This is a genomic window from Gillisia sp. CAL575 (genome assembly GCF_000403785.1).
Classification (GTDB): Bacteria; Bacteroidota; Bacteroidia; order Flavobacteriales; family Flavobacteriaceae; genus Gillisia.
The window spans coordinates 230,685-346,027 of the sequence record NZ_APHJ01000021.1 but is presented as its reverse complement, the minus strand read 5'-3'; the positions used below and the strand labels follow the sequence as shown (position 1 = coordinate 346,027).

The 115,343-nt window shown below is 34.8% G+C and carries 94 protein-coding genes and 2 tRNA genes (2 of these 96 cut by a window edge); 54 read left to right on the top strand and 42 right to left on the bottom strand.

From position 1 onward, the window contains the following. The 3 genes from I130_RS04335 to I130_RS04325 all read left to right on the top strand — a co-directional run. On the top strand, positions 1-1,738 hold the 3' portion of the coding sequence (locus tag I130_RS04335) for a S9 family peptidase (protein ID WP_034919834.1). 443 nt of this gene lie to the left of the window's left edge; 1,738 of the gene's 2,181 nt are visible here — the last part of the coding sequence; its start codon lies beyond the left edge, outside the window; it ends in the stop codon at positions 1,736-1,738. A gap of 169 nt (positions 1,739-1,907) precedes the next feature. Continuing rightward, positions 1,908-2,345, top strand: coding sequence for a PaaI family thioesterase (locus I130_RS04330; protein ID WP_034919832.1), 438 nt, complete (start codon positions 1,908-1,910; stop codon positions 2,343-2,345). Positions 2,346-2,438: 93 nt separating this feature from the next. Then, on the top strand, positions 2,439-3,320 hold the full coding sequence (locus I130_RS04325) for an MBL fold metallo-hydrolase (protein ID WP_034919829.1): 882 nt from the start codon (positions 2,439-2,441) through the stop codon (positions 3,318-3,320). A gap of 207 nt (positions 3,321-3,527) precedes the next feature. Here the strand turns inward: I130_RS04325 and I130_RS16185 are convergent, their stop codons facing one another. Then, positions 3,528-4,214, bottom strand: coding sequence for a hypothetical protein (locus tag I130_RS16185; protein ID WP_051119604.1), 687 nt, complete (start codon positions 4,212-4,214; stop codon positions 3,528-3,530). Between the two features lie 217 nt (positions 4,215-4,431). On the opposite strand from I130_RS16185, the gene I130_RS04310 reads away from it, so the two are divergent. The 3 genes from I130_RS04310 to I130_RS04300 all read left to right on the top strand — a co-directional run bounded on the left by I130_RS04310 (position 4,432) and on the right by I130_RS04300 (position 5,845). Continuing rightward, complete coding sequence (locus tag I130_RS04310) at positions 4,432-4,737, top strand: GNAT family N-acetyltransferase (protein WP_232224020.1); 306 nt, start codon at positions 4,432-4,434, stop codon at positions 4,735-4,737. A gap of 121 nt (positions 4,738-4,858) precedes the next feature. Further along, positions 4,859-5,374, top strand: coding sequence for a GNAT family N-acetyltransferase (locus I130_RS04305; protein ID WP_034919827.1), 516 nt, complete (start codon positions 4,859-4,861; stop codon positions 5,372-5,374). Positions 5,375-5,497: 123 nt separating this feature from the next. Beyond that, a complete protein-coding gene (locus I130_RS04300; protein ID WP_034919825.1) occupies positions 5,498-5,845 on the top strand; it encodes a hypothetical protein in 348 nt (115 codons plus the stop codon). Here the strand turns inward: I130_RS04300 and I130_RS04295 are convergent. Next, positions 5,842-6,309 (bottom strand): CBS domain-containing protein, encoded by a 468-nt coding sequence (locus I130_RS04295; protein ID WP_034919822.1) that lies wholly within the window; start codon positions 6,307-6,309, stop codon positions 5,842-5,844. The two genes, I130_RS04300 and I130_RS04295, sit on opposite strands and share 4 nt — an antisense overlap. A gap of 202 nt (positions 6,310-6,511) precedes the next feature. On the opposite strand from I130_RS04295, the gene I130_RS04290 reads away from it, so the two are divergent. Continuing rightward, positions 6,512-8,764, top strand: coding sequence for a M28 family peptidase (locus tag I130_RS04290; RefSeq protein ID WP_232224019.1), 2,253 nt, complete (start codon positions 6,512-6,514; stop codon positions 8,762-8,764). A 222-nt stretch (positions 8,765-8,986) separates the two neighbouring features. Then, positions 8,987-9,790 (top strand): epimerase, encoded by an 804-nt coding sequence (locus I130_RS04285; protein WP_034919820.1) that lies wholly within the window; start codon positions 8,987-8,989, stop codon positions 9,788-9,790. Positions 9,791-10,601: 811 nt separating this feature from the next. Here I130_RS04285 and I130_RS04280 read toward each other — a convergent pair. From I130_RS04280 to I130_RS04270, 3 genes are all read right to left on the bottom strand, one after another. Next, a complete protein-coding gene (locus I130_RS04280; RefSeq protein ID WP_034919818.1) occupies positions 10,602-12,674 on the bottom strand; it encodes a M13 family metallopeptidase in 2,073 nt (690 codons plus the stop codon). Positions 12,675-12,879: 205 nt separating this feature from the next. After that, on the bottom strand, positions 12,880-13,431 hold the full coding sequence (locus tag I130_RS04275) for a nuclear transport factor 2 family protein (RefSeq protein ID WP_034919816.1): 552 nt from the start codon (positions 13,429-13,431) through the stop codon (positions 12,880-12,882). A 20-nt stretch (positions 13,432-13,451) separates the two neighbouring features. Further along, positions 13,452-14,072, bottom strand: coding sequence for a hypothetical protein (locus tag I130_RS04270; RefSeq protein ID WP_034919814.1), 621 nt, complete (start codon positions 14,070-14,072; stop codon positions 13,452-13,454). Between the two features lie 147 nt (positions 14,073-14,219). Between I130_RS04270 and I130_RS04265 the strand changes: the two genes are divergently transcribed. Further along, complete coding sequence (locus I130_RS04265) at positions 14,220-15,182, top strand: NAD-dependent epimerase/dehydratase family protein (protein WP_034920478.1); 963 nt, start codon at positions 14,220-14,222, stop codon at positions 15,180-15,182. Positions 15,183-15,247: 65 nt separating this feature from the next. On the opposite strand, the gene I130_RS04260 is transcribed toward I130_RS04265, so the two are convergent. The 8 genes from I130_RS04260 to I130_RS04225 form a co-directional block, all read right to left on the bottom strand. Then, positions 15,248-15,445: a cold-shock protein gene (locus tag I130_RS04260; protein ID WP_026837247.1), complete on the bottom strand. Its 198-nt coding sequence runs from the start codon at positions 15,443-15,445 to the stop codon at positions 15,248-15,250. 100 nt (positions 15,446-15,545) lie between these two features. After that, positions 15,546-15,785 (bottom strand): hypothetical protein, encoded by a 240-nt coding sequence (locus I130_RS04255; protein WP_034919813.1) that lies wholly within the window; start codon positions 15,783-15,785, stop codon positions 15,546-15,548. A 3-nt stretch (positions 15,786-15,788) separates the two neighbouring features. Then, positions 15,789-17,579 (bottom strand): chloride channel protein, encoded by a 1,791-nt coding sequence (locus I130_RS04250; RefSeq protein WP_034919812.1) that lies wholly within the window; start codon positions 17,577-17,579, stop codon positions 15,789-15,791. A gap of 131 nt (positions 17,580-17,710) precedes the next feature. Beyond that, positions 17,711-19,459 (bottom strand): aspartate--tRNA ligase, encoded by a 1,749-nt coding sequence (gene aspS, locus I130_RS04245; RefSeq protein WP_034919810.1) that lies wholly within the window; start codon positions 19,457-19,459, stop codon positions 17,711-17,713. Between the two features lie 126 nt (positions 19,460-19,585). Continuing rightward, positions 19,586-23,104 carry an efflux RND transporter permease subunit gene (locus tag I130_RS04240; RefSeq protein WP_034919808.1) on the bottom strand — a complete coding sequence of 1,173 codons (3,519 nt, stop codon included), beginning with the start codon at positions 23,102-23,104 and terminating at the stop codon, positions 19,586-19,588. Positions 23,105-23,113: 9 nt separating this feature from the next. After that, positions 23,114-24,280, bottom strand: a complete 1,167-nt coding sequence (locus I130_RS04235; RefSeq protein WP_034919806.1) for an efflux RND transporter periplasmic adaptor subunit — start codon at positions 24,278-24,280, stop codon at positions 23,114-23,116. 22 nt (positions 24,281-24,302) lie between these two features. Then, positions 24,303-25,667: a TolC family protein gene (locus tag I130_RS04230; RefSeq protein WP_034919805.1), complete on the bottom strand. Its 1,365-nt coding sequence runs from the start codon at positions 25,665-25,667 to the stop codon at positions 24,303-24,305. Then, positions 25,667-26,275, bottom strand: a complete 609-nt coding sequence (locus I130_RS04225) for a TetR/AcrR family transcriptional regulator (protein ID WP_034920476.1) — start codon at positions 26,273-26,275, stop codon at positions 25,667-25,669. Before I130_RS04225 ends, I130_RS04230 begins: the two co-directional genes overlap by 1 nt. A 138-nt stretch (positions 26,276-26,413) precedes the next feature. Between I130_RS04225 and I130_RS04220 the strand changes: the two genes are divergently transcribed. Continuing rightward, a complete protein-coding gene (locus I130_RS04220; protein ID WP_034919804.1) occupies positions 26,414-27,388 on the top strand; it encodes a polyprenyl synthetase family protein in 975 nt (324 codons plus the stop codon). Here the strand turns inward: I130_RS04220 and I130_RS04215 are convergent. Further along, positions 27,385-27,933, bottom strand: a complete 549-nt coding sequence (locus I130_RS04215) for a hypothetical protein (protein WP_034919802.1) — start codon at positions 27,931-27,933, stop codon at positions 27,385-27,387. The two genes, I130_RS04220 and I130_RS04215, sit on opposite strands and share 4 nt — an antisense overlap. Positions 27,934-28,044: 111 nt before the next feature. Here I130_RS04215 and I130_RS04210 point away from each other — a divergent pair, with 111 nt between their 5' ends. Together I130_RS04210 and odhB are read left to right on the top strand one after the other, a co-directional pair. Further along, entirely contained in the window at positions 28,045-30,822 is a 2,778-nt protein-coding gene (locus I130_RS04210; RefSeq protein WP_034919800.1) for a 2-oxoglutarate dehydrogenase E1 component, read from the top strand. Positions 30,823-30,897: 75 nt separating this feature from the next. Next, positions 30,898-32,187, top strand: coding sequence for a 2-oxoglutarate dehydrogenase complex dihydrolipoyllysine-residue succinyltransferase (gene odhB / locus I130_RS04205; RefSeq protein ID WP_034919798.1), 1,290 nt, complete (start codon positions 30,898-30,900; stop codon positions 32,185-32,187). A 72-nt stretch (positions 32,188-32,259) separates the two neighbouring features. On the opposite strand, the gene I130_RS16880 is transcribed toward odhB, so the two are convergent. Both I130_RS16880 and I130_RS04200 read right to left on the bottom strand, forming a co-directional pair. Next, positions 32,260-32,388: a hypothetical protein gene (locus I130_RS16880; protein ID WP_262489270.1), complete on the bottom strand. Its 129-nt coding sequence runs from the start codon at positions 32,386-32,388 to the stop codon at positions 32,260-32,262. 60 nt (positions 32,389-32,448) lie between these two features. Continuing rightward, a complete protein-coding gene (locus I130_RS04200) occupies positions 32,449-32,886 on the bottom strand; it encodes a retropepsin-like aspartic protease (protein WP_034919796.1) in 438 nt (145 codons plus the stop codon). A 51-nt stretch (positions 32,887-32,937) separates the two neighbouring features. Between I130_RS04200 and I130_RS04195 the strand changes: the two genes are divergently transcribed. From I130_RS04195 to I130_RS04155, 9 genes are all read left to right on the top strand, one after another. Beyond that, the gene (locus tag I130_RS04195; protein WP_034919794.1) at positions 32,938-33,705 is read left to right on the top strand and encodes a TatD family hydrolase; all 768 of its coding nucleotides are present in this window, start codon (positions 32,938-32,940) and stop codon (positions 33,703-33,705) included. Between the two features lie 55 nt (positions 33,706-33,760). Continuing rightward, entirely contained in the window at positions 33,761-34,903 is a 1,143-nt protein-coding gene (locus I130_RS04190; RefSeq protein ID WP_034919792.1) for a 1-acyl-sn-glycerol-3-phosphate acyltransferase, read from the top strand. Continuing rightward, the gene (locus I130_RS04185) at positions 34,887-35,915 is read left to right on the top strand and encodes an asparaginase (protein ID WP_034919790.1); all 1,029 of its coding nucleotides are present in this window, start codon (positions 34,887-34,889) and stop codon (positions 35,913-35,915) included. Before I130_RS04190 ends, I130_RS04185 begins: the two co-directional genes overlap by 17 nt. Before the next feature lie 73 nt (positions 35,916-35,988). After that, positions 35,989-36,076, top strand: a tRNA-Ser gene (locus I130_RS04180). 71 nt (positions 36,077-36,147) lie between these two features. Next, the gene (locus tag I130_RS04175) at positions 36,148-36,942 is read left to right on the top strand and encodes a MotA/TolQ/ExbB proton channel family protein (protein WP_034919787.1); all 795 of its coding nucleotides are present in this window, start codon (positions 36,148-36,150) and stop codon (positions 36,940-36,942) included. A gap of 13 nt (positions 36,943-36,955) precedes the next feature. Beyond that, a complete protein-coding gene (locus I130_RS04170; protein WP_034919785.1) occupies positions 36,956-37,393 on the top strand; it encodes a hypothetical protein in 438 nt (145 codons plus the stop codon). Positions 37,394-37,396: 3 nt separating this feature from the next. Further along, entirely contained in the window at positions 37,397-38,008 is a 612-nt protein-coding gene (locus I130_RS04165) for an ExbD/TolR family protein (RefSeq protein WP_034919784.1), read from the top strand. Between the two features lie 29 nt (positions 38,009-38,037). Continuing rightward, positions 38,038-38,517, top strand: a complete 480-nt coding sequence (locus I130_RS04160) for an ExbD/TolR family protein (RefSeq protein WP_034919783.1) — start codon at positions 38,038-38,040, stop codon at positions 38,515-38,517. A 106-nt stretch (positions 38,518-38,623) separates the two neighbouring features. Continuing rightward, positions 38,624-39,328 (top strand): porin family protein, encoded by a 705-nt coding sequence (locus I130_RS04155; RefSeq protein ID WP_034919781.1) that lies wholly within the window; start codon positions 38,624-38,626, stop codon positions 39,326-39,328. Here the strand turns inward: I130_RS04155 and I130_RS04150 are convergent. The 8 genes from I130_RS04150 to pyrH form a co-directional block, all read right to left on the bottom strand. Next, positions 39,323-39,928 (bottom strand): hypothetical protein, encoded by a 606-nt coding sequence (locus I130_RS04150; protein ID WP_034919779.1) that lies wholly within the window; start codon positions 39,926-39,928, stop codon positions 39,323-39,325. The two genes, I130_RS04155 and I130_RS04150, sit on opposite strands and share 6 nt — an antisense overlap. Continuing rightward, positions 39,928-41,385, bottom strand: a complete 1,458-nt coding sequence (rpoN, locus tag I130_RS04145) for an RNA polymerase factor sigma-54 (RefSeq protein ID WP_034920475.1) — start codon at positions 41,383-41,385, stop codon at positions 39,928-39,930. Before rpoN ends, I130_RS04150 begins: the two co-directional genes overlap by 1 nt. Positions 41,386-41,491: 106 nt before the next feature. After that, the gene (locus I130_RS04140) at positions 41,492-42,346 is read right to left on the bottom strand and encodes an RluA family pseudouridine synthase (RefSeq protein WP_034919778.1); all 855 of its coding nucleotides are present in this window, start codon (positions 42,344-42,346) and stop codon (positions 41,492-41,494) included. 10 nt (positions 42,347-42,356) lie between these two features. Continuing rightward, entirely contained in the window at positions 42,357-43,799 is a 1,443-nt protein-coding gene (gene asnS / locus I130_RS04135) for an asparagine--tRNA ligase (RefSeq protein WP_034919777.1), read from the bottom strand. Positions 43,800-43,864: 65 nt separating this feature from the next. After that, positions 43,865-46,279, bottom strand: a complete 2,415-nt coding sequence (locus tag I130_RS04130; protein WP_034919775.1) for an efflux RND transporter permease subunit — start codon at positions 46,277-46,279, stop codon at positions 43,865-43,867. 217 nt (positions 46,280-46,496) lie between these two features. Next, the gene (locus I130_RS04125) at positions 46,497-48,965 is read right to left on the bottom strand and encodes a DUF5686 family protein (protein ID WP_034919773.1); all 2,469 of its coding nucleotides are present in this window, start codon (positions 48,963-48,965) and stop codon (positions 46,497-46,499) included. Between the two features lie 124 nt (positions 48,966-49,089). After that, entirely contained in the window at positions 49,090-49,644 is a 555-nt protein-coding gene (gene frr / locus I130_RS04120; protein ID WP_034919771.1) for a ribosome recycling factor, read from the bottom strand. 149 nt (positions 49,645-49,793) lie between these two features. After that, the gene (gene pyrH / locus I130_RS04115) at positions 49,794-50,501 is read right to left on the bottom strand and encodes a UMP kinase (RefSeq protein WP_034919768.1); all 708 of its coding nucleotides are present in this window, start codon (positions 50,499-50,501) and stop codon (positions 49,794-49,796) included. Between the two features lie 229 nt (positions 50,502-50,730). On the opposite strand from pyrH, the gene I130_RS04110 reads away from it, so the two are divergent. After that, complete coding sequence (locus I130_RS04110; RefSeq protein ID WP_034919766.1) at positions 50,731-51,417, top strand: zinc metallopeptidase; 687 nt, start codon at positions 50,731-50,733, stop codon at positions 51,415-51,417. A gap of 467 nt (positions 51,418-51,884) precedes the next feature. On the opposite strand, the gene I130_RS04105 is transcribed toward I130_RS04110, so the two are convergent. After that, entirely contained in the window at positions 51,885-52,355 is a 471-nt protein-coding gene (locus I130_RS04105) for an Lrp/AsnC ligand binding domain-containing protein (protein WP_034919765.1), read from the bottom strand. Positions 52,356-52,403: 48 nt separating this feature from the next. Further along, positions 52,404-53,777 carry a saccharopine dehydrogenase family protein gene (locus tag I130_RS04100; RefSeq protein WP_034919764.1) on the bottom strand — a complete coding sequence of 458 codons (1,374 nt, stop codon included), beginning with the start codon at positions 53,775-53,777 and terminating at the stop codon, positions 52,404-52,406. A 75-nt stretch (positions 53,778-53,852) separates the two neighbouring features. Between I130_RS04100 and I130_RS04095 the strand changes: the two genes are divergently transcribed. Together I130_RS04095 and pckA are read left to right on the top strand one after the other, a co-directional pair. Next, positions 53,853-54,242 carry a DUF423 domain-containing protein gene (locus I130_RS04095; protein WP_034919761.1) on the top strand — a complete coding sequence of 130 codons (390 nt, stop codon included), beginning with the start codon at positions 53,853-53,855 and terminating at the stop codon, positions 54,240-54,242. A 78-nt stretch (positions 54,243-54,320) separates the two neighbouring features. Next, positions 54,321-55,919, top strand: coding sequence for a phosphoenolpyruvate carboxykinase (ATP) (gene pckA, locus I130_RS04090; RefSeq protein WP_034919758.1), 1,599 nt, complete (start codon positions 54,321-54,323; stop codon positions 55,917-55,919). Between the two features lie 163 nt (positions 55,920-56,082). Here pckA and I130_RS04085 read toward each other — a convergent pair whose 3' ends face one another. Further along, entirely contained in the window at positions 56,083-56,829 is a 747-nt protein-coding gene (locus I130_RS04085) for a uroporphyrinogen-III synthase (protein ID WP_034919757.1), read from the bottom strand. 22 nt (positions 56,830-56,851) lie between these two features. Then, the gene (locus I130_RS04080) at positions 56,852-57,439 is read right to left on the bottom strand and encodes a DUF4271 domain-containing protein (RefSeq protein WP_232224032.1); all 588 of its coding nucleotides are present in this window, start codon (positions 57,437-57,439) and stop codon (positions 56,852-56,854) included. Between the two features lie 172 nt (positions 57,440-57,611). Here I130_RS04080 and I130_RS04075 point away from each other — a divergent pair, with 172 nt between their 5' ends. From I130_RS04075 to I130_RS04065, 3 genes are read left to right on the top strand one after another with little or no spacing between them, the layout of a single operon-like run. Then, positions 57,612-58,343 (top strand): polyprenol monophosphomannose synthase, encoded by a 732-nt coding sequence (locus tag I130_RS04075; protein ID WP_034919752.1) that lies wholly within the window; start codon positions 57,612-57,614, stop codon positions 58,341-58,343. Further along, complete coding sequence (locus tag I130_RS04070) at positions 58,343-59,686, top strand: dihydroorotase (protein ID WP_034919751.1); 1,344 nt, start codon at positions 58,343-58,345, stop codon at positions 59,684-59,686. Before I130_RS04075 ends, I130_RS04070 begins: the two co-directional genes overlap by 1 nt. 7 nt (positions 59,687-59,693) lie before the next feature. Beyond that, positions 59,694-60,173: a DUF4296 domain-containing protein gene (locus I130_RS04065; RefSeq protein WP_034919749.1), complete on the top strand. Its 480-nt coding sequence runs from the start codon at positions 59,694-59,696 to the stop codon at positions 60,171-60,173. A 137-nt stretch (positions 60,174-60,310) separates the two neighbouring features. Here I130_RS04065 and I130_RS04060 read toward each other — a convergent pair whose 3' ends face one another. Beyond that, on the bottom strand, positions 60,311-61,342 hold the full coding sequence (locus I130_RS04060; RefSeq protein ID WP_034919747.1) for an NAD-dependent epimerase/dehydratase family protein: 1,032 nt from the start codon (positions 61,340-61,342) through the stop codon (positions 60,311-60,313). Positions 61,343-61,500: 158 nt separating this feature from the next. On the opposite strand from I130_RS04060, the gene tyrS reads away from it, so the two are divergent. Then, a complete protein-coding gene (gene tyrS / locus I130_RS04055) occupies positions 61,501-62,790 on the top strand; it encodes a tyrosine--tRNA ligase (protein WP_034919746.1) in 1,290 nt (429 codons plus the stop codon). A 208-nt stretch (positions 62,791-62,998) separates the two neighbouring features. On the opposite strand, the gene I130_RS04050 is transcribed toward tyrS, so the two are convergent. From I130_RS04050 to I130_RS04035, 4 genes are all read right to left on the bottom strand, one after another. Further along, positions 62,999-63,976, bottom strand: coding sequence for an acyltransferase (locus tag I130_RS04050; protein WP_034919745.1), 978 nt, complete (start codon positions 63,974-63,976; stop codon positions 62,999-63,001). Positions 63,977-64,161: 185 nt separating this feature from the next. Beyond that, positions 64,162-64,500 carry a T9SS type A sorting domain-containing protein gene (locus I130_RS04045; protein ID WP_034919742.1) on the bottom strand — a complete coding sequence of 113 codons (339 nt, stop codon included), beginning with the start codon at positions 64,498-64,500 and terminating at the stop codon, positions 64,162-64,164. Positions 64,501-64,693: 193 nt separating this feature from the next. Continuing rightward, positions 64,694-66,649 carry a hypothetical protein gene (locus I130_RS04040; RefSeq protein ID WP_034920474.1) on the bottom strand — a complete coding sequence of 652 codons (1,956 nt, stop codon included), beginning with the start codon at positions 66,647-66,649 and terminating at the stop codon, positions 64,694-64,696. 37 nt (positions 66,650-66,686) lie between these two features. Then, the gene (locus tag I130_RS04035) at positions 66,687-69,470 is read right to left on the bottom strand and encodes a TonB-dependent receptor (protein WP_034919740.1); all 2,784 of its coding nucleotides are present in this window, start codon (positions 69,468-69,470) and stop codon (positions 66,687-66,689) included. A gap of 300 nt (positions 69,471-69,770) precedes the next feature. Between I130_RS04035 and I130_RS04030 the strand changes: the two genes are divergently transcribed. Then, positions 69,771-70,454, top strand: a complete 684-nt coding sequence (locus I130_RS04030; RefSeq protein WP_034919738.1) for a response regulator transcription factor — start codon at positions 69,771-69,773, stop codon at positions 70,452-70,454. Continuing rightward, the gene (locus tag I130_RS04025; protein ID WP_034919737.1) at positions 70,454-71,533 is read left to right on the top strand and encodes an ATP-binding protein; all 1,080 of its coding nucleotides are present in this window, start codon (positions 70,454-70,456) and stop codon (positions 71,531-71,533) included. Before I130_RS04030 ends, I130_RS04025 begins: the two co-directional genes overlap by 1 nt. Here the strand turns inward: I130_RS04025 and I130_RS04020 are convergent. Then, positions 71,471-72,529: a glycosyltransferase gene (locus tag I130_RS04020; RefSeq protein WP_034919735.1), complete on the bottom strand. Its 1,059-nt coding sequence runs from the start codon at positions 72,527-72,529 to the stop codon at positions 71,471-71,473. The genes I130_RS04025 and I130_RS04020 overlap by 63 nt on opposite strands. Positions 72,530-72,898: 369 nt before the next feature. Here I130_RS04020 and trmB point away from each other — a divergent pair, with 369 nt between their 5' ends. The 17 genes from trmB to I130_RS03935 all read left to right on the top strand — a co-directional run bounded on the left by trmB (position 72,899) and on the right by I130_RS03935 (position 97,296). Continuing rightward, positions 72,899-73,573: a tRNA (guanosine(46)-N7)-methyltransferase TrmB gene (gene trmB / locus I130_RS04015; RefSeq protein WP_034919734.1), complete on the top strand. Its 675-nt coding sequence runs from the start codon at positions 72,899-72,901 to the stop codon at positions 73,571-73,573. 4 nt (positions 73,574-73,577) lie between these two features. Further along, on the top strand, positions 73,578-74,201 hold the full coding sequence (locus tag I130_RS04010; protein ID WP_034919730.1) for a LysE family translocator: 624 nt from the start codon (positions 73,578-73,580) through the stop codon (positions 74,199-74,201). A 1-nt stretch (position 74,202) separates the two neighbouring features. Then, positions 74,203-74,544, top strand: a complete 342-nt coding sequence (locus I130_RS04005; protein WP_034919728.1) for an MGMT family protein — start codon at positions 74,203-74,205, stop codon at positions 74,542-74,544. 142 nt (positions 74,545-74,686) lie between these two features. Further along, a complete protein-coding gene (locus I130_RS04000; RefSeq protein WP_034919725.1) occupies positions 74,687-75,817 on the top strand; it encodes an Mrp/NBP35 family ATP-binding protein in 1,131 nt (376 codons plus the stop codon). Continuing rightward, on the top strand, positions 75,818-76,060 hold the full coding sequence (locus tag I130_RS03995) for a NifU family protein (protein WP_034919724.1): 243 nt from the start codon (positions 75,818-75,820) through the stop codon (positions 76,058-76,060). A gap of 42 nt (positions 76,061-76,102) precedes the next feature. Then, entirely contained in the window at positions 76,103-77,164 is a 1,062-nt protein-coding gene (locus I130_RS03990) for an NAD(P)/FAD-dependent oxidoreductase (protein ID WP_034919723.1), read from the top strand. A gap of 20 nt (positions 77,165-77,184) precedes the next feature. Then, positions 77,185-77,520, top strand: a complete 336-nt coding sequence (locus I130_RS03985) for a 2Fe-2S iron-sulfur cluster-binding protein (protein WP_034919722.1) — start codon at positions 77,185-77,187, stop codon at positions 77,518-77,520. Between the two features lie 57 nt (positions 77,521-77,577). Next, on the top strand, positions 77,578-80,361 hold the full coding sequence (locus I130_RS03980) for a triple tyrosine motif-containing protein (RefSeq protein WP_034919721.1): 2,784 nt from the start codon (positions 77,578-77,580) through the stop codon (positions 80,359-80,361). A gap of 272 nt (positions 80,362-80,633) precedes the next feature. Next, entirely contained in the window at positions 80,634-83,606 is a 2,973-nt protein-coding gene (locus I130_RS03975) for a SusC/RagA family TonB-linked outer membrane protein (protein WP_034920473.1), read from the top strand. A 12-nt stretch (positions 83,607-83,618) separates the two neighbouring features. After that, positions 83,619-85,064 (top strand): RagB/SusD family nutrient uptake outer membrane protein, encoded by a 1,446-nt coding sequence (locus tag I130_RS03970; RefSeq protein WP_034919720.1) that lies wholly within the window; start codon positions 83,619-83,621, stop codon positions 85,062-85,064. A gap of 44 nt (positions 85,065-85,108) precedes the next feature. Beyond that, entirely contained in the window at positions 85,109-86,482 is a 1,374-nt protein-coding gene (locus I130_RS03965) for a glucoamylase family protein (protein ID WP_051119623.1), read from the top strand. 83 nt (positions 86,483-86,565) lie between these two features. After that, on the top strand, positions 86,566-88,542 hold the full coding sequence (locus tag I130_RS03960; protein WP_157480497.1) for a hypothetical protein: 1,977 nt from the start codon (positions 86,566-86,568) through the stop codon (positions 88,540-88,542). 135 nt (positions 88,543-88,677) lie between these two features. Continuing rightward, the gene (locus tag I130_RS03955; protein WP_034919718.1) at positions 88,678-90,051 is read left to right on the top strand and encodes a glucoamylase family protein; all 1,374 of its coding nucleotides are present in this window, start codon (positions 88,678-88,680) and stop codon (positions 90,049-90,051) included. Positions 90,052-90,061: 10 nt separating this feature from the next. Beyond that, entirely contained in the window at positions 90,062-90,778 is a 717-nt protein-coding gene (locus I130_RS03950; protein WP_034919717.1) for a prolyl oligopeptidase family serine peptidase, read from the top strand. A gap of 114 nt (positions 90,779-90,892) precedes the next feature. Next, positions 90,893-93,178: a beta-glucosidase BglX gene (gene bglX, locus I130_RS03945; RefSeq protein WP_083932859.1), complete on the top strand. Its 2,286-nt coding sequence runs from the start codon at positions 90,893-90,895 to the stop codon at positions 93,176-93,178. 171 nt (positions 93,179-93,349) lie between these two features. Next, positions 93,350-95,449 carry a glycoside hydrolase family 97 protein gene (locus I130_RS03940; protein WP_034919716.1) on the top strand — a complete coding sequence of 700 codons (2,100 nt, stop codon included), beginning with the start codon at positions 93,350-93,352 and terminating at the stop codon, positions 95,447-95,449. A 20-nt stretch (positions 95,450-95,469) separates the two neighbouring features. Beyond that, positions 95,470-97,296: a family 43 glycosylhydrolase gene (locus I130_RS03935; protein WP_034919715.1), complete on the top strand. Its 1,827-nt coding sequence runs from the start codon at positions 95,470-95,472 to the stop codon at positions 97,294-97,296. Between the two features lie 299 nt (positions 97,297-97,595). Here I130_RS03935 and I130_RS03930 read toward each other — a convergent pair whose 3' ends face one another. The 5 genes from I130_RS03930 to I130_RS03910 form a co-directional block, all read right to left on the bottom strand. Next, the gene (locus I130_RS03930; RefSeq protein ID WP_034919714.1) at positions 97,596-98,372 is read right to left on the bottom strand and encodes a DUF3050 domain-containing protein; all 777 of its coding nucleotides are present in this window, start codon (positions 98,370-98,372) and stop codon (positions 97,596-97,598) included. 176 nt (positions 98,373-98,548) lie between these two features. Continuing rightward, positions 98,549-99,727, bottom strand: coding sequence for an acyl-CoA dehydrogenase family protein (locus I130_RS03925; protein ID WP_034919713.1), 1,179 nt, complete (start codon positions 99,725-99,727; stop codon positions 98,549-98,551). 59 nt (positions 99,728-99,786) lie between these two features. Next, positions 99,787-100,506: a tRNA1(Val) (adenine(37)-N6)-methyltransferase gene (locus tag I130_RS03920; RefSeq protein WP_034919712.1), complete on the bottom strand. Its 720-nt coding sequence runs from the start codon at positions 100,504-100,506 to the stop codon at positions 99,787-99,789. Between the two features lie 6 nt (positions 100,507-100,512). After that, the gene (gene rimM, locus I130_RS03915) at positions 100,513-101,040 is read right to left on the bottom strand and encodes a ribosome maturation factor RimM (protein WP_034919711.1); all 528 of its coding nucleotides are present in this window, start codon (positions 101,038-101,040) and stop codon (positions 100,513-100,515) included. 15 nt (positions 101,041-101,055) lie between these two features. After that, positions 101,056-101,595, bottom strand: a complete 540-nt coding sequence (locus tag I130_RS03910) for a 30S ribosomal protein S16 (RefSeq protein ID WP_034919710.1) — start codon at positions 101,593-101,595, stop codon at positions 101,056-101,058. A 316-nt stretch (positions 101,596-101,911) separates the two neighbouring features. Here I130_RS03910 and I130_RS03905 point away from each other — a divergent pair, with 316 nt between their 5' ends. From I130_RS03905 to I130_RS03880, 6 genes are all read left to right on the top strand, one after another. Beyond that, on the top strand, positions 101,912-102,358 hold the full coding sequence (locus tag I130_RS03905; RefSeq protein WP_034919709.1) for a ferritin-like domain-containing protein: 447 nt from the start codon (positions 101,912-101,914) through the stop codon (positions 102,356-102,358). A 291-nt stretch (positions 102,359-102,649) separates the two neighbouring features. Next, positions 102,650-107,038 (top strand): DNA polymerase III subunit alpha, encoded by a 4,389-nt coding sequence (dnaE, locus tag I130_RS03900; RefSeq protein WP_034919708.1) that lies wholly within the window; start codon positions 102,650-102,652, stop codon positions 107,036-107,038. Positions 107,039-107,232: 194 nt separating this feature from the next. Beyond that, complete coding sequence (gene trxA / locus I130_RS03895; protein ID WP_034919707.1) at positions 107,233-107,550, top strand: thioredoxin; 318 nt, start codon at positions 107,233-107,235, stop codon at positions 107,548-107,550. Positions 107,551-107,766: 216 nt separating this feature from the next. Continuing rightward, complete coding sequence (locus tag I130_RS03890; protein WP_034919706.1) at positions 107,767-108,696, top strand: DUF58 domain-containing protein; 930 nt, start codon at positions 107,767-107,769, stop codon at positions 108,694-108,696. An 83-nt stretch (positions 108,697-108,779) separates the two neighbouring features. Further along, a tRNA-Asp gene (locus I130_RS03885) sits at positions 108,780-108,853 on the top strand. Between the two features lie 253 nt (positions 108,854-109,106). Beyond that, positions 109,107-110,330 (top strand): site-specific integrase, encoded by a 1,224-nt coding sequence (locus tag I130_RS03880; RefSeq protein ID WP_034920468.1) that lies wholly within the window; start codon positions 109,107-109,109, stop codon positions 110,328-110,330. A 128-nt stretch (positions 110,331-110,458) separates the two neighbouring features. On the opposite strand, the gene I130_RS03875 is transcribed toward I130_RS03880, so the two are convergent. Together I130_RS03875 and I130_RS03870 are read right to left on the bottom strand one after the other, a co-directional pair. After that, complete coding sequence (locus tag I130_RS03875; protein ID WP_034919704.1) at positions 110,459-111,124, bottom strand: DNA-binding response regulator; 666 nt, start codon at positions 111,122-111,124, stop codon at positions 110,459-110,461. A gap of 7 nt (positions 111,125-111,131) precedes the next feature. Further along, complete coding sequence (locus I130_RS03870; protein ID WP_034919702.1) at positions 111,132-113,054, bottom strand: tetratricopeptide repeat-containing sensor histidine kinase; 1,923 nt, start codon at positions 113,052-113,054, stop codon at positions 111,132-111,134. Positions 113,055-114,202: 1,148 nt separating this feature from the next. Here I130_RS03870 and I130_RS16925 point away from each other — a divergent pair. Then, positions 114,203-114,709, top strand: coding sequence for a DUF2914 domain-containing protein (locus I130_RS16925; protein WP_316928443.1), 507 nt, complete (start codon positions 114,203-114,205; stop codon positions 114,707-114,709). Between the two features lie 309 nt (positions 114,710-115,018). Here the strand turns inward: I130_RS16925 and I130_RS03860 are convergent, their stop codons facing one another. Next, positions 115,019-115,343 carry the 3' portion of a hypothetical protein gene (locus I130_RS03860; RefSeq protein ID WP_157480495.1) on the bottom strand. The gene runs 221 nt beyond the window's last position, so only the last 325 of its 546 coding nucleotides appear in the window; its start codon lies beyond the right edge, outside the window — the gene reads right to left on this strand; the stop codon is at positions 115,019-115,021.

The window sequence follows — 115,343 nt, the reverse complement described above, 5'->3', positions numbered from 1 at the left end:
GATTGAAAATTTTGGATATGCTACAGACAATGCGGGATGGCGAAAAAGTGATCGGCCAATCCTACTTTGGTCACCAGACTCTAAAAAGATTGCAACTTATCAACAAGATCAACGTCATGTGAGTGACATGTATTTGGTATCTACCAATATTGGTGCACCTAATTTACAAAGCTGGAAATACCCTTTGCCACAAGATGAAGATATTATCCGCATACATCGAGTTATTATAGAAGTAGATACTCCTAAAGTTATTCGTTTGCAATTGCCAGCAGATGCACGAAGAGGAACTTTATGTGATGATATTTCCTGCGAAGGCAGTTTCGATGATAATCAGTGGAATGAAGATGCCAGTAAATTGGTATTTGTTTCTACTTCCAGAGATCATAAAATTGCAGGGCTCAGAATCGCAGATGCGAATACAGGGGAAGTGCGAAATATTTTTACTGAAGAAGTTGAAACTCAGTACGAATCTGGTCAAGGCGCTATTAACTGGCGTTATTTGCCAAAAACAAATGAAGTGATCTGGTATTCAGAAAGGGACAATTGGGGACATTTATATCTCTATGATCTTGAAACTGGAAAATTGAAGAATCAAATTACCAAAGGAGATTTTGTGGTTACTCAGCTATTAAAAATGGATGAGAAGAACAGAAAATTGTACTTTCTTGCAAATGGAAAGGAAAAGGGGAGAGATCCATATTTCACTCATTTTTACAGCATAGACTTTAATGGGAAGAATTTAAAATTATTAACTCCTGAAGATGGAAATCACAGCGTTTCGCTTGCTCCAGATAGTAACTATTTTGTAGATACTTATTCACAGCCAAATGTTGCCCCAGTTTCAGTACTAAGAGATCTTAATGGGAAAATGATTACCGAATTAGAAAAAATTGATCTGTCTAGATTAGAAGCAATTGGCTGGCAAGCTCCAACTCCAATAAAAGTAAGATCTAACAATGATAAATGGGATTTATACGGACTTATGTTTGTTCCATCAGATCTAGATCAATCAAAAAAATATCCAGTTGTAAATTATATTTATCCAGGTCCGCAAGCCGGTGGAGTGGGAAGCAGATCTTTTTCTCCTGTAAGAAGAGATCATCAAGCCTTGGCAGAATTAGGGTTTATCGTAGTGGTAATAGATGGAACTTGTAACCCAGATAGATCTAAATCTTTTCATGATGCCTGTTATGGGAACATGGCAGATAACACTTTAGAAGACCAAATTTCTGGGATAAAGCAATTAGCTGAAAAATATGGATATCTGGATCTAGAAAGAGTTGGGATATGGGGACATTCTGGCGGTGGTTTTGCTACTGCATCTGCAATGTTCAAGTTTCCTGAATTCTATAAGGTTGGTATATCTGAATCTGGAAATCATGATAGCCGAAATTATGAAGACGATTGGGGAGAGCGATATATAGGACTTATGGAAGTAGATGAAGAGGGAAAATCTAATTATGACGATCAAGCCAATGCTTTATTAGCTAAAAATCTTCAAGGGAAGCTGATGCTTGCTCATGGAGGATTAGATGATAATGTGCCACCATACAACACGTATTTGGTGGTTGACGCTTTGATAAAAGCAAATAAAGATTTCGATCTGGTTATCTTTCCAAATGCAAGGCATGGTTTTGGGCAAGACTCTAATTACATGATGAGAAAAAGATGGGATTATTTTGTGACTCATTTAATGGGAGCAACTCCTCCAAAAGAATTCGATTTTAGTTCAAACTAATTATATTTAAGATTAATCGTCATGCTGATCCGAAAGCTATCGGAATTGTTTCAGCATCCCATTAAGTCTGAAGAAGACCCTGAATAAAGTTCAGGGTGACGAGATTGTCAAGTGTCTTATTGGACGACTAACAGACTTGCAAATTATATTTTTATTTAATTCTAGAAAAATGCAGTTTGAACCGAAAATTAAAAATTATAAACAGAAGGTTGAAGATAGTTTTAAGCTTCAGAAATTTATGGACTTTATTGGAGCGAAACTAGTTAAAGTAGAGCCTGGTTTTTGTGAGATTCATTTACCATATAATGAAAACCTTACTCAGCAAAACGGATATTTTCATGCAGGAATTATAAGTGCACTAGCAGATAATGCTGCAGGCTATGCGTCTTTATCGCTTATGGAGGAAGATTCGTCAGTTCTTTCTGTAGAATTCAAATTGAACTTGACCTCTCCGGGTATTGGAGATTTACTAATTGCCCGAGCCAACGTCTTAAAATCTGGAAGAACCCTTAGTATTTGCAGATCAGATGTTTTTGCAGTGAAAAATGGAGTAGAAAAACTCTGTGCTGCATCACAAGCAACTCTTATTCAAGTTAAAAAGGAATAAGAAAGTTCAATTGAACACTTATTAAATAATGTACAAATCTTACTAATTACGGGACTTTGATTGTATTATTACAATAATTAAAAAAAAGAAATCATGAAAAATTCATTTCTACTAGTGGCCTTTAGTTTATTGCTTAGCACTTCTGTGTTTGCATTTCAGGATATGAAGGATATTCAAATAGAAGTGATTCCAGTAAATGAGAATATTTATATGCTTAAAGGGGCAGGAGGTAATATTGGAGTTTCTATTGGTGAAGATGGAGTGTTTATGATTGACGATCAATATGCACAGATGTCTTCAAAAATTGAGGAAGCAATAAAATCGTTGAGTGATCAACCTGTGAAATATTTGGTAAACACCCATCATCATGGGGATCATACAGGTGGAAATTCTAACTTCGAAAAGAAAGAAACGCTGATCTTTGCTCACGAAAATGTTAGAAAGCGATTAAAAGAAGATGATAAAAACACGGAACAATCTGGATTACCCATTATTACTTTCTATCATAAAATGCAATTGCATTTAAATGGTGATGACATCTTGGTAGTTCATGTTCATAATGCACATACCGATGGAGATGCTCTTATTTATTTCCCAAATAGTAATGTGCTTCATACTGGTGATACTTTTTTTAATGGGATGTTTCCATATATAGATCTTAAAAGTGGTGGGAGTGTAGCAGGAGATATAGAAGCCGCAAGAGCTGGTTTACTTTTAATAAATGCCTCAACTAAAATAATTCCCGGACATGGTCCATTGGCGAGTTATGCTGATTATGAGAAGTATTTAAACATGTTAGAAGGAATACAGACCAACGTGAATGCTGCAATAAAGGAAGGGAAAAGTCGAGAGGAAATACTCGCAGATGAAAGTCTGACTAAAGATTATATTACAGATGCAGCGGCAGAAAAGTCTTTTATTAACGGGCCTAAGATCCGTGGTACTTATTACGATAGTTTAAAAAGTGAAGATTAAGTTATTATCTTATAAGAGAGAATTAAATAGAAATAATTTAAATAAAAAAGCTGCCTAAAACATAGAGATTTCAATGATTTAAAAGATAAAATTAAGAGGTTAAGGAAGGTTGTATGCTTAGAAATCAATACCTCCTATAATTATAAACTAACCTCTATTTTATCTTTCATTTAGAAATATTTATTTTAGACAGCTCAAACAAATTACTCAACCTTTTTCTTTCGGATTAAAAACCAAAAACACCGGTTTTCCAATCACGCCCGCATTAGCCATTGCTTCTTTTAATTTATCGTCATTAACAAATGCTTTATAATCTTCTATATTATTCCATTGGTTCATCACATATATCCATTTGCGATCCCCATTAATAGTTCCTACTTCATAGCTCACTTCTCTAAATTCTTTCCTGGTTCTTTCAAACTCATCAAAGACATGTTTCCATTGTAAATAATCTTCTACTTCATGATAGATGATTCCTGTAATTTTATTTTCCAGCTGAGTAGTTCCTTCCAGCTTATTTAAAAGAAGAGATTTTGGGGCTTCAATAACACCCGCTTCTATCATTTTTTCTTTTAACTCCTCATCTTGTGCAAATTTCTTATAGTGCTCTTCAGATTTCCAAGTATTAAAAACATATACGGTGTTAGGATTATCTTCTAGCACTCCAACCTCATAACTTAATTCACCGTTTCTTACTCTTTTAGCAAAAAACTCATCGAATGCTTTTTTCCATAATTCATAATCTTTCACTTTATGATAGGTCAAAGATTTCGTTTTGTATTGTAATGATGACTTTTGCTTAAGGTCATTATTTGAATCTGAATTTTTCCAACTTATCAATACTAAAGACATTAGTATAGCCAACAAAGTAATTAGATAAACCTGTTTTCTCATAAGCCCTAAAATTTATGATCGTTAATTTTGAAAACAAAAAAATCCTCAACAGTGGGGAGGATGGGGAGAGATAATATTTCGAAGTATTAATTTACGAAAAATATCCAAGGAAAGAAATTTCTAAATTAGGTATTTTCTATATTTTTATATTAACACTTAAATTATTTCAAACACTTTAAATGAAAATTCGCGAAGTTAAACAGGTAATCTTAAAGAATTGAGCCTTTTATATGATATCTATAGAGTGTTTTATAGGCAAACTTCAGATTTGATAGGTGCGATTAATTTTATAAGAGATCGCCTGTCTTTTAAAGATTCTAAAATATTTGCAGCTGCAGATGAAAATAAGCTATTGGGATTTGTACAACTAGATCCTCTGTTTTCTTCTACCCGATTAAAACGAGCCAGGCTTTTAAACGATTTATTTGTTTCGCCTGAAGCAAGAGGGCAACATTTGAGAGTTCGGCTAATAGAAAGGGCTCAAGTGTTTGCCGCGCCCACAAATTCTGTGGGGTTATGTTAGAGACAGAAAGAACCAATACTTTAGGAAATAAGCTCTATCCTAAAGCAGATTTTATTCTGGACAAGCTTCATGATTTTTATTATTAGGATGTAAAGAATTAATTATTATAAAGTTAGATGTTATGAAATCCGTTTCCAGAATAGAATTGAGATCAATTACAGCTTCAGATAAAGAAGACATTTTTCTAGGTCTTTCCAACCCAGAGGTGATTAAATATTATGGGGTTTGTTTTGAAACCTTAGAGGCAACAGAAGAACAAATGATCTGGTTCCAAGACTTGGAAAAGAATGGTACTGGAAAATGGTGGTCCATTTTTAATTCAAAAACAGGACAATTTTTAGGAGCTGCTGGTTTTAATGATTTAAATAAAAAATTTAAAAAGGCAGAGATCGGATTTTGGTTACTGCCGGAATTTTGGAGTAGAGGATATATGCAAGAATCCATGCCTTTAATTTGCGATTATGGATTCAATGAATTAGGACTTAATAGAATTGAGGGCATAGTAGAATCAGAAAATCTGAATTGTAAACGAGCCATAGAAAAACTTGGATTTACTTTGGAAAGCACTAGTAGAGATAATGAATTGAAAAAAGGTAAACTCCTAAGCCTAGATACCTATATAAAACTGAAGATGTAAATATTTACAATGCTCGCATTGAAACCCGAAACCCGAAACCCGAAACCCGAAACCCGAAACCCGAAACCCGAAACCCGAAACCTCAATTAGTCAACTAACAACTCTTTTTCTTATATTTAAATCATGCAAAAAGATTGTCCAGAATGTGGAGAAAAAATAGTTGGGAGAACAGATAAAAAATTCTGTAGTGACTATTGTAGGAACGCCTTTAATAATAAGATTAACAAGGATTCATCGAACCTTGTTAGAAATATAAATAATCTACTACGTAAAAATTACAGGATTTTACAAGAGTTAAATCCCACAGATAAAACCAAAACAACTAAATCTAAGTTATTGACAAAAGGTTTTAATTTTGAAAATTTCACAAGTATTTATACTACCAAGACTGGCACTGTATATTATTTTGTGTACGATCAAGGTTATTTGCCGTTAGAGGGCGACTATTATGCTTTGGTTAAACGAAATTAACAATGCCAATTTTGAGCTCTTAATTTCATGGCTGCGCATAAGATGTCTTTTCGGCTTATTTGTCCTATCAACTTGCCATTTTCAATAATTGGAAATCTTCTACAGTCATGTTTGTGAAAAAGAGAAGCGCAATCAAAAATATTTACGTTCTTATCTATTGTAGTCACATTAGTTTCCATGAATTCTTCTACTCTTCTATCACCAATTGGAATGTTATAATATCTGTTTTCAGAAATTTGTTTCATACAATCACCATCAGATATTATCCCTAACAGCTCATTGCGCTCATTCACAACAGGAGCGCCAGATATCTTATTTTTCATAAGCGTTTCTATCACTTTTATAAGCGGATCATCCTTGCTAAAAGTAATTAGTGAATGGCACATATAATCTTTTACCAAAATTGGTGCACTCTGTATCTTTTCGGGTTCCGCCCTTTGTCCTTGAAAACTTTTAATCCCCATAGCCCTAAGTTTTTGATTATTAGCTCTTTAATATAGTCAATTTCTTCGCCTTATGAAACCAGAGACATATATTTATTTTATTCAGCTTATGTTATTTATATTTAAACCTCTAATATTTCTTTCTATTATGCTGAAAAAATTACCTCCGCTTTTAATACTTTTTCTTATTCCCGTAATAATCTGGTTTATTTTTTATTCAAGTATGCCCAGAAACATAACTGAGGCAGAAGTTTCAGAATTAGAATTTTCTACCGCTCGCGCTTTTAAGCATGTAGAAGAAATTTCCAAACAACCACATTTTGTTGGGAGCCCAGAGCATAGTTTCGTGAGAAATTATATTGTGAGAACATTACAAGAGCTGGAATTGGAAGTGCAAACTCAAGAAGGTTATAGCTTAACTAATAAAGGGATGCTTACTAGACCTCAAAATATTTTGGCTAGAATTGAAGGCAGTGAAGAAGGGAAAGCACTATTGTTGATGTCCCATTACGATTCTGCAGGCCATTCTTCTTTTGGAGCCAGTGATGCAGGTAGTGGAGTAGCAACTATTTTGGAAGGTGTTCGTGCATTGTTGGCTGGAGGAAACTCACCTAAAAATGATATTATTATCTTATTTACAGATGCAGAAGAACTTGGACTAAATGGAGCAGAGTTGTTTGTGAATAAGCATCCATGGGCAGCACAAGTAGGACTTGCACTTAATTTTGAAGCCCGTGGGAGTGGCGGAAATTCTTTTATGTTATTGGAAACAAATAGCGGAAATTCGAAGCTTATTCAGGATTTCATCAAGGCGCAGCCTAATTTTCCTGTAACTAATTCTTTAGCTTATAGCATCTATAAAATGCTTCCAAACGATACAGATCTCACCGTTTTGAGGGAACAAGGAAATATAAACGGTTTTAATTTTGCCTTTATAGACGACCATTTCGATTATCACTCTGCCAATGATATTCCAACAAATCTAGATATAGAAACCTTGGCACACCAAGGAAGTTATCTTATGCCTTTACTTACATTTTTCAAGGATGCAGATCTTGATAGTTTTGATTCTAAAGAAGATCTTATTTATTTCAATTTACCAATGGGAGAGATAGTAAGCTATCCTTTTGCTTGGATTCTACCAATGCTAATTATAGGCTTTCTTTTGTTTTTTGGAGTAGTTGTATTTGGAATTTATAAAAGTAAACTGCTGCCAAAATTAATTCTGAAAGCGGCGATTCCATTTTTAATAAGCTTATTAGGCTCTGGAGCTCTTGTATTTTTAATTTGGAGGTTCTGTATGCTTATTTATCCAGAATACGGAGAAATGCTTAATGGTTTCACCTATAATGGTTATTATTATATAGCTTTTGCAATATTTTTGAGTTTGGCAATAAGTTTTTATACTTATCACTTTTTTGACAAATCAAAGGATCAAGCAAGTGTTTTTGTCTTCCCCCTTTTCTTCTGGTTGCTAATATGTGCTCTTACCGCCTTCTATTTAAAAGGCGCAGCATATTTTATTATCCCAGGATTCTTTGGGATTTTTCAACTCTGGGTTATGATCCGTCAGAAAAGGCCAAATTTGTTCCTAATGCTATTATTAAGTCTGCCGGCTTTAGTTTTAATTCTTCCCTTTATCTCTAGTTTCCCAGTAGCTTTGGGACTTAAGATCTTGTTTGTGGCAGGAATATTAGCGGTGTTAATATTCACTTTGTTTTTACCGGTTTTTGGATATTTTAAATCTAAAAAAACATTGGCTGCGATATTGGGTGTAGGTGCGATCACCATGTTTATTATTGCTCACTTTAATTCAGATTTTAATGAAGATCATCCAAGACCAGATAGTTTGGTATATGTTTTAGATGAGGATACTAATTCTGCTAGTTGGAATTCCTATGATCTTAAATTAGACGATTGGAATAAAGAATATTTTGGAGAAGATCCTAGTAAATCTGAAATTACAGATAATGCTTTTGAGAGTAAATACGGTTCTGGTTTTAAATATAAAGCTGCTGCGCCAGTTGTTAAGATTCCTTCTTCTGGAATCGTTTATAAAAAAATAAAGAATGAAGATTCTATAGCTAAATCCAATACTTATTCCTTAAAGATCGCTCCAAATAGAAAGGTGAATAGGATGGAACTGTTTTTAAATAGTTCTTATAATTTTGAGACCTTTGAAGTGAATAGGCTAAAAGCAGATTCTTTGACTACAAAATCAGGTGTTTATCACGTATTTAAAAAGAGATGGAGTGATAGGTTACTTACCTATCATGCTGCCAATGCAGACACTTTGATCATAAATTTCACGACAAGGGAAAAGGCTGCACCAGAAATTATTTTATTTGAAAGCAGTTACGATTTGTTAAATAATGCAGACTTGAATGTAAAGAAGAGAGATAAAGCGAAAATGCCGAAACCTTTTGTGCTGAACGACGCAGTGATTCTTAAAAAAACAATCAGACTGGAAGACTAAGAGATATCGGATTTATTAGGATTGCTTTAATAGAAAATTCATAAGCCTCATGTTGAGGCTCGTGAGAATATTTCAGGATTTCTAATTAGATGCTGAAACAAGTTCAGCATGACGACAATTTTAAAAATTAGTATCGTCAGCCTGAACTCGTTTCAGGGTCTTTATACGTAAATATTTAGGGAACATCATAGCTTATCTAAACGTGAATTAAAAAAGAATAAAATGAATATTTCAACATTAGGTTGTGGATGGTTAGGACTGCCACTTGCAAAGAAACTGATTGAAGCTGGGCATATAGTTAAAGGTACTACTACCAGTAGAGATAAGATTAATTTACTCTCTGCGGAAGGGATTATTCCCTATAAAATTCAACTTTTTGAAGAAGGAGTTCAAGGAGATATGACTTCTTTTTTAAAAGATTCTGAAGTGCTTATCATAGATATCCCGCCAGGATTAAGAAAAGATCCTGAAGTAAATTTTATTGGAAAAATAGGCCGACTTAATTCTTATATCGAAAAATCTAGGATCGAAAAAGTGCTTTTTGTGAGTGCAACTTCGGTGTATGAAGATAGAACTGATCTTCCTGAATATACAGAAGACGATTCTGCTAATGGGAATGCTGAAAATGCTAAGCAGTTAATAGGAGCAGAGAAACTTTTAAAGGATTCAGATAATTATGCGACAAGCATTATTAGATTTGGCGGATTGATTGGGCCTGGGAGGCATCCTGTAAATTACCTTTCTGGGAAATTGGATTTAAAAGATCCGGATGGTCCGGTAAACCTGATTCATTTGGAGGATTGTATTGGTATCATTGAAACCATTTTGAATAAAGAGGCATGGGGAGAAACCTTTCATGGAGTTTATCCGGAGCATCCAACTCGTAAAGATTATTATAGTAGAGCAGCCACAGAAAAAGGATTGGCAAGCATGAGTTTTAATGAGGATTCGGTTTCTAAAGGCAAGAATATAAAATCTGTGAAGATTGATAATCTCTTAGGGTATCAATTTAAGAGTACAATTTAATACTAACTTGTCATCTCGACTGCAGGGAGAGATCTCAATGGACAGAAATTTTGTGGTCAAATAGAGATTTCTCAGTCGCTAAAAAAGCTCCTTCGAAATGACATTAGGTTGAAGGTTTTTCTAAATCACAGGATTTCTCAACTCCGTTCGAAATGACATTTTCATGCTAGCATTATTTTCAGGGTTTGTCATCTCGACTGCAGGGAGAGATCTCAATGGACAAAAATTTTTGTAGTTAAATAGAGATTTCCCAGTCGCTAAAAAAGCTCCTTCGAAATGACAGTAGGTTGAAGGTCTTTCTAAATCACAGGATTTCTCAACTCCGCTCGAAATGACATTTTCATGCTAGCATTATTTTCAGGGTTTGTCCTCTCGACTGCAGGGAGAGATCTCAATGGACAGAAATTTTGTAGTCAAATAGAGATTTCTCAGTCGCTAAAAAAGCTCCTTCGAAATGACATTAGGTTGAAGGTTTTTCTAAATCACAGGATTTCTCAACTCCGCTCGAAATGACATTTTCATGCTAGCAATATTTTCAGGGTTTGTCATCTCGACTGCAGTGAGAGATCTCAATGGAACAGAAAGTTTGTAGTCGTATAGAGATTTCTCAGTCGCTAAAAAAGCTCCTTCGAAATGACATTATTAATGAGGTTATACCTCCTGCGAGGGATAGCAGCGGTAGCTCCCGATTGCTTTTTGCAATGGGGACTTTAGCGAATAGCCCGACCGCCATGCTTTTTTGCGTGGGGGACGCAGCCAAAGAAAAAGGGCCAACATCACTGCGGCCCTTTTCTAATATCAACTTAATATTTTACCAAATCTTAACTCTGTTCTCTGGTTTTACATACATTTTATCACCTTCCGTAATTTCGAAAGCCTCGTAAAAAGCATCTATATTTTGTAATGGCACATATGCGCGATACATTCCAGGAGAATGCGGATCTGTTTTAATTCTATTTCTTAAAGCTTCATCTCTCATCTTAGTTCTCCAAACGGTTGCCCAAGAAAGGAAGAAACGTTGCTCTGGTGTGAATCCGTCTATTTCACCAGGGTTTCCGTGCTCTTTTAAATGTAATTGAAGTCCGTCATAAGCAGCATTCACACCACCTAGATCTCCAATATTTTCACCTAAAGTAAATTTTCCGTTAATATAAACACTGTCTAAAACTTCTATAGCGCTATATTGATCTGCTAAAGCTCCTCCAAGACCTTCAAAAGACTCAAGATCTTTATCGCTCCACCAGTTGTTTAAATTTCCTTCAGCATCGAAACGTGACCCACTATCATCGAATCCATGCGAGATCTCATGACCAATCACTGCTCCAATTCCACCATAATTTACAGCAGCATCTGCTTTGTAATCGTAGAAAGGCGGTTGTAGGATAGCCGCAGGAAATACAATTTCATTATAACTTGGGTTGTAATAAGCATTCACAATTTGAGGAGCCATAAACCATTCGGTTTTATCTACTGGCGTTCCCAATTTTGCCATGTCTTCTTTTACATTCCATTTCGCAGCATTTAGCATGTTTTGGAAAAATGATCCTTTTCCATCTTTTGGATTTACAATATCTAAAGAACTGTAATCTTTCCACTCATCTGGATAGCCTACTTTAATGGTAGTAGAAGCTAATTTTTCTTTAGCTTTTGTTTTAGTACTATCACTCATCCAAGTAAGATTGTCTATTCTAACCTCGTAAGACTTAATGATATTTGCAATCATTTCCTGAGCTTTTTTCTTAGCTTCTGGCGGGAAATTCTCTTCTACATATAACTTACCTAAAGCTTCTCCTAAAGTTCCATTTACAGTTTGTAAAGCACGTTCCTTAAGCGGACGTTGCTCTTTTGCGCCTTGAAGTGTTTTGTTGTAGAAATCCCAATTAGTTTGTTCTATTTCCATGCTTAATGCTGAAGATGCATCATTCAATAGATTCCAACGTAAATAAGTTTTCCAGTCTGCAACTTTATTTGCTACAAATGTTTTTTGCAAAGCATCCATATATTTGGGTTGAGACACAATTACAGTATCTATTTTAGAGGCTCCAATAGCATTAAAATAAGCTTTCCAGTCTAATGCTGAGACTCTTTTTTGCAATTGTGCTACAGACATTGGATTGTAACTCTTTCTAGCATCTCTACGATCTACTTTGTCCATTTGAGGAGTTGCTAAGCTAGTCTCGAAAGCCAGAATTGTTTCTGCACTCTTTGTAGCATCTGCTTCAGAATCTCCTAAATACTGCAACATTTTTGTAACGTGCTTCTTATAGTTCTCACGAGTTTCTTTAGTGCTTGCGTCCATTTCAACATAATAGTCTCTATCTGGCAAACCTAAACCAGCAGGATAAAGATAGGCAGCGTTTGCATTACTATCTTTTGCATCTGCACGCACTCCAAATGCGAAGAAACCAGCACCACCATATTGTTGCATTTCAGTAAGAAAAGCCTGAAGGTCTTGCTTATTTTGGATAGCCGCAATTTTTTCTAAGTAAGGAGTTAAAGGAGCAACGCCATTTTTATCTCTAGCAACCGTATCCATTATACTCTGATATAGGTAAACAGCTTTTGCTTGATCGCTATTTGCATCTAGATCTTTGTTGTTTGAAGCTTTTTCCAATAAAGAAAGTGCATCCTCATCGGTGTTTTTTCTAAGTTCATTAAAACTACCCCATGTAGTATTATCATCTGGGATCTCTGTAGAATCGGCCCAAGTACCGTTTACATATCTAAAGAAATCTTCTTTCGGACTCATTGTAGTGTCCATAAAAGCTAAATTGATCCCACGGGATTCTTCTTTAACTTCCATTTTCTTATCGTCACTTTTACAACCGGTTACTACCGTTGCTGCAAGTGCAGATAAAATTAGTGCATTAGTTATTTTTTTCATTTAAAAGAATAAGTTAAAATTTTCACGCTAAAATACTAAAAAGTAGAAGATTATAATTGATAATTACAAGAAGTGAGATTTTGCATCTTAAACCATACTATTTTAAATTTTATAAAGTCTGAATCTGGCTTTTGGAAAAGTAAAAAGAGCCTTCAAATTTTTATTTGAAGGCTCTTTTTGTTAGGAATTATGAATTGAAAAAGTTCTATTTAGTTAGAAGCTTTGAAATCAATAAACTATCGGTTTGTTTTTTTAAAGCTGTTACTTCTGAAACATTATCGTTTGGAATTGCTATAGAAAGTACATAATGTTTCACCTTCCATGCTCCGTCTACATTTTCCATAATTCCGGATCCCCGGCAGATTCCCATTTGGGTGCTTAAAAGCTCATCGAACCAAGCAAGATTGTTGCCTTTCTTTGTGTAGATATTGCGTTCTAAAGAAGTAAAACTCCAAGCCTTTCCTTTGTCAAAATAAGGTTTAGAGAATTCTTGGAATTCCTTGTTTTGCCAATTTTCTGTAGCATCGGTACCTATAAATACTCCATCTTCTGTCATTAAATTGAAATACTCATCAAAGTTTGCTGAAGCTGCAGCTTTATGCCAATTTTCTAAAGCTGTATTAATTTTTTCTTTTGAATTTTCTTTAGAAGCTATCTTTTTAGTTTCCGATTTTTCTGAAGATGTTTCGTTTTTCTGAGATTGCACATTGTTACATGCAAAAGCGGAAATTAAAAGAAGGAGAATTAGTTTATTCATATTTCTGAAATTAATAATTTTTAAAGGTTTTCTATTATGATAGAATCCCGTGATTTTCTATTATCTACTGGTCTTTTACTTGGGGCAGGAATTGTCCTATTTGGAGATTGCTCATCGTCATTTTCAATTGCATCTAATTCTTCTTCAAACTCTTCTAAAGTTTTTAAGAAAAGCTCGTTTATCTGAATTTTAAAATTATTCCATTCTAAACCTAATTCGTTTGCTGTTTTAGCAATTCCTTCTGGATTAGGCTCTCTTTTTTCTGCGAGTTGTTGGAGGATCTTAGATTTAGTTACAAGAACTCCTAATCTGGCCTTAACGGCATTGGATTGTAATCTTGCCGGCACTGTTTCTTGCAAAGACTTCATAATCTCTGTTATTGGAGTGGCATTAGAAATAACATCGTTTAATGTGTAATTCTTTAAGTTCTCAATCTCGCTTTGGGCAGTGATATACGCCAACCATTCATTAGTGAACTCTTGAGCTTCGGGTAACAGAACCACTTCAGTTTTTGAAGTTTCTAATTTTTGAGTGAGAGCTAATTGATTTTTTTCTCTGTCTGATTCATTAGAATTTTCTGTGGTTTTTTGGTTGCATCCAGCCATTACAAATATTAATAAAATCCAAAAGGAGTTTTTCATAAGCTTATCTTGTAAAGCAAAGTTAAGGAAAAACCATTGCCAAAATAAATTGCTTTCAATATGCAGGTATTAACTTCCTTTTTTAGATGGAATGTTATAGCATCATATTTGAAATGGATATATTTGCGCTGTAAAATTTACAGAATGATTTCAGAAAAAATATTGATTATTGGAGCTTCCGGTCAAATTGGAAGTGAGCTTGCATTAAGACTGCGCGAACTGCATGGTAATGATAATGTAATTGCAAGTGATATAAAAGAAGGAAGCGAAGATCTTATGTCTAGTGGTCCATTCGAAATAATGGATGCTACAGATGAAAGTGGAATTGCAGGTCTTGTTGAAAAGCATAGTATTACAGATGTTTATTTAATGGCTGCGATGTTAAGTGCCACCGCGGAGAAAATGCCGATGAAAGCTTGGAGTTTAAATATGGATTCCCTTTTCATAATACTTAACCTTGCGAAAGACAAAAAGATTAAAAAAGTATTCTGGCCATCTAGTATTGCTGTTTTTGGACCAAGTACCCCAAAGCATGATACTCCTCAAACTACTATCATGGAACCAACCACGGTATATGGAATTAGTAAACAAACCGGGGAACGTTGGTGTGAATATTTCTTTAATAAATTTGGTGTGGATGTTAGAAGCATTAGATTTCCTGGGATTATTAGTTACAAAACCTTACCTGGAGGAGGAACTACAGATTATGCTATAGAAATATTTCATGAAGCATTAAGGACGGGAAAATATACGTCATTTTTAAGTGAAGAAACTGCTTTGCCTATGATGTTTATGGAAGATGCAATTAAGGCAACCGTAGATATTATGAATGAGCCTGCAGAGAACGTGAAGGTAAGATCATCTTATAATTTATCTGCAATGAGTTTCACTCCAAAAGAATTAGCTGGAGCGATTAAAAAGGAAATACCAGAATTTGAAATAAATTACAAGCCAGATTTTAGACAGGCAATTGCCGATTCTTGGCCAAGTAGTATAGATGATAGCGCTGCAAGAACAGATTGGAATTGGAAGCATGAGTACGATCTTAAAAATCTCACTCATGTTATGCTGAAGGGATTAAAAGAGTCCCTTTCCTTAGAAAATAAGTAATAAAAAAACCCGTCTAAATTAATTTAGACGGGTTTTTAAATCTTCGAATTAAATATAAAAATATATTAATCGTGGATCAAACGTACTTGAGCAGCCGTTAGTCCTTTTCTTCCTTCTTCTTCAACGTACTCAACTTTGTCGCCTTCATTTAAAGACTCTCCATTAAGACCTGTAACGTGAACAAAGATGTCTCTCCCTGTGTCATCGTTAGTGATGAATCCGTAACCTTTAGACTCATTGAAAAATTTAACTGTACCTTCCATTGTAATAAAATAAAAATTAATAAAGGACAAACTTACATATAATAATTTATCCTTTTTGCTCAATTCGAAATATTTTTTACCATTATTAATTATATCCCTTTTACTCCCTGCGGTTATCGCGCATTTTGTCCATGTTTTCTTTGGTAAGAGTATAATCGCTTAATTTTTTGCCATTCCAACGAACGTATAAGAATATGGGCATCAGGACAAAAGCACTAGCAAGCACAGCAATACCAATAATTCTATCTCCAAGAAGCACGTCATCATTTATTCTATAATAAAAGCCAATTCCAACGGCAATTAGAATGGAGATCGCCAGTATTTTAATTACTATTTTCATTTTTTAAACGGTTACTTCAATTAGTTTTTGTCTATATGCAGTGAGCAATTTAGACTTGGATACAAACCCAATATATATATCATTTTCTGTTACCGGTAAATTCCACGCATCACTTTCCTGAAATTTTCTCATAATATCCTGCATTCCATCTTTGTTGATATCAATTATTTCTGGGGCTCGCTGCATAAGTTCCTGTACAGTTACTTTATCATATAGATCTCTATCAAACATAATCGGTCTAATGTCATCCAACAAAATTATTCCAGCAAAATGGCCTTTGCTATCTAAAACTGGATATAAATTTCGTGAAGATTTTGTAACCCCTTTATGGATAACATCTCCTAAAGTCATATCCATTTGGAGTTTTATAAAATTTGTTTCAATAAGATTTCTAATATTCATCAAGGTAAGTACGGCTTTATCCTTGTCATGAGTTAAAAGCTCACCTTTCATTGCTAATTCCATGGTGTACACGGAGTGCGGTTGAAATTGATTAGTGATCATATATGAAATCGTGGCAGTGATCATTAAGGGCACAAAAAGTCCATATCCACCTGTGAGTTCGGCAATCAAGAAAATAGCAGTTAGAGGAGCGTGTAAAACGCCAGCCATTAAGCCAGCCATTCCTACTAATGTAAAACTACTTACCGATATAGGGTTTTTTAAGATTCCTAAATTATTTATAATTAGAGCAAATCCATGCCCCATAGCGCTTCCCATAAAAAGAACCGGTGCAAAAATTCCTCCAACTCCCCCCGCTCCAAACGTTAGTGAAGTTGCTATTATTTTGAAGATGACTAGGCCAGCCAGCAATGCCACTACCACCCAGATATTTTCCAAGTAATCATTAAATAAATTAGTACCCAATGCTTTGATGTAGTTTTCAGTAAGCAGGTTATTTATTACATTATAACCCTCTCCATAGAGTGGCGGTATCAAATAAACAAGCACTCCAAGACCTATTCCTCCAATTAAAAGTCTTCGTATGGGTGAACCTAATTTCTTAAATAATTCATTCATTTTGAAATATACAGAGGTAAAATACATCGAAATGAAAGCAGCTAGAATTCCGAGAATAATATAAAAAGGCACTTCAGAAATGATGAATTTATCTTGAAGCTGAAATGGTAAAATAATATCTGATCCAAAGAAAAAATAGGAAGTTAGAATTGCAGAAACTGAAGCGATAAGTAGGGGAAGCATAGAGATCAAAGTGAGATCTAAACTAAAGACTTCTATAGCGAAAATTATTGCAGCAATTGGGGCTTTAAAGATAGAGGACATGGCTCCTGCTGCAGCACATCCAATTAGCAACGTGCGGTGGGTTTGATTCATCTGGAATACCCGGGCAATGTTGGAACCCAGAGAGGCGCCGGTTGCAACGGTTGGTCCTTCCAGTCCCACAGATCCCCCAAAGCCAACAGTGATAGGAGCTGTTAATAAAGATGCGTACATCTGGAAAGGTTTCATTAGACCTTTTCTTTTAGAAATAGCATAAAGTGTAGAAGGAATCCCGTGACCAATCTTTTTGTTAAGTCCGTATCTTAAGATAAGAAGCGTTAGGGCAAGGCCAATTATGGGGAAAATGAAATAAAATGCATGATGTGCATTCGCAATTAATTTTCCTTCTAGTAATTCCTGAATAAAGTGAGTAAGGTTTTTAATCAATACGGCCCCTAATCCACTGGCAAGCCCAATGAGGGCACTAAGAATTAATATGAATTGATGTTGAGTAAGATTATTGGTCTTCCAGAGTAAAAATTTTTGAAAACCGGGTTTGGCTCGTGCGAACATCTAGGATGTTGAAATTATTATACAGTGAAAAAATTAGTGCTAATATATTAAGTTAAAACGAATTAGGAGTTCTATTCGTTATCAATAAAACTCCTGAAAGGTTTTTGTACTTATTTTAAAATGAGTTTTTACTATTCTGTGACCTTCAAATGTAATTCTGAAAGTTGAGCATTATCTAATTTCGAAGGAGCGTCTATCATTATATCTCTACCCGAATTATTCTTTGGAAATGCGATATAATCCCTAATAGTTTCATGTCCTCCAAGGATTGCTACTAATCTGTCAAATCCAAAAGCAATTCCTCCGTGTGGAGGTGCTCCAAACTGAAAAGCATCCATCAAAAATCCGAATTGTGCTTTTGCTTCTTCTGGGGTAAATCCTAAATAATCGAACATCATTGCCTGAGTTTCTTTATCGTGAATACGAATAGAACCTCCACCTATTTCATTTCCATTCATCACCAAATCATAGGCATTTGCTCTTACTTTACCAGGGTCTGTAGCAAGCATGCCGATATCTTCTGGCTTTGGAGAAGTAAACGGGTGGTGCATTGCATGATATCTATTGGTATCTTCATCCCATTCTAAAAGCGGAAAGTCTACTACCCATAGCGGCGCAAATTCTCTAGAATTTCTCAATCCAAGCTCGGTAGCTAAATGCATTCTTAAAGCGCTTAATTGTGCTCTAGTGCTATTAGCATCTCCAGACATTACTAAAATAAGGTCTCCAGGATTTGCTCCTGTTGCTTCGGTCCAAGCTTTTAAGTCTTCTTCAGAATAAAATTTATCTACAGAAGATTTTAAAGTTCCATCTTCATTGTATTTTGCCCAAACCATACCGTTTGCGCCAACTTGTGGACGCTTTACCCATTCAATTAGCTTATCAATCTGCTTTCTAGTATAAGTTGCCGCTCCTGGAACTGCAATTCCAACAATTAGTTCTTGTTGATCAAAAACATTGAAACCTTTGTTCTTTGCAAGATCATTTAATTCTGCAAACTCCATCCCAAAACGAATGTCTGGTTTGTCGTTTCCATATTTTTTCATAGCATCTGCATAGGTCATTCTTGGGAAATCACCTATTTCAACACCTTTAATTTCTTTAAGTAAATGGCGTGTTAATCCTTCAAAAATATTCAAGATATCTTCTTGCTCTACAAATGCCATTTCACAGTCAATCTGAGTAAATTCAGGTTGTCTGTCTGCTCTAAGATCTTCATCTCTAAAACATTTCACGATCTGGAAATATTTGTCCATTCCACCAACCATAAGCAATTGCTTAAAGGTTTGCGGAGATTGTGGCAAGGCGTAAAACTGTCCTTCATTCATTCTACTTGGCACAACAAAATCACGTGCACCTTCTGGGGTAGATTTAATAAGATATGGAGTTTCCACTTCTATAAATCCTTCTTCAGAAAGGTAATTTCTAACTTTCATTCCCACTTTATGACGAAACATTAGATTTTCCTTCACAGGATTTCTCCTGATGTCCAAATAGCGATATTTCATACGAAGTTCTTCTCCGCCATCAGTTTCATTTTCAATAGTAAATGGTGGAGTTAAAGAAGCATTTAGAATTTTAAGTTCAGAAACTAAAATTTCAATATCTCCTGTTGAAAGTTGCGGATTCTTAGATTCTCGCTCAATCACTTTTCCAGTAACTTGGATCACAAACTCACGACCTAATTGTGCCGCTTTTTCCATCATTTCTGAAGATGTGCGTTCCTCATCAAAAATAAGTTGAGTCATCCCGTAACGATCTCTAAGGTCTACCCAGATCATAAATCCTTTATTTCGGGTCTTTTGAACCCAACCAGATAGGGTAACTTCTTCATTTATATGAGCTTCTCTTAATTCTCCACAAGTATGACTTCTATACATAACGCACTATTGAATTTTGGTTTGCAAAAGTAAGAAGATTAAGTGTTACACTGAAGAATTGAGACATAAAAAAACCTTTCAACTTTTAAAGGTTGAAAGGTTTTTATCTCTGTTAAAAACTAGTATTTATTCTGTTATTTCTGTAGTTTGAAGTCCTTCTTTATTAACAACTACATCTTCTGAAGTCGTTTTAAAATGTAACCACATTTTCAATCTTGTTGCAATGTAGAATAAGATTGGTACAATTATTAAAGTTAAGAAGGTTGCAACTATAAGTCCGTAGATCACGGTCCAAGCTAAAGGTCCCCAAAAAACAACGTTATCTCCTCCAAAATAGATGTTGGGGTCAAACTCCGCAAACAGCTTAAAGAAATCTATATTTAATCCAATTGCCAAAGGAATTAATCCTAAGATGGTAGTAATAGCGGTTAATAATACCGGTCTTAAACGGGCTTTCCCGGCAAGAATAATAGTTTTTAAAAGCTCATCTTTATCCAGGTATTCATCCTTTCCTAAATTCAATATATTTTTCTTTCTATCTATGAGTAGCTGGGCATAATCCAGCAACACCACTCCATTGTTCACTACAATTCCTGCCAAAGAGATAATACCCATCATAGTCATCATAATTACAAATGGAGCTCCAGAAATAACGATTCCTCCAAAAACTCCAATAAAACTCAAGAAGATCGCGATCATGATGATTAATGGTTTCGAGATTGAATTAAATTGGAAGATCAGGATAAGAAAGATTAAACCAAGTCCGCTAAAGAATGCGCCCATTAAAAATGATTGTTGCTTATTTTGTTCTTCAATTTGCCCTGTATAATCTACTTTGATATCATCTGAGAGTCCTTCAAAACCTCTCATCTCATTCTGAACTTGACTTACCACAGCTCCAGCATCTGTATATCCAGGAGCTAAAGCAGAATAAACTGTTACAACTCTTCGCGTATCTCTATGCTTTATAGCGCTAAATCCAGAACTATTTGTTTTAGATATTACAGCCGAAACAGGTATTTCTCGTAATTGCCCTGTGTTAGTTCTAAAGGTCATAGTCTGATTAAAAAGTGCGCTACTATTGTATCTACTTTCTTCATTGAATCTTACATATATATCGTAATCTTCTCCCGCTTCTTTATAAACTCCAGCTTTGGTTCCAAAAATAGAATTTCTAAGTTGCTGACCAACTTGCCCTGCATTAACTCCAAGTTCTCCAGCCTTTTCACGGTCTATGATTACTTGCATTGCAGGTTTATCCTTGTTCACATCAATCTTTAATTCATCTATTGCATTGATGTTTTTACTATTGATAAACTCCCGCATTTTTTCAGCAGTAGCAATTAATTCATTGTAATCTTCACCTTCCAATTCAATGTTAATTGGAGCTCCAGATGGCGGTCCATTCTGATCTTTTTCTACGGATATTAATACTCCAGGATAAACACCAACTAAGGCTTCCTGAACTTTCTGGCGTAATAATTCGCTATCTGCTCCTTTTCTATATTTATATTCTCTCATGGAAGCAGTGATTTTTCCTTTATGCGGCATTTCTGCAGCAGAACCTCCATCGGTTTGTGGATTACCTGCACCTTCACCAACTTGAGAAACTGCACTTTCCACTAAGAAATTATAACCATCCTCAGTATATTCAGGGCTATTTAATACCTTATAAACCTTTCCTTCAATCTCTTTTGTGATGGCATTGGTTTTTGCAATATCAGTTCCTTGTGGGTACTCTATATATACAATGATCTGGTTAGGTTTGTTATCGGGAAAGAATTCCACTTTTGTTCTTTGAGAAGCTAAAGAGGCACCAAAAGCCATAAAAGCGACTATTAATAATAAGAAAGTAGCTCCAACGATCCAATATGGACGTTTGCTTTTGAACGAGGAAGTTAGTTTCCCTTCATACCAGTTCTCTAATTTTACTAAAGATTTATTCTGAAAACTGTTAGCCATTCTCCTTATAAACCATCTATAAAGCCACATTGTGATCGCAGTAAAGATCATTACTGTACCTAATGCTCTATATTCTCCGCCAAAAATGAAGATTAGCAAACCAATTCCAGCAATTATTGAAGACACCGTAATAATTCTTTTTCGTGGCTGATCTTTGTCCTCGGTAGTCATAAATTGAGACACCAAAACAGAGTTAAAGAAGATTGCTACAAATAAGGAAGATCCTAATACTACCGATAAGGTGATAGGGAAATAGATCATGAATTGCCCCATTACTCCAGGCCATAAACCTAAAGGTATAAAAGCAGCAACAGTTGTTGCGGTAGAAATAATTATAGGTAAGGCAATCTCTCCAATTCCTTCTTTTGCTGCATTAATCCTACTCATGCCTTCTTCATCCATCAGTCGGTATACGTTTTCTACAACTACTATCCCGTTATCTACAAGCATTCCAAGCCCCATAATTAACCCGAAAAGGATCATAGTGTTCATGGTATACCCAAGCTGATTCAAAATCACTAGTGACATGAACATAGACATTGGGATTGCAAATCCTACGAAAAGGGCATTTTTGAATCCTAAGAAGAACATTAATACTGTTACCACTAAAATGATCCCGAAAATGATGTTATTCACAAGATCATCAACCTGACCAATGGTTTTGGAAGATTGATCGTTCGTAATAGTGATTTTAAGATTGGAAGGAAATATGTTCTCTTGAGCATCTTTAACAATAACATCAATTTGTTCTGCAGCAGCAACCATATTTTTTCCTGCACGTTTTTTAACATCAAGCATTACTACCTGATCTCCGAATTCACGTGCATAAGTGGTACGGTCTTTCTCTTTAAATGCAATTGTAGCAACATCTTTTAAGTAAACATTATTACCATTTTCAGACTTTACCACAAAATCTTCAAGATCTGATGGATCACCGATCTCTCCAATAATTCTAATGGTTCTACGCTGTCCGCTAGCAATAAAATTCCCCGCAGACATCGTCATGTTTCCATTACTAATTGCGCTTCTAATATCTTGGAAGCTTACAGAAGAAGCCATCATCTTATAGATATCTACAGCAACTTCGATCTCTTTTTCTTGCGCTCCCCGAATATCAACTTTCTTGATCTCAGGCAGATTTTCAATTTCATCCTGAAGGTATTCCCCAAACTCTTTCAACTTAGCTACAGGATAATCTCCAGAGATATTGATGTTTAGAATCGGCACTTCTTCAGACATACTCAACTCAAAAACATTTGGTTCTACTTTGGCACCATTAAAGGTTGGCCAATCTTCTCCCGATGTTTCAGAATCTATCTCGTCTTTAATCTTTTGTTTAGCCAGTTCAACCGCGATACCCTCATCAAATTCTATAACGATCATAGAATAGTCCTCTTGTGAGGTAGAGGTTATTTCTACTACATTACTTACCGTTTTAAGTTTATCTTCTAATGGATTAGTGATCAGTTTTTCAATATCTTCTGCGGTATTACCAGGAAATATAGAGCTTACATAGATCTTGGTTTCTTGGATCTCCGGAAAACTTTCCCTTGGCATTGTGAAATATGCAGAAATCCCTAAGAAAAGAATAATAGCCATCATCACATAAATGGTGGTCTTATTCTTTATAGCCCAAGAGGACATCTTGAATTCCTTCTCGATATTTTTGTTCTTTTTTGACATTACGTAATCTTAGTAAGTTATAATCTTTACAGTTTGACCATCTTTCACACTTCTAGCGCCTTCTTTGATGATTTCATCTCCATCTTTCACACCTTCTAAAACTTCAATTACATCTCCCTGAGTTTTACCAGTTTTGATAATGGTTTGTTTTGCAATTGCTTTTTGACCATTTATACTATCCAAAATATAAATATACTGTTCTCCATTTGCATTTTCTGAAATGATATTTTGTGGGATCATTAAAGCTTTATCATTGGTATAATCGTTTATTTTTAAACGAGCCGTTAAATTCGGCTTGATCAATTTTTCCTTATTTGGAACTTCAATTTCAGCATTAAAAGTTCTGTTGTCTGGATTAATAAAACTCCCAGTTTGTCTAATTTTAGTCTCCACAGTTTTTCCTAGAACAGGGAAAGTTACTTCTACATTTTTTCCTTCTACCACATCTGCTATATAGCTTTCTGGAACATCTGTTCTAATATACATATCGCTAAGATTTACAATACGCAAAATTGGAGTTTGTCCTGGAGACACCACATTACCTTGTTCGGTAATAATATCATCTATAGTTCCTGCAAATGGAGCAGTAACGGTAGATTTAGATAACTGACTTTTCATTTGGTTCACAGCACTCTGCTGACCTTCATAAGTGGACTTTGCTTGTAAATATTGGATTTCACTTCCAATTTTCTGATCCCATAGCCGCTTTTGTCGTTCATAGGTAGTTTTAGCCAGATCTGCTTGAATTTGCATTTGAGCCAATTGTTGGCTCATTCCACCATCATCTATTCTCGCAAGCAACTGTCCTTTACTCACTTTTTGACCTTCTTTTACATATATCTGTTGAAGAATCCCGCTGATTTCAGCATTTAAAACCACATTCTGCTTGGTCTCTACGCTTCCCTGAAGTTCTAGAAAATGATTAAAGATTTCGGTTTTTGCTTTGAAAGAGGTAATTAAGGGTACATTTTTTTCTGGATTTAGCTCCGCTAATTTGTTGTCTAATTCCTTTAGTTTTGAATGAATTTCTTGCTGTTCTGTAGTTAATTCATCTCTTTTTTTCTGAATTGTTTCAATGTCATTGGACTTTAATACCGCTTCTACTGAATTCTTTTTTTCATTTCCACAAGATGCAAGAAGTATGGATAATATTGATATGTATAATAGCTTTTTCATTTTCTTAAAATTGAAGAGATTTTTAATTTTCTTTTGAGTATTTAGTAGTGTCCAGTAAGTTTTCCAGATCTATTTTAGAAGTGATTACCTCTAACATTGCTTGAAGGTAATCTTGTTGTGCTCTATATAATTGTTGTTGGGCTTCGCTTAATTCGAAACTAGAGGTCAAGCCTTCTAAAAATTTTACTTGGTTTTTATTTTCTATTCTTTCCGCTAAATCTAAGCTCTTTTGCTTATTGGCATAATTCTCCAAACTAAATTTATAATCGTTTTTAGCAGATTGAATATCTAATTCTACCTGATTTTTTGTGAATTCAAGTTGCACTAAAGCTTGCTCATATTGAATTTGCTTTTGTGCTGTTCTGGCACTTCTCATACCGCTACTAAAAATTGGCACATTTAAGCTTAGACCTAATACCGATTGATCGTAATAAATTTGATTATTGTTGAAGAAACTAAAAGTATCACCGTTAGCCTGAGCACCATAATTAACAAAAGCGCTTAGCTTAGGAAGTGCCTTACTTTTTTCAAGTTTAACCAGAATCTCTGCTTGATTGCTTTGATCCTCTGCTATTCTGTAGTCTATATTATCTTCCACAGAAATCTCTTTAATTAATAACTGTAAGTCAAAATTTTCTGTGCTTAATTGCTCTAAATTATCTACAGCTGTAATTGGAGTAGAAACGGGAATCCCCATGCTTACTTTTAGCATATCATATGCAATCCCCTCCATACGCTCTGCATTATTTAAGCTAGTTTGCAGCCCAAGCAAGGTGATTTCCAACTGTTCAACTGCTTCTTCCTCAATAAGACCATTCTCATAAGTAACTCTAGTGTCGTTCAGGTTTTTATCTATAGTTTCTAAATTGCGTTTTGCGATTTCTACACTCTCACGTGCTAGCAACACATTTCCATATGCATTTGTAATCGCCTCTTTTACACTAAGATCGGTCTTAACCTTAGCATTTTCAGAGATTTGTAGTAAGGTTTTAGCAGATTGTACTCCAACAATATAAGAACCATCAAATATTAATTGATTCCAAGTAGCAGTTGCGCTTAAATTTTGTTTTGTACCAAAAGTAACCGGAACAAAGGTTCCAGGCTGGCCACCCGCAATTTCGCCTGGAATTAAGGTTACGGGTTGTTTAAGATTGTTTCTGTATTCCGCATTTCCACTAATTTGGGGTAAACCTTGTGATATGATCTCCCATTTTTGTTTTAAAGCGATAGCTACATCCTTACGCGCAATTTCAGAATTATAACTATTTTGTAAACCATAAGAAATGGCTTCCTCAAGTGTAAATGTTTTTTGTGAAGTCGTGCTTTCTTCCTGAGCTTGTGCAAAGGCAGCTAACTGAAGAAAAAATATAAAAAAGATCTTTTTCATTAGTTGTTCAAATGTGATTTGTTTAATAATGTAATTAAGGTTTTTAAACCTTTTTCAGTAACGATTGCTCTAAGGTGATAATCCAAGAAATTCTCTAATAATTCATTTGAAAATTTTTCTAAAGGGAAATGATATTCATCTTTTATGCCCATCATTCCTACAAAATATATCTTGCTTGTGAATTCTAAAGGAATATTTTCTCGGTACAATCCATTTTTAATTCCTTTTTCAAGATTCTTAAGTACGCAACCTTCCATGATCTGAAGATGATTTTTCTGAACTAAATTAAATACCTTTGGATAGTATTTTTTTAGCTGAAATTGAGGCGAAGATTTGTTGTCTTTTAAGTGTTTCATTGCAAAATTCTTTATATCGAAGAGTTCTACAATGGCATTCTTTTCCTGACTAATAATCGTTTCTATCCCACAAGATATCTGTGATAAGATATGAAGGGTGCTAGCTTCTACTAATTTGGTCTTGGTTGAAAAATGAGAGTAAATGGTTTTCTTAGATATACCTAACTCATTGGCAATATCATCCATAGTTACGCTCTTAAATCCAAGATTAAGAAAAAGCTCTGCTGCGGTATTAATTATTTGATCTTTCAAATTAATAAAAAATTTTTGCAAATGTAAGAAGGAAACTTTAGAAACCACAAAAGTTTCCAAAATATTTACAGCAATTTAATAGGTTGTTGAAATTCGTATTAATATCATTTATGGTATTTTAGCCGAAAAATTTGCATAATGCACACTATTGCCCAATACCATGACGCTTTCTTAGAGTATTTAGATACAACTGTAAAAACTAAAGAGCCAAATAATTTATACGAGCCCATTACTTATATATTAAACTTGGGTGGTAAACGCTTAAGACCAGTTCTAGTTTTAATGAGTGCAGAGATCTTTGATGCTCCTTATCAAAAAGCGCTTCCTGCAGCATTGGCGATCGAGGTCTTTCATAATTTTTCTTTGGTTCATGACGATATAATGGATGCAGCTCCAATAAGAAGAGGTAAGGCAACAGTTCATGAAAAGTGGGATCTTAACACAGGTATACTTTCTGGAGATGCTATGCTTATAAATGCTTACCAGTTATTTGAGCATTATGAAGGGTCAATTTTTAAAGAGCTGGCACAATTATTCACGAAAACTGCGATTCAGGTTTGTGAAGGGCAACAGTATGATATAGATTTTGAGAGTAGGGAAGATGTGGAAATAGAAGATTATCTAAAAATGATAGAGTATAAGACTGCGGTTCTAGTGGGAGCTTCCTTGCAAATGGGTGCTATCGTCGCGGGAGCTTCAGAAGATTGTAAGCGATCTGTCTATCAATACGGTAGATTACTAGGAATTGCATTTCAATTACAAGATGATTATCTGGATGCTTTTGGTAATCCAGATACTTTTGGAAAGCAATTAGGTGGTGACATCATAGAAAACAAAAAGACTTTCTTATATATAAAGGCTTTGGAGAATTCTGCGAAATTGGACGCAAATAATCTAGAAGATCTTTATTCTATTAATCCAATGGATACAACAGGGAAAATAGAAGCAGTTAAAACGATCTTTGAAGAAAGTGGGGCGGCAGAACTTACAAGAGTAGAGATAGAAAAATATACCAATAAAGCCTTTCAGGTATTAGATAATATCGATATTCCTGAGGATAAGAAAGCTTTGTTAAAGCAGTTTGGAGCTTCTTTGATGGAGCGGGAGGTTTAAAAATAGAGGCTCACAAATGGCATAAGAGCGCTGCTATAAAAACTTTTTTCACTATCATAGAGCAAATCATATTTTATCCCAGCAGTAACATTTCCTGTATTATATCCAATTCCTGTAAACAATGCAGGAACCCAATAATTTTCTTTAAGGTCTAATCCATTGAGTTCATATTTTCTATTAATATTTAACTCTTGAAATTCTACAGATAATTGTAGAAATCTCACTGGATTTATCAAAGTGATAAGACTGCCACCAAGACTTGTTGTCTTAAATTCATTTTGTTTAGCGTACGCGGCATTTAATCCTACTCCTGCAGAAACAATTTCATTAAAATCGTAAATAGCAGAAGGTGCAATTATTCCAGTAAATCCATTATTGCTAAAATTTAATCCTAAACTTCCACCAAAACGCACAGAATTCCAAAAATCATTTCGATTAACCTGTGTAGGTTTTGTGCTCTGGGCAATAAGATTCCCCGAGCTTATAAAAGAGATCATAAAAATGAACAAAAATATATTTGGAGTGTGGTTTCTATAGCTAAACATGTTAAAATTCTTATAAGATGGAGGATAAATATAAGAAATTCTATAAGCTATAAATTCTAAAAATTGTATTTTTGCTATGTTTTAATACAAAAGAAACATTAGTTTCCACCTATGGACAAATTTTCATTTCTAAACGCTGCACCAACAGCCTACTTCGCAAATCTTTACGATCAGTATTTACAAAATCCAGATAGTGTAGAACCTAGCTGGAGAGCATTTTTTCAAGGTTTTGACTTTGGAATGGAGCAAAATGGGGAGCTTCCGGAAGGATCTTACCAAGATAATGGTGCTGAAAAACAAGACTTTGCCGCTACAGAAATTCCTGAAAATATTAAAAAAGAGTTTCAGGTAATTCGATTGATTGACGGTTACAGAACACGTGGTCACTTATTTACTAAAACTAACCCAGTTCGCGAGCGCAGGCAATATGTACCAACCCTTGCATTAGAAAACTTCGGATTATCTAACGATGATCTTGATAAAACCTTTAGTGCTGGAGATATAATAGGAATTGGTCCCACCACTCTAAAGGAGATCGTAAAACATCTTGAAACAATCTACTGCCAATCTATTGGTGTAGAATATATGTATATCCGCAAGCCGGAAGAGATAGAGTGGATTCAACAAAAATTAAACATTAATGACAATCAGCCGAAGTTTACTGATGCTGAGAAAAAGAATATACTTTCAAAACTTAACAATGCAGTTTCTTTTGAAAGCTTCTTACACACAAAATATGTAGGACAAAAAAGATTTTCCTTAGAGGGTAATGAAAGTTTGATCCCTGCATTAGATACCATTATTGAAAAAGCGGCAGATGTTGGCGTGAAAGATTTTGTAATGGGAATGTCTCACCGGGGAAGATTGAATGCACTAACCAATATTTTTGGAAAAAGTGCAAAAGATATCTTTAGTGAATTTGATGGAAAGGATTATGAGCAGGACATTTTTGATGGAGATGTTAAATATCACCTAGGATGGACAAGTTGTAGAACTACGACCAATGGTAAAGAGATAAATATTAATATTGCCCCAAACCCATCTCATTTAGAGACGGTAGGTGCGGTAGTGGAAGGAATTGCAAGAGCAAAACAAGACAGGCATTATAAGGATGACTTTTCTCAAGTTCTTCCAATTATAGTACATGGTGACGCTGCAATTGCGGGTCAAGGTTTAGTATACGAGTTAGTGCAAATGGCACAATTGGAGGGTTACAAAACTGGCGGAACTATTCATATTGTAGTGAATAACCAAATAGGATTTACTACGAATTATTTAGATGGCCGTTCTTCTACTTATTGTACGGATGTTGGAAAAGTAACCTTATCGCCTGTCTTGCATGTAAATGCAGATGATGCAGAAGCAGTTGTTCATGCCGTTTTATTTGCGTTAGATTTTAGAATGCAATTTAAAAGAGATGTCTTTATAGATCTGTTAGGATATAGAAAATATGGACATAATGAAGGGGATGAGCCAAGATTCACTCAGCCAAAATTATATAAAGCGATTGCTAAGCATGAAAATCCGAGAGATATTTATGCTGAAAAGTTGATTAAAAGCGGCGTCATAAATGATGGCTATGTTAAAAAGCTGGAAGAGGAATACAAATCGAAATTAGAAGAGGAATTAGAAGATTCCCGAAAAGAAGATACTACAAGGATCACTCCTTTCATGAAAGATGAATGGGAAGGATATGAAAATGTACAGGAAGATACAATGATGGCTCCTGTAGATACCACTATAGATATTAAAGTTCTTGATGAGGTTGCAAAGGTGATCACAAAACTTCCGAAGGATAAAAAATTCCTTAGGAAGATAGCGAAACTGATTGAGGCTCGTGAAAAAATGTATTTTGAAACTGATCAATTAGATTGGGCGATGGCAGAATTGCTAGCTTATGGTACATTAATGACTGAAGGTTATAGTGTGAGAATGAGCGGGCAGGATGTAGAGAGAGGAACTTTTTCTCATAGACATGCTGTTGTGAAAGTAGAAGATAGTGAAGAAGAGATCATTCTTCATAATAACATTCCCGATAAAAAAGGAAACTTTAGCATATATAACTCTTTGTTATCTGAATATGGTGTAGTTGGTTTTGACTATGGTTATGCTATGGCAAGTCCAGATACTTTAACCATATGGGAAGCTCAGTTTGGAGATTTTGTGAATGGTGCTCAAATAATGATAGATCAGTATATTTCTGCGGCAGAGGATAAATGGAAATTGCAAAACGGATTAGTAATGCTATTGCCTCATGGATATGAGGGGCAAGGAGCAGAACATTCTTCAGGAAGAATGGAACGTTTTTTACAACTTTGTGCCACAGATAATATGTTTGTTGCAGATGTAACGACTCCTGCAAATATGTACCATTTGTTGAGAAGACAAATGAAAGTGAATTATAGAAAACCATTAATAGTATTTACTCCAAAGAGTTTGCTAAGGCACCCAAAAGTATTATCTACCAAAGAAGAATTTGCAACAGGTACGTTCCAAACAGTTATAGATGATGCTTCTGCCAATGTAGATAAAGTAAAATCTTTGGTATTTTGTACAGGTAAATTCTATTATGATCTTTTAGAATATCAGGAAGAAAATAAGCGAGATGATATCGCTTTGGTTAGAGTAGAGCAACTATTTCCATTGCCTGAAGAGAAGATAAAAGAAGTAATGGCCAAATATAAGAACGCAGACGATATTGTTTGGGCTCAAGAAGAACCTAGAAATATGGGTGCCTATAGTTATTTATTATTACATTTTGATGAGGCCAAACACTTCAGAGTATGTAGTAGAAAATTCTATGGATCACCGGCCGCTGGTAGTTCAGTGAGGTATAAAAAACGACACGAAAAAGTAATTGCAAGCGTGTTTGATAAAACTATGGTTTAATCAAACTCCAATAATAATTAATAAAATATCCTTTCTTAGAAATAAGGAAGATTCAAAAATATAAAACAAAAGATCATGGCTTTAGAAATGAAAGTTCCTTCTCCAGGAGAATCTATTACAGAGGTTGAAATTGCTCAATGGCTAGTAGAAGATGGAGATTATGTAGAAAAAGATCAGCCTATTGCTGAAGTGGATAGCGATAAGGCAACCTTAGAACTTCCTGCTGAAGCAAGCGGAATAATTACATTAAAAGCTGAAGAAGGCGATGCTGTTGCTGTTGGTGCGGTAGTTTGTTTAATAGATACAGATGCGCCAAAACCAGGTGGAGGCGATAAAGCTGTAGAAAAATCTAAGGACGAATCTGCAGAAGAGGAAGTAAAAGAACAAAGAAAGGAGACTTCTACTAAAGCTGAAAGCGATAAAGCGGAAGCCTTAACTCAAACGCCTTCTAAACCTTCAACTCCTTCTCAGCAACAAGATAAAACTTATGCTACTGGAACTCCATCTCCTTCAGCAAAGAAAATCTTAGATGAAAAAGGGATCGATTCTAAATCTGTTTCTGGCTCTGGTCGTGATGGAAGAATAATGAAAGAAGATGCTGTAAAAGCAAAAGCTTCTATGGGAACTCCGGGAATTGGAAAAAGAGGTGAAGAGCGCAAGAAAATGTCTATGTTACGTCGTAAAGTAGCAGAGCGTTTAGTGAGTGTGAAAAATGAAACTGCTATGCTTACTACATTTAACGAAGTAGATATGTCTGCCATTTTCTCTTTGCGTAAACAATATAAAGAAGAGTTTAAAGATAAGCATGGTGTTGGATTAGGCTTTATGTCTTTCTTTACCCTTGCTGTAGTGAGAGCTTTGGAGTTATTTCCAGACGTAAACTCTATGATAGATGGGGATTACCAAATAAAACATGATTACAAAGATATTAGTATTGCAGTTTCTGGTCCTAAAGGACTTATGGTTCCTGTAATGCGTAATGTAGAAAACATGGGCTTTAGAGCTGTAGAGGAAGATGTGAAACGTCTTGCGCTAAGAGCTAGAGACGGAAACATTACGGTAGATGAAATGACAGGTGGTACTTTTACAATTACAAATGGAGGTGTTTTTGGATCTATGTTATCTACTCCTATTATTAACCCACCTCAAAGTGGAATATTAGGAATGCACAATATTGTAGAAAGACCAGTTGCAATAGATGGCCACGTAGAGATAAGACCGATTATGTACGTTGCTTTATCTTATGATCACAGAGTGATTGACGGTAGAGAATCTGTTGGATTCTTGGTTGCGGTAAAAGAAGCATTGGAAAATCCAGAAGAATTATTAATGGATAATGATGTGAAAAGAGCCTTGGAACTATAGTTCTAGAGAATTAGTAAATAAAAAAAGCTCGCAACTTATAAAGTTGCGAGCTTTTTTTTTGGCTTATCCCAATTAAAATAGTGCCACCAATGTGAAAATATTCAACAAAAGGATGGCAATAACTGCTATAGTAAGCAAGACAAATGCCGCGTTTGTAAATCCTTTTTTCTTCGCTAAACTTTCTATGATATCTATTTTCATATTCAAATTTAACAGGAAAGAATGGAAAATCTATTGGGGGTTTTTCCCCATTTTTCTGTTTTATTTCAAATACAAGGCTTTATTTTTATAATCTATAACTGCTTTTCCTTTTTTTAATATATCCGCACCCAGAATTCCATGCACTTTTTCGGCTTTATGATTTACTAAAGCTTCATTTACATGTCTAAGATCAAAAAGAACCAGGTCTAGTTTTTTCGTTTTCCAGCCTGCAATCTCAATACTATTCTTTAATGCGATCTGGGTTAGCATGTTATTAGCGCCAGCTCCTGCAGCTCTAATCTTGCTATCTTCGCCTAGTAGTTTGAAATGTGAAGCAGCATCAAAACCTACACATGTACTAGAAGCACCGGTATCTAGTATGAAATTCCCTTGAACTTCATTTATTTTTGCAACCAGTTCAAAATGATTGGTTTCTGTAAATTTTAATTTTATACGATGATAGCCTTTGCTCTCTAATAATTTCCTGAGGGATAACATTCTTTATCTTTTGGCAAAGATAGGTCTTCAAAATAAATTATTTTTGCAATTATGATTTTAACAGATACGCACACTCATTTATATAGTAAAGATTTTGATGCCGATAGGGAAGAGGCTATTAAAAAAGCTATTCAAAAAGGGATTAGTCGCTTTTTTATTCCTGCTATAGACTCTACCCACACTTCCAGCATGTATTCTTTAGAAGCTCAATTTCCAGAAAATGTTTTTCTAATGATGGGATTACACCCAACTTCTGTTAAGGAAAATTTTGAAGAAGAATTGCAACATATAGAGGAGCAGTTTAAAACCAGAGACTTTTATGCTGTTGGTGAAATCGGGATAGATCTTTATTGGGATAAGATACTTCTAAAGGAACAGCAAATTGCTTTTAAAAGGCAAATCCAATTGGCTAAATCCAAAAATCTGCCAATCGTAATTCACTGTAGAGATGCTTTTGATGAGGTATTTGAAGTTTTGGAATCTGAGAAAGGAGATGATCTTTTCGGAATTTTTCATTGTTTTACAGGCAATAAAGAGCAGGCTTTAAAAGCGATATCTTATAATATGAAGCTTGGAATAGGTGGTGTTGTAACCTTTAAAAATGGAGGGATAAATAAATTTCTATCTGAAATACCTATAGAACATATCGTTTTAGAGACAGATTCACCCTATTTAGCTCCAGTGCCATATAGAGGTAAACGAAATGAAAGTGCTTATATTCAGATAATAGCAGAAAAAATAGCAGCTCTTTACGAACTCGATCTAGAAGAGGTTGCTGCTATTACTACGAAAAACTCCAAAGATATATTTGGGGTGTAATGTGGTGAATTAGTATATTATTTTGTTCATTTGTTAAGCTAACCAAAAATTATCTGTGTCCAACTTCGAAGAAATAAGATTTTATAATGATAATGAGGTGCAAGCTGCTTTAAATAAGTATGCGAATCACCCAATGATTAAAACGTTATTACAGTTTACATTTCCAGAGATGTCCTTTGAGGAGATTAAGGAAATTTTAAGCGATTGCCATTCTATACGAGATTTTCAAGGAAAAGTCATTTATCATTCTGTAAAAAAAGTATTAGAGAAAAGCTCTGAAGGACTTTCTTATAGCGGTTTTGATAAGCTTAAAAAAGATGAATCCTATATGTTTATTTCTAATCATAGAGATATCATATTAGATACTAGTCTTATTAATTGCGCTTTATATGAGCAGGATCTAGTAATGACTGCTTCCGCAATTGGAGATAATCTGGTACAAAAACCGTTTTTATTATTATTATCAAGACTAAACAGGAATTTTCTTGTTCAGCGTGGACTTACTCCTAGAGAGATGCTGCGCAGTTCAATGAACCTTTCACAATATATTCGACATTTATTAGTAGATGAGAATAGATCTGTTTGGATGGCTCAACGGGAAGGTCGTACCAAAGACGGCAATGATGTTACTCAACAAGGGGTGCTTAAAATGCTGGCAATGGCTAAGGGCGATATGAGTATTTCTCAATATTTTTCAAAAATTAAAATTGTCCCAGTCTCTATTTCTTATGAGTTTGACCCTACAGATGTTCTTAAAATGCCAGAGTTAATGGCTAAGAGAAATGAAGAGGTTTATAAAAAATCTGAGCATGAAGATTTCAATTCTATATTAAAAGGAGCATTAGGTAATAAAGGAAGAATCCATATCACTGCGGGAGAAATATTAGATGGAAATTGGTTTAATGAATTAGAGAAAACAGAACATTCTGTTAACGATCAACTGCAAGCTATTGCTGGTGCAATTGATTCTAAAATATATAAAAATTACAAACTTTGGCCTGCAAATTATGTAGCCTGTGATCTTTTAACTAATTCTGAAGCACATGCTAGCAGATATACAGATAAGGAAAAAAGACAGTTTGAAAGAAGATTAACTCGAAGGGTAGATGTTAAAAATGCATTGGAAGTTAATAGCTATTTATTAATGTATGCTAATCCTGTGATAAACAATGAAGCCCTAAATGAAAGTAAAATCTAATATTTTATTGGTTTATACCGGCGGAACCATCGGTATGATCAAAGATTTTGAAACAGGAGCTTTAAAAGCTTTTAACTTTAGTGAATTACTTCAAAATATTCCTGAACTAAAACTTCTGGAACATTCTATAGATACTATAAGTTTTAAGGAGCCTATAGATTCTTCGAATATGAATCCTGTGAATTGGGTTCAGATTGCTGAGATTATTGAAGAAAGATATGAAGAGTATGATGGCTTTGTTGTTCTACATGGAAGCGATACGATGTCTTATACTGCTTCTGCTTTAAGCTTTATGTTCGAAAATCTTACAAAACCAGTAATTTTTACGGGTTCTCAATTACCTATTGGTGATTTAAGAACCGATGCCAAAGAAAATTTAATTACTAGTATCCAAATTGCTGGCTTACAGAAGCAAGGGCGACCGGTAATTTCTGAAGTTTGTCTTTATTTTGAATATAAATTATACAGAGCTAACAGGACTACAAAAATCAATGCAGAACATTTTCAAGCATTTTCATCTTCAAATTATCCGCCTTTAGCAGAGTCTGGAGTATATTTATCAGTCAATTATTCGGCTCTTTGGTCTACAAATAGGAGAAAAAAGTTAAAACTGCACAAAGATTTTAGCTCAGATGTGCTTATTTTGAAGATGTTTCCGGGGATAACTGAAAGTACTGTAGCGCATATTTTGTCTAAGAAAAATCTACGAGGTGTCATATTAGAGACATTTGGTAGCGGAAATGCACCTACAGATGCATGGTTTATTAATTTGCTAAAAAAGCATATTTCTAAAGGTCTAGTGGTCATAAATGTTACTCAATGTGTCGCAGGTAGTGTGGCAATGGGTAATTACGAGACAAGTACACAATTAAAGAAAATAGGAGTGGTGTCTGGGAAAGACATTACTACAGAAGCAGCAATAGCGAAATTAATGTACCTTTTAGGAAAAGAATTATCACCTAAAGTATTCAAAACCATTTATGAGACTTCCCTACGTGGGGAAATGTTATAAATATTAACGATACTTATTTTGATGGTAATAATTTTTTTTTGTTATTTGGCTCACTAATTAAAATAAGCTAATTAGAGAGGTGGCCGAGTGGTCGAAGGCGCACGCCTGGAAAGCGTGTATACGCCAAAAGCGTATCGAGGGTTCGAATCCCTTCCTCTCTGCAATTTATTTTTATTAAAAGTTTATTTTTATATCTTTAACCCTTTAACTAATTAATTTAAGACAAACAGTAATGAAAAGATTATTTTCAACTTTGGTAATCGCTTCGATTATGTTATTTGGAGCCGCACAAGCTAATGCGACAATTAATGTAAACATCTTACCTGATAATATCCAGACGATTGTTCAGGATGACGAAGCAAGCCTCGACACAGAAGAGGAAGATTTAGGTTTTCACCAAGAACTTAAAAAGCGTTTTATAGAAGGTGGTGCCGGATTTATGGGTATCGTACTTCTATGTTTAATTCTTGGTTTGGCCATTGCCATCGAGAGAATTATCTTTTTAAACTTATCTACAACAAACACTAAGAAATTAGCTCAGGATGTTGAAGATGCATTGAATAACGGTGGAGTAGAAGCTGCTAAAGAAGTTTGTAGAAATACAAGCGGACCAGTTGCCTCTATCTATTACCAAGGGCTTGATCGTGCAGACGAAAGTATTGAAGCGGCTGAGAAAGCTGTTGTTGCTTACGGTGGTGTGCAAATGGGACAACTTGAGAAGAATGTTTCTTGGGTATCCTTATTTATTGCTTTGGCTCCGATGTTAGGTTTCATGGGAACAGTAATTGGGATGATCCAAGCTTTTGATAAAATTGAAGCAGCAGGAGATATGCAACCTTCATTGGTAGCAGGTGGTATTAAAGTAGCACTTCTTACAACTGTATTTGGTTTGATCGTAGCTATTATTCTTCAAATTTTTTATAATTACATTATCGCTAAGATTGATAGTATTGTAAATGATATGGAAGATGCTTCTATCTTATTGATCGACATGTTAGTTGATTACAAAAACAAAAAAAGAATCTAAGAAATAATAAATCATGACCATACACAAAGTTTTAAAATATTTAGCACTTGTTATTGGTGTAATAGGTCTTATCCTTTTGGGTAGAATTATTATAGCTGGTGATGATGCTATTTCCGCCTCAGCGGCAGATCAAAATAGTTTACTAGAACCTATGATGTGGGTTGGCTATATTGTATTGGCTATCTGTATATTGATAGTTGGTTTCTTTGTAATTAAAGGTTTGTTCTCCGGAAACGTGAAGAACACATTAATTTCAGTAGGAGCATTTGTACTTGTAGTAGTTATAGCTTACGTCTTAACTGATGGAACAGAAGTTCAACTTAAGGATGGTGATACACTATCTGCAAGTGGAGACCATTGGGTTGGTGCCGGATTGGTAGTATTTTATATTCTAGCAGCAATTGCTGTTGGAGCAATGGTACTTTCTGGAATAAGAAAATTAATAAAATAAATTATGGCTAAAAGATCAGCACCAGAAGTGAATGCCGGCTCTATGGCCGATATAGCATTTTTGCTATTAATTTTCTTCCTGGTTACTACAACAATTGAGACCGATAGGGGAATCAGCCGTAAGTTGCCCCCTATTCAAGATGAGGACGTTGTTCCACCAGTAATTAAACAGAAAAATATCTTTACTGTAATCGTTAACAGAAATAACGATTTATTAGTTGAAGATCAGGTAATGCAACTTGGCGAATTACGTAAAGCTGCTATGGACTTTCTGGATAATGGAGGAGGAGTTGGTGAAGATGGATGTAGTTACTGTAAAGGAGCTAGAGATCCGCAAGCATCAGATAATCCGAAGAAAGCTATTATCTCATTGGTAAATGACCGTCAGACAGAATATAGAACTTATATTTCTGTTCAGAATGAATTGGTTGCTGCTTATAATGAGTTAAGAAACAGAGAAGCAAATCGTTTGTTCGGTATGGATTATACTGAAATGGAAGCTAAATACAACGATCCTAATTACAAAGGTAACAAGGATAAGATGGGAGAGCAGATAGATCAAGTTAAGGAAATGTTTCCTCAGTTGTTATCTGAAGCAGAGCCAAAAGGCTCTTAGATTAGTATAATATTTAATTCAATCTAGTTATGTCTAAATTTAAAAAGAAAAAGAGTGGTGAATTACCAGCGGTAAATACGGCTTCATTGCCAGATATCGTTTTTATGTTACTTTTCTTTTTTATGGTGGCTACGGTAATGCGTCAAAATACGTTGATGATTGATAATAAGTTACCCTTTGCAGACCAGGTAGAGAAGTTGGATAGAAAAGAATTGGTAATGTATATTTATGCAGGAAAACCAAGTTCTAGATATACACAGAAATTTGGTAGTGAAGCTCGAATTCAGTTAAATGATAAATTTGCAGATGTAAAAGATATCCAAAAATTTATTTATGCTGAAAGAGAGACCAAACGTGAAGAGTTAATCCCTTACTTAACAACTGCTTTAAAAGTAGATGTTGAAACTAACATGGGATTGGTATCTGATATTAAACAAGAATTAAGAAAAGCAGAAGCACTTAAGATTAACTACACAACCCGAATTGGAGAGGTAGCTAAGAATAATTAAAAACTGTTACATTACTGTTTATAAAACATCCCATCTGGATCTACCGGATGGGATGTTTTTTTTATATTTAACTTTCTGAATATTTACGCGACCTAAGCTTTTGAAAATGAAAAAACTCTTATTTTTTGTATTTGGCCTTTTCGCATTATTGCCTTCATTTTCTCAAGCTGTTGCTACAGATTCTATATTAAAACCCATTGATAGTCTTTACAGAGAAGATCAATTTTATGTTGGTCTTACTTTTCATCTTTTGGGAGATCTCCCAGAGTCTGTTGCCCAATCTGGTTTTTCAGGCGGAGTTCATTTAGGTTTTATTAGAGACTTTCCAATTAATAAACGTCGTAATATCGCTTTAGGGGCTGGCTTAGGTTGGTCTTTAAATTCCTATGGACAAGAAATGTTTATTGGGGAAGATGATAATAATAATACCATTTTCAGAAATTTAAGCGATCCAGAGGTAGATTATGATACCAATAGATTTTCTACCCAACTAGTGGAAATGCCCTTAGAATTTAGATGGCGTAGTTCTTCTCCAGATTCTTATAAGTTTTGGAGAGTTTATACTGGATTGAGACTGGGATATGTTTATCACTTTAAATCTAATTTTCGGCAAGGAGATAATCAAGTTATTCAAACCGACGTTCCAGAGCTGGATAGGTTACGTTTAGGAACTACTTTCACATTTGGATATAATACCTTTAATTTTCACGTTTATTATAGCTTAAATCCCTTCTTTAAGGATGCTCAGCTAAACAATACACCAGTTGGAATCACTACAATTAAACTAGGTTTGATGTTCTATATTCTATAACCAGTAATTAAGAACTATTAATTGCGGTAAAAATCCAACAAAGAAGCCAAGAAATAATTCTAACCAGGTGTGAGCTTTATAAAGTAGTCTTGAAGTTGCGGTTAGTCCTAATGCTGCTATTAAAAAGGCTATGCTATAAATTAGATTGAGTCTGTAGTAGATACTTAATGCTAAAACAAACATTAAAATTCCTGAAAGGCCCAGCATATGTAAACTTATTTTTAATTTAAGCCAAGCTAATATGAACGCGGTTAAGATTGAAAATAAGATTCCTACAAAGAAGTAATACAATGCAGGGTAATTATAGATATTTAAAATCTGATAAAGGTTTAGGCCTATAAGTAAACTGTAGAAAAATAACGGCCAACGACGTTGGTTAACGTCTTTTAGAAACACAGATTCTGCCTTGCCTAAATTTTTCAGAAGAAAATAAAAGACTACTGGAATAAATAAGGTAGTAATTGCAATAGCCAGTAATTTGGCCTGAATCAATGGCAACGGAAAAAATCTTGGAGTAACTAGAAAATAAAATAAACTCCCGGCAAAAGGCATCCATAAAGGATGAAAAATATAAGAAGCACTCTTAATCAAGAACTTCATTAAATCTCTTTTCTCATTCGAGCTACTGGAATATCCAGTTGTTCTCTATATTTTGCAACCGTTCTTCTAGCTATTGGATATCCTTTTTCTAGCAATAATTTTGCTAGTTTATCATCTGTAAGTGGCTTTCGCTTGTCTTCTTCATCAATAGATATTTCTAAAATCTTTTTGATCTCTCTAGTAGAAACTTCTTCCCCTTGATCATTCGTCATAGATTCCGAAAAAAATTCTTTAATAAGCTTTGTTCCATAAGGAGTGTCCACATATTTACTATTTGCAACACGAGATACGGTAGAAACATCCATTCCTATCTCATCTGCAATATCCTTTAAGATCATTGGCCGTAAATTACGCTCATCGCCGCTAAGGAAGAATTCTTTTTGATAATTCATTATAGAACTCATGGTAACCATTAGAGTTTGTTGACGCTGCTTAATTGCGTCTATAAACCACTTGGCAGAATCCAGCTTTTGCTTAATAAACATTACCGCATCTTTTTGCGACTTTGTTTTCTCCTTAGATTCCTTATAGCCTTTAAGCATGTTGCTATAATCATTAGAAATATGCATTTCTGGAGCATTCCTACCATTCAGAGTCAGTTCCAATTCCCCATCAATAATTTTAATAGCGAAATCTGGAATAACATGCTCCACCATTCTTAAGTTTCCTGAAAAAGCTCCACCCGGTTTTGGATTCAAATGCTCTATTACATCAATGGCATCTCTCAGTTCATCCTCAGTAATATCATGCTTGGCAAGTAGTTTGGTATAGTGCTTTTTGCTGAAGTGGTCAAAAGATTTATCAAGGAGATCTGTAGCTAACGAAACTTCTTTAGTTACTTCCTTGCGTTTCAATTGTATTAATAAGCACTCCTGTAGAGAACGAGCTCCTACACCAGCAGGATCTAATTCCTGTACTTTTTTCAAAACCTTTTCCACCGAAGCTTCATCGGTATATACGTTTTGGGTGAAGGCAAGATCATCTACTATATCCTGTAGAGTTCTTCTTATATATCCACTTTCATCTACACTCCCTACTAGAAAATCTGAAATCTCTTGCTCAAGTTCCGTGAGTCTGAAAGTACTTAACTGTGTTTTTAAATGTTGTGCGAAGGAAGTCCCAGAGGCATATGGAACATTTTTTTCTTCATCATCTGCACTATAATTGTTTGCCTGAAGTCTATAATTTGGTACTTCATCATCACTTAGATAATCGTCCACATTGATATCTGCATCAATACTGTCGTTATCATCATTATCATATTCGTCGTTAGAAAACTCATCATCGAATTCCGCATCAAGGTCTTCTTTCCCATCTTCCAGCGCAGGATTTTCCTCTAATTCCTCCTTGATACGCTGCTCAAAAGCTTGCGTAGGCAACTGAATAAGCTTCATCAACTGTATTTGCTGAGGGGAGAGCTTTTGGGATAATTTAAAATTTAATTGCTGCTTTAGCATAGGTAGTAAATTGCGCTTTACACAAAAATAAGCAAAAAGCATGCTATTGTAGCTTTGGCATCCAAATTGCTTTCGTAAAATTTTGTTAAGAATAGATGTGAAGAGGCTAACTTATTGCCTTGCTGAATTTTGAAGGGAATTCTGTTTCTATTTTAAGTAGGGTTTTATCTATAGGATGTAAAAACTCTAATTTTATAGCCGCAAGATATAGTCCTTTTTTTCTGAAGGGAACCTCGCTAGAACCATATAATTTATCACCTACAATCGGAAAGCCAGCAGTGGAAAGATGAATTCTTATCTGATGGGTTCTACCTGTTTTTGGAGCAACTTCTAATAATGAATAAGTGGCATCCTGATACTGAAAGGATTTCAAAGTTTTATAATTAGTAAAAGCTTCTTTTCCTTCAATATTAGTCTTTACAGCAGCTTGCATTGGTGTTTCACCCCTCACCAAAGCTAAATATGTTTTTTGAATCTTCTTCTCCTCGAAATCTTGATGCAGTTTAATTTGCGCCGACTTTGTTTTTGCCACAATCAACAAACCACTTGTTGGGTTATCTAGTCTATGAACAGGAAGAGGATAAATTAAGGCGTCGGGTAGAGCAGAGGCTTTTAAATTGTAAGGAAGCGCATGCTCTATGGTTTTAAAATAGTTGCCACTGGTTGGGTAGCCAGATGGTTTGTTGATAATTGCTAAATGATCATCTTCAAAAACCACCTCCAGTTTAAGCTGGAAGACTTTGAGTTGTTTTTCTTCCTTCTGAATAAAATCTATTTTCTGGTGTTGCTCAATCCAATCTGAAGTTTTTGCTACTTTACCGTTTAAAAGGATTTCTTCTTTCTTAATGGCTTTTTTAAGTCCGCTTTTGGAAGGAAGCATTCTAAAAATTCCAACCGCGTATTCCTGCAATCGTATTTTTGTAGCGACTGCAGGAACAATATGCGATTCGATTATTTTCAATTAGTGGAATTTAAAATTCTGCGTTTTGAGGTGTTCTAGGGAAAGGAATTACATCTCTAATATTGGTCATCCCTGTTACAAATAAAACTAATCTTTCGAAACCTAGTCCGAATCCACTGTGTACACAAGTTCCGAATTTTCGGGTATCTAAATACCACCAAAGTTCTTTCTCGTCTATATCTAGAGCTTTCATTTTCTCCTTAAGAACATCCAAACGTTCTTCTCTTTGAGAGCCTCCAACAATTTCTCCAATTCCTGGAAACAAGATATCCATGGCTCTAACAGTTTTGCCATCTTCATTAAGACGCATGTAAAAAGCCTTAATATTTGCAGGATAATCAAAAAGGATCACTGGGCATTTGAAGTGTTTTTCAACTAAGAAGCGTTCATGCTCACTTTGTAGATCTGCTCCCCATTCTTCAATGGGATATTGGAATTTTTTCTTTTTGTTTGGCTTAGAATTTTTTAGAATATCTATAGCTTCAGTATAACTTACTCTTTTGAAATTATTTTCTGTTACGAATTTTAATTTCTCTAATAGATCTAATTCACTTCGCTCTGCAGCTGGTTTTGTTTTCTCATCATCCTTCAGTCTGTTTTCAAGAAATTCAAGATCATCTTTACAATTCTCCAAAACGTAAGAAACCACATATTTTATAAAATCTTCAGCAAGATCCATGTTTCCGTCCAAATCACAAAAAGCAACTTCTGGCTCTATCATCCAAAATTCTGCAAGGTGCCTAGAAGTGTTAGAATTTTCAGCTCTAAAAGTTGGACCAAATGTATACACTTGCCCAAGACCCATTGCATAAGTTTCTGCTTCTAATTGCCCAGAAACCGTAAGATTTGTTTCTTTTCCGAAGAAATCTTCTTTATAATTTATATTTCCTTTTTCGTCTCTTTCAGGATTGTTCAAATCCATTCCTGTTACTTTGAACATTTCTCCTGCACCTTCGGCATCACTACCAGTTATTATTGGAGTGTTCACGTAATGGAAATTATTCTGCTGAAAATAACTATGCACCGCAAAAGATAGTTTGCTCCGAACACGCATCACAGCTCCAAATGTATTGGTGCGAATCCTTAAATGTGCTTGCTCTCTTAACTTTTCTAAACTATGCTTTTTAGGAGATAAGATGGTTAATTTCACCTCTTCAGGATTAGCGTCCCCAAGAATCTCAATTGAAGTTACCTCCACTTCAACACTTTGCTGGCTCCCCAAACTTTCTTTTAAAGTCCCTTTAATCATTAAAGCAGCTCCCACGGTAATTCGTTTAAGAACATCTTCAGGAGTGTTTTCAAAATCTATAACACATTGAATGTTATTAATGGTAGAACCATCGTTAATGGCTATAAATCTATTACTTCTAAAAGATCGTACCCATCCTTTGACTTCAACTTCCTGTAAGAATTGATCGCTGTTTAATAAATCAGCAATTTTAGCTTTTATCATTTTACTTATATTTTTATAGGGATTCAAAGATAATTTTTCCTTGCTAGCTTAACAAGAACCCCATTTTATTTTAATTCGTTTTCTTCGTCCAAAAGCACATCATCATCTTCATTTATGATAATCTGCATGGAAGGTTTTTTTAAGGTCTCTTTATTGGCAATACTTTTTTCTAAAGAAAGCAAAAGCGATGGTAGCAGTAATAAGTTAGATAACATGGCAAATAGTAGTGTTGCTGAAACCAATCCTCCCAATGCTACGGTACCTCCAAAACTACTTATCATAAATACTGAAAACCCGAAGAACAAGACTATAGAGGTATAGAACATGCTTACAGTTGTTTCTCTTAATGCGGCATACACAGATCTTTTGATCTTCCAGTTATTTGCTTTTAACTCCTGCCGGTATTTCGCCAGAAAATGTATGGTATCGTCCACTGAGATTCCAAAAGCGATACTGAAAACTAAGATCGTTGATGGTTTAATAGGAACTCCTATAAAGCCCATCATTCCTGCAGTTACAATTAATGGTAATAAGTTTGGAATTAGGGAGATAAGGATCATTCTAAAAGATCTAAACATCCACGCCATTAACAATGCTATCAACAGTATAGCAAGGGAAAGTGATATAATTAGATTTTTTACCAAGTAGGTGGTTCCTTTTTGGAAAATAAGTGCTTTCCCGGTAAGGGAAACCTCAAACCTATCTGGAGGGAATATTTTATTGATTTGTGGCCATAAGCCAGTTTCAATTCGCTCCATTTCTTCGGTACCAATATCCTTCATAAATGTAGTCATTCTGGCATATCGTCCTGTGGTGTCTACATATGAGTTTAGCAAATTACCTTCAGAAGATATTCCTTTTAAATAAGGCGCAATGAAGTTTTGTTCCTGAGAAGTTGGTAATTGATAATACTTAGGATTCCCATTGTAATAAGCCTGCTTAGAATATTTAGCAAGTCTAACCAAAGATAGGGGAGAAGATAATTCTGGAACCTCCTCTATAGTATTCTCCAAGCTTTCCATTTTCTTTAAGGTGGAAAGTTTTAATGCTCCTTTAGGCTTTTTAGTGTCTATTAAAATTTCCAAAGGCATTACTCCATTAAATTCCTCTTCAAAAAACTCAATATCCTTGAAAAAAGCTGCATCCTGCGGCATATCTTCCAACAAACTTCCTGAAGTTTTAATGGTGTAAATTCCTATAATACTTAAAACCAACAATGAGATAGAAGAAATATAGATAGCAATTCTATGGTCACGCACCATACGCTCCACCCAATCTACAAATCCGCCGATCCATTTTTTGTTAAGATGCTTTAAGTGCTTGTCTTTTGGTAAAGACATATAGCTATAAATAATAGGGATGATCACCAGACTTAGTATAAAAATGGCAATAATATTAATGGACGCAACAATACCAAATTCCTTTAATAGCTTACTGTCGGTAAGGATAAAGGTTGCAAAACCAGAGGCAGTTGTCAGGTTGGTAAGTAAGGTAGCATTCCCAACCTTAGTGATAACACGTTGCAAAGATTTCGCTTTATTCCCATGATTCTTGATCTCCTGCTGATACTTATTAATTAGAAATATACAATTGGGGACCCCAATTACAATGATAAGAGGAGGAATTAGTGCTGTAAGTACTGTGATCTCATAGTGTAATAGTCCAATTACTCCGAAGGCCCACATAACACCAATAAGTACCGTAACCATAGAGATTAGTGTTGCTCTAACAGATCTGAAGAAAAAGAAGAAGATCAAAGAAGTTACAAGTAAAGCACCCCCAATAAATAAGCCTATCTCATCTATAATATTTTGTGAGTTCAATGTTCTTATGTATGGCATTCCAGACACATAAACATTGATGTCATTATCTATCTCGAATTGCTTTATAAGCGGACCTAGCTCGTCTATAACAAAGATTTTTCGTTCTTTGGAATTGACTATTTCTTCCTTAATATATAGCGCTGTTTGTACAGTATTGGTGTTATTACTAAAAACCAGATTATCGTAGAAAGGCAATTTATTAAAAATCTCATCTTTATAGCCAGCAACCTGAGTACTATCTAATTTTCCTTTTTTGAGTAAAGGAACCATCTCAAACCTCTTAGGATTATCGAATTTTTTTAGTTTCTTTAAGTTACCAAGAGAAATTACATTTTCTATCTCTGGATAAGTTTGTAATTTTTCTGAAAGTTTATTCCAAGCGGCAAATTTTTCAGGAGTAAAAAGAGTGGAATCGTTTATTGCAAGAACTATGATGTTCCCTTCTTCTCCAAATTTGTCTAGAAAGTTATTGTAGGTAATATTGATCTCATGATCGTCTGGCAAAAGATTTGCTTCGGTATAAGAAAACCGCATATTTTGCCATTGTGACGCAAGAAATATGGTTATACCAATAATAATCGCAATGATAACGAGTCTATTCCTAAGAATTACCCGAGCGATGGAATTCCAAAATCCAAAACTAAAAATTTTTGACATGCCTGTTTTTTGTGCGCGGGCAAAGTTAAGAAAAGCCTTGGTATTAATCTCTCATTGAGGGTTTAATTCTCTTACTGGTAACTATCGTGCAGTCTCGAAATTTTAAAAGTATTTTCCTTCCTAATAATTATCATAAAATTGCCTACATGTCAAACCTCAACCTTCGAATTGGTTTATCCTGAGACACTTAATTTGGTTTTAGGAAATGACCTACTTTCTAAATTTTTAGATTCAAGGTAAACTTAAAGGCGAAATTTTCTTTGAAGGTTGGTAAGTGATAAGCGCCATACCTATAGGCAAAACTAAGCCCAAAGCCTCCAAGCAATTTGTTGAGTTCTAAACCGGCCTCAGAATAACCGTGTTTAAGGGAATTGAATTCGATATTTTGGTGCGCTTCTATATTCTTAAAACTTCCAATTATAAATCTATTAAGTAGCGCCAGTTCGGGTTTGTAAGTATCGGTAATTCTTATTGGTCGAAACTGATGCCTAATGTGCAACGCAGCTTGGCGATCACTATAAAACTCATTGAAATACATTGTTTCAAAACTAATCTTTCCTGCTATGGAGAATCTATTTAGTATCTCTGCTTTATTGGGATTGTTGGGGAAGGCATGAAATGCATGTGTTAGCGGGATATCTCCAAAAGCATAATTTCCATCTAATGTAAATTGAGTGTTAGAAAGATCCAGTCTATTTACCTGATATTCTACTTTTAAGCCGACTTTAGTAAAATCAAAATCTCCTCCTAAAATATTAGAAAAACTTTTTGAAACTTGTCCGGTGAATTGCGGATATCCTTTGTTGATTATTTGGTTGCTTTCTGGTGTATTTAGAAATGTACTAAAAGGGCGATATAGAAAACCTATTGTGGCTTCTGATATCGTGTAGTCTGTATAAAGTTTATTGTTATTTACAAAAGCATAATTCCCTATTTGTGAGATATCACTTCTATTTATTACCCATTCTGTCTCCAATTTAGGAGTGAATCTATGGGTTAATCCTGCCTGTAATGCTTGATATTTATAATAAAAACTGATATTTACAAAGCGCGGTTCTAATATTGAAAAATCATTGATGCCTTTTAAATATTTAAAACTTCCAACCTCGCGAATATCATCGCTATACTTTATATCTAACCATGTATCTGTGCGTTTTCTTAATAATGTTCCGGCACCAAGCCCATATTTGAATTTGGAATCTTTAAAGCCATAAACTAAATATCCATGAAGTCTAATTTTTTCAGAAAAACCGGCGTTGGTAGTTCCTCCTGCTCCTAAGCGAATTCCCTCGTAATTGTTGAACTTAAAAAATTTACTTAGATCAAAATCCCAGATTCCTGCAGGTAATTTACCGTTAGAAATAGCTTTTTTTACCCTGATCTTTCGCTCTATATTGCGAGTTCTTATTATACTGTCTACTTTTTGAGAAGTAAGTTCATCTTCTAAACTAAATGGAATTTGCCGATTGGCTTCCCAATAATTAACCGACCTTTCATTTGCATCTTGTAATACATTTATAGTGGCGGCATATTTTGGCATTAACACCTCATTATTGAACTTGAGATCATAATTAACTGTGGTAGATTCCAAAAACAAACCCGATTCAATTTCCCCAGATCCTATTACAGTATTTAAAACAGACTTTTTACGCTGCACTGTTCCTAAAGAAATACTTCCACCGAAAACTGAAATGTCTTTTCCGCCAGACCCAGGTTTTAATATGATTGTTTGGTTGCTTGGAAACCACAGATCTTGAGCACTGTAATAGTTATAGTTGTGATTTACTACTAAATCTACAGCCCCAAGTAATTGTGCAGTTGCTTTTTGTATTGCATAGCTAGTGGTGTCTAGGTATAAAACACCTTCTAATCCCGCAACTTTCTTTTCCCTTTTTGGCTTAAAATAGATCATATAAGAAGATCTGCCTTCTATGCTAATAGTGTCTAATATTTTATAAGTATAATTACTAAAGGCTGCATTTGCAAGAGGCCCGGCGTAATCTGTATCAAATAATTGATAGTTACTTTTGTAAAGAGAGAGAGGTTCTGCTTTTAAAGCTAATACATCGTACACTGGTTTATTGAAACCTGCAGTTTTAGTACCTTCTACTAATTCCTTTCTCTTATTGGGTTTGATAAATAAATGAGTTGCAATTTTTTCTGAAAGATAGGCTCGACCTTTATTGATAATCGTCCTAATTTCTATATTAGAAGTATCAGTTTGGGTACTGATGCCTGAGGTTTCATTATCTATAATGAATTTATTATAGCTTTTATATTGAAAGCTATTAAGAGCCTTTTCAGGGTCATTTTCCTCTTTTCTTTTTATCGCTCTTCGAATGATTTTATCTGCAGGGTTTTCTTTAGAATATATCATCACGGCCGAAAGATCTTCTGCAGAAGGCTGTAATTTTATTATGTAGAAGACGGAAGGTTCAAGATCTTTAATCTTTTTACTAGAAAATCCAATATAAGAAACTGTCAAAATAGTGTCTTGAGCATTTGCTGTTAGACTAAAACTTCCATCTATATTCGTGAGAGTTTGACTATTTTCTGAAATCTTTATAGTAGCATAGGCTAGTGGATCCCCATTTTTAGAATTTATTACTTGACCCTTTATAGTGTTTTGCCCCACAAGGCTAGAGCAGGAAAGAATAAATAAAGCTAGGGTAATTAGTGTTCGCATATACTTATTAATTCCTCATAATTGTTGAATAAAAAAAATCGGCTTTAAAATATTATATTACTTAGGTTGAACCAAATATAATATTCTAAAGCCGATTTTAATATATTTTAAGAGGATCTTAGGTTTAGATAGTCATGATTTCTTTTTCCTTAACTTCTAAACCAGCATCAACCTTTTTAATATGTGTGTCTGTTAAAGTCTGAATATTTTCTTCAGCAATCTTAGTTTCATCTTCAGAGATCTCTAATTTCTTGATGTCGTTATTAGCAACTTTTCTGTCGTTTCTAATCCCGATCTTAGCTTCTTCCGCTTCCGCTTTTGCTTGCTTTACTAATTCTTTACGTCTTTCTTCAGTTAATGGCGGAACACTAATTATAACACTTTCCCCATTATTCATAGGGTTAAAACCAAGATTTGCGAACATAATACCTTTTTCAATGGCAGTGATTGAACTTTTCTCGTATGGCTGGATAGTAAGAGTTCTCGCATCTGGCGTGTTGATGTTTGCAACTTGTGCCAAAGGAGTCATGCTCCCATAATAATCAACCATTACACTTCCAAGCATAGCTGGAGTTGCTTTCCCTGCACGAATATTAAGAAATTGTTTTTCTAAATGCTTTATAGCATTATGCATATTCTCTTCTGTACTTTCTAAAATAAATTTTAAATCTTCGTTCATGTTATTTAAACTTTAATACTTCAATAAGTGTTTGTTTTTCATCCCGAAAGCTTTCCGGAGTACTAGATTTATAAAATTAGTTTCAAAATCTAATCTTCTAATTCTGGGAATAATACTTCACTTAAAAAAGTTTATATTTTTTAGTTTACTTATAAATTCACTTTGGTTCCAATTGTTTCGCCAGTAACCACTTTTAAAAGGTTTCCTTTAGTATTCATATCGAAAACAATTATTGGTAATTCATTTTCTTGGCTTAGTGTGAATGCTGTAGTATCCATTACTTTTAAACCTTTGCTAATGACATCATCGAAAGTGATAAAATCGAATTTTGTAGCCGCTTTATCCTTTTCAGGGTCTGCAGTATAAATGCCATCTACTCTAGTTCCTTTTAAAATAACATCTGCATGAATCTCGATTGCTCTAAGAACAGCAGCAGAATCTGTAGTAAAATATGGATTTCCTGTACCTCCACCAAATATTACAACACGTCCTTTTTCAAGGTGACGAATTGCTCTTCTTCTTATAAAAGGTTCGGCAACCTCGTTAATTTGAATAGCAGATTGTAGTCTTGTTTGTATTCCTGCATCTTCCAAAGACCCTTGTAATGCTAAACCATTAATAACAGTAGCAAGCATTCCCATGTGGTCTCCTTGTACTCGATCCATTCCTTTACTTGCACCTGCAACACCTCTAAAAATGTTTCCACCTCCTATAACTATTGCAATTTCTACTCCTTTGTCTATCACAGATTTTATTTCCTGAGCATATTCGGCCAAACGATCAGGATCTATCCCATACTGTCTGTTTCCCATTAATGCTTCGCCTGATAATTTAAGAAGAATTCTTTTGTAGTGCATATCCTGTTTATAGATGAATGATGCAAATATAGACAATATCTTAAATTGGAAAGAATCTCTTACGTCCGATTATAATGAAGCTTTAGTTTTTAGCATAATTTTAAGTATTTGTATTTACTGAAGCTCATTGTGCATAGACCTAGAGCTTACTTTTTGATAAAACTGACACCTATTAAAATGGCTGGGTTTTTGTTATATTTGAAATGTAAAAACAACTAATTATAAAGAAATGATAGGATATTATATAATTGCGGGACTCATATTTGCTGTGAGCTGGTATGTAAGTAATAAATTAAAAAGTAAATTTAAAAAATACTCTAAAGTTCATCTTCAAAATGGAATGAGCGGTAAAGAGATCGCTGAGAAAATGCTTTCTGATAATGGGATAACTGATGTGAAAGTAATTTCAACTCCTGGAATGTTATCAGATCATTATAATCCACAAAAAAAGACCGTTAATTTAAGTGAAGGTGTTTATTCTCAACGGAATGCTGCGGCTGCAGCTGTCGCAGCTCACGAATGTGGACATGCGGTACAACACGCGCAGGCATATAGTTGGTTAGGAATGCGTAGTCAACTTGTACCAATAGTTAGTGTAGCCTCTAAACTTTCTACATGGGTGATCATGGGTGGTTTGCTTTTAATGGCGACTACAGCTTTAGGAAGTACTGTATTATTAATTGGAATTGTACTTTTTGGACTAGGAACTTTATTCAGTTTTGTAACCTTACCAGTAGAATACGATGCAAGTAAGAGAGCATTAGTATGGTTAGAAACCGAAAATATGTTAACGGCAGCAGAACATGATGCTGCAGAAGATTCTTTAAAATGGGCAGCTAGAACGTATGTTGTTGCTGCAATAGGTTCTTTAGCAACCTTGCTTTACTTTGTAAGTATTTACTTAGGTAGGGATTAAGGTTCTTAAATTCTGATTTTCCGCTTTTGCGCCAGTTATACTTTTAACTAGCAACATTCAGGTTTTTCGTCATCCTGAGACCCGTGATAAAAATTTTAACAAGCGCAGGAAATGGAGTGTTTGAAATTCCGTTAAAGAAATTTTATTTCCATGTTTTAAGATGTTGAAACCAGTTCAGCTTGAAAGTATTATTCGCCGTTTTATTGATTCTCTGAATATTGCCACGAATTCACGAATAATTTTCAGGATTTTTCAAACCAATAATTCGTGCATTCGTGGCCAATGATTCTTTTTGTTCTTAGTCATCTTAAAATTCTTGATAAAAAATATAGCATAGGAAATTGATGTATTTCAGGAATTCGACAATGGTAATTTATTTTAGAATCTATTATTGTTTAATTTCTAATTAAAAAGAGGCATGGTAAATCACAATGCCTCTTTTTCTTAATAAAACCTAAAATGAGTAACTACACTTTGATCTGCCTTTTTAATTGCTGATCTAAAGAGATAAAGGTTTCTGTTCTGGACACGCCATCTATGGCTTGAATATTCTTATTTAGAACATTCATAAGATGCTCATTATCCCTACATAGGATCTTTAAAAATATAGACCAGTTTCCTGTTGTATAGTGACATTCCAGTACTTCAGGGATTTCACTTAATCTTTTTACAGCTTGAGGATTGCTCACAGCCTTATCCAAATAAACACCCACAAAGGCTAAAGTTTTATAGCCTAAAACTCTTGGATTGATCATTAATTTTGAGCCTTCAATTAAGCCGGATTTTTCTAGTTTTCTTAGTCTTTGATGGATTGCAGCACCACTTATGCCAATACTTCTGGCAATTTCAAGAATTGGTTTTCGCGCATCTTCCATAAGATAATTAAGGATGGTTTTATCAATACCATCAATAGTTACTTGGTCATCTACATATTTCATTTGGTCAGGTTATTAAGTTTGGGGGCTTAAAAATTACTGTTATTTTAATCAATTCCCAACTCCTCCAGATGGATTATAACCTAAATATGGGATTTCTTTCTCCTTAAATACGATTCCATAAGATTCTAACTCCTCCAATATTGGAGTGTAAACTTCTCTAGTGATTGGAATTTGAACACCGGGAGTGGTTATTTTTTTATTCAAAATAGCTAAAGTTGCTATAGCAACTGGCAAGCCTACTGTTTTAGCCATGGCAGTTCGGGTTTGATCTTCCCCTATTAAAACCATAGTAGAGTCTATTTGTTTTTTCTCACCATTAAGCTCATATCCAAATTTATGATACATCACGATCATATCTTTATCATCTTCTGCAAGTGTCCATTTATCTGATAATATTTTCTGAAGTGCTTGTGCAGGAGTGGCATTTTCTAATCCTATTTTTTTGTCTTTGTTGAAAAGATCTAATTCTTCCAGCTTATCCCACATAATATCATCCTGATCTATTTTGAGATTATGTCTAAGTTTTAACTCTACGGTATTTGTTGGAGAATAAGGTAAAAAGGAGTTGATGAAATCCCTATAACTCATGTCCATAGTATCCTGCATAGTATAGGTGTCATCTGTTAAACCTAGCTGAACAAACATATTCCAAGCTTTACTAAATCCAACTCGTCTTATGGTTCCTCTATAAAGAGTAAGTATGTCTTCCAAACCATAAATGCTTCGGTAGTCTAGGGAATTTCTATTGGCATAACCTTCAAATTTTCCATGACCTTCTACTTCTAAGAACTCTGTTCTTCGGAATAAGCGGTGATAAGGGATGTACTTATATTTTCCTTCCTGAATAAATTCAGCTACGCCACCTTGACCTGCCACTACAACATTTCTAGGATTCCAAGTAAATTTATAGTTCCAAAGATTTGTATCGCTTTCTGGAGCTACAAGTCCGCCGGTAAAAGATTCAAAAAGGATCATTTTCCCGCCTTTATCTCGAATACTATCTATTATTTTCATAGCACTCATATGGTCTATTCCTGGATCTACACCAATCTCATTCATAAAGACCAATCCGTTTTCTTTGACTTCTTGATCTAAGGCTTTCATCTCCTTGCTCACATATGAAGCCGTTACAAGTGATTTTTTATATTTAATACAATCCTTTGCTGCTTCTATATGAAATCTTGCTGGCAACATAGAAATAACGATATCGGCATCTTTAATTGCAGATTCCCTACTATCTTTATTAAAAACATCTAATACAATGGCCTTGCATCTTTCATGGTTTTGGCTAAGTTTTTTCGCGTTTTCTATATCTAAATCCCCGATGGTTAGATATAAATTTTCAGATTCAGATTTTTTAAGTAAGTAGGAGATCAATACCGAAGTAGACTTGCCGGCACCAATTATTAATATTTGTCGCATATTAAATTTTCTTAATTAGTTTTGTAATGTTAAAGGACGAATGTACTTAATTGTTTAGACTAATAAAATTATAGGATGGAGAGAAAATATTATATCGCAGGGTTTATATTCGGGCTTTTAGGAATTGTAATTGGCGCCTTTGGGACGCATGGTTTAAAACCTATATTATCTCCAGACTCCTTTATTTCTTTAGAAACTGGAATTAAATATCAAATCTATCATTCTATATTATTATTGATCCTTGGAGTAATAATAACAACAGGACATCAACTTTCTAAAGGGATCTTTTATTTGCTGATTTTTGGGGTAATTTTGTTTAGCGGATCCATTTATTTATTGGCCACAAACGATTTAACAAGCATTGATTTTAAAGTAATTGCGCTGGCTACACCTTTGGGCGGCAGTTTATTAATTATAGGCTGGGCTTGGCTATTAGTTCATTTTATAAAGTTAAAAAAGAAATAAATTAGAACGTTTTTATTAAGTATGAACTTAAGTTTATTTACTTTTGTATGCCTAAACAAACACACAACTTAAACTTTTATGTTGGCAAATAAGCAAATTACGAAATCGTTATCGTTAGAAAAATACGGAATTAATAACGCTACTGCTCACTATCAACTATCTCCAGAAGAATTACACCAGATAACTTTGGATAATAACCAAGGTGTTGAGTCAGCGACAGGCGCTTTAGCCGTTAATACGGGTGAATTTACTGGGAGATCTCCAAAAGATCGTTTTTTGGTAAGAGATGAGGAAACCAAAGATAAAGTTTGGTGGGGAGATATCAATATTCCTTTTGATTCTGATAAATTTGATAAGCTTTATGACAAGGTAGTAGACTACCTTTCTGAAAAAGAAATTTACGTTCGTGATTCTTATGCCTGTGCAGACGATAATTATCGTCTAAACATACGTGTGATCAACGAATACCCATGGTCTAATTTATTTGCTTACAATATGTTTTTAAGACCAGAAGAATCTGAACTTGAAAACTTTAAAGAAGATTGGATCGTAGTTAATGCACCTGGTTTCCAGGCAGATCCTGCTGTAGATGGAACTCGTCAAGCAAACTTTTCTATTTTAAATTTCTCTAAGAAAATTGCTTTAATAGGAGGTAGTGGATATACAGGAGAGATTAAAAAAGGAATTTTTTCAGCATTAAATTTCATACTTCCTGTGCATAAAAATGCACTTCCTATGCACTGTTCTGCGAACATAGGAAAAGATGGAGACACTGCTATTTTCTTCGGACTTTCGGGGACGGGAAAAACAACTTTATCTGCAGATCCAAAACGTAAGTTAATTGGGGACGATGAACATGGATGGACAAAAGAAAATACAATTTTCAATTTTGAAGGAGGATGTTACGCGAAAGTAATCAACCTTTCAGAAGAAAATGAGCCAGATATTTTTAATGCAATTAAGCCGGGAGCGATCTTGGAAAATGTGATATTAAAAGAAGATGGAAGCGTAGATTTTGAAAATACTTCTATTACCCCTAATACTCGTGTTAGTTATCCTTTAGACCATATTAATAATATTGCAACGCCTTCTATTGGAGAAAACCCTAAAAACATATTCTTTTTAACTGCAGATGCTTTTGGTGTATTGCCTCCAATTAGTAAACTAACTCCTGCTCAAGCGGCATATCACTTTATGAGTGGATATACAGCAAAAGTTGCGGGAACAGAAGCTGGAGTGGATGAGCCACAACCAAACTTCTCTGCATGTTTTGGAGCACCTTTTATGCCCTTACATCCTGCAGAGTATGCTGAGATGTTAAGCAAGAAAATGAAAGATGCAAATGTAAATGTATGGCTTGTAAACACTGGTTGGACTGGTGGAGCATACGGTATAGGAAATAGAATGAAGTTGAAATATACCAGAGCCATGATAGAATCTGCTTTGGAAGGGAAATTAGAAGAAGTGGAATTTACGAAGCATCCTATATTCGGTCTTAATATGCCATTAGAATGTGAGAATGTTCCTAGTGAAATCTTGAATCCAAGGCAAACGTGGAGCGACAAGAACTCTTACGATGAGAAGGCAATGGAACTTGCTAATTCATTTAAAAAGAACTTCAAGAAATATGAAGATAATTCTAATAAGGAGATCCTTTCTGGAGGTCCTATAGTGTAGTTTGAAATAAAAGCATACTTAACCTGATTAATTCTTAGAGTTTATCAGGTTTTTTTGTTTTTAGCCTTTATATAAAAGTATTTATAGTAAATTAAATATTTAAATAGTAAAAGCCCGATAAATATATATTTATCGGGCTTTTATTTATTGAAATAAAAAATAATTATTTCTTATTAGCTTCTTTTATGTATTTCTGAAGCGCCATTGTCATAGATGGAGTTTCAGGAGTTGGTGCTTTTATATTGCAAACCAGTCCATGTTCTTTGGCGGCTTTGATCGTAGTATTTCCAAAAACAGCTATTTTAGTTTCTTTTTGTTCAAAATCTGGGAAGTTCTCAAACAGAGATTTAATTCCGCTTGGGCTAAAGAACACTAGGATATCATAAGTAACATTTCTTAAATGAGAAAGATCACTAACCACTGTTTTATAAAAGATAGCTTCTTTCCATTCAACACCTAATTTGTTAAGTATTTTAGGCACGTCTGGTTTTAGCATATCCGACGCTGGTAAAAGGAATTTCTCGTTTTTATATTTTTTAATATATGGAGACAATTCAGAGAATGTTCGTTTCCCAACATATATCTTTCTCTTTCTATAGACTACATACTTCTGTAAATAAAATGCAACAGCTTCACTTAAACAAAAATATTTAAGAGTATCTGGCACTTTAAATCTCATTTCATCGGCTATTCTAAAAAAGTGATCAACTGCATTTCTACTTGTTAGAATAATGGCGGTATAATTGGTGAGATCTATTTTTTGTTGCCTTATATCTTTGGAGTGTACCCCTTCAACATGAATAAAAGGTATGAAATCAATTTTTACTCGTTGTTTTTCTTCCAACTCAAAATAGGGTGAATTTTCTATTTTAGGCTCTGGTTGAGATATTAAAATTGTTTTCACTTTCATATAGTTATAAATTTTTGAATTTTTAGTACTTAGTAATTAACTTATACAAAACAACATAGGGGGCGATTTCGAGAGCGCAAAGGTACAAAATAAAATAGAACCAAAAACGAGATATTAGTCTGAGGTTTTTTTTAACAATCGCATACAGAGTGTAGGAAAGAGCGATAATAATGACCGCAATAATCATATAAAAAAGAGGTAAACTAGGAATATCGCTATATACAAGAAACAATGATAACCCAAAGATAATCAGAGAGATAAAATTAAGGTAGGTTTGCTTTTGAAAAATATAAGCATCCATAATTTCATCTATGTCAAAAACGTTAGCAATAATTTTTTCTACGGTAATCTTTAAAAGGACTATAAAACCGTACGCAGTGATTATTCTCAATAATAAATTTCCAGAATCTACTAGAGTTTCAGATGTTAGTAGCCTATATGTTAAAAACACGAATAATGAAACACTTAAGATGTGCACAATGAGCATTAATACATTAAAGCCAAATAGCAGTTTATGCTCTTTAGATTTTATCACTAAAAATTTAGATGAAGCAGCAAGAGATATAAAATCCTCGAACCTATTTTGAAATAATGTCTTAGCTAGACTCAATATTAGTAATACCAATAGAATAATAATGGTAAGTAGGTCGTTTGAGGTTATATATCGTTCTATTGCTTCCAATTATAAATTTTTACAAATGTATAATTAATAGCGTTAAAGATGAAAGTAAAATTAGACTTGAAAAGGACAAAAATGGTTACATTTGCCCAAAATTTCTGGCATGTCTAATGGGATAATTATTATACCCACATTTAACGAAATTGAAAATATTGAACGCTTGATTAGGAACATATTTTCCTTGCAGCGTAAGTTTCATATTTTGGTGGTAGATGATAATTCTCCAGACCGTACTGCTGATAAGGTAAAGGAGCTGCAGACAGAATATTTTGGTTCTCTATTTATCGAGGAAAGACAAGGTAAACTAGGACTTGGGACAGCCTATATTCACGGTTTTAGATGGGCATTAGCTCATAAGTATGAATATGTTTTTGAAATGGATGCCGATTTTTCGCATAATCCTAACGATCTAATTCGCTTATATAATACTTGCGAGAAAAATGGAGCCGATCTTGCTATCGGCTCAAGATATGTTACAGGAGTTAATGTGATTAACTGGCCAATGAGTAGAGTATTGCTTTCGTGGCTGGCTTCAAAATATGTGCGGTTTGTTACAGGAATGAATATTCATGATACAACTGCTGGATTTGTTTGCTATAAAAGGACGGTGTTAGAAAGCATAGACCTAAATAAAATACAATTTGTTGGATATGCATTTCAGATAGAAATGAAATTTAAAGCATATTTACAAAAGTTTGAGATTAAAGAAATTCCGGTGATTTTTACCGACAGAACAAAAGGAAATTCTAAAATGAGTGGTGGGATTATTTCTGAAGCTGTTTTTGGAGTAATTAATATGAAATTAAAAAGTCTTTTTAATAAGACGTCAAAATAATGAAGAAGGTTTTAATTAAAAACGCACGAATTGTCAATGAAGGGACAATTATGGAGGGAGATGTATTTATCGAAAATGGGATTATTGTTGAAATAGCCGATAGTATAAGTGCCAAATCTCCAGACCTAACGATGATCGATGCAGAAGGGAATTATCTTATTCCTGGAATTATAGACGATCAGGTGCATTTTAGAGAACCGGGTTTAACTCACAAAGAAACTATAGAAACTGGGTCTCGTGCTGCTGTTGCTGGAGGGATAACTTCTTTTATAGAAATGCCCAATACCAATCCGCAGACTACCACTATAGAAAAGTTGCAGGAGAAGTTCGATTTGGCTAAGAATTCCTCTTATGCCAACTACTCTTTTATGTTTGGTGGTACTAATGATAATCTAGACGAAATTCTAAAGGTAGATCCTAAAACTACTGCTGCCCTAAAATTATTCTTAGGCTCCTCTACTGGGAATATGTTGGTAGATGACGCAAAAGTTTTAGAACAGATCTTTTTGAAATCTCCTTTAATGATTGCAGTTCATTGTGAAGATGAAGCTACTATTCAGAAGAACTTGGCCGAATGTATTGAGCGATATGGGGATGATATTCCTATTGAATTGCATTCTAAAATAAGAAGTGAAGAGGCTTGTTATATCTCCTCTTCCAAAGCAGTTGCTTTAGCAAAAAAGACAGGTGCCAGATTGCATGTTTTCCATATATCTACGGAAAAGGAAATAAAATTATTCGACAATAAATTGCCTTTAAAAGATAAGAAGATTACTGCTGAGGTTTGTGTACATCACCTGTGGTTCAACGATTCAGATTATCAAAAGAAAGGAACTTTTATAAAGTGGAATCCTTCAATTAAAACTAAGAAAGATCAAGACGCTCTATTAAAAGGATTGTTGAGTGGACGAATAGATGTAATTGCAACAGATCATGCCCCTCATACAAAAGAGGAAAAGAAAAATGTGTATACCAAAGCTCCGAGTGGAGGGCCTTTAGTACAGCACGCGCTTCCTGCAATGTTGCAAATGCATCACCAAGAAAAGATTAGTCTAGAGCAGATTGTAGAAAAGATGTGTCATAACCCTGCAATTCTTTTTCAAATTGAAAAAAGAGGATTCATTAGAGAAGGTTATAAAGCAGATCTTGTTTTAATAGATCTCAATGCACCATGGGCTGTGCAGCCAAGTAACACGGTCTATAAATGTGGTTGGTCTCCGTTTGATGGGGTTACTTTTAAATCTAGAGTTACGCATACTTTTGTGAATGGCCAATTGGTTTATAAGAACTTCAAATTTATGCCTTTTACTCAGGTGGCAGAGCAGTTAACATTCGATAGATAACAACCATATGAGATTTTTAAAGATATTTATAATTGCTTGTTTCTTGGGTTCTTGTCAAAATATAGAGGAAGTCAAGAAACCTGATAATTTAATATCTGAGGACAAGATGGTAGACGTTCTTACAGAATTATCCTTATTAAACTCTGCAAAGAATAAAAACAAACGGATTCTTGAAGAAACAGGACTTCAGCCAGACACGTATCTCTACTCTAAATATGAGATAGATAGTTTACAACTAGCAGAAAGCACGACTTATTATGCGAAAAAGTATGATAAATTTGATGGTATCTACCAAAAAGTAAAGCAAAATCTAGAGGTGATGAAGGCGAAGATGGAAGTAATTCGTGATGAAGAGCTACGAATTGAAGATTCTTTGCGAGCAATAGAAATTAAAGATACTCTAGATATAGATACTCTGAAGATTCCAGACACCACATTAATTGATAGCCTTGGTACGCAAGCACCCAGCAATAGTATCTATAATTAATTTTTCTTTCTTCTGAATCCCTAGATACTATTGACCTTAATAATACAGATGTCATGCTATCTTAATACTTCAGTAATTTCCGAATCCCAAGTTATTAAAGCATCTGGTGCCTAGGCATATGTTACTGGCGTGTAAATTCAAGATGACGGAATATTATCATTTTCTTTTCTATACAATTTCCCTGTTTCCAGTATCACACTTTTTACAGGAGTAAAAGCAAAGCCTATACTCTCTTTAATTTTTTCATTACTATAATAAGAATGTTCAAAAAGGGATTTATAATCAGAATTTGATAGTTGCTTTTTTGCCCCCCATAATATATTAGCAATACTTTGAAAGATCCAGCCAATAAAGACCATCCAGGGTTTTAATGCCGTTTGAGGTGGTTTTTTCTGAAGGCTTGTTGCCACCCACTCCAGTATAGTTTTAAAGCTCAAATTTTCTGAAACGACTATAAATTGTTCATTCTCTATAGAAGAATTCATGAGAAGGATTGATGCCTTAGATACATCTTGCACTCCAACAAAACCTGTTGTCTTAGGAAAATGATATTTTAAACCTTCATTTGTTTTTTTAAATAATTGTCCGCTGCCAGAATTCCAAAATCCAGGGCCAATAATTACTCCCGGATTTACAATTACTGCCGAAAGACCTTCCTGAGTACCTCTCCACACCTCTATCTCAGCTCCATGTTTGGATATGGCATAATCGTTATGTGCTTTTTCCGGATGCCATGTAAAATTTTCTGAAATGTATTCATCTCCCAAAGTGAGATCCATAGTAGCGATGGAACTAACATGGCAAAGTTTTTTAACGTTGAAAGCAATACAGAAGTTTACAATATTAGCAGTTCCTTCAATATTTGTAGTCCTAAGAGATTTTGCGTTTTTTGCATCAAAAGATACTATTGCAGCACAGTGATATACGTGATCTATATTTTTAAACGCTTTATTAAGAGAAGGGATGTCTAAGATATCTGCTTGAACCCAATCTATAGAATTAAATAATATACAGGCATCTTTTGCTGAATCATAATATGAAAACACCCTTTTCACCTCAGAAAGTTTGCCTTCTGATCTATAGATCGCTCTAACTTTTTCTCCAGATCTAACTAAATCTAAAAGTAAATGTGAGCCCACTAGTCCTGTGCCTCCTGTAACTAATATCATAAGGTAAATATAGCTATTTCAGTTTAGGAAAAATGGCAGTTATTGGTATCTTTACCTCTGTTTTCTATGAGATATTATGGTTCATTAATAACCTGATGAATTCAGAATAGGAAGAAAACAAATTGATTTGAAGCTTTAATATTGAAAATAAGACACCTATGAATTTTGTTGAGGAAATTACTTGGAGGGGCATGCTACACGATGTGATGCCTGGAACCGAAGAGCACTTATTAGAAGAAATGCGTGCTGCATATGTTGGGATAGACCCTACAGCCGATTCGCTTCATATTGGGCATTTGGTAGGGGTAATGATGTTGAAGCATTTTCAGTTAAGCGGGCATAAGCCATTTGCACTGATTGGAGGAGCTACAGGTATGATTGGTGATCCGTCAGGAAAATCTGCAGAGCGTAACCTTTTAGACGAACCAACCCTAAGACATAATCAAAATGCTATTAAAGAACAGTTGTCACGTTTTCTCGATTTTGATTCAGATAGTGATAATGCAGCTATTTTGGTAAACAATTATGATTGGATGAAAGATTTTTCTTTCTTGGACTTCATTAGAGATGTAGGGAAACACATCACAGTGAATTATATGATGTCTAAAGATTCTGTAAAGAAAAGACTGTCCTCAGAATCTTCTGTGGGAATGTCCTTTACAGAATTCACTTATCAATTGGTACAAGGCTATGATTTCCTCCATTTATTTAGGGAACATGACTGTACGCTTCAAATGGGTGGAAGCGATCAATGGGGAAATATCACCACGGGAACCGAAATGATAAGAAGGATAGGTGATGGAAAAGGGTTTGCACTTACTTGCCCGTTAATCACAAAAGCAGATGGAACCAAATTTGGAAAGACTGAAGGAGGGAATATTTGGTTGGATGCTAATCGCACCTCACCTTATAAGTTTTACCAATACTGGTTGAATACAAGTGATGAGGATGCCGAGAAATATATTAAGATCTTCACCTTTTTAAATAAGGAGACAATTGAAGAACTAGTTGCTACACATACTAAAGAACCACATTTAAGATCACTCCAAAAACGTTTAGCAGAAGAGGTTACTATATCCGTTCATGGGAAAGAGGATTTCAAAAATGCTGTGAAAGCTTCCAACATGCTCTTCGGTAAAAGTACAGCAAGTGATTTTAGAAGTCTAAATGAAGCTACCTTTTTGGATATTTTTGAAGGAGTTCCTCAGGCTGAAATTGAACGTGCAGACGTGGATGCTGGTTTAGATATGATCGCTGCTTTAGCTGCTAAAACAGGATTTTTAAATTCTAATGGAGAGGCAAGAAGAGCTTTAAAAGAAAACTCGATCTCTGTAAATAAAGAAAAAGTAGGAGAAGATTATCTAATTTCTGAATCGGATCTTATAAACAACAAATATGTTATTATAAATAAAGGAAAGCGAAATACTTATATTTTGAGAGTGGTATAATGCAAAAGCCCTTAAACAGATTAATGTCTAAGGGCTTTGCAACTAACTAACCAATCTAATATGAAAAAACTCATATAGTTTATTGTAAACAAAAACCTAACCAAAAATTATGTTTACAGGTATTAGTTCGAAAAAAGATGTTTCCATTACACTTTTTGTTGAATTTCTTCTATTTATTTTTAGCTAGAGGGAAATTTTAGAGCTTGGTTTATAACACCAATAAATTGCAGCCGCGGATATCACTATTATCAAATCTACCCATAATTTCAATAGCGTTATTTTCGCTCTTTTTTCCTAGATCTTGAGTTGCAATGAAAGAACAAGAATTAATATTAGCAAGATCTATCACATTAATTCCGCCAGTGCTATTATTTAGAAGATAGGATTGTGCATCTTCTGGATCCCTAATTAAAATCTTCATCCACGGAGGGCAATCAAATACTCCATTACCTAGAGAATATGCCTGAGATAATAATTCGGTCATTCCGTATTCGCTATGAATGCTAGCTATTCCAAACCCATTTTTAAGGATACTATGCAGCTCTTCCCGAATCATCTCTTTACGCCTGCCTTTCATGCCGCCGGTTTCCATAACTATGGTATTCTTTAGTTTAAACTGAAAGTCTTCTACAAGATCTAATAATGCAAAGGAAACTCCAATAAGTAATACTTTTTGACCATTGCTATCCAGTGAGATTAATTTTTCTTTTAATTCAGTTAAATTATCAAGATAAAATCCGCTATCTGGATGAACGCTTTTTTCAATTAAATGCTGCGCCATATAAATTAATGAAGAACCATCCCGTTCCAGATAAGATGGCAAAAGTGCTAAAACAGCATAATCTTGAATATCTCCATAAAATTTTTTGAAACATAGATTAAAACTCTGCTCATAAATGGAGAGATCTGTAACATGATGTTTGCTGGTTTTAGTTCCAGTAGTTCCGCTGCTTGTAAAGGTCTTCTGAATTTTTTGTTCGGAAGATAAAATAGTATGATTTTTAAAAAGATCTATTGGTAAAAAGGGAATATTTTCTATTTTATTTATCTGCTGGGGATCTATTTTTAGTAAATCTGAAAACTTTCTATAAACCGAGTTGTTTGCATACTGAAATTGAAAAATTTCTAGTGCAACTTCATTGAAATCTTGATCAGAAGAAATAGAAAAGATCTTTTCTGGATTCATTTATGTGTTTTGAAGAAAATGAAAGTAAAGGTAGAAATAAATAAAGCTTCTAAGAATAGAAGCTTTTTATTTTAATCCTCATTGAGGCTTATATTACTTATGTCATCGTATGGAATTTCGGAAATTTTTTGCAATTACTCAATTATTTGTATTATTCCAGACTTTTAAATTTTGTGATTCTAAAATTACCTGACCACCAATTTTCTAGTAGCCTGAGTGACTCCTTCTTTAATTCTCAATATATATATTCCAGGAGTTAATTCTGAAACATCTAATTCTTTTCCTGTCATTCGGGCATTCAGAATTTTTTTACCAAGTACATTATAAATTTCTACTTCTTTAGTATGATTTTTATTGGAAGTTATATACACCTTGCTGCCAACCACAGGATTAGGATAAATTGAAAGGCCTTCAATAGGCTTTTCTGCTGTAAAGACAGGCTGTACTGTGTTCTGTGCTATAGACCGAGGGGCGAACAGCAGAAAACTAACCAATATTAAACTTAAGATGTAGAATTTTTTCATATTTTTTACGTTGGTAATTGTAAATCTACAATAAATTATTCAAAAATGATACCATTAATACATGCCTAAAGATATAATTAACAATTCTTAAATTACTCCTAAAATAAAATAGATGAGGTAGTTACACCTCATCTATTTTTTGGCTCAAATGATAACCTCAACTAATAAGGGTATACCAAATTGAAATTTATTTTTATAATCTTGCGTTTCTCCAAGACCAATTGGAAACATCTACTTTAGTTCCTGCATTATAAGTCCCTGTTAAACTGGCATTTGCTCCATCCACCTTTACATTTGCTACTGGGCCATTATCTTTCATGTCTAAATTGGTTTGGTAACCTTCTATATAAATGTTGTTGATAGTTGCCCCAGATTCTTTTTTAAACTGTAGAGCTGTACCCCCAGTTGTGGAGATCGCAGTAAAATTAATCAGTTTTGGATTCTTATTTAATCCATCTGCTTCTAATGCGGTAGAGAATCCTTCTTTAGTATGAGAAATATAGGTATTAGTTACCGTTCCATTCCAACCCTCTGTCCAGTCTACTGCATCATCTTCATTGTTTTCAAAATAAAGATTAGTTGCAGAAACTGTGCCTCCAAAAAACTCAATTCCATCATCAGATCCATTTATTACGGCGATATTTTCTAAAACTGTCCCAGAACCAACAGCATATAAGGATACGCCGTTATATTGGGAATCTGCATTTATTTGTGCTCCAGTTCCAAGAATTGCAAGATTTTTTATGCTTCCAGAATTATCTGTATCATCAGATCCTCCATAAATAAACCCTCCAACTTCAGCAGTTGCATTTACACCTTCAGTAGTTGTTGCTTTTCCTACAATTGTAAGTCCGCCCCAATCCCCAGGCATTGCGTTTTTAGAAGAGATAACTACAGGGTTTTCTGGTGTTCCTTGGATATCTATTTTTCCTCCTTGCAGAATAGCTATATAAACATCTGTTCCACCGTCTCTAGCTGTTATTTTTGTACCTGCAGGAATAACCAATTTTCCTCCATCTTTAACAATTAAAGAAGAAGTAAGCTCATAAGCTACAGATGAATTTAAAGTTAGTTCTCCCTCAACAACCCCTTGAAGTACTGTAGCTTCAATAGAACCTCTGTTATTAATCCAGTTAAAAAGAGCGATATCTACTGTAGCCACCTCTGTATAAGACTTTCCTGGATCTGCTACTGCATCTTCAATAAGAATATTTGCTATTGCACCATTATCTCTCATGTCTATAGAAGTGTCATAACCTATCAAGGCTAATCCAGAAATTGTTGCTCCAGATTCTTTCTTGAATTGTAATGCAGTGCCTCCCTTAGAAGAAACAGCAGTAAAATTAACGATCTTAGGATTGTTGTTTAAACCATCTGCTTCAATAGCAGTAGAAAAGCCTTCAATGGTATGCAATACATATGTATTAGTTACTGTTCCATTCCAACCCTCTGTCCAATCTACGGCATCATCTTCGTTATTTTCTAAATAAAGATTTTTAACAGAAACAGTTCCTCCAAAAAATTCTACCCCATCATCTGCTCCATTTAATAAAGCCACATTTTCTATGGTTGTCCCAGATCCAATTGCGTATAGCGTTAATCCATTGTATTGTGAATCGGCATTTATTTGTGCTCCAGCTCCTTCAATGATTAGGTATCTAATAGATCCAGAATCGTCAGAATCATTGGTTCCACCGTAAATAAATCCACCAACTTCTGCAGTTGCATCTATCCCTTCAGTAGTTGTTGCCTCTCCTAAAAGAACAAGACCACCCCAATCTCCTGGGCTTCCAGTTGCAGAAGACATTCTAACTGGGTTATTTTGAGTTCCTTGAACATCTATTTGTGCGCCCTTTTTAACTACTATATATACTTCTTGTCCAACGTTCGCTGTAATATTTGTTCCTGCAGGAATAGTTAATTTTACTCCAGATTCTACGCTTAGTGAACCCGTTAGTTTATAGGAAATATTAGGATCTAACGTAAGGTTTGCCGTGATGCTCCCATTAAGATTATTGTCTATTGGCGTTACAGGAATTCCTCCTTGATTTCCTTCATCGAAGAAATTGTCGTCATTACTACAGCTTCCTAAGAAAAGAGCTGAAAGCATAGTTGTAATAAGTGCAATACTTTTAATTGATTTTTTCATTTTCAAAAGTTTAATTTGATTAATTGTTTGGTTTATTTTAAAATTTATATCCAACTCCTAGGCTAATTGTTGAGCCTCGAGTGTAAGATCTTACCGTCTCTGTAGTTTCAATTCCGGTAGTACTTGGTTTAATGTTTTGAGTTCTTTTGATTTCTGGATTTAATATGTTTTTAGCTGTAACATTTAAATTGAAATGCTCTCCAATCTCCTTACTTATAAGCGCGTCTAAGGTTACAAAGCCCTTTTCTATAATAGCATCATTATAAAACAGATCACTTTGCGTTTGAATCTCTGGTGCTCCTAAAGCATATATTTTATCTGAAGCATAATTAGCAATTACGCTTGCAAGAAATTTATTTGGAGTATTTGTAGAGAAATTCAATGAACCGTTAAAGATCCAATCTGATGCTCCTTGAAGATCTGTTTTGGTAAGGCCATTGTATCTAAAAGTTCTAATAAAATTCCCTTGTGCATCTTTGAGTTCTTTTAAATCTTGAGAGTGCCACATTCTTGAAGCATTCAAGTTTAGATCTAGATTATATTGAGATTCCTCTATGGCTTTTAGTAAGCTTAATTTAGTTTCTACCTCTAATCCAAAAATTTCTGCTTTATCTGCTGAATTAAAGAAAGAGAAAATCCCTGCTGATCCTCTATCCTGTACTTTGCTAATTGGGTCTTCTATATTTTTATAGAATCCTGTTAATGATATTAACTGGTCTGAGCTAGGGAAGAATTCCCATTTTAAATCAAAGTTATAGTTGGTGGAGGCATCAAGATCTGGATTACCTCTCGTTACTTGTCCTGTTGGAGAAACATATTCAAATGGAGCGATCTCTTTAAATTCTGGTAAAGTGATCGTTTTACTTGCTGCAACTCTAAAGTTGTTTCGTTCGTTGGCAGCATATTTTAGATTGATACTTGGATAAAAATTATTATAAGATTTATTAGATTCTCCACGTCTTCCAGGGATGTTACCAACATCATATTTTACATTTAAATCATCTTTTTGATATCTTACTCCTATATTTATATTAATATTATTAACTCCATAATTGGTAGTTAGAAATCCTGATGTAGATTCTAAAGTAGCTAAGTATCTATCTGGGTCTAGTCTGTTTAATAATAAGGAGCCATTCTGAAGGTTTTCTGAGGTGAATACTTTAGAAAGGTTATCAATAGAAGTTGGATTTAACATATTTAATGTTGCTTCCTCTAGTCCTAAGAATTGAGATCCAAAATCCCTTTCTTTATTACGGTAATTTCCTCCAAAACTTAGGCTTAGATTTCTAGTATCTTCATTAATAAGACTTAAGCTATTTTTTATTAGTGCGTTAAACTCTTCGTCATTAATGATCTGTGCAGATTTTCTTTGTTGAAAACCTCCGGTTCTTCCTAACTGAACGATATTATTATCGAAGTTTACCTCGTTTCTAATTCTATTAGGTTCGTCTGCATCAACTTTGTTGTATCCAATTGCCCAGTTTAAATTGTTGTTAGGATTCCATTGGTGTTCTCCTGAGAATTGATTCACCCAAAGTCTAGTTTGTTTGGTGTTCTGATCTCTTATAAATTGTGAAAGATTTTCTACGGGTTCGGTTTCCTCAAAAATACTTGCCTCGCCATTTCTTCCACCTTCAAAAACCTCATCTGTAAGCTTATTAATGAATAAACTGGTAACTTTCACTTCGTTGTTATCATTTATTTTATATGAAACGTTTAGCAATCCAGTGGTATTCACGGTTTTTGCAAAAGTTTCCGCATCTGTAATAGAATCGTTTATAAAGTTGGCTCGGTATTCTCTAAACACGCCTTGCCTATGTTCAAAAGAAATATCTTGTGATCCGGTGAAAAGCACTTTTAGATCTCCAAATTTTTTGCCAGCGGTAATAGAGTATTTATAATTTATCGGAAGGTCTACAGTTTGAGTATTCCAAGATTGCTGAGTTAGCGCATCTCTACTTCCAAGATCACGAGAGTAAAAACCAAAATTAACATTGTCGTAATTTGGAGAGATCTTGAAATTATTGGCATTTCCATTTCCAATAGCATTGGTATTTATACCAACTTTCAATGCTGCGCTTAACTCCTGAGTCCCTAATAGCTCTCTAGTACTAATATCTACCGTACCAGAAGCTTGATCTGCTGAATTTTGTGCAGCGTATGTTTTACTTATACTTAGGCTTTGTAATATATTGGTAGAAAACATTTCCAACGCAATATTCTTACGTTCCACATCATCTGATGGAATTGGTAATCCATTCATGGTAGTGTTCAAATATCTATCGCCCAGTCCACGAACAAAAATATCTCCTGAGGCTTCACTACTAGTTACTCCAGAAATTTTTGTTGTTGCGGTAGCAGCATCAGAAACGCCCATCTTGGCTAATTCCTGGGCGCCGATGCTTTCTTTGATCTCTATTGCTTTTTTTTGCTCTAGTAATAAGGCTACTTGTGAGTCTCTTCTGGATACGGTTTTAATAATAACTTCATCTAAGGATGCCGCACTAGAGCCTAGAGCAGTATTTATTTCGGTTACTTTACCAGCAACTACAGTAACATTTGGCACTTCTAAAATTTCGTATCCCACAAAACTGAAAACAACCGTATAGTTCCCAGGATTTAAATTTTCAATAGAATACAGGCCATCTATATTTGTAGTAGTTCCAAGATTGGATCCTTTAATAATAACGTTAGCAAATGGGAGCGTTTCCCCGCTAATTTCTTTATCCATTAATTTTCCTGCGATTGCGCCTTTTGTGGCGTCTTGTGCATGGGAAAAGAGACAGATAAAAAAAGTAAATAATAATAAAAAATTTTTCATTTTGTTAGTTTATATCGACACCACAAATTAACAGAGAGCTTAGAAGAACAAGCTTACCTAAACTTTACCATTGGGTTAATGAGGCCAGTTGGAATGTTATCTTATTGTTTCGTGGAAACCATATAATAAACCTCGAATTTTAAGACTTTATGGCTATAAGTGTTGGTGCTGTTGAAGTAAGGATGATTTATAGGTTTATTCGCATTGTTACCTAAGTGTTACCAATAGGGATTGAGACGAAACTATGGAAGATTAATTTTATCTTTACCTATATAATTTGAATGAATAAGTTCAATTCTCATGAAGAAAAAAAACATAACAATTTTATTGGTAGATGACGAGCCAGATATATTGGAGATCGTTGGTTACAATCTTTCTGCGGAAGGGTACAATGTTATTACTGCCGATAATGGTATAGAAGCAGTGAAAATAGCCAAGAAAAAAAAGCCGCAACTCATTATTTTAGATGTAATGATGCCAGAAATGGATGGGATTGAAGCTTGTGAGCAAATTCGAAAAATACCAGAATTATCCGAAACTATGATCACATTTTTAACCGCTAGAGGAGAAGACTATTCTCAAATGGCAGGTTTTGATGCAGGTGCAGACGATTATATTACAAAACCTATAAAACCAAAAGTATTAGTGAGTAAGGTGAATGCCTTGCTTAGAAGGTTCAAAGAAAATGAGCCTTCGTCCAACATTGTGAAAATTGGAAATTTGGTTATTAATAGAGATGAGTATAAGATCGTTAATAACGAAGTAGAAATTATTTTGCCGAGGAAGGAATTTGAGCTACTTTCATTATTAGCCTCTAAACCAGGGAAAGTTTTTAAAAGAGAAGAGATCTTAGATAATGTTTGGGGTAATGAGGTTGTTGTAGGTGGTAGAACAATAGATGTTCATATTAGGAAACTTCGTGAAAAAATAGGTGATGATAGTTTTAAGACTGTTAAAGGTGTAGGTTATAAGTTTGTAGTTTAATGGCTAAAAGTTTTAAGCGCTCATATAAATTTTCTTTTAAGACCTCTTTGTATATATCTGTAGTTCTCACCTTCGTTGTGAGCATTTTTAGCTTGCTTACTACAGGATTTCTTGTTTGGCCAACATTTGGTTTTGCTTTGGTATGCTTTTCAATTTCTTTTATTATAATACAGTATAGAGTAGAGCATTTTATTTATAAACGAATAAAAAATATTTACGATAATGTAGCGCTCTTGGATGCTAGCACTTTGAATCCTAGCCAAATCACTACAGATATGGCAACACTAACCAAGGAGGTAGAGCGATTTGCAGCAGGTAAAAAGCTAGAAATTGAAACTTTACAGGTTAGAGAGACCTATAGAAAAGAGTTTATGGGAAATGTTTCTCATGAGCTTAAAACTCCGCTTTTCACGGTTCAAGGTTATATACTCACTTTGTTGGACGGTGCTATGAAAGACAAAGCGGTGCGTAAAAAATACTTGCAAAGGGCTAGTAAAGGAGTAGAGCGGCTGGTTTATATTGTGAATGATCTGGATATGATAACGAAGCTGGAAACTGGAGATCTTCATTTAAATAAAGAGAATTTTAATATTGTAGAATTAATTCAGAATGTTTTTGATCTTTTAGAGATGAAAGCGGCCAAAAAGAATATTTCCCTTGTTTTCGATCTTTCGTATAAAGAACCAATTATGGTAAATGCAGATATGGATAGACTGCAACAAGTGATCTCCAATTTGATTGTAAATTCTATTAAATATGGCAAAAGGGGAGGAACTACAGAAGTTAGTATTGAAAACTTAATTAAGAATAAGGTGATTATTAGAGTTTCAGATAATGGTGAAGGAATAGAGAAAGCTAATATCCCAAGGTTATTCGAACGTTTTTTTAGAGTAGATAAAAGTGGATCACGAAAAGAAGGCGGTTCAGGACTGGGGCTATCTATTGTTAAGCATATTCTGGAAGCACATAATGAGAAGATCTATGTAGAAAGTGTTTTTGGTGTAGGTAGCGAATTTTCATTTACCTTGGAAAAGACTAAAAACAGAATAAAAACTGGTAGTAATAAAATTAAATCTTAAGCCTTTAGTTAGTTCTAGATTTTCTAATTTTTTAAGAGAGAATTTATTTTGAGCACAACTTCCAACTAAAGAAGCTGCAGATAGTCTATTTGCCAAGTATTCTTGTTCTGGTTGTCCTGGAGTGGGAATTAAAAAGGCTTTTTTCTCCATTTTAGCAAGATCCATGATACTTGTATATCCAGATCTGCAAATTATAGCTTCGCTACAATTTAATGCTTTTTCCAATTCTTTCCCGAGCAGATAATTGTAGATCCTTAAATTACCAATTGTTTCAGATGTTGATTCCTTTTCCAAAACCCCTCGAATAAATAAAATAGGAGAAGTATGATTTTCGAATTCCTTTAGAAGTAACTTTTCTAAGATTTCTCGCTGAGGTTCGGGCCCTGATAGTACGATGGCATATTTATATTTAATAGGAAAAAGTAGTTTCGAAAATCTGCTTAATGGCCCAATATATTTTACTGGAAAAAGTGTTTTATCTAAATGCCCCATTTTCCCACTCAGATTAGGAGCTTCTTCAAAATCTGGCACCCAGCATTCTGTGAATTTAGAGATTAACATTTGCTGAATTTTACTACTTATTATGGTTGAAGATCCAGAGAGTACTTTCAACTGATGAGTAATAAAAACAGATGGAATTTTTTTGTGTCTTACACCCCATCTATTGTCAGATATTATTCCGGAGATATTTTGAGATTGAACAAGTTTTCGAGTTATTTCTTTTTCCTTTCTAATTACCGATATAATTTTTGGAGTTTGGAGGAGAAGCTTCCATTTAAAGAAAGCCTTCTTTTTTGAATAACTGATATTATATTCTGGTAAAATATGATATTCTAAATCTGGAAATTCCTTCTGAAGTAATTGAAGAGCAGCTCCATCTGAAGCAATTATCGGTTCAAAATTTTGCCGAATTAGTTCGTTGATTATCGGGATGCAACGAGTAGCATGTCCTAAACCCCAATTTAAGGGAGCAACTAAAATCCTTTTTTTCGGCATCAGCAAATATAACTAACCTAACAAATAATGAATTGTAAATTCATTGTATATCAGTTCTGGTTTCAATAAATAATTATCCTTATTATAATACTTGCGTAATACTTTTTTATAATGAGAATTCACTTTTGAAATGTTATCCTACTTCATTGAGATTCTTCAATCTGTTCCGCTACTTTCAGAATTACAACTTAAAGCAACCGTCAGGCTGAGCTTGTAGAAGCCTCCTTGGTATTAAATCATTCTATGCTAAGATTAATCCCAGCGTATTGTCATCATATGGAGGGATCTTAAAATTCAGAAAATGCCTTGAATACAAATAATGACTTTCTGAGCTATTTTAGTTAATTTTGCCAAAATATTTAACAACACGTGGGCAGCAAGAACAAACTCAAGAGATTTAGGGAAAATGAAAGTTTTAATAATGTTGTTCAGCCCTCTCGGGAAGAAATTGTAGATGTTCAATATGCCTTGAAAGGGAAATGGAACGAACAATTCTTTAAAAACAGCAATCCCATTGTTTTGGAATTAGGATGTGGAAAAGGGGAATATAGTGTTGCCATGGCTAAAGCAAATCCAAATAAGAATTTTATTGGGATAGATATCAAGGGAGCACGTTTTTGGCGAGGCGCAAAAACTGCATTAGAAGATGAAATGCATAATGTGGGTTTCATGAGAACCCAAATTGAATTGATAGATCTTATTTTTGCTGAAAATGAGGTAGATGAAATCTGGATTACCTTTCCAGATCCTCAAATAAAATACAAGCGTACCAAGCATCGATTAACAAATTCAGAATTCCTTAAAAAATATAAGGATATCTTAAAGCCAGAAGGTTTAGTAAACTTAAAGACCGATAGTGAATTCATGCATGGTTACACATTAGGTTTATTACATGGTGAGGGCCATGAAATCTTGCACGCCAACCATGATGTTTATAAAAACGTGTACTCTCCGAAAGAAGTGGTTGGGATACAAACTTTCTATGAAAAACAGTACCTTGAGCAAGGAAAGCCAATTACCTATATTCAATTTAAGATAAAATAGAAATTTGGAGGAAACAAAAATTTTCCTAATCACATATTTTGCAGCTCTTTTAGGAGTAGTGCCCCCGGGATTAGTAAACATGACAGTTGCCAAAACTTGCTTAGAGTATGGTAGGAAGAATGGAATTTATGTAGCAATTGGTGCTTCTATAATTGTGTTATTTCAGGCCTTGGTTGCAATTCTTTTAACCAAGTATATTTTTGATAATCCTTTTATTCGCAACATCCTTCTTAGAACTGGGTTAGTTATTTTCATATTCCTAATGATCTATTTTTATATGAAAGCAAGAAGTGATTCTCACATGAAAACACATTCTAAAAAAGCGAATTCAAATAGTATTTTTAAAGGCATGTTAGTGTCGGTTCTAAATGTATTTCCAATTCCTTTTTTTGTGGCTATTGCTGCAGCGCTTAATATTGGTGGAGATGTAGAATATCATTGGTCAATTATTTTGGTTTTTATTCTTGCCGCATCCTTAGGAACTTTTACAACACTTTATTTCTATGTTTTTTCCTTTTGGAAAATTGAAGATAAAACAACCATTTTTACTAAGTATTCTAATTATTTTATGGCGGCTTTAATGCTTGTCCTGGTAATAATTACCTTGGTAAGGATTTTCTATTATTAACATGGCCGAAGAACCTAACTTTTTTGAACGAGTTTATGAAGTAGTAAAACATATTCCTTTGGGGAGAGTTACCTCCTATGGTGCTATAGCAAGATATTTGGGAGCTGCTAAAAGCGCAAGGATGGTCGGTTGGGCTATGAACAAAGCTCATGATTTAGAAGAAGTACCGGCTCAAAGAGTGGTGAACAGATTAGGATTACTCACTGGTAAACATCATTTTGGAGGTAGCAATGCCATGCAACAATTGCTAGAAGATGAGGGTGTGGAAATTAAAGCAAACCAAATTCAAAATTTTGAGAAAGTGTTTTGGGATCCAAATAATGAGCTTGACAGACCACTATAAAATGCCGAAAATGGCTTCTATAATTTTCGCTTATTTAACAATCAATCAATTATAGCGGAATACTTCGTTTTCTAGGGGAAAGCCTTTATATTTGCATTTTAGAATCAATCTATATAAGAGGTTGAAAATGAAATAAATTCAGATGAAATTAGAGAGAAAAGACATACTAGCTGCTCTAGAAACCATATCACTTTCTGGTGAGGGAAGTAATATGGTAGAAAGCGGTGCCGTGAAAAATGTTATGACCTTTGGAGATGAGGTAGTGGTAGATTTAGTAATGACCACTCCTGCTATGCATATTAAGAAAAGGGCAGAAGCAGATATAATTAAAGTTATTCAAGAAAAGATCTTTGATAAAGCCATTGTAAAGGTTAATATAAAAGTTGAAGCTCCAGAAAAACCTACTATTAAGGGTAAGGCAATTCCTGGAATCAAAAATATTATTGCTGTTGCCTCTGGGAAAGGTGGAGTTGGAAAATCTACAGTGACTGCTAACTTAGCGGTTTCTTTAGCCAAAATGGGATTTAAAGTAGGCTTACTAGATGCCGATATTTATGGGCCTTCTATGCCTATAATGCTGGATGTAGAATCTGAAAGACCACTATCTATCAATGTAGACGGAAAGTCTAAAATGAAACCTGTAGAGAGTTACGGAGTTAAATTGTTGTCTATTGGGTTCTTTACAAAACCAGATCAGGCAGTAGTTTGGAGAGGTCCAATGGCAGCTAAAGCATTAAATCAGATGATATTTGATGCAGCTTGGGGAGAATTAGATTTTATGTTGATAGATCTTCCTCCAGGAACGGGTGATATTCACTTATCCATTATGCAATCACTTCCTATTACAGGAGCAGTTATAGTAAGTACTCCACAAAATGTGGCTCTTGCAGATGCTAAAAAAGGAGTTGCAATGTTTCAGCAAGAAAGTATTAATGTTCCGGTATTAGGAATTATAGAAAACATGGCTTATTTCACTCCAGATGAATTGCCAGATAACAAATATTATATTTTCGGGAAAGAAGGAGCAAGAAACCTAGCAACCGATCTTGGGGTTCCGTTCTTAGGAGAAATTCCATTGGTGCAAAGTATTCGCGAAGCTGGAGATTTAGGTAGACCTGCAGCCTTACAAACTGCTACAGCTTTGGAAAGTTCTTTTGAGGAATTAACCAGAAATGTAGTTCAGGAAACTGTAAATAGAAATACAAGCTTACCTCCAACCGAAGCTATTAAGATTACTACTATGGCTGGATGTAGTGCTGTAAAAGGAAAATAAATGACAACCGAAGAAATTAGATTTAATGTTGAAAAAGCCCTGCAAGAAATTAGACCTTTCTTGCAAAGCGATGGTGGAGATATTTCTTTAATATCTATTGAAGATGATCGCCTTGTAAAAGTCCAGTTGGAAGGGGCTTGTGTTGGTTGTCACGTCAACCAGATGACTTTGAAATCTGGTGTAGAAATGACTATCAAAAAATATGCACCGCAAATAGAAAAAGTGGTAAATATTGAAAGGTAAGAGGGATTTTGCCCTCTAATCTCTTATTGCAAATTAAAAAGAATGATTACAACAGATATTATTATAATCGGTGCCGGACCCACAGGTTTGTTTACCGTTTTTGAAGCCGGATTGCTTAAACTTAAATGTCATTTAATAGATGCGTTGCCAATTCCTGGAGGACAATGTGCCGAGATCTATCCAAAGAAACCAATTTATGATATTCCTGGATTTCCGGAAGTTTTGGCAGGAGATCTTGTAACTAATCTCTTAGAGCAAATAAAGCCTTTTAGTCCAGGATTCACTCTTGGAGATAGAGCAGAAACTCTGGATAAATTGGAAGATGGAACATTTTTGGTTACAACTTCTAGAGGTGTTAAACATAATGCCCCTATTGTTGTAATTGCAGGCGGATTAGGGAGTTTTGAACCTAGAAAACCACCTATTCCTTCAATATCCAATTTTGAAGACAAGGGTGTTTCCTATATAATTAGAGATCCTGAAGTTTATAGAGACAAATCTGTAGTAATAGCTGGGGGAGGAGATTCAGCTTTAGACTGGTCAATTTTTCTTTCTAATATCGCTAAAGAAGTTTCTTTAGTTCATAGAAGAAGAGATTTTAGAGGTGCTTTAGATTCCGTAGAAAAGGTTGAAGAATTATCTAAAATAGGGAAGATCAATTTAATTACAGATGCTGAAGTTGTAGATCTTCAGGGAAAGAATGATTTGGAAGCTGTTGTTATTAGACATAAAGGAAATGCTGCTGAAGAAGAAGTAAAACCGACGGATCATTTTATTCCTTTATTCGGTCTTTCTCCAAAATTAGGTCCAATTGGAGATTGGGGATTAGAAATTGAAAAAAATGCAATCAAGGTTGATAATACTTATGATTATCAAACAAATATTCCTGGCGTATACGCCATTGGAGATGTAAATACTTATCCTGGTAAATTAAAACTGATACTATGTGGCTTCCATGAAGCTGCTATTATGTGTCAAAGTGCTTATCAAAGAATAAATCCAGACAAGAAGTATGTAATGAAATATACTACTGTAAGTGGGATAAGCGGATTTGATGGCTCAAAAAAGGAAGCAAAACGAGAAGTTGTTAAAAGTATAAATTAAGAATTTCATATTTCTTAGATATGTCAGACATTAAAATTACCATAATAGATAGAGAAGGTGAAGCTCATAATGTAGAGGCACCCACAGATATGAATATGAATCTAATGGAAGTCGTGCGTATGCATGAACTAGCTCCAGAAGGAACTATTGGTATTTGTGGTGGTATGGCCATGTGTGCATCCTGCCAGTGTTATGTTTTAAGTCATGATCATTTACTTCCAGAGAAAAGCTATGAAGAAGAAGATATGTTAGATCAGGCATTTTTTGTTGAAGATAATAGTAGGTTAGGTTGCCAGATCTATATGACACCAGAGCTTGACGGACTGGAAGTTAAATTGGCACCACAATCCACCTAAATTTCTTATTTTTTTTACTTTAAGAACTAATTCTATTTTTATTATATCTTGCAGTTAATGGATGTATTAAAGGAAATGAAAGTAGTTTTAGTTAGCTTGCTTCTAACTGCATGTTTTACTTTACAAGGGCAGGAAATAGCTCCTTACTTTACAAATTATCTAAAAACCGATTATAGAGGGGAAAATTCCAACTGGGATATTACTCAGCATCCAGATGGAACTGTATATGTTGCAAACAATAAGAATCTTTTAGCTTTCAATGGAGATTTTTGGACTAAGTACAGTTTGCCTTCTAAAGGGATTTTAAGATCTGTAAATGTTATTAACGATACTTTATATTCCGGTTCTTATCATCAATTCGGCTACTGGATTAAAAATGATAAGAATGAATTACAATACACTTCCTTAAGTAATTCCATTGATCAGGAAATTTTCAATAATGATGAGATTTGGAAAATAATCCCGTTTGGTGAAGAAATTTTATTTCAATCTTTCAATAAAATATATAGGTATAATACCCAAACCAAAAGAATTCGTATTCTACCTTTTGGTAATATCTCGGCAGTTTATACTTTTTTAATTCATGATAATTTATATGTAGGCACCAAGAATAATGGTATTTACAAAATAGAGAATGATAGTATAACAAAATTGGAGTGGAGTGAACCTCTAGATAATTATACTATCCAAAGTATTGTAGATTATAAAGGCGGATTATTGATTGCTACCCAAAATAATGGCCTTTATTATTTTAAGGATACTGTTCTAAAAAAATGGTTTTTTTCTTCTATTGATGACGTGCCGTATCCGGAGATAAATAATCTAAAAATAGTAAACGAATTAGTTTGTGTTGGGACCATTAATAATGGACTCATGGTTTATAATGCTGAGGGGGTGCTGAAACATGTATATAACAAAAAGAATGGCTTAGCAAATAATACCGTTTTAAGGCAGTTTTTAGACGACCAGAATAACTTGTGGCTTGCATTGGATAATGGTTTATCTAAAGTGCTTCTAACTAAAAATGTATATGCGTATAATGATAAATCAGGATTGTTAGGAACCGTATATAGTATAGTTAAGCAAGATGAAAATCTTTTAATAGGATCTAATCATGGTGTTTTTAAGTTAAAAGGAACCCAATTGGAGTTATTAGAAGCCTCAAATGGTCATGTATGGAATCTTACCAAAGTAGGAGATGAAATTATCTGCGGACATAACAATGGCACCTATAGCATAAAAAACAATGAATTTAATTTAATAAGCAGCACCAACGGAGGTATGGGTTTTGTTAATATTTCTGGTACTGAGTATTATCTGCAACCTAATTATTCTGGAGTTACCAGATATATAAAAGTCAATGGAGTCTGGGAATCATATAGATTTGAAAATCTAGACTTTCCGGTTGGAAGCATATATTTTGATCAAGATCAACATTTGTGGGTGGATGCAGCACATAAGGGCATTTTTAAATATAAAATTTCTGATGACTTTAATGAATTGAAACTTCTCAAAAGTTTTAATGATCCAAATGTTACTTATGAGATATTTGCTATAGGTACACAAATTTTCTTGACAAAAAACAATGAAATATATAGATATGATCCACTTCATGGCGCCTTAGCGAAAGACGCTATATTAGAACAAAAGTTATATCCCTTTGCAAGTATAGCTACCATCAATAAAGAATTGTTAGTTATAAAGAATTTGAGTTCGCTTAGAATTACATCTACAACAGGTGATAATTTGTATAATTTCAATGAGGACTTAATTAATAGCCGGATCGTTAAGAATTCACCAAGTGCAAATAAAATTGATAATTCTCTTTTTTTATTTTTGGATGATGGTTTTTTACAAATCAATCCAATTAATTCTAAAAAAGAAACTGAATTCGCAAATCTATCTTTAGAAACGGTTAAAGTTAATGGCAATTCTATTTCTCTTGATAGTTCAGTTAATATTCCATTTAAGAAAAATACCATTAGCTTTAAATTTTCTAGCCATTCTCCGGGTACATTGTCTTTACCACTTTATTCTTATAAGTTAGAGGGTTACGATAAAAAGTGGTCTGTACCAAATATCACTTCTCATGTAGTTTATCAGAATCTACATCCAGGAGATTATGAATTTAAGGTAAGACAAAATAGCGCAGATGAAAGTATAGAAAAATCACTGTTTTCATTTAGTGTTTTGCAACCTTGGTATTTTAATATTTGGGCTTGGGTTGGCTATATGTTGGTTTTGATCATAATTCTGTTTCTTGTTCATTATTATAACAAAATTAAATTTAAGAGAAAGAAAAAGGTACTTGAAAAGGAATTAGACTATAAACAGAAACTGACTTTTCAAAAGCAAAATTTCGAAAATAACAGTAAAATTACCCTTTTAGAACAGGAGAAATTAAAAACCCAACTAAAATCAAAAAGCAAAGAATTAGCTTCTTACGCTGCCCTTATGGCAAAGAAAGAAGATATGTTGAATGAAATAGAAAAGGAAATATTAAAGTCAAATATTAAAAAAGAGAATAAGATGCTCTATTCAAAATTGATGAATATTAAAGAGCAACAATCAAATTCTCAAAATGATTGGGCCCTTTTTGATAGAAACTTTAATGAAGTTCATGATGATTTCTTTAAAAATTTACAGAAAAAATTTCCAGATCTTACCCCAAAAGATTTAAAAATGTGTGCTTATCTAACCATGAATCTTAGTTCCAAAGAAATTGCTCCTTTAGTTGGAATTACTTATAGAAGTGTAGAATTACATCGATATAGGTTGCGTAAGAAGTTTGATCTTCCGAAAAACAAAAATTTGGTTAAATTTTTACATAATGTCCTTTAATAGGCTACGAAAACGTTGTAATAAGTCCTCTTACACCACATCTTTTCCACATCATTGTAGCCTATACCTAAATTAATTACTTTATTTTTAATTCATAATTTACTGTAATACAAGTATTTAGGTTTACCTTTAAACTTGATGTGTTTACTTATATTGAGCAAATATTAACATTGTTGTTTCTAGTCTTAGATTTGGTATGATCTCATTGTAATTTAATGTGCCATGATCTATTTAAATCTGAAAACATTAATTCTTCAAAAATAATTGTGCTTATGAAAACAAAATTTACTTTATTATTTGTGTTGCTGAATTTGTTTTATTTTCAATTACAGGCTCAGGACCAATTAATTTCGGGAACCGTAACATCGGAGCCTGACGGAGTAACTCTTCCAGGAGTTAATGTTTTAGTAAAAGGTACTTCCAAGGGTACTATAACAGATTTTGACGGTAACTATTCTATTAGTGCAAACGAAAACGATACCTTAATATTTAGTTTTTTAGGATTCGAGACTATTGAGGAAAGTGTTGGTGCACGTAATAATATTAACATATTAATGGCAGAAAGTGCTTCCTCTTTAGGAGAAGTTGTACTTGTAGGATACGGAAGTACTAGAAAACAAGATGTAACGGGTTCTATTACCAGAATAAATGCTGAAGAACTTATTAAGCAGCCAGCCTTAACTCCAACCCAGTCTTTACAAGGTAAAGCTGCTGGAGTACAAATCATTAGCTCCGGAGCACCAGGTAGTTCACCAGTAGTGCGTATTCGCGGAACAGGGACGGTACAAGCTGGCCGTGATCCAATTTATGTCGTAGATGGAATTATAACCGATAGAATTGATAATATTAGTAGTGAAGATATTACTACTATAGATATACTTAAAGATGCATCCTCATTGGCCATTTATGGTACAAGAGGTGCTAACGGGGTTATTATCGTAACCACAAAAGCAGGGAAAATTGGTAAGATGCAGGTAGATGTTTCTTCCTATTATGGAGTTAAGGATGTGTTGAGCAAGGTTGATATGGCCAATTCCAGTTCTTTTGTTAATTTTTCTAATTTGGCATTTGGATTCCAAAGATTTGATCAAGAACAACAATATGATACAGATTGGTTTGAGGAGATTACCCGAATGGGAACTGTTACTAACCATAATGTCTCTATTAGTGGAGGTACAGAAAAAATGACCTCCTACTTTAGTGCTAACTATTTTGAAGAAGAGGGAGTATTAATTGGGAATGATTACCGCAGACTTAACTTAAGAAGCAAGGCTAGCTATAATTTGACTTCAAAATTAAAATTTGACCATAATATTTCCTTATCTCTTAACCGCTCAGTTCCAAAACCATTTTCGGCTTTTACAACAGCCTATAAACAATCCCCAATTGTGCCTGTAAGATATATCGGAGGTTCTTTTGATGGAAGATTTGGAGTGCCATTTGATAATTCCGGAGGCAGATTTAATAATGTAGGTAATGCGGTTGCGGACCTAGAGTTGAATGACGAAAAAAAGAAGAATCTAATTCTTCAAGGGAACGTTTCTGCCACCTATGATTTTACTGATTATTTGACAGGAACTGCAAGATTTGGAATTGAAAGTGGATATGGAAAATCTTACGTTTTTACTCCGAATTTAGAACAATTCCTTGCTGCAGATCCTACCAGAGAAGTTTCAGACTTTGATTCTCCTAATAGAAATACACTTAGGGTTAGGAAAGATGATTTCTATCACTGGGTATTCGATGCATTCTTGACTTTTGATAAAACATTTGTTGAAAAACATGGGGTTAAAATTACGTTAGGAACCACCGCAGAAGAGGAGCAAAATGATTTTTTAGAAGGTACTCGAAATAACGTGCCTGAAAATTCAAACCTTTTCTCACTCAATAATGGGGAGCAAGGGACAGACATTGTAAGTAATGCACTTTCAGATACAAGAAGATTGCGTTCTTATTTTGCTCGACTTAATTATGATTTTGATAATAAATATCTTTTAACTGCTACTATAAGACGTGATGGTTCTAGTGTATTTGCAAATACAGATGAAAAATGGGGTAATTTTCCATCTGTAGGAATTGGTTGGTTGGTATCTAATGAAGAATTCTTAAGTAATTCTAATTTTTTAAATACTCTTAAATTAAGAGCAAGTTGGGGACAATTGGGGAACCAAAATATTCCTTTGAACGCTTTGACTTTTAATACAGACCTAGGAGCTGTTTTTGGTCCAGATCAAGTATTAGTTCCTGGATCAACGATCACTGCGATTATAGATGAAAATGTTGGTTGGGAAGTTACAGAAGAATATGATATTGGAGTTGAATTTGCCTTTCTTGATAATAGACTTTCAGGAGAATTTGATTACTACGATAGACTAAACAAGAATGCGATCCTGCCAATTAGTTTACCTGATGCTTTTGGTGCTTCTGGACTCACTTTAACTCATGCCGGTAAGATTAGAAACAAAGGTTTGGAGTTTGCATTGCATTGGAATGATAAGATAAACGAAGATTTCAATTATCATTTTAGCGGGAATATCACGACTAATGACAATCAGCTTGAAGAAATCACTAACCCTTTTGCTTTTGAACAACAAGGTGGTAGTATTGATAATGGACAAGTAACAAAACTTTTAAGGGAAGGTCAGCCTTTGGGAAGTTTCTTTCTGCTGGAAGTTGAAGGCTTTGATGAGAGAGGAGATTTTGTCTATCGAGATTTAAATAATGATGGTGAAATTGATAACGATGACCGTCAATTTTTTGGTTCTATTCAGCCAGACATATTTTATGGTATAAGTGCAGGTTTTGATTATAAGAACTGGGATTTTAATATTGAAGGTTATGGCAACGCTGGAAGCATGGTGTACAATGGTAAAAAAGCACAGCGTTTTGGAGGAGAAAATATTGAGGCAAGTGCAGCCAACAATATATTTAGTTTTGATAACGGAACTAATATGAACCCTGCTCCATCTAATGAAGTGCCACTTTCATCTACTTACTTTTTGGAAAGCGGTGATTTCTTCAGAATTAATAATATAACTTTTGGATATACATTACCAGATGTGTTTACAGGAGTCAAAAAGATAAGGGTTTATGCCTTGGCACAGAATCCATTTATTTTCAAGGAGTTCACCGGGTTTACGCCAGAATTACCAGGGAATGGAGATCCGTTAGGGAGCTCAGGAATTGAATTGAATGCATACCCTTCTGTAAAATCCTATATCGTAGGTGTGAATTTAAATTTTTAAAAAAATCTAGCTATGAAAAATCCTATTAATATAATTATTTCCGGTGCTATATTCTTAACATTTGTAGCATGTGATGACAGTGACTTTTTGGATGTGCAACCTTCCAAGGAAACTCCAGAACAAGCCCTTTCTAGCCCTAACGCAGCAACAGAGCTGGTTAATGCTATTTATAATAAATTATTAGACTCTAATGAAAGTGCTTTTTCCTGGATAGGGGTTAGTAGTATAACAACAGATGATGCCGATAAAGGTAGCGATCCGGGTGATACGGGAGCTGACAAAGATAAGTTGGATGCCTTAACGCATACTTCTACTTCTATAACTTTCAATGAGGTTTGGGAAGCAAACTATCAAGGTATTGCCAGAGCCAATCAGGCGCTAAATTATCTTCCAGATCTAGAAATAGATGAAGACCTTAAAACTAGATTAATTGGGGAGAGCAAGTTTTTAAGAGCGGAATATTATTTTAGATTGGTTAGAATGTTTGGAGGAGTACCATTAATAAATAAAGTACCAGATATTGAAAATGAAGATGATATAAATGCTGCTTATAACAGAGTTTCAAAAGAAGATATCTATGCTTTCATCACTTCAGATCTAACCGATGCTGTAGCGAGTTTGCCTACTTCCTATTCTAGTGCAGATCTAGGTAGAGCAACTAAAGGTGCCGCATTAACGGCTTTGGCAAAAGTGAATATGTATCAGGGTAATTGGCAACAAGTGTATGATCTAACTAATGAGGTAATGGGTCTAGGTTATAGTTTAACCCCAGAATATGAAGACATCTGGAAAGAAATTGGAGAAAATAATTCAGAGTCTATCTTTGAAATCCAGGGTAGAGGAGAAACTCCAAATAAAGGAGTTCAAGGATATTTTGTTACTCAAGGTGCTAGAGGCGCTGGAGGATGGGGTTGGGGATTCAATACTCCAACCGAAGATCTTACTAATTCTTATGAAGATGGAGATAAAAGAAAAGATGCAACCATCATTTTTAGAGGAGAAACTTTATGGGATGGATTGCTAGTTGCAGAAACAGTTTCCAATCCCAGATATAATCAAAAAGCTTATGTAAGTAAAACTATGGAAACCTTTAATGGTGGGGATTGGGAGTCTAATAAAAATGTTCGGATTTTAAGATATGCTGAGGTGCTTTTAATGAATGCGGAAGCTGCTCTTAATGTGGGTGGAGATGCAAAAACTCCATTGAATTTAGTTAGAAATAGAGCAGGACTTGAAGGCTTGGACAATGTTACGATTATGGATGTTTGGAAAGAGCGCAGATGGGAACTTGCATTTGAACATGATAGATATTTTGACTTAGTTCGTCAAGGAAGAGCAGGACAAGTTTTACGTGCTCACGGAAAGAACTTTGTGGATGGTAAACATGAGTTATTTCCAATTCCACAGGCTCAAATTGACCTTAGTAAAGGTCAGTTGATGCAAAACCCAGGCTATTAATCACCATAATATTAAAACATTTAAATATTCTTAATTATTTAATGATGAAACAATCACGATTTATTTTCACACTACTTTTTGTAGGACTTATCAGTTCAGGAATTGTTTCTTGTTCTAGTAATGAGGATAATAATGTGGATAAACCAGTTCCAACAGAGCCAAATCCAAGTTTGCCATCGCAGTTAGCAGATGCTGAGTTAATGGATAAGGTGCAGGAACAAACTTTCAAATATTTTTGGGATTTTGCACATCCCGTTAGCGGTCTGGCTAGAGAAAGATCCGACCCTAGTGCCTATGGGGGCGAAAGTCCTAATATAGTTACAACAGGAGGCAGCGGGTTTGGAGTGATGGCAATAATTGTTGGTGTTGAGCGAAATTATATATCGCGTGAGGAAGCTTTACAAAGATTAAATACTATTACCAATTTTATTTTGAATGGAGATAGGTTTCATGGTGCTTTACCTCATTGGTACAACGGGAATACAGGAAAAGTAAAACCCTTTTTTACTGAAGATAATGGGGGAGATCTTGTAGAAACTTCTTTCATGATTCAAGGTTTATTAGCAGCAAGACAGTATTTTGACTTAGACAATTCCGAAGAAAAGGATTTAAGAGATAAAATTAATCTGATCTGGGATCAGGTAGAATGGGATTGGTATACAAATAATAAAAAATCGCTGACTTGGCATTGGTCTCCGGAATTTAACTTTGCCATTAATCATCAAATTCAAGGGTATAATGAAGCTCTTATAACTTATGTTTTAGCAGCATCTTCCAGAACTCATTCCATAGACCCAGATGTTTATCATAATGGATGGGCTTCTGGCAATAATTTTTCAAATGGAAGATTATACTACCAGAAATGGCAACTTCCACTAGGACCAGATTTTGGGGGACCTTTATTTTTTGCTCACTATTCCTTTTTAGGATTAAATCCTGAAGGATTAGTAGATAAGTATGCCAATTACTGGGATCAAAATAAAAATCATACTCTTATAAATAGGGAGTATAGTGTGAGAAATCCGAAAGGTTTTGAGGGATATAGTGCTACAAATTGGGGCTTGACTGCTAGTGATGATAATGAGGGTTATTCTGCACATAGTCCAACTAACGATAATGGAACTATAACGCCTACAGCAGCATTGTCTTCTATGCCATATACTCCAGATGAATCTTTGAAAGCTCTTAGAAATTTCTACTGTAATTTTGATGGAAAATTATGGGGACAATATGGATTTTATGATGCCTTTAATAAGTCCGCCAATTGGTATTCAAATCAATATTTAGCGATAGATCAAGGACCAATAATAGTTATGATAGAAAATTATAGAACAGGATTGTTATGGGATTTATTTATGTCTTGTCCTGAAGTAAAACAAGGATTAACAAAATTAGGCTTCACAAGCCCAAATATATAAGTCTTCTGGCTAAATAAGCGCTGCCTGAAGAACAATAAAATGAATAGCTTTAAAAATATAACTAACTTAAATCGTGTTGAATAATGAAAACAATTAAACTATTCCTAAGTTATATATCGATAGGTTTATTGATGTTTTTTTCCTCTTGTACTGAAGAAGAACAATTTTTTCCTTCAATAACATCGATTCCTTGCGAGCAACCGAATGTGGTTGCAGACCCTAATATTATTTCAGATTTCCAATGCCAGGCAAATGTGGTTTTAGATGGTGTTGAAGCAGTATTAAATCCAGATGAAGCAGGAGTTAATACTAGTCGCTTTGTAGGACAATATAACGATCCTTCTGCCCCATGGGATGCTTTAATTATAGATTATGGTTCTTCCATAGATCTTTCAACCTTCAATACTTTTAAAATTAAAGTTAAAACAAGTGTGGCTGGAACATTGAAAGCAAAGCTTGAAGGTGGTTCCTCTCCAGGTAAAGAAGTAGATGCTAATATTACGAATACTTCTGGATGGGTAGAATATTCATTTGATTTTAGTGATCAATTTAATCAGGATCACAGCAAGTTGGTTTTATTTTTTAATGCAGGAGTAGAAAATGACGGTTCAGACGTTTACTATATAGATGATCTTAAGTGGGTGCAAACAGCAGATCCTTGTGCAGGAGTAGTAGCAGATATGAATGTGGTAAATGATTTTGATTGTCAGAAAAATCAAGAAATTCCAGAAGTAGAACTTACCGCTAACCCTTCAAAATCTGATGTTAACAATAGTAAATTTGTTGGTAAGTACATAGATGAAGAAGGTGCTTGGGATGCAGTAATTATAGATTACGGAGAAGCAATAGATCTTGCTACGCATAATGTATTTAAGATAAAAGTTCTTGCTCCAGTCGAGGGAATTTTAAAGGCAAAGCTTGAGGGGGGAACTTCTGCAGGAATAGAGAAAGATGTTACAATAACCAAAACTGGGGAATGGGTAGAGTATTCTTACGATTTTAGTGAGCAAGCTTTGGAGAATCATACCAAAATAGTGCTATTCTTCAATGCAGGAGTAGAGACAGATGGTACTCAGGTTTATTTTATTGATGATTTAAAATTTGCAGAACTTTCTGATGCCTGTAACGGAGTAACTCCAGATCTAAGTATCATAAATGACTTTAACTGCCAACAAAACACAACAATTCCAGGTTTCATAACAGCTTCAATAGTAGAAAACCCAATGGATGGAGGCTCTAATCCAAGTGATATGGTGTTAGAAGTTATTGATAATGGAACAGAGGCTTTTGATGCCTTAATCTTTGAATCTTCTCAATCTTTTGATCTTTCAACTAAAAATTATTTTAAGATCAAGGTTCTTACAGAAAAAGCTGTGCCATTATTAGTAAAACTTGAAGGTGGTACTTCCCCAGCGAAAGAGGTTTTTGTAGATATTGATGTAGTTGGAGAATGGGCAGAATACACTGTAGATTTCACAGATCAGGCAGGCTCAGATCATAAGAAATTGGTTTTATTCTTTAATGGTGGTCAAAGTGATGGAACACCAACAGACAAATATTATATAGATGATCTAAAATTTGCAGCTTTTGATCCTTGTGATGGGGTTGCAAGCAATATGAATATCGTAAATGATTTTGAATGTCAGCAAAATTATGAGATCACCTGTTGTGTAACTACAGAAATTGTAGCTAATCCAGATGCTAGTGGGGCAAATACCAGTAGTACTGTATTAAAAGTAACAGACAACGGATTAGAAGCCTTTGACGCCTTGGTCTTTGATAGAGCGGGAGTAATAGACCTTGGCACTAAAAACAAGTTGAAGATAAAAATTTTATCTACTAGAGCTGTGCCATTATTAGCTAAGCTTGAGGGCGGATCTTCTACACCTAAAGAAGTTTTTATAGATATAAATGTAGTTGATAAATGGACAGAATATACTATTGATTTTAGTGATCAAGCTGCCGAAAATCATAAAAAGATCGTGTTTTTCTTCAATGGAGGACAGGCAGATGGTACCGCTGCAGACATTTATTATATAGATGATATTAAATGGGAGTAGTTAGATAGATCCTCTATGGATCATCATATCCATGAATAGCTAAAATTTATTATCCTTTTTTGAATTAGTAAAATATGTTGCACTTCCATAATGGGAGGGCAACATATTTTAAACTAATTGAAACAAATTCAATACATGAAAATTTACAAAGCCCTTTTAATAATTTCACTAATTCTAAATGTCTCGTGTAAGCATAAAATTGAAGAAAATAAGACACAAGCTGTAGTTGTAGATATTAATAAAACTGAAAGATTAGAAGGAGAAGCTTTATTAGATAGTGTTCAACGTCAAACTATAAAGTATTACTGGGATTTTGCTGAACCTAATTCTGGAATGGCGAGAGAGAGATATCATCCTGATGATAATTATCCTCAAAATGACAAACATATTGTAACCACAGGTGGTTCTGGTTTTGGTTTAATGGCCTTAATCGTAGGAATTGATAGAGAATTCATTCCTAGAGAAGAAGGGGTTCAACGGTTAAATAAGATAGCAGATTTTCTTGGAAAAGCCGACAGATATCATGGTGCCTGGTCTCATTGGATAAATGGTGAAACTGGAAAAACGAAACCATTTGGGAAAAAGGACAATGGTGGTGATCTTGTAGAAACTTCTTTTTTAGCACAAGGTTTTATAGTGATAAGAGAATACCTTAAAAACGGAAATGAAGAAGAAAGAGCAGTGGCAGTTAAATATGATGAGCTTTGGAATGGTATAGATTGGTACTGGTACACCAATAATAAAGATGTTTTGCATTGGCACTGGTCTCCAGAATACGCTTGGGAAATGAATTTTCCATTAGAAGGATATAACGAAACTCTAATAACTTATATACTGGCTGCAGCGTCCCCTAAGCATTCTATATCGGCAAAAACCTATCACAACGGATGGGCCAGAAATGGAAATATCAAAACCGAAAATAAAAAGTATGACCTGCCACTAATTGTAAAGCATAATGGTTCAGAAGAATTTGGAGGACCATTATTTTGGTCTCATTATTCATATTTAGGATTAAACCCGAAAGGGCTTAAAGATCAATATGCTGAGTACTGGGATTTAAATGTCAATCATTCCAAGATCAACTATTTATACTGTCTTGCTAATCCTAAAAATTATGAGGGATATGGAGAAAATGTTTGGGGTTTAACCGCAAGTTATACTAAAAATAAAGATGGTAGTATTGGTTACACCGCTCATTCCCCTACGAATGATGTAGGTGTAATCTCTCCTACTGCCGCAATAAGTTCTATTGTATACACTCCGGAAGAATCTTTAAAAGCTATGAGTTATTTCTACAATGATCTTCATGATCTAACTTGGGGTCCAGCGGGATTTTATGATGCTTTTAGCCTTGAGGAAGAAGATTGGGTGGCAGCAAAATATTTAGCTATAGATCAAGGCCCAATGGTTGTAATGATAGAGAACTACAGGTCTGGATTGATTTGGGATCTCTTTATGGGAGCTGAAGAAATTAAAACTGGATTGGATAAATTAGGATTTCAATATTAAGAATATCAATATGAAAAAATATTTGGGCTTACTTTTCATCTTCATTTATGCCTCATCGTTTTCTCAGATTTCTGAGCATTCTTTTGATGAGAAGGTAGAAATTCCTGTAAAGCTTGACTATCTGCTACATACTCCAAAAGGGTATCAAGATTCTACAGAAGACTTTGCACTTATTGTGTTTCTTCACGGAGCGGGAGAGCGTGGGACTGATCTTTCCAAAGTAGCTGCACATGGACCCTTGCAATATATTAAAGATGGCAATGAAATTAATGCGGTTATACTGGCTCCTCAATGTCCTGAAGGAGTTTACTGGCAACCACATGAAGTTGCAGCACTGGTTAATAAAGTGATTAAAGAGAACCGAATAGATGAAAGCAGAGTTTACCTCACAGGATTAAGCATGGGAGGTTATGGTGTGTGGGCTACTGGAGGAGAATATCCGGAACTTTTTGCTGCTATGGCACCAGTTTGCGGTGCAATTTATAGACCTATCTATAGAAATATATCTCATATTAAAAATATGCCTATTTGGGTTTTTCATGGAGCTTTAGATGATGTGGTGCTGCCAGAGAATAGCAACCAGATGGTGAAAACTCTTTTAGAAGCAGGGAATGACGTGAAATATACACTTTACCCTTATGCAAATCATAATAGCTGGACAGAGACTTATAATAATCCAGAATTCTATGATTGGTTATTGAGTCAGAGTAAGATTGAAAACAAATAAGCTATCATTCTCTTTTATTTAAAAAGAAAATCATAAATGAATTACACAATAAATAAGATTCCGATGTTGAAAAAGAACCTGATTTTACTAGCAATATGCGGTTGCTCTTTTGCTATGAATGCTCAAGATAATGCCAGCTCAAATAAAAGTCAAAGCATAGATTATTCAGCCTTTAAGGCAGATAAGGTCAAAATGGATAAGAAAATCGATTCCCTAATTGCCTTAATGACATTGGAAGAGAAATTGGGTCAGCTAAATTTACCTTCTTCTGGGGATATCACAACTGGCCAGTCCAAAAGTTCTGATGTTGCCACGAAAATAAAAGAGGGGAAAATAGGAGGCTTATTTAATATTAAATCTGTTGAAAAAATAAAAGAAGTTCAAAAGATCGCAGTCGAAGAGAGTCGACTTAAAATTCCCTTATTATTTGGAATGGATGTAATTCATGGTTATGAAACTACCTTTCCAATTCCTCTAGGATTGTCCACTAGTTGGGACATGCCTTTAATACAAGAAACCGCAAGAATTGCAGCACAAGAAGCAAGCGCCGATGGTATTAATTGGACATTTTCTCCTATGGTAGATATTTCGAGAGATCCAAGATGGGGACGTGTTTCTGAAGGGAATGGGGAAGATCCATATTTGGGAGGTGAAATTGCAAAAGCTATGGTTCATGGCTATCAAGGCGATGATCTAAGTAAGAATAACACTATACTTTCTACTGTTAAGCATTTTGCCTTGTATGGCGCTTCTGAAGCGGGAAGAGATTACAACACCGTGGATATGAGTAGAATACGTATGTATAACGACTATTTCCCACCATATAAAGCGGCAATAGATGCCGGAGTGGGATCGGTTATGGCTTCGTTTAATGAAGTAGATGGGATTCCTGCTACAGGGAATAAGTGGTTGCTTACAGATGTATTAAGATCTCAATGGGGTTTTTCAGGATTTTTAGTTACAGATTATACAGGAATTAATGAAATGATAGATCACGGAATGGGAGATCTACAAGCTGTTTCCGCATTAGCATTGAATGCAGGTGTAGATATGGATATGGTAGGAGAAGGTTTTGTTTCAACTCTAAAGAAATCATTAGATGAGGATAAAGTCTCCATAGAGAAAGTTGATGCTTCTGTAAGAAGGATTTTAGAGTCAAAATATGAGTTAGGTTTATTTGAAGATCCATATAGGTATATTGATGTAAATAGGGCAAAATCAGAAATATTTACTTCAGAAAATAGAGCTTTCGCTAGAAAAGTGGCCTCACAATCTATGGTCTTGTTGAAAAACGAGAACAACCTTTTGCCGATTAAAAAATCTGAGATCATTGCAGTTATTGGTCCCTTGGCAAATACCAGTGAGAATATGGCAGGAACCTGGAGTGTGGCAACCCCTCAGGATAAATCTATTTCTGTGCTTCAAGGGATTAAGGAAGTGGTTGGCAGTTCTGGTTCTGTATTATATGCAAAAGGAAGTAATCTCTCATACGATAAAGGGCTTGAAGAAAGGGGTACTATGTTTGGAAAGGAGATCCCAAGAGATGGCAGATCTGATGAGGAACTCTTAAAAGAGGCGATAGCTATTGCCTCAAAAGCAAATGTTATTATTGCAGCAATTGGTGAATCTGCAGAACTGAGTGGGGAAAGCAGTAGCCGAACAAATATTTCTATTCCTCAGGCTCAAAAAGATCTACTCCAAGCATTGCTGAAAACAGGAAAACCGGTGATCTTAGTTTTATTTAATGGGCGTCCCTTAGTTCTTACTGAAGAAAATGAAACGGTTCCTGCGATCCTAGATGTTTGGTTTGCCGGAACAGAAGCTGGTTATGCTATTGCAGATGTATTGTTTGGAGATGTAAACCCTTCAGCAAAAATCACCGCAACATTTCCTAGAAGTGTAGGTCAGATTCCAATTTATTACAGTCATAAAAACACCGGAAGACCACTTAGCAACTCAGAAGGGAAGTTTGAAAAATTCCGTTCAAATTATATAGATGAACGTAATGAACCCTTGTATCCGTTCGGTTACGGATTAAGCTATACCAACTTTAAATATGATAATTTGAAATTAAGCTCAGATCAATTAAAGGAAAATGAATCTTTAGAGGTTTCTGTGACAGTTCAAAACACAGGGAATTACGATGGGAAAGAAATTGTGCAATTGTACATAAGAGATCTCGTAGGATCTGTAACCAGACCTGTTAAACAGTTAAAGGGTTTTCAAAAGATATTCTTGAAAAAAGGGGAAACTAAAATTGTGACTTTCAAATTAACGGTAGAAGACCTAAAATTCTATAATTATGATTTGGATTTTGTTGCAGAGTCCGGAGATTTTGAGGTATTTGTTGGTACCAACTCTAATGAAACACTAAAAACTAAATTTGAGCTTGTTAAGTAATTAGCTCGTATATCCGTTTTACGTCCCGCAAGGACTTGACCAGCTTGATTCAGGGTCTCATTAATCTAGACGTACTGGGATGCTGAAACAATTCCGATAGCTATCGGAACAGCATGATGAAAAAACTAAATTTGAACTTATTAAGTAATAGGTTCGAATAAAATAAAATATATGAAAAAATTATCTTTTTTATTATTGGCGTGTTCTTTTTTCACCCTTTCAGCACAAAAGATCCAATCTCCCTCAAAAGATATACAGGTAGAATTCTCCCTAAGTACGGAAGGAGAACCTATTTATAAAGTTAATTATAAAGGCAAGGAAGTAATTAAAGCTAGTAAATTGGGTGTTTCTTTAAAAGAAGATACTTCTCTTACGAGTGGTTTCAGCCTTGTAAATAAAGAGGAAACTAATATTGATGAAACCTGGGATCCTGTATTGGGAGAGCAATCCACCATCAGAAATCGTTACAATCAGGTTAGGTTTCATTTGCTTCAAAAGGAAACCAATAAAAAATTTGATATCGTTTTTAAGGTATATGATGAAGGCGTAGCGTTTAGATATGAATTTCCGGAGGAAGATACAGTTAGATATTTTATTGTTTCTGAAGAGAATACAGAATTCAATCTTACCGGAGATCATAAAACTTTTTGGATTCCAGGAGATTATGACAGTCAGGAATATGTGTATTCTGAAACTAAGCTATCTGAAATAGACAATTCCAAATTGGATTCAAATAACGGGATCGCTCTTAAAAGTATTGAAAGCAATTATAGGGTGCAATCACCATTGATGATGAAATCTAATGATGGCTTGTATCTCAATATTTTTGAAGCTGCGGTGGTCAATTATCCTGTGATGCACTTAAATGTAGATATTGAAAATTTTCAACTTACATCGCAATTAGTTCCAAATGCACTTGGAGATAAAGCTTATTTAAGAACGCCTTCCGTTTCTCCCTGGAGAACTATTATGGTGAGTGATGATGCCCGTGATATTGTAAGTTCAAAAATGATCTTGAATCTTAATGAACCTAATAAAATTGATGATACTTCCTGGATTAAGCCAATGAAATATATTGGAATTTGGTGGGAAATGCATGTTGGTAAATCCACATGGGATTTTGCAGGGAGCCAAAATGCTCAAAATGCAGCATCTAAAGAACTTATTCCTTCTGGAAAGCATGGCGCTACTACAGAGAATACTAAAAGATATATAGATTTTGCTGCAAAACATGGTTTTGACGGGGTGTTGGTAGAAGGTTGGAATGTAGGCTGGGAAGACTGGTTTGGGAATTGGAAAGAAGATGTATTTGATTTTACCACGCCTTACCCGGATTTCAATATTAAAGAAATTTCAGAATATGCTAAATCTAAGGGAGTAAAGATGATCATGCATCATGAAACTTCTGGCTCTGTAGCAAATTATGAAAGACATCTGGATAGAGCTTTCGATCTAATGAAAAAATATGATTACCCGGCAGTGAAGTCAGGTTACGTAGGTAAGATTATCCCAAGAGGTGAATATCATGACGGGCAAACAATGGTGAATCATTTTAATTTTGTTGCAGAACGAGCTGCAGATTATAAGATCATGGTGAATTCTCACGAAAGTGTTCGCCCCACAGGATATAGCAGAACGTATCCTAATTATATTGCAGCAGAAGCTGCACGAGGAAATGAATTTAATGCATGGAGTTCCGGTAACGATCCAAAGCATGAAACCATTTTACCGTTTACAAGATTGCTGGGAGGTGCTATGGATTATACTCCGGGGATCTTCGAGATAAAGATGAATATTTATGACCCAAGCAAGACAGAACAAGTACATACCACTCTAGCTAAACAACTGGCTTTATATGTCACTATGTACTCGCCTTTACAAATGGCTGCAGATTTACCAGAGAATTACGAGAGATATCTGGATGCTTTTCAATTTATAAAAGATGTACCGGCAGATTGGCAAGAATCCATATATCTTGAAGCCGAACCAGGGGATTATCTAACTGTTGTAAGAAAAGATAAAAACTCGGAGGCTTGGTTCTTAGGTGCGATCACCGATGAAAATTCAAGAAAAACAGAAATAAAACTTGATTTCTTATCTCCAGACAAAAAATACAAAGCTATTATCTACCAAGATGGAAAAGATGCCGATTGGAAAGCTAATCCAAAGAGCTATTCCATAAAAGAGCAAACAGTTACAAGTAAATCAAAACTAAAACTCAGTTTGGCGGCTGGAGGTGGAACGGCTATTAGTATAGTGCCAATTAATTAAAATAAAAGCAAAACTGAATTATGAAAAAATTTCTGCTTCTTATATCACTTGTGTTCATTTTTTCATGTGGGGATAGTGAAATTAAATCAACATCACAGAAATCCGATGAAGTTGAAGTAAAACAAGGTTTTACTGCTTATTGTAACCCTATAGATATAGACTATTCTTACATGTCTCATTACGCCTTCAGAAATGTGAGTTACAGGAGCGGGGCAGATCCTTCTGTAGTTCGTTATAAAGACGGGTATTATATGTTTGTAACCCGTTCTCATGGATATTGGTTTTCCAAAGACATGTCTAATTGGGAATTCATAGAGCCACAAAGCTGGTATTTTAATGGTTCTAATGCTCCTGCAGCTTGGGCGACAGAAGATGAGATCTTGGTGATAGGAGATCCTTCCGGCGTAAACGCATTAATTAAAACCGACAATCCCAAATTAGGAGATTGGCAAACCACCTATAGTGTAATTCCACATACTCTTCATGATCCTGCGATCTTTGTAGACGATGATAAACGGGTATATGTTTACGAAGGTTCTTCCAACTTATTTCCAATTAAGGGATTGGAATTGGATCCAAATAACAACTACGTGCCAATTGGAGAACCGGTAGATCTAATAACATTACACCCAGATGAACATGGTTGGGAACGTTTTGGAAATAACCACGATTCAGATGTAAAACCATTTATTGAAGGACCTTGGATGACGAAGCATAACGGTAAATATTATTTGCAATACGCGGCTCCCGGAACACAGTGGAATGTTTATGCAGATGGGGTATATGTAGGGGATAGTCCTTTGGGACCGTTTACTTATGCTGAATACAATCCTATCTCCTACAAACCGGGAGGATTTTTAAACGGCGCCGGTCATGGAAGTACGGTTCAAGATTTTAATGGAAATTATTGGCATTATGCAACGATGCCAATCTCTGTAAACTATAAATTTGAACGCCGAATTGGCATGTACCCTGCAGGATTCGAAGAGGATGGGCAGATGTACGTAAATACAGCTTATGGAGATTACCCGCATTATTTACCAGATGCAAAAGTAGATAATCACAAAAATCGCTTTACAGGATGGATGTTATTATCATATAACAAGTCTGTTGAAACTAATGCTCCTTTAGCAACGCTTCATGCTAAAACAATCGAAGAGACTGAACAAGGATATACGCCCGAAAAGCTGGAGGAGAATTATGATATTTCCAAGCTTACCGATGAAAATATCCGATCTTTTTGGGTTTCTGAACAGAATAATGATTCCATTTATTTCACAGTAGATCTGGGAAGTAAAATGACTTTAAAAGCCACTCAAATCAATTTTCACGACGTAAATGCTGAGGTATTTGGCCGTCCGGATAATTTGAAACATCAGTTTATAATTGAAGCTTCAACAGATAAGAAAAATTGGAAAATTGCAGCCGATTATTCCAAAAATCAAAGAGATCAACCTCATGCTTTTATTCAATTTGAGAAAGAAATAGAAGCAAGGTATGTTAGATATAAACATGTGTTTTGTTCCAATAAATATTTAGCAATTTCAGAATTCAGGGTTTTTGGAATAGGTTCAGGTAAAAAACCATCTAAGCCAGAAAACTTTGCAGTGAAAAGAGAGAGTGATAGAAGAAATGCCACTTTAAATTGGGAGAGCATAGACAATACTCAAGGCTATGTGCTGTATTGGGGTATTAAACCAGACAGGCTTAATAATTCTGTGCTGATTTATGATAAAAATAACTACGAACTAAAAGCTTTAAATGTAGCTACAGAATACTTTTTTCAGGTAGAAGCCTTTAATGAAAATGGGATTTCAGAAAAGAGTGATGTTATAGGTGGTAATTAGAATCTTTAAAATATTATACGTCATGCTTATTCAGGTTTTTTTGTAGAAGATAATACCATCTCGTCACCCTGAACTTGTTCCAGGGTCGCATCTAATGGAAGCTGAAACTAGTTCTTGATGGTGTGAGTGTTCCATTGTCATCCTGAGCCTGTCGAAGGATCTCAGTGAAATCGGATCTTACTTGAGATACTTTTTATCACCAGGAATTCAAGAATATTTTTTTAAAAAGCTCAATATGATTACGAAACTGAATATAGCTGGTTACGTAATTATTGGCACAAAAGCGAAGATCATTCAGTTTAAGCCAGAACTTCGGATTCTATTTCCTTTAAAATCCCATCCCATAAAGTTATTCTACTCTTAAGAGCATTTTCAGCAACCTCTTTTACCTCGTTTATTTTTATTGGGTCATTTTCACATAATTCCTCCACCATTTTAAAAGCCATTGGACCATGCTCATCTGCATCTAGCTCTATATGTCGGTCAAAATAATATTTAAATAGTTTAAGATCTTCTTCAGGGAATTGCTGTTGAATATTATTAATTATAGAAGTGAACATATTTGGAATTAATCCTTCACGACCAAATGTAAATGCTGCTGCAACTTTATGAAGATCTCCTTGTGAAATGGTTCCAAAAGTAAACAGTAAAAAATGTTTAATGCTTGCTGGTAAGTCACTTACCGCGATCACTAAAAAAATATCTGTACCATGAGCTACATGAAGCAGAAAATCTTCCATTTTCTTTAGATCGGCACCGCTGCCTCTCATTGCTTCCAGATACATTTCAAAGTGACTCTGTCGTTTTCCTTGAATATTAAGGTCGGTTTCCTCTGCCAGTACTATTTCATTAATAAGATATCTTATTTCGGGATTTCCAACAGGCATCCATGGAGTGGTCGTTTTTGTTAGATTGTTCTGTAAATATTTTAACAGCGACATAAAATCCCACACGGCAAATACATGATGCTCCATGAAACATCGCAAATGTTCTGGTCTTGTTATCTTACTGTATAAGGGATGATTTAATAATTGATTTGTATAAGGTTCTAAGGTTTTATTTAGCTCTTGTATCATGTGCTTTCTTTCATTTTGCAAAACTACTCAGCAAATCAGGATTTATAAAGCGATTGCCTCGGTTTTGTCTTATTTTAACATACTACTAAATTTTAACTTCAATTTCAATTTTTTGTACTAAAAAAGGGTGACTAATATAATAGCCACCCATATATTATGATCTTTATTATATTTTTTTAGTTAAAAGCTGGAATTCCAGTAATATCCATTCCGGTAATTAATAAATGAATATCATGAGTTCCCTCGTAGGTGATTACACTTTCAAGATTCATCATATGTCGCATGATGCTATAATCACCTGTAATTCCCATAGCACCTAATACTTGTCTAGCTTCTCTGGCGACTTTTAGGGCCATATCTACATTATTCCTTTTAGCCATCGAAATTTGAGCTGAGGTTGCTTTTCCTTCATTTCTTAGAACTCCCAACCTCCATGCTAATAACTGTGCTTTGGTGATCTCGGTGATCATTTCGGCTAGTTTCTTTTGTTGCAATTGGAAACTGGCAATTGGTTTTCCAAATTGAACGCGCTCCTTAGAATATCTAAGAGCAGTATCGTAGCAATCCATCGCTGCTCCAATTGCTCCCCATGCAATTCCAAATCTTGCAGAATCTAAGCAACCAAGCGGTGCTCCTAATCCAGATTTATTTGGAAGTAAGTTTTCCTTAGGGATTTTCACGTTATCAAATATCAATTCTCCCGTAGCACTTGCACGAAGAGACCATTTATTATGTGTCTCTGGCGTAGAGAAGCCTTCCATTCCGCGTTCAACGATAAGCCCGTGGATTCTACCTTCTTCATTTTTAGCCCAAACCACAGCGATATCTGCGAAAGGAGAGTTGGAGATCCAAAGTTTGGCTCCATTCAATAAATAATGATCTCCTTTATCTTTAAAATTTGTTACCATTCCACTTGGATTAGATCCGTGATCTGGTTCGGTAAGTCCAAAACAACCCATGAATTCTCCTGAAGCTAATTTTGGCAAATATTTCTTGCGTTGCTCTTCGCTTCCATATTTGTAAATTGGATACATAACTAAGGAAGACTGAACAGATGCTGTAGATCTAACTCCACTGTCTCCACGCTCAATTTCCTGCATAATAAGTCCGTAGGCGATCTGGTCAAGACCAGCTCCCCCGTATTCTTCAGGGATATAAGGTCCAAAAGCACCAATTTCAGCAAGACCTTTAATAATAGATTTAGGAAATTTAGCGTCTTGTGCTGCTTCTTCTATAATAGGAGATACATCTCGCTTTACCCATTCACGAGCAGCGTCACGTACCATTTTATGTTCTTCGGTTAAAAGATCGTCTAGATTGTAATAATCTGGAGCTTGGAATAAATCTGGTTTCATTGGTTATGATTTTGTAAACAAAAATAACCAACCCGCTATTAGCAAGCAATTTAAAAAGCTTATAATTTAAGGTAAAACGGAGCTACCATTTTTTTGTATTCCGGAGTGTAGTTGTGTCTGCTTTCTTCTAGGATCAACAAATCTTTTTCTATTTCCTTCTGAAGGAATTGAAAAGTAATCAAGCTGCGTTTTACTTTTGCAGTTTTAGTCCCTTTTACTTCAGTGATCTTGTTTGGGTATAGATTGTTTGCAGCAGCAATTTCTACCACAGTAGTTTCTTCTTCTTTTGGGATCACAATGCTCAAAATTCCATTTTCTGAAAGTAATTGTGACACGCCATGTAATAGTTCTTCAAATGGAAGTGATGCCTGCAATCTGGCAGTTTCTCTGGAAGTTGTAATTTCTGAAGCTGAGTTATTGGTAAAGAAAGGTGGATTACTTACTATAAGATCATATTTTTCTTCCTGCATTTCTTCAACAAACTCGTCGAAGGCCGCGTGATAACAGAACAATCGATCTCCCCATGGACTATTTTCAAAATTATCTACAGCTTGCTCATAAGCGTCTTCATCGATCTCCAGAGCATCTATGGTTTCGGCAAAGCTACGTTGTGCGAGCATTAATGCAATAATCCCGGTTCCTGTTCCAATATCAAGAATAGAATTAACTTCAGAAGAAATAGGAGTCCAAGCACCAATTAAGACAGCATCTGTACCAATTTTCATGGCGCATTTGTCTTGAGAAATACTAAATTCTTTAAATCGAAAAGGGGTTTCCAAAATGGATTAGTCTAAGTAAAGATCTATAAGACCTTCTGGAGTTTTAACAAAAATAATCTTATTCTTCTTGTCTAGTTTTTCTATGAACTCATCGTTCAAAGGGATAAGAACCTGTTTCCCATTCTTGTCTATTTCAAACAAAGATTGTGAGGTACTATCATTTATAGCGGTGATCTTTCCAACGGTACCATAATTCACATCTTCTACAGTGAAACCAATTATCTCGTGAAAGTAGAATTTGTCACCATCTAATTCTGGAAGTTGATTAAGAGGAAGGTATACAGCACATTTCATGATGTCTTCTGCATCCTCTTCTGTATCTACATCTTCAAATTTTACTCGTAGTAAGGTGCTTCGGTGAAGCCCGCTTCTTTCAATAAAAAATGGAACCAAGTTTTCGTTGTATTCAACGAAAACCGATTCCATTCCTGTGTATTCTTCAGGTTCATCGGTATCAAGTTTAATTAATACCTCCCCTTTAAAACTAAACTTACTAACGATCTTTCCTAAATAGAAACATTCTTCTTTAAGCATCGCTAGAAATTTAAATTAAGCTTCTTTATTCTCTTCAGATGAGGCTTCAGTAGCTTCAACTTCAGTTTCTTCAGTCGCAGCTTCAGCGTCAGCGGCTGCAGTTTCAGCTTCTGCTGATGCTGCCATACGTTTAGCGTTCACTTCTTTTTCTGCATCTAGAGCTTTATTCTTAGCATCTTGTTGTGCTTTAGTTAAAGACTCTTCCTTAGAAGAAACAGTTCCTTCTTTTTCTTCTAACCAAGTTTTGAATTTCTCTTCAGCTTGGTCTTCAGTTAATGCTCCTTTTCTAACTCCACCTGCAAGGTGATTTTTAAGAAGGGCACCTTTGTAAGAAAGGATTGCACGAGCCGTATCTGTTGGTTGTGCACCATTTTGTAACCATTTTACAGCACCATCTACATCTAATTCAATAGTTGCAGGGTTAGTATTTGGATTGTAGATACCAATTTTCTCAAGGTATTTTCCATCTCTTTTTGCGCGGGTATCCGCAGCAATAATCCAGTAAAAAGGTTTTCCTTTTTTACCGTGTCTTTGTAATCTAATTTTTACAGGCATAATAAATTAATTAGTGAGGTTCACGACCTCTATTATTAATAAGTCTGCAAAGATACTATATTATTTGTTTTTCTGAACATAAATTGTCAACCTAATATTTTAATAGATATTGGGTTTATCTAGTTTAAAATCATTTCATTAAAGATGATTTAGTATGTGTTGTTAGTTATTATTTATGAATAAATATCTATTATATATCAAGGCTTGTTAAAAGCAGTTAAACTTTGCTAAAGCCTGTTAAATAGGTTGTTGCGAGCTTCATTATCTTCTATTTTTACACTGTTGAAAATAAATTACTAATCAAAAAAATATAAAAATGAAGTATTCTGAAGATGTTGCAAATAAATTGAACGAATTGTTAGAAAAAAATTATGACGCAGAAAAGGGTTATAAATTCGCTGCAGAGAAAGTGAAAAATCCTCAACTGCAATCATTTTTTAACGAAAGAGCAAAAGAGCGTTATGATTTTGGTCACGAATTAAAGTCTGAAATTAGAAATTTTGGAGAAGCTCCAGAAAAGGGAACTAGTTTAGCAGGTGATGTTCATCGTACTTGGATGAATCTTAAAACCAGCTTTTCTTCAGATAAAGAAGAAGCCGTTTTGGAAGAAGCTGTTAGAGGTGAAAAAGCTGCTGTAGAGGAATATAATGAAGTTTTAAAGGATACAAATCTTCCTGCATCTACAGGAAATATTTTAACTAAACAAAGAGATTCTATTACTTCATCTTTAAATAAAGTGAAGTCTATGGAGAATAAGTGGTAGTTGACTTATAGGTAAATACTATTGAAAATTTTTCCTCCCGGGGTATGCTTTAAAGCATATTCCGGGAGGATTTTTTTTACATGAAAAATTGGTTGATAATTAGTTTTGGCTTCTATTTAAATTCGAATTAAAATTTCCTATTTTTAAATCGAAAATTTAATTCACATATTTATTTATACCTCCCTTATTTACAGTTTTTTATAACTTTTTGGGAGTCCATTTTCCCAAGGATTAGTTTGTGAATTTATTAATGAGATTTCACCCTAAGTGAAATTTCGAGAAAACAAGAACATGTACTTAATTTTTGATACCGAAACTACGGGATTACCAAAAAGGTGGGATGCACCATTAACAGATTTCGACAATTGGCCTCGCTGTATTCAGATAGCTTGGCAAATACACGACGAAATGGGTAACTTGGTGGAACATCAGGATTACTTGGTGCAGCCAGGAGGTTTCAATATTCCTTTTGATGCAGAAAAAATACATGGAATATCTACTGAATTAGCTCAGCAAGAAGGATTGCCGCTTCAGCAAGTATTAGAGAAATTTCAAGCAGCCTTAGAGCGTTCAAAATTTGTTGTAGGTCAAAATGTTGGATTTGATCTTAATATAATGGGCGCTGAGTTTTTAAGAGAGGGATGGGATAACCCTATGGAAAGCTTTCCTGTATTGGATACTTGTACAGAAAAAACAGCTGAATTATGTAAACTTCCAGGAGGTAGATATGGAAGATTCAAACTTCCAACACTTACAGAGTTGCATCAGGAACTGTTTGATCAGCCTTTTTCTGAAGCGCATAATGCTACTGCCGATGTGGAAGCCACTACGCGTTGTTTCTTGGAATTAATTAGAAGAGAGAATTTCACGAAAGAACAGCTTCAGGTTCCTGAAGACTATTTCGAAAATTATAAAGAAGAAAATCCAGAGCCATTTAAGCTTATAGGGTTAAAACATATCAACCTTAAAAAGGCTTCGGCTAAAATAAGGGAAGAGCTTCAGAAGCTTGAAAAAGTAGATGAGGTTAGTACAGAAGAAATAGAAGAGAATCTTGAAAAACTTGATGAAGTGCGGTTTTCACACCTTCATAATCACTCACAATTTTCAATATTACAATCTACTATAAGTATCCCGAATCTAATAGAATCTGCTACCAAGGAAAATATGCCAGCGGTAGCATTAACAGATCATGGGAACATGATGGGAGCTTTCCATTTTGTAAAAGAGGTTGGGAACTATAACAAGTCAATTAGATCTTTAAATGCAGCTTCCTTAGAGAAAGGAGAGCCGGCAACTGGAAAAGAACTAAAAGCCATTATTGGTTGTGAATTCTTTGTATGCGAAGATCATTTAGATAAAACAAGAAAGGATAATGGATATCAAATAGTAATTCTTGCCAAGAATAAAAAGGGATATCATAATCTGGTAAAAATGGCTTCTATCGCCTATGTAAATGGGTTTTACTATTTGCCAAGAATAGATAGAAAAGTCATTGAACAATACAAAGAAGACCTTATTGTATTAACCGGAAACCTGTATGGGGAAGTTCCCGGGAAAATCCTAAATGTGGGAGAAAATCAGGCAGAAGAAGCTTTGCTTTGGTGGAAGGAGACTTTTGGAGAAGATCTTTATATAGAGTTAATGCGACATGATCTCGAGGAGGAAAATCGGGTAAATGATGTATTAGTAAAATTCGCAAAAAAGCATCAGATAAAAACAATTGCTTCCAATAATACTTATTACTGCGCAAAAGAAGATGCAAATGCACACGATATTTTGTTGTGTGTAAAAGAAGGAGAAAAGCAAGCCACGCCAATTGGAAGAGGAAGAGGCTATAGATATGGATTGCCAAATAACGAGTTCTATTTCAAATCCGATTCAGAGATGAAGAGCTTATTTAAGGATCTTCCTGAAGCTATTTCTAATATTCAAGAAGTAGTAGATAAGATCGAGCCTTATGAACTTGCCAGAGATGTACTCTTACCCGCCTTTGATATTCCGGAAGAATTTTTGAATGAGGAAGATGTTGCAGATGGAGGGAAGCGTGGTGAAAATACCTATTTAAAGCATCTGACATATGTTGGAGCTAAGGAGCGTTATGGAGATCTTTCAGAAGACATTAAAACTAGATTAGATTTTGAACTTTCGGTTATTGAAAATACTGGATATCCCGGTTATTTCCTGATCACTGAAGATTTTATACGAGCAGCTCGGGCAATGGATGTATCTGTTGGGCCAGGTAGGGGTTCCGCTGCGGGAAGTGCTGTTGCCTATTGTTTAAAGATTACTAATATAGATCCTATTAAGTACGATTTGCTTTTTGAGAGATTCTTAAACCCAGATCGTGTAAGTATGCCCGATATTGATATTGATTTTGATGATGAAGGTCGAAGTAGGGTAATGGATTATGTAATCAAGAAATACGGTTCCAATCAGGTGGCTCAGATCATCACTTATGGTTCCATGGCAGCTAAATCCTCCATTCGGGATACAGCCAGAGTTTTGGATCTGCCACTTCATGAATCAGATAGGATAGCCAAGCTTATACCTACCATGTCTAAATTGGGGAAAATCTTCGGGAAGGATGCCAAGGAACTTAAGAAAATGTTCCGAAGTGAGGATCTGGATAAAGTAAATGAACTTCTAAACATAGCCGATGGAGACGATCTGCAGGCTCAAACGCTGAATCAGGCCCGAATTTTAGAAGGTTCGGTAAGAAATACAGGGATTCACGCCTGTGGGGTGATTATTACTCCAAGTGATATCACCAACTTTGTTCCGGTAGCACTGGCAAAAGATTCAGACTTATATGTTACTCAGTTTGATAACTCAGTAGTGGAAAGTGCTGGTCTACTAAAAATGGACTTCTTGGGGTTGAAGACCCTAACCTTGATAAAAGATACAGTTAAGATAGTAAAGGAGCGACATGATATCTTGTTGGATCCAGATACTTTTCCTTTAGATGATGAAAAGACATATGAATTATTCCAAGGTGGAGAAACAGTAGGGATTTTTCAATATGAATCTCCCGGAATGCAGAAACACATGAAAGATCTTAAGCCAACGGTATTTGGAGATCTTATTGCGATGAATGCATTATATAGGCCAGGGCCAATGGAATATATCCCGAGTTTCATTGCACGTAAGCATGGAGATGAAGAAATAGCCTATGATCTTCCTGGAATGGACGAATACCTTAAGGAAACTTACGGGATTACAGTTTATCAAGAGCAGGTGATGTTACTTTCTCAAAAACTTGCAGGATTTACTAAAGGAGAAGCCGATGTTTTGAGGAAAGCGATGGGTAAAAAAATCTTCGCGCTACTGGAACAATTAAAACCAAAATTCCTTGACGGAGGAGAGGCAAAAGGCCATCCTAGGGAAATTTTAGAAAAAGTTTGGAAGGATTGGGAAGCATTTGCAGCGTATGCCTTCAACAAATCTCACTCTACCTGTTATGCGTGGATCGCTTATCAAACGGCTTACCTAAAGGCACATTATCCTGCGGAGTATATGGCAGCGGTGCTTTCCAACAATATGAGCGATATAAAACAAGTTACTTTCTTTATGGAGGAATGTAAACGAATGAAGCTTAATGTGCTTGGACCCGATGTAAATGAATCTTTTTACAAATTCTCTGTAAATAAGGAAAATGCCGTAAGATTTGGGATGGGTGCTGTTAAAGGAGTAGGCTCTGGAGCAGTGGCTAGTATTGTAGAAAATCGGAAAACCGAGAAAGGACCTTATAAGTCCATTTTCGATATGGCTAAACGTTTAGATCTTCGGGCTGCAAATAAAAAAGCTTTGGAAAACCTTGCTTTAGCGGGCGGATTTGATGGCTTCGGAAATCATAGAGCACAATATTTTCATAATGAAGGAGATGGCATTACCTTTTTGGAAAAAGTGATAAAGTATGCGGTGAAATTTCAGGAGAATGAAAACTCTTCACAAGTAAGTCTATTTGGAGAAGCCAGTGATGTGCAGATTCCCGAACCTGTAGTGCCACCTTGTGAAGAATGGGGAGGTATAGGGAAGTTAAAGAGAGAGAAAGAAGTTGTAGGGATCTATATTTCGGGTCATCCATTGGACGATTTTAAAGCTGAAATTCATTATTTCTGTAATTCTAAAGTTTCAGACTTTAAGGAGCAGGAGAAATATGTGAATAGTGAGCTGTCATTTGGAGGAGTGATCTCTGAAGTTCAACATAGAACCTCAAAAATGGGGAAAGGTTGGGCAGCATTTTCAGTAGAAGATTACTGGGATTCGTATGAATTCAGAATATTTGGCGAAGAATATTTAAAGTATCAGCATTTCTTGGTTCCAAATGCCTTTGTGTTTATCAAGGCTTTTATCAAAGAAGGCTGGACCAATAAGGATACAGGGAGTAAAGGAGAGCCTAGAATTCAATTTAATAACTTTCAATTACTGCATGATATTATGGATATTTATGCCAGAAAGCTTACTATTCAGCTGGATATAAATGAATTGAAAGAAGAAAATATAGACTCTTTAAAAGATATATTTAGAACTCATAAAGGGGATCATAATTTACATTTCATAATATATGAAATGAAAGAGCTTATAAAACTGAATTTGACAAGCAGAAAGCAAAAAGTGAAGATCTCACAGGAATTATTAAATGCTTTAGACGAAGAACATGTGAAATATAAATTGAATTAAAAGCTTTGCCTTTTTTCATTTCCTCCTAAATCCTCCTCAAAGGAGAGAACTTTATAAAAATCTTATGATAACCATAGGTAAAACGAAGATATATAAGACCATCTGATATTTGAATAGCCAAATCCAATACTAGCGCTGTAAGTTTTGCTGAAATAATTGACTATTTTTACATATTAATTGAAATAAAAAAAATTATGGCTTTAGAGATAACAGATGCTAATTTTGAAGAAACAGTATTAAAAAGTGATAAACCAGTAATGGTTGATTTCTGGGCGGCTTGGTGTGGACCATGTAGAATGGTTGGACCTATCATAGAAGATATCAGTAAAGATTACGACGGTAAAGCTGTTGTAGGAAAGCTAGATGTTGATGCTAACCAAGAATTCGCTGCTAAATATGGTGTAAGAAACATTCCAACAGTACTTATTTTCCAAAACGGAGAAGTAGTAGGACGTCAGGTTGGAGTTGCTCCAAAAACCACTTACGCTGAAGCATTAGACGCTCTTTTATAGAGAACTTCAAAACTCAAAATATAAGCCTCGCTAAAATTAACTCTAGCGAGGCTTTTTTTATGCCTTATATCTGGTATAATTTAAGGCTGCTCAAAGCTATCATATTGTTTAGCAATTGTAATAATTATCGAGATTTCTGCTTTTAATATTTACCCTGAGCGATTTGACACCAAGAAAATATATTTCCTAACTTTCTTATCTGAAAACAATACAAAAATGTTAGAACAGGAAGTGCATAGATCTGGAGGTTTCATCAATTTAGATTTATTAGCCAGACAGGTAGTAGAAGGTTTTATTTCTGGGATCCATAAAAGTCCGTTTCATGGATTTTCCGCGGAATTTGCCGAACATAAAATTTATAATAATGGTGAAAGCACAAAGCATATAGACTGGAAGCTTTTTGCAAAAACCGATAAGTTATATACAAAGCGCTACGAGGAAGAAACCAACTTGCGTTGTCATTTAATTATAGACAACTCTTCTTCTATGCATTTCCCAATTATAAAAACCTTCAATAGAGACTCATTAAACAAAATCGCTTTTTCTGTTCTAGCGGCGGCTTCGCTAATGCAAATTCTAAAGCGGCAGAGAGACGCTGTTGGTTTAAGTGTGTATAGTGATAAATATGATTTTTACGCACCCGAGAAGGGAAGTGAGCGTCATCATCATATGTTGTTAAATGAATTGGATAGAATAGTTGCAAATCCAGTGAAAAATAAAACAACAGATAGTTACACGTATCTACATCAGATCGCCGAAAAATTACAGAGAAGATCATTAGTTTTCCTTTTTACAGATATGTTTCAGGAGGATAAAAAGGAGGAGGAGCTATTTGAAGCTTTAAAACATCTTAAATATAATAAGCACGAAGTGGTACTTTTCCATGTTCTAGATAAGAAAAAAGAGCTCAATTTCGACTTTGATAATGCTCCAAAACGATTTACAGATGTAGAAACTGGTGTGCATTTGGATCTTTATGCAGAGAATTTCAAGGAATCTTATCAAGAATCGGTCACGAAATACTTCAATTTACTGAAATTACAATGTGCAAAATACCGAATTAAGTATGTGCAAGCAGATGTTGAAGAAAATTTTGAAAAAATTTTAACCACCTATCTAGTTGAGAGACAAAAATTTGCGGGCTAGCGAAAAAATTAATCAAAAATTATTTTAAAAAACGTTTGTGGAATCTAAAAACAGATGTATATTTGCCATCGCAATAAAGCAACGGTCTGGTAGTTCAGTTGGTTAGAATGCCTGCCTGTCACGCAGGAGGTCGCGAGTTCGAGTCTCGTCCAGACCGCTTATTACACTTCAAAATAACACTAAAAGCCTCTAAATCAACGATTTAGAGGCTTTTTAATTTTAATTATACTCATTTAAACACATATAAACATAACTAATTGGTGCTCAATTCGGTGCGTCTTTTTTCACTTTAAAAAGACGCACCGCGAAGCTCCTAACATACTGTTAATAAACAGGTTGCGGGCTTTCTTTAACACTTTTGCATCCCTTCATGTTGTACCTTTCTGGTGAGTATTTTAAAAGACGCACCTATGGCTACTTTACTAAACATTCTTTTTTACCCTAAAAGGGGAAGATCAACACCAAATGACATTTCAATAATTTACACTCGGATTACTATTAACGGGAAGCGTTCTGAATTCAGCACTGGCAGACAAATTGAGTTAAGAAAATGGAGTTCTGGAAGCGGTAATGCGAAGGGTAATTCAGAAGAGTCCAAATCAATTAACAGGTATCTGGATTCCATCAAAACCAAATTATATGATATATATGACCGATTATCAAGAGATAATCAGTCAATATCTTCTAAAATCATTCGTGATATTTATTTCGGAAAAGGGGAAGAAGAGCGGATGCTGATGGAAATTTTTCAGGAGCATAATGATCAAATGAAAAAGTTGATAGGGAAAGGCTTCACAAAAGGAACAATGCAGCGCTATGACGCTTGTAGAAATCATATTGAGAACTACTTGCTATTTTCTTATAAGAAGAAAGATATTCCGGTTAAGGATGTAGATCATAAATTCATTACTGGATTCGATCATTATTTAAAATCCCAGAAAGACTGTGCACATAACACCTCTCTAAAGTATATCGTCAATTTTAAAAAGATCATCCGAATTGCCTATGCGAATCAGTGGATAAATCGGGATCCATTTTTTCACTGGAAAGGAACTTGGAAGTCTTCTGATAGGGAATATTTAACTGACAAGGAACTTCAGAAAATGGAAGAAGCGGAATTTGACATTCCCCGATTAGAACTTGTAAGGGACATTTTCTTGTTCTGTTGCTACACCGGACTAGCCTTTGCAGATGTGAAAAAGCTCTCAGAGAATGATATTATCATCGGAATGAACGGAAAGAAATGGATAAAAACCAAACGTCAAAAAACAAAATCCTTGAGCAGTATTCCAATTTTAGAAGTTCCACAAGCTATACTTGAAAAATACAGCGATCATCCAAAAGTAAAAAAGGGAACAATAGTATTGCCGGCTTTGACAAATCAAAAATCCAATTCTTATTTAAAGGAAATAGCCGACGTGTGTGGCATCAAAAAGAATTTAACCACACATTTAGCCCGACACACCTTTGCGACTACAGTAACACTTTCTAAAGGCGTTCCTATTGAATCTGTTGGGAAGATGCTTGGACATAAATCATTAAAGTCAACACAAATCTACGCGAGGGTGCTGGATGAGAAGGTGGGTAATGATATGGAAGCTTTGGAGCAGAAAATGAAACTTCAAAAAAAATAGATTAATTTAGAATTCACCAACTCTTTAAATTAAAAATAACAGCCTCAAATAATTAATAGACCCTACTCCATTAATTTTAGATAAGACTGCTATTTATTCGTCTGTTTGAATTCTTAGATTAGAGGATCTTATATGAGTTTTAGATCTTTCATAATCCCTATAAGATGCGGATTTGTATTGGCATTAAATTCTTCCCTAAGTTCTTTTAAACGCTTCTCAATAGCGCTTTTACTGCTGGGTTTTATATTGTTTTTTTGTAATTTCTGCTGAATTTCATCTTGGGTTAAACCATTGGCAAGGTGTTTCACAATATGGATCTCGAAATCATTTAATACTAATAGGTTGCTTTGTTTTAAGGCATTTTCTATAGCTGGCGAATTATAATTTTCTCCTTTATCTACTTGAAAAATTGCTTCTTTTAGTTCTTTCAATCCGTTTCGATCCTTGCAAACGTAGCCATGTATATTTCCTGTTTCCCAAATGTTTTTAACCGTTTGTGGGTGGTCTTCTATAGAGTTTACGATTATTTTTAAGTTTGGATCTTCTTGTTTAAGGCTTGCTATTAATTCCTGTCCTGATCTTAATTTTTCTTCTCGATGATCGGGTTTAAAGCTGAGGTCACAAATAAGAAGATCGAAGGGATGGCCTTCCTGAAGTGCCTTTTTTGCGATTAACCAGGCTTTATCACAGTATTGGGCATGAGTTACTTGAACTATTTCCAAATCTTTTAAAATAGCAGCCACAGCGTGGTTAATGCTATCCATATCTTCTGCAACTAAAACTTTTTTAAACATGCTAAAACTATAATGGAATTTGGAGATTCGTTTTGAATCCTTTTCCTATTTCAGTTTCAAAGTTAATCTTTCCCTTTACTGAAAAAATACGGTTTTCCACATTCTTAAGTCCATTTCCAGATTTTATTGAAGACAACTCCGTACCCTTGCCATTATCAGAATAATCTATATTCAAATAATTTTCGGTTCTGCTAAAGATAATTGCTACAATACTTGCAGTGCTGTGTTTTTTCATATTCACCATTAATTCCTGAAGTAGGCGATAGATTAAAATTTTCTTTTCTGCAGAAAAACCTTTCCAGTTTATAGCATTTTCACCCTTAATAATTAGTTTCGTATTTGCAGGAGCAGCATTAGATAGCATACTTAAAAGGTGATTTATGTAATTTTCTCCAATATCTATTTCGCTATTAGCTCTGGAAATATCTCTGGTTCGGGAATAAATACTCGCCAAATTATCCAGAACATCTGGGGTGGCGATAGGCTCTAGACGCCCCATCATGTTATAAATATCATTGGCTAATTCATCATGTATCGTTTTAGAAATACGAGTTTCGGTATTATAAACTTCCTGTAGTTTCTCTTTTTTATGTCTCTGCTTGAAATAGTATAGAATAAAACCACCAAAACTTAAAACTAAAAGACTTCCAAGAGAAAGAATGATCATTTGATTTTCTAATTGTTCAGTTTCTAGTTGCTGACTAACTGTTTCTGCTTCAAGATTATTTATTTCTTGCTGTTTTTGTTCCTCATCAAATTTAATTTTAGCAAAAGTGTTCTCGGCTTTTAATTGTACATTTTGAAGACTGTCATTAAGCGTAATAAACCTATTTGTATAGATTTTGGAACTTTCTCCCGGAGAAATCCTTATAATTCTTTTTAGCGCATTTAGTTCTGAATGCTGGCTGGAATTCTTTTTTGCCGTTTCTAACCACTTAAATGCATAGTCCAGCGCCAATGTAGGTTTTTCCTTTTCGTAGTAATTGGAAAAATGTTCATAACTGGCGGTCAAACCATCTAAATCTTTTGACTTAAGCCGAAGTTCGATAGCCTGAGTAAGTTCATCCAAGACTGGAGAGGAAGAATCTAGCATCCATTTGGTGTATGCATAATTGTCTATAAAACGAGCTCTGGAATCTTCATCGGCATATTCAATTTTATCCAAAACTCCTTTAAAGGTAGAGAGTGCACGATGATAATTTCCATTATCCCTATATGCCAAAGCAATATTATTTAAAAAACTTAGACTATCTTTTGTAGAAATTGAATATCGAAGCGCATTTCTATATTCTTTTATGGCATCCTTATAGAAACCTCTTTCCCGGTAGGATATGGCAATTGTATTGTACGCACTATTTATATAAGATGAATCTTTTGCTTTTATAAGAAGTTTTAAAGCCGATGTGGCATTCTCTTGGCTACCATTATAGTCGGCCATCCTGCTTTGCGCATTTGCCATTTCCACAGATCGTTGTCCCGCTTGCGAGCTATCACCTATTTGTAAAAACAGATCTCTAGATTTATAATAATTTTCATACGCTTCTTCTGAATTGTTGAGTGCTTGAAACACAGCAGCCTTTCTATAATAGCCTAAAGCAACAAAGTAAGTATCCTTTTGTAATACTGCAGTTTTGATGAGACTGTCGGTATAATTGAGTGCAGATTCGTAATTATTTTGCCGTTTTTGGACATAAATGATCCCATCCAATAAGTAAAGACTTATACTATCTTTTTTAAGATTCACTCTTTCCAATCCTTCTTCAAAAGTGAAAAGCATTTGGGTTGGATCTTTCTCTTTAATTCCTTTTTGGAAAAATACTTCTCCTATTCCTGGTGTTATTTCTTTACTTACTGTTTTGCTTTCCTTTTTACAAGCTGCGAAATTCAGGCATGCTAGAATGAAAAGAAATTTAATTGGGGATAATTTCATGAAACGAAAATAGATAAAAAAAGCGAGGCTTATTAGGTATAGAATAATTGGCTCTCAAATCTCAAACCATTATATATATAAACAATAAACCCACCATTTTGGCGGGTTTCAATAATCAATTGTTTGTAAAATTTATCTTTAAATTCCTCTACCAAATCGTTATTCTATCCTCTTTTGGTAAAAACATATTATCGTCTTGTTTTACATTAAATGCGTTATAAGAAGGAGTGCTATTCATTAAAGGACCATTTACGCGCCAATAGGTGGTGAATAAGAGTTGTTATTAATCCACAGGCGAAGGAACTCATCTTTCCTTTTACTTTCCTAATTCTAAATCCCACTTGATTAAGGCCAACAGCTAATAGCTAAAAAATAATCTGTGTATCAATACCTTTTTCCTGAAGCACCGAATAACAAGGAATAATAAACAATAAACAATTAATTCCCTTCCGCTTTTTTTCATTAGCTCTCTGGCATTAAAGTCAAAGCAAATATCCGGATGAAGTTTTTATGCTACATTTGGCGCTACTCAATGCATTATGAAAAGAGCTTTAGTAAGATATAGAAAAAGTCCTTTTGGAAGGTATATTATTCGCAATCAAAAGTACGCTCCCATTCTTTTTTTTATTGGTGGTTTTATTTTTGACACGTTGACCTTAGGGCGAATAGATCGTGTTTATGATACGGTGGTACTTTGCTCACATATGACCTTACTTTCTATAACGCTTTATTTATATAATACAGTGAATGATGATAAGTGGGAGGGTACTTTTATCAGTCGTCATTCCGAATATTTGCCGCTTGCTATACAGTTCTTCTTTGGCGCACTTTCAAGCGCTTTTGTCATCTATTTTTTCAGAAGTGTGTCCATGTCAAAAACCATGGTTTTTTTCATACTGCTGGTTCTACTCTTATTTGCAAACGAGTTTCTTAGAAAGAAAATCTCCAATAAATACCTTCAGTTTAGTGTTTATTTTTTTATAAGTTTTACTTTTTTCGCCTTTATGATTCCCACGCTGATCAGGAAAATGAATACCTTTATTTTTATCATTTCGGGACTTGTAAGTTTGTGGTCTACCCTGGTACTCATCAGGTTTATTTTCAAGTCAAGCCCAGGTACAAGAGCTGAGATAAGTCTAAAAAAACTGATGGGTATTATCCTTTCTATTTATATAACAATTAATGTTTTTTACTATTTCAATCTTATTCCACCAGTGCCGCTAGCTCTGGATACCGGGTTGGTGGCTCATGATGTGCGAAAAACAAATAACGAATACATCGTTACTTACGAGAAGGATCAATGGTATGTATTTTGGCGTAAACATAGCATCAATTTTCATCGTCAAGCAGATCAAAGAGTTTATGTATTCACTTCTGTTTTTGCACCTACAGATTTAAAAAAGGCCATTTTTCATAGGTGGAAACGGTATAATTCCGAAACTGGGAAATGGGAAGTAACTGATGACCTTGGCTTTGAAGTTGCCGGTGGGCGTAATCGAGGTTTTCGTGGATATACTTATAAGAACAACCTTAAAGAAGGCCAATGGAAAGTTGATGTAATTACAGAAGAGGAACTGGTACTTGGTGTTGTGGATTTTGTGATTAAAAACACTTCTGAACCTCATAAAGAAGGAATGGTAAAGAAATCATTTTAAAACTGTTTTCTCAATCATATTCAATGCTCTAAAAATCATTAATAAAGAGCTTCAGAATTCTGCATCGGCTTCCGGCAGGTTTGGTGAAATTGAAATATGAGAGAAAAAGAATTAAATTAAAATTGAGTTCCTCCCGTCAGTTCGAGTGAATTTCAAAACCGGTTCTCGATACATTTTTCACAATGTTTCCGCATTGAGAAAAACACCCGCCTACCAGACAGGCAAGCTCGAACTGACGTTAGTTATACTTATAAGATCCCTCCACAGCTATGGGAAAAAATCGAAGGATCTACACAGGAACCGGGATGCTTAATTAACTGGCGGCAGGATCTTTTCTACCTCATTGTATTTATTGATGATATAAAGGATGTTTTTTTCGCTTCCCTTCATCGTATCAAACTCCATGGAAATTTCAGGATTATCTTTTATAAGTTCCTTTATTTGTGCGTGACCTTTAGAACGTGGAGAAAATCCGCCGAACTCGGCGCTGGTGATTTCAGAATCATCCTTGGAGATAAACAGCAACGCCACGTCCATAAATTTGTAAATCTTAATCCTGCCGTCAACAATCCTTTTTACAAACCACTGGTCGTGGATGGTAGAAATAAAACTGTCTCCATCCACCCCGTTGAGA

Excerpts from the sequence above, each read along its gene's own strand:
- I130_RS04040 (WP_034920474.1), bottom strand. The coding sequence starts at position 66,649 with ATGAAAAAATCAATTAAAAGTATTGCACTTATTACAACTATGCTTTCA.
- I130_RS04165 (WP_034919784.1), top strand. The coding sequence starts at position 37,397 with ATGGCTAAAAGATCAGCACCAGAAGTGAATGCCGGCTCTATGGCCGAT.
- I130_RS03930 (WP_034919714.1), bottom strand. The coding sequence starts at position 98,372 with ATGATACAAGAGCTAAATAAAACCTTAGAACCTTATACAAATCAATTA.
- I130_RS03910 (WP_034919710.1), bottom strand. The coding sequence starts at position 101,595 with ATGCCTGTAAAAATTAGATTACAAAGACACGGTAAAAAAGGAAAACCT.
- rimM (WP_034919711.1), bottom strand. The coding sequence starts at position 101,040 with ATGCTTAAAGAAGAATGTTTCTATTTAGGAAAGATCGTTAGTAAGTTT.
- I130_RS04075 (WP_034919752.1), top strand. The coding sequence starts at position 57,612 with ATGTCTAATGGGATAATTATTATACCCACATTTAACGAAATTGAAAAT.
- I130_RS03925 (WP_034919713.1), bottom strand. The coding sequence starts at position 99,727 with ATGAAACCAGATTTATTCCAAGCTCCAGATTATTACAATCTAGACGAT.
- I130_RS04280 (WP_034919818.1), bottom strand. The coding sequence starts at position 12,674 with ATGAAAAAAATAACTAATGCACTAATTTTATCTGCACTTGCAGCAACG.
- I130_RS03965 (WP_051119623.1), top strand. The coding sequence starts at position 85,109 with ATGAAACAATCACGATTTATTTTCACACTACTTTTTGTAGGACTTATC.
- I130_RS04215 (WP_034919802.1), bottom strand. The coding sequence starts at position 27,933 with ATGTTTAGCTATAGAAACCACACTCCAAATATATTTTTGTTCATTTTT.
- I130_RS04060 (WP_034919747.1), bottom strand. The coding sequence starts at position 61,342 with ATGATATTAGTTACAGGAGGCACAGGACTAGTGGGCTCACATTTACTT.
- I130_RS04110 (WP_034919766.1), top strand. The coding sequence starts at position 50,731 with ATGATAGGATATTATATAATTGCGGGACTCATATTTGCTGTGAGCTGG.
- I130_RS04045 (WP_034919742.1), bottom strand. The coding sequence starts at position 64,500 with ATGAAAAAATTCTACATCTTAAGTTTAATATTGGTTAGTTTTCTGCTG.
- I130_RS16185 (WP_051119604.1), bottom strand. The coding sequence starts at position 4,214 with ATGAGAAAACAGGTTTATCTAATTACTTTGTTGGCTATACTAATGTCT.
- I130_RS04100 (WP_034919764.1), bottom strand. The coding sequence starts at position 53,777 with ATGCGACAAATATTAATAATTGGTGCCGGCAAGTCTACTTCGGTATTG.
- I130_RS04065 (WP_034919749.1), top strand. The coding sequence starts at position 59,694 with ATGAGATTTTTAAAGATATTTATAATTGCTTGTTTCTTGGGTTCTTGT.
- I130_RS04160 (WP_034919783.1), top strand. The coding sequence starts at position 38,038 with ATGTCTAAATTTAAAAAGAAAAAGAGTGGTGAATTACCAGCGGTAAAT.
- I130_RS03875 (WP_034919704.1), bottom strand. The coding sequence starts at position 111,124 with ATGTTTAAAAAAGTTTTAGTTGCAGAAGATATGGATAGCATTAACCAC.
- I130_RS04270 (WP_034919814.1), bottom strand. The coding sequence starts at position 14,072 with ATGAAAAACTCCTTTTGGATTTTATTAATATTTGTAATGGCTGGATGC.
- I130_RS04305 (WP_034919827.1), top strand. The coding sequence starts at position 4,859 with ATGAAATCCGTTTCCAGAATAGAATTGAGATCAATTACAGCTTCAGAT.
- I130_RS04170 (WP_034919785.1), top strand. The coding sequence starts at position 36,956 with ATGACCATACACAAAGTTTTAAAATATTTAGCACTTGTTATTGGTGTA.
- bglX (WP_083932859.1), top strand. The coding sequence starts at position 90,893 with ATGAATGCTCAAGATAATGCCAGCTCAAATAAAAGTCAAAGCATAGAT.
- I130_RS04210 (WP_034919800.1), top strand. The coding sequence starts at position 28,045 with ATGGACAAATTTTCATTTCTAAACGCTGCACCAACAGCCTACTTCGCA.
- I130_RS04050 (WP_034919745.1), bottom strand. The coding sequence starts at position 63,976 with ATGAATCCAGAAAAGATCTTTTCTATTTCTTCTGATCAAGATTTCAAT.
- I130_RS04085 (WP_034919757.1), bottom strand. The coding sequence starts at position 56,829 with ATGAAAGTGAAAACAATTTTAATATCTCAACCAGAGCCTAAAATAGAA.
- I130_RS04155 (WP_034919781.1), top strand. The coding sequence starts at position 38,624 with ATGAAAAAACTCTTATTTTTTGTATTTGGCCTTTTCGCATTATTGCCT.
- I130_RS04130 (WP_034919775.1), bottom strand. The coding sequence starts at position 46,279 with ATGTCAAAAATTTTTAGTTTTGGATTTTGGAATTCCATCGCTCGGGTA.
- I130_RS04275 (WP_034919816.1), bottom strand. The coding sequence starts at position 13,431 with ATGAATAAACTAATTCTCCTTCTTTTAATTTCCGCTTTTGCATGTAAC.
- I130_RS04255 (WP_034919813.1), bottom strand. The coding sequence starts at position 15,785 with ATGAAAATAGTAATTAAAATACTGGCGATCTCCATTCTAATTGCCGTT.
- I130_RS04105 (WP_034919765.1), bottom strand. The coding sequence starts at position 52,355 with ATGAAATATGTAGATGACCAAGTAACTATTGATGGTATTGATAAAACC.
- I130_RS03880 (WP_034920468.1), top strand. The coding sequence starts at position 109,107 with ATGGCTACTTTACTAAACATTCTTTTTTACCCTAAAAGGGGAAGATCA.
- tyrS (WP_034919746.1), top strand. The coding sequence starts at position 61,501 with ATGAATTTTGTTGAGGAAATTACTTGGAGGGGCATGCTACACGATGTG.
- I130_RS04175 (WP_034919787.1), top strand. The coding sequence starts at position 36,148 with ATGAAAAGATTATTTTCAACTTTGGTAATCGCTTCGATTATGTTATTT.
- I130_RS03995 (WP_034919724.1), top strand. The coding sequence starts at position 75,818 with ATGACAACCGAAGAAATTAGATTTAATGTTGAAAAAGCCCTGCAAGAA.
- I130_RS03905 (WP_034919709.1), top strand. The coding sequence starts at position 101,912 with ATGAAGTATTCTGAAGATGTTGCAAATAAATTGAACGAATTGTTAGAA.
- I130_RS04005 (WP_034919728.1), top strand. The coding sequence starts at position 74,203 with ATGGCCGAAGAACCTAACTTTTTTGAACGAGTTTATGAAGTAGTAAAA.
- I130_RS04220 (WP_034919804.1), top strand. The coding sequence starts at position 26,414 with ATGCACACTATTGCCCAATACCATGACGCTTTCTTAGAGTATTTAGAT.
- I130_RS04095 (WP_034919761.1), top strand. The coding sequence starts at position 53,853 with ATGGAGAGAAAATATTATATCGCAGGGTTTATATTCGGGCTTTTAGGA.
- I130_RS03870 (WP_034919702.1), bottom strand. The coding sequence starts at position 113,054 with ATGAAATTATCCCCAATTAAATTTCTTTTCATTCTAGCATGCCTGAAT.
- I130_RS04240 (WP_034919808.1), bottom strand. The coding sequence starts at position 23,104 with ATGTCAAAAAAGAACAAAAATATCGAGAAGGAATTCAAGATGTCCTCT.
- I130_RS03955 (WP_034919718.1), top strand. The coding sequence starts at position 88,678 with ATGAAAATTTACAAAGCCCTTTTAATAATTTCACTAATTCTAAATGTC.
- dnaE (WP_034919708.1), top strand. The coding sequence starts at position 102,650 with ATGTACTTAATTTTTGATACCGAAACTACGGGATTACCAAAAAGGTGG.
- aspS (WP_034919810.1), bottom strand. The coding sequence starts at position 19,459 with ATGTATAGAAGTCATACTTGTGGAGAATTAAGAGAAGCTCATATAAAT.
- I130_RS04185 (WP_034919790.1), top strand. The coding sequence starts at position 34,887 with ATGAAAGTAAAATCTAATATTTTATTGGTTTATACCGGCGGAACCATC.
- I130_RS04250 (WP_034919812.1), bottom strand. The coding sequence starts at position 17,579 with ATGTTCGCACGAGCCAAACCCGGTTTTCAAAAATTTTTACTCTGGAAG.
- I130_RS03890 (WP_034919706.1), top strand. The coding sequence starts at position 107,767 with ATGTTAGAACAGGAAGTGCATAGATCTGGAGGTTTCATCAATTTAGAT.
- I130_RS03950 (WP_034919717.1), top strand. The coding sequence starts at position 90,062 with ATGAAAAAATATTTGGGCTTACTTTTCATCTTCATTTATGCCTCATCG.
- I130_RS16880 (WP_262489270.1), bottom strand. The coding sequence starts at position 32,388 with ATGAAAATAGATATCATAGAAAGTTTAGCGAAGAAAAAAGGATTTACA.
- I130_RS04260 (WP_026837247.1), bottom strand. The coding sequence starts at position 15,445 with ATGGAAGGTACAGTTAAATTTTTCAATGAGTCTAAAGGTTACGGATTC.
- I130_RS03990 (WP_034919723.1), top strand. The coding sequence starts at position 76,103 with ATGATTACAACAGATATTATTATAATCGGTGCCGGACCCACAGGTTTG.
- I130_RS04030 (WP_034919738.1), top strand. The coding sequence starts at position 69,771 with ATGAAGAAAAAAAACATAACAATTTTATTGGTAGATGACGAGCCAGAT.
- I130_RS04285 (WP_034919820.1), top strand. The coding sequence starts at position 8,987 with ATGAATATTTCAACATTAGGTTGTGGATGGTTAGGACTGCCACTTGCA.
- I130_RS04070 (WP_034919751.1), top strand. The coding sequence starts at position 58,343 with ATGAAGAAGGTTTTAATTAAAAACGCACGAATTGTCAATGAAGGGACA.
- I130_RS16925 (WP_316928443.1), top strand. The coding sequence starts at position 114,203 with ATGGGTATTATCCTTTCTATTTATATAACAATTAATGTTTTTTACTAT.
- I130_RS04150 (WP_034919779.1), bottom strand. The coding sequence starts at position 39,928 with ATGAAGTTCTTGATTAAGAGTGCTTCTTATATTTTTCATCCTTTATGG.
- I130_RS04020 (WP_034919735.1), bottom strand. The coding sequence starts at position 72,529 with ATGCCGAAAAAAAGGATTTTAGTTGCTCCCTTAAATTGGGGTTTAGGA.
- I130_RS04300 (WP_034919825.1), top strand. The coding sequence starts at position 5,498 with ATGCAAAAAGATTGTCCAGAATGTGGAGAAAAAATAGTTGGGAGAACA.
- I130_RS04290 (WP_232224019.1), top strand. The coding sequence starts at position 6,512 with ATGCCCAGAAACATAACTGAGGCAGAAGTTTCAGAATTAGAATTTTCT.
- I130_RS03960 (WP_157480497.1), top strand. The coding sequence starts at position 86,566 with ATGAAAACAATTAAACTATTCCTAAGTTATATATCGATAGGTTTATTG.
- I130_RS03970 (WP_034919720.1), top strand. The coding sequence starts at position 83,619 with ATGAAAAATCCTATTAATATAATTATTTCCGGTGCTATATTCTTAACA.
- I130_RS04200 (WP_034919796.1), bottom strand. The coding sequence starts at position 32,886 with ATGTTATCCCTCAGGAAATTATTAGAGAGCAAAGGCTATCATCGTATA.
- I130_RS03940 (WP_034919716.1), top strand. The coding sequence starts at position 93,350 with ATGAAAAAATTATCTTTTTTATTATTGGCGTGTTCTTTTTTCACCCTT.
- I130_RS04195 (WP_034919794.1), top strand. The coding sequence starts at position 32,938 with ATGATTTTAACAGATACGCACACTCATTTATATAGTAAAGATTTTGAT.
- I130_RS04230 (WP_034919805.1), bottom strand. The coding sequence starts at position 25,667 with ATGAAAAAGATCTTTTTTATATTTTTTCTTCAGTTAGCTGCCTTTGCA.
- I130_RS03975 (WP_034920473.1), top strand. The coding sequence starts at position 80,634 with ATGAAAACAAAATTTACTTTATTATTTGTGTTGCTGAATTTGTTTTAT.
- I130_RS03985 (WP_034919722.1), top strand. The coding sequence starts at position 77,185 with ATGTCAGACATTAAAATTACCATAATAGATAGAGAAGGTGAAGCTCAT.
- odhB (WP_034919798.1), top strand. The coding sequence starts at position 30,898 with ATGGCTTTAGAAATGAAAGTTCCTTCTCCAGGAGAATCTATTACAGAG.
- pckA (WP_034919758.1), top strand. The coding sequence starts at position 54,321 with ATGTTGGCAAATAAGCAAATTACGAAATCGTTATCGTTAGAAAAATAC.
- I130_RS04235 (WP_034919806.1), bottom strand. The coding sequence starts at position 24,280 with ATGAAAAAGCTATTATACATATCAATATTATCCATACTTCTTGCATCT.
- I130_RS04000 (WP_034919725.1), top strand. The coding sequence starts at position 74,687 with ATGAAATTAGAGAGAAAAGACATACTAGCTGCTCTAGAAACCATATCA.
- I130_RS03935 (WP_034919715.1), top strand. The coding sequence starts at position 95,470 with ATGAAAAAATTTCTGCTTCTTATATCACTTGTGTTCATTTTTTCATGT.
- pyrH (WP_034919768.1), bottom strand. The coding sequence starts at position 50,501 with ATGCACTACAAAAGAATTCTTCTTAAATTATCAGGCGAAGCATTAATG.
- frr (WP_034919771.1), bottom strand. The coding sequence starts at position 49,644 with ATGAACGAAGATTTAAAATTTATTTTAGAAAGTACAGAAGAGAATATG.
- I130_RS04330 (WP_034919832.1), top strand. The coding sequence starts at position 1,908 with ATGCAGTTTGAACCGAAAATTAAAAATTATAAACAGAAGGTTGAAGAT.
- rpoN (WP_034920475.1), bottom strand. The coding sequence starts at position 41,385 with ATGCTAAAGCAGCAATTAAATTTTAAATTATCCCAAAAGCTCTCCCCT.
- asnS (WP_034919777.1), bottom strand. The coding sequence starts at position 43,799 with ATGATAAAAGCTAAAATTGCTGATTTATTAAACAGCGATCAATTCTTA.
- I130_RS04295 (WP_034919822.1), bottom strand. The coding sequence starts at position 6,309 with ATGGGGATTAAAAGTTTTCAAGGACAAAGGGCGGAACCCGAAAAGATA.
- I130_RS03980 (WP_034919721.1), top strand. The coding sequence starts at position 77,578 with ATGGATGTATTAAAGGAAATGAAAGTAGTTTTAGTTAGCTTGCTTCTA.
- I130_RS04325 (WP_034919829.1), top strand. The coding sequence starts at position 2,439 with ATGAAAAATTCATTTCTACTAGTGGCCTTTAGTTTATTGCTTAGCACT.
- trxA (WP_034919707.1), top strand. The coding sequence starts at position 107,233 with ATGGCTTTAGAGATAACAGATGCTAATTTTGAAGAAACAGTATTAAAA.
- I130_RS04025 (WP_034919737.1), top strand. The coding sequence starts at position 70,454 with ATGGCTAAAAGTTTTAAGCGCTCATATAAATTTTCTTTTAAGACCTCT.
- I130_RS04125 (WP_034919773.1), bottom strand. The coding sequence starts at position 48,965 with ATGCGAACACTAATTACCCTAGCTTTATTTATTCTTTCCTGCTCTAGC.
- I130_RS04035 (WP_034919740.1), bottom strand. The coding sequence starts at position 69,470 with ATGAAAAATTTTTTATTATTATTTACTTTTTTTATCTGTCTCTTTTCC.